General features: G+C 64.2%; 112 protein-coding genes. 57 read left to right on the top strand and 55 right to left on the bottom strand.

Annotated features, from left to right (window positions below; genetic code table 11):
- Positions 1-132 precede the first annotated feature (132 nt).
- The 14 genes from AC1DQQ_RS03485 to AC1DQQ_RS03420 all read left to right on the top strand — a co-directional run bounded on the left by AC1DQQ_RS03485 (position 133) and on the right by AC1DQQ_RS03420 (position 19,472).
- Complete coding sequence (locus AC1DQQ_RS03485; protein ID WP_478028434.1) at positions 133-1,107, top strand: sigma-54 interaction domain-containing protein; 975 nt, start codon at positions 133-135, stop codon at positions 1,105-1,107.
- A gap of 147 nt (positions 1,108-1,254) precedes the next feature.
- Positions 1,255-1,650 (top strand): DUF3467 domain-containing protein, encoded by a 396-nt coding sequence (locus tag AC1DQQ_RS03480; RefSeq protein WP_478028433.1) that lies wholly within the window; start codon positions 1,255-1,257, stop codon positions 1,648-1,650.
- A gap of 4 nt (positions 1,651-1,654) precedes the next feature.
- Positions 1,655-6,058, top strand: coding sequence for an N-acetylmuramoyl-L-alanine amidase (locus AC1DQQ_RS03475; protein WP_478044241.1), 4,404 nt, complete (start codon positions 1,655-1,657; stop codon positions 6,056-6,058).
- A gap of 23 nt (positions 6,059-6,081) precedes the next feature.
- Entirely contained in the window at positions 6,082-7,188 is a 1,107-nt protein-coding gene (locus tag AC1DQQ_RS03470) for a hypothetical protein (protein ID WP_478044240.1), read from the top strand.
- Entirely contained in the window at positions 7,185-7,442 is a 258-nt protein-coding gene (locus AC1DQQ_RS03465) for a hypothetical protein (protein ID WP_478040459.1), read from the top strand. The genes AC1DQQ_RS03470 and AC1DQQ_RS03465 overlap by 4 nt, the downstream gene beginning before the upstream one ends.
- Positions 7,439-8,281 carry a hypothetical protein gene (locus AC1DQQ_RS03460; RefSeq protein WP_478044239.1) on the top strand — a complete coding sequence of 281 codons (843 nt, stop codon included), beginning with the start codon at positions 7,439-7,441 and terminating at the stop codon, positions 8,279-8,281. The genes AC1DQQ_RS03465 and AC1DQQ_RS03460 overlap by 4 nt, the downstream gene beginning before the upstream one ends.
- On the top strand, positions 8,278-9,732 hold the full coding sequence (locus tag AC1DQQ_RS03455; protein WP_478044238.1) for a S8 family peptidase: 1,455 nt from the start codon (positions 8,278-8,280) through the stop codon (positions 9,730-9,732). Before AC1DQQ_RS03460 ends, AC1DQQ_RS03455 begins: the two co-directional genes overlap by 4 nt.
- A gap of 55 nt (positions 9,733-9,787) precedes the next feature.
- A complete protein-coding gene (locus AC1DQQ_RS03450; RefSeq protein WP_478040456.1) occupies positions 9,788-11,584 on the top strand; it encodes a hypothetical protein in 1,797 nt (598 codons plus the stop codon).
- A gap of 42 nt (positions 11,585-11,626) precedes the next feature.
- The gene (locus tag AC1DQQ_RS03445; protein WP_478044237.1) at positions 11,627-12,679 is read left to right on the top strand and encodes a hypothetical protein; all 1,053 of its coding nucleotides are present in this window, start codon (positions 11,627-11,629) and stop codon (positions 12,677-12,679) included.
- 31 nt (positions 12,680-12,710) lie between these two features.
- Positions 12,711-14,036, top strand: coding sequence for a hypothetical protein (locus AC1DQQ_RS03440; RefSeq protein WP_478044236.1), 1,326 nt, complete (start codon positions 12,711-12,713; stop codon positions 14,034-14,036).
- 10 nt (positions 14,037-14,046) lie between these two features.
- Complete coding sequence (locus AC1DQQ_RS03435) at positions 14,047-15,321, top strand: hypothetical protein (RefSeq protein WP_478044235.1); 1,275 nt, start codon at positions 14,047-14,049, stop codon at positions 15,319-15,321.
- A gap of 9 nt (positions 15,322-15,330) precedes the next feature.
- Entirely contained in the window at positions 15,331-16,308 is a 978-nt protein-coding gene (locus tag AC1DQQ_RS03430; protein WP_478044234.1) for a hypothetical protein, read from the top strand.
- A gap of 1 nt (position 16,309) precedes the next feature.
- Entirely contained in the window at positions 16,310-17,953 is a 1,644-nt protein-coding gene (locus tag AC1DQQ_RS03425; protein ID WP_478044233.1) for a hypothetical protein, read from the top strand.
- 463 nt (positions 17,954-18,416) lie between these two features.
- Complete coding sequence (locus AC1DQQ_RS03420; protein ID WP_478044232.1) at positions 18,417-19,472, top strand: ParB/RepB/Spo0J family partition protein; 1,056 nt, start codon at positions 18,417-18,419, stop codon at positions 19,470-19,472.
- Here the strand turns inward: AC1DQQ_RS03420 and AC1DQQ_RS03415 are convergent.
- Positions 19,469-20,596 carry a GNAT family N-acetyltransferase gene (locus tag AC1DQQ_RS03415; protein WP_478040449.1) on the bottom strand — a complete coding sequence of 376 codons (1,128 nt, stop codon included), beginning with the start codon at positions 20,594-20,596 and terminating at the stop codon, positions 19,469-19,471. The genes AC1DQQ_RS03420 and AC1DQQ_RS03415 overlap by 4 nt on opposite strands.
- 134 nt (positions 20,597-20,730) lie before the next feature.
- Here AC1DQQ_RS03415 and AC1DQQ_RS03410 point away from each other — a divergent pair, with 134 nt between their 5' ends.
- Entirely contained in the window at positions 20,731-21,189 is a 459-nt protein-coding gene (locus tag AC1DQQ_RS03410; RefSeq protein ID WP_478028408.1) for a DUF2721 domain-containing protein, read from the top strand.
- Here AC1DQQ_RS03410 and AC1DQQ_RS03405 read toward each other — a convergent pair.
- Positions 21,186-22,769, bottom strand: coding sequence for an amidase (locus AC1DQQ_RS03405; protein ID WP_478040448.1), 1,584 nt, complete (start codon positions 22,767-22,769; stop codon positions 21,186-21,188). The two genes, AC1DQQ_RS03410 and AC1DQQ_RS03405, sit on opposite strands and share 4 nt — an antisense overlap.
- An 80-nt stretch (positions 22,770-22,849) precedes the next feature.
- Between AC1DQQ_RS03405 and AC1DQQ_RS03400 the strand changes: the two genes are divergently transcribed.
- A complete protein-coding gene (locus AC1DQQ_RS03400) occupies positions 22,850-24,307 on the top strand; it encodes a flavin-containing monooxygenase (protein ID WP_478040447.1) in 1,458 nt (485 codons plus the stop codon).
- A 34-nt stretch (positions 24,308-24,341) separates the two neighbouring features.
- Here the strand turns inward: AC1DQQ_RS03400 and AC1DQQ_RS03395 are convergent, their stop codons facing one another.
- From AC1DQQ_RS03395 to AC1DQQ_RS03380, 4 genes are all read right to left on the bottom strand, one after another.
- A complete protein-coding gene (locus AC1DQQ_RS03395) occupies positions 24,342-24,677 on the bottom strand; it encodes a hypothetical protein (protein WP_478040446.1) in 336 nt (111 codons plus the stop codon).
- A gap of 376 nt (positions 24,678-25,053) precedes the next feature.
- The gene (locus tag AC1DQQ_RS03390; RefSeq protein ID WP_478040612.1) at positions 25,054-25,329 is read right to left on the bottom strand and encodes a DUF3175 domain-containing protein; all 276 of its coding nucleotides are present in this window, start codon (positions 25,327-25,329) and stop codon (positions 25,054-25,056) included.
- Between the two features lie 3 nt (positions 25,330-25,332).
- Entirely contained in the window at positions 25,333-25,482 is a 150-nt protein-coding gene (locus AC1DQQ_RS03385) for a hypothetical protein (RefSeq protein ID WP_157082174.1), read from the bottom strand.
- A 100-nt stretch (positions 25,483-25,582) separates the two neighbouring features.
- On the bottom strand, positions 25,583-26,119 hold the full coding sequence (locus tag AC1DQQ_RS03380; protein ID WP_478040445.1) for a hypothetical protein: 537 nt from the start codon (positions 26,117-26,119) through the stop codon (positions 25,583-25,585).
- A gap of 115 nt (positions 26,120-26,234) precedes the next feature.
- Here AC1DQQ_RS03380 and AC1DQQ_RS03375 point away from each other — a divergent pair, with 115 nt between their 5' ends.
- Complete coding sequence (locus AC1DQQ_RS03375) at positions 26,235-26,603, top strand: PRC-barrel domain-containing protein (RefSeq protein WP_478044231.1); 369 nt, start codon at positions 26,235-26,237, stop codon at positions 26,601-26,603.
- 1 nt (position 26,604) lies between these two features.
- On the opposite strand, the gene AC1DQQ_RS03370 is transcribed toward AC1DQQ_RS03375, so the two are convergent.
- Both AC1DQQ_RS03370 and uvrB read right to left on the bottom strand, forming a co-directional pair.
- Positions 26,605-27,330 (bottom strand): hypothetical protein, encoded by a 726-nt coding sequence (locus tag AC1DQQ_RS03370; RefSeq protein ID WP_478040443.1) that lies wholly within the window; start codon positions 27,328-27,330, stop codon positions 26,605-26,607.
- A gap of 341 nt (positions 27,331-27,671) precedes the next feature.
- Positions 27,672-29,867 carry an excinuclease ABC subunit UvrB gene (uvrB, locus tag AC1DQQ_RS03365; protein WP_478040442.1) on the bottom strand — a complete coding sequence of 732 codons (2,196 nt, stop codon included), beginning with the start codon at positions 29,865-29,867 and terminating at the stop codon, positions 27,672-27,674.
- Between the two features lie 83 nt (positions 29,868-29,950).
- Here uvrB and AC1DQQ_RS03360 point away from each other — a divergent pair, with 83 nt between their 5' ends.
- Complete coding sequence (locus AC1DQQ_RS03360) at positions 29,951-30,493, top strand: DUF3617 domain-containing protein (protein ID WP_478044230.1); 543 nt, start codon at positions 29,951-29,953, stop codon at positions 30,491-30,493.
- Positions 30,494-30,561: 68 nt separating this feature from the next.
- On the opposite strand, the gene AC1DQQ_RS03355 is transcribed toward AC1DQQ_RS03360, so the two are convergent.
- Together AC1DQQ_RS03355 and AC1DQQ_RS03350 are read right to left on the bottom strand one after the other, a co-directional pair.
- Positions 30,562-31,020, bottom strand: a complete 459-nt coding sequence (locus AC1DQQ_RS03355) for a hypothetical protein (RefSeq protein ID WP_478044229.1) — start codon at positions 31,018-31,020, stop codon at positions 30,562-30,564.
- Between the two features lie 77 nt (positions 31,021-31,097).
- The gene (locus AC1DQQ_RS03350; RefSeq protein ID WP_478028391.1) at positions 31,098-32,255 is read right to left on the bottom strand and encodes an MBL fold metallo-hydrolase; all 1,158 of its coding nucleotides are present in this window, start codon (positions 32,253-32,255) and stop codon (positions 31,098-31,100) included.
- 100 nt (positions 32,256-32,355) lie between these two features.
- On the opposite strand from AC1DQQ_RS03350, the gene AC1DQQ_RS03345 reads away from it, so the two are divergent.
- Positions 32,356-32,598, top strand: a complete 243-nt coding sequence (locus AC1DQQ_RS03345; protein WP_478028389.1) for a helix-turn-helix transcriptional regulator — start codon at positions 32,356-32,358, stop codon at positions 32,596-32,598.
- The gene (locus AC1DQQ_RS03340; protein ID WP_478028387.1) at positions 32,595-33,104 is read left to right on the top strand and encodes a hypothetical protein; all 510 of its coding nucleotides are present in this window, start codon (positions 32,595-32,597) and stop codon (positions 33,102-33,104) included. Before AC1DQQ_RS03345 ends, AC1DQQ_RS03340 begins: the two co-directional genes overlap by 4 nt.
- Before the next feature lie 7 nt (positions 33,105-33,111).
- Here AC1DQQ_RS03340 and AC1DQQ_RS03335 read toward each other — a convergent pair whose 3' ends face one another.
- The 9 genes from AC1DQQ_RS03335 to AC1DQQ_RS03295 form a co-directional block, all read right to left on the bottom strand.
- Positions 33,112-34,458 carry a methyl-accepting chemotaxis protein gene (locus tag AC1DQQ_RS03335; protein ID WP_478029011.1) on the bottom strand — a complete coding sequence of 449 codons (1,347 nt, stop codon included), beginning with the start codon at positions 34,456-34,458 and terminating at the stop codon, positions 33,112-33,114.
- Positions 34,459-34,554: 96 nt separating this feature from the next.
- The gene (locus AC1DQQ_RS03330) at positions 34,555-35,919 is read right to left on the bottom strand and encodes an MFS transporter (RefSeq protein ID WP_478044228.1); all 1,365 of its coding nucleotides are present in this window, start codon (positions 35,917-35,919) and stop codon (positions 34,555-34,557) included.
- Entirely contained in the window at positions 35,916-36,380 is a 465-nt protein-coding gene (locus tag AC1DQQ_RS03325) for an SAM-dependent methyltransferase (protein ID WP_478040437.1), read from the bottom strand. Before AC1DQQ_RS03325 ends, AC1DQQ_RS03330 begins: the two co-directional genes overlap by 4 nt.
- 10 nt (positions 36,381-36,390) lie before the next feature.
- Positions 36,391-37,308, bottom strand: coding sequence for an EamA family transporter (locus AC1DQQ_RS03320; RefSeq protein ID WP_478040436.1), 918 nt, complete (start codon positions 37,306-37,308; stop codon positions 36,391-36,393).
- On the bottom strand, positions 37,305-37,787 hold the full coding sequence (locus AC1DQQ_RS03315) for a hypothetical protein (RefSeq protein ID WP_478040435.1): 483 nt from the start codon (positions 37,785-37,787) through the stop codon (positions 37,305-37,307). Before AC1DQQ_RS03315 ends, AC1DQQ_RS03320 begins: the two co-directional genes overlap by 4 nt.
- A gap of 31 nt (positions 37,788-37,818) precedes the next feature.
- Entirely contained in the window at positions 37,819-38,184 is a 366-nt protein-coding gene (locus AC1DQQ_RS03310) for a GIY-YIG nuclease family protein (protein WP_478044227.1), read from the bottom strand.
- Positions 38,185-38,281: 97 nt separating this feature from the next.
- Positions 38,282-39,805 (bottom strand): fumarate hydratase, encoded by a 1,524-nt coding sequence (locus AC1DQQ_RS03305; protein ID WP_478028377.1) that lies wholly within the window; start codon positions 39,803-39,805, stop codon positions 38,282-38,284.
- A gap of 51 nt (positions 39,806-39,856) precedes the next feature.
- Entirely contained in the window at positions 39,857-40,267 is a 411-nt protein-coding gene (locus AC1DQQ_RS03300) for a hypothetical protein (protein WP_478040433.1), read from the bottom strand.
- 20 nt (positions 40,268-40,287) lie between these two features.
- The gene (locus AC1DQQ_RS03295) at positions 40,288-40,722 is read right to left on the bottom strand and encodes a hypothetical protein (RefSeq protein WP_478028374.1); all 435 of its coding nucleotides are present in this window, start codon (positions 40,720-40,722) and stop codon (positions 40,288-40,290) included.
- A 144-nt stretch (positions 40,723-40,866) separates the two neighbouring features.
- Between AC1DQQ_RS03295 and AC1DQQ_RS03290 the strand changes: the two genes are divergently transcribed.
- Entirely contained in the window at positions 40,867-41,583 is a 717-nt protein-coding gene (locus AC1DQQ_RS03290; RefSeq protein ID WP_478028373.1) for a haloacid dehalogenase type II, read from the top strand.
- Positions 41,584-41,595: 12 nt separating this feature from the next.
- Here the strand turns inward: AC1DQQ_RS03290 and AC1DQQ_RS03285 are convergent, their stop codons facing one another.
- The 4 genes from AC1DQQ_RS03285 to AC1DQQ_RS03270 are packed head-to-tail and all read right to left on the bottom strand — an operon-like array spanning position 41,596 to position 43,842.
- Positions 41,596-42,120: a DUF1993 domain-containing protein gene (locus AC1DQQ_RS03285; protein ID WP_478028371.1), complete on the bottom strand. Its 525-nt coding sequence runs from the start codon at positions 42,118-42,120 to the stop codon at positions 41,596-41,598.
- Between the two features lie 24 nt (positions 42,121-42,144).
- The gene (locus tag AC1DQQ_RS03280) at positions 42,145-42,804 is read right to left on the bottom strand and encodes a glutathione S-transferase family protein (protein ID WP_478028369.1); all 660 of its coding nucleotides are present in this window, start codon (positions 42,802-42,804) and stop codon (positions 42,145-42,147) included.
- Position 42,805: 1 nt separating this feature from the next.
- Positions 42,806-43,453: a dihydrofolate reductase family protein gene (locus tag AC1DQQ_RS03275; protein WP_478044226.1), complete on the bottom strand. Its 648-nt coding sequence runs from the start codon at positions 43,451-43,453 to the stop codon at positions 42,806-42,808.
- 14 nt (positions 43,454-43,467) lie between these two features.
- A complete protein-coding gene (locus AC1DQQ_RS03270) occupies positions 43,468-43,842 on the bottom strand; it encodes a YciI family protein (protein WP_478044225.1) in 375 nt (124 codons plus the stop codon).
- A gap of 98 nt (positions 43,843-43,940) precedes the next feature.
- On the opposite strand from AC1DQQ_RS03270, the gene AC1DQQ_RS03265 reads away from it, so the two are divergent.
- Complete coding sequence (locus AC1DQQ_RS03265; protein ID WP_478028363.1) at positions 43,941-44,435, top strand: winged helix-turn-helix transcriptional regulator; 495 nt, start codon at positions 43,941-43,943, stop codon at positions 44,433-44,435.
- Between the two features lie 39 nt (positions 44,436-44,474).
- Positions 44,475-45,641: a serine hydrolase domain-containing protein gene (locus AC1DQQ_RS03260; RefSeq protein ID WP_478044224.1), complete on the top strand. Its 1,167-nt coding sequence runs from the start codon at positions 44,475-44,477 to the stop codon at positions 45,639-45,641.
- Positions 45,642-45,647: 6 nt separating this feature from the next.
- On the opposite strand, the gene AC1DQQ_RS03255 is transcribed toward AC1DQQ_RS03260, so the two are convergent.
- Positions 45,648-46,646, bottom strand: coding sequence for an aldo/keto reductase (locus tag AC1DQQ_RS03255; protein WP_478028360.1), 999 nt, complete (start codon positions 46,644-46,646; stop codon positions 45,648-45,650).
- A 91-nt stretch (positions 46,647-46,737) separates the two neighbouring features.
- Here AC1DQQ_RS03255 and AC1DQQ_RS03250 point away from each other — a divergent pair, with 91 nt between their 5' ends.
- The gene (locus AC1DQQ_RS03250) at positions 46,738-47,637 is read left to right on the top strand and encodes a LysR substrate-binding domain-containing protein (protein ID WP_478044223.1); all 900 of its coding nucleotides are present in this window, start codon (positions 46,738-46,740) and stop codon (positions 47,635-47,637) included.
- Between the two features lie 108 nt (positions 47,638-47,745).
- Positions 47,746-50,361, top strand: coding sequence for a putative bifunctional diguanylate cyclase/phosphodiesterase (locus AC1DQQ_RS03245; RefSeq protein WP_478028356.1), 2,616 nt, complete (start codon positions 47,746-47,748; stop codon positions 50,359-50,361).
- A 26-nt stretch (positions 50,362-50,387) separates the two neighbouring features.
- Here the strand turns inward: AC1DQQ_RS03245 and AC1DQQ_RS03240 are convergent, their stop codons facing one another.
- Positions 50,388-51,380: a phytanoyl-CoA dioxygenase family protein gene (locus tag AC1DQQ_RS03240; protein ID WP_478044222.1), complete on the bottom strand. Its 993-nt coding sequence runs from the start codon at positions 51,378-51,380 to the stop codon at positions 50,388-50,390.
- A gap of 416 nt (positions 51,381-51,796) precedes the next feature.
- Between AC1DQQ_RS03240 and AC1DQQ_RS03235 the strand changes: the two genes are divergently transcribed.
- Positions 51,797-53,716: a ribonucleoside-diphosphate reductase subunit alpha gene (locus tag AC1DQQ_RS03235; RefSeq protein WP_478044221.1), complete on the top strand. Its 1,920-nt coding sequence runs from the start codon at positions 51,797-51,799 to the stop codon at positions 53,714-53,716.
- Between the two features lie 79 nt (positions 53,717-53,795).
- The gene (locus AC1DQQ_RS03230; protein ID WP_478044220.1) at positions 53,796-54,197 is read left to right on the top strand and encodes an endonuclease domain-containing protein; all 402 of its coding nucleotides are present in this window, start codon (positions 53,796-53,798) and stop codon (positions 54,195-54,197) included.
- 148 nt (positions 54,198-54,345) lie between these two features.
- Here AC1DQQ_RS03230 and AC1DQQ_RS03225 read toward each other — a convergent pair whose 3' ends face one another.
- Both AC1DQQ_RS03225 and AC1DQQ_RS03220 read right to left on the bottom strand, forming a co-directional pair.
- A complete protein-coding gene (locus AC1DQQ_RS03225) occupies positions 54,346-54,612 on the bottom strand; it encodes a DUF2171 domain-containing protein (RefSeq protein WP_478040419.1) in 267 nt (88 codons plus the stop codon).
- A gap of 81 nt (positions 54,613-54,693) precedes the next feature.
- Positions 54,694-54,936, bottom strand: a complete 243-nt coding sequence (locus AC1DQQ_RS03220; RefSeq protein ID WP_478040418.1) for a DUF2171 domain-containing protein — start codon at positions 54,934-54,936, stop codon at positions 54,694-54,696.
- Positions 54,937-55,055: 119 nt separating this feature from the next.
- Between AC1DQQ_RS03220 and AC1DQQ_RS03215 the strand changes: the two genes are divergently transcribed.
- The 6 genes from AC1DQQ_RS03215 (at position 55,056) to AC1DQQ_RS03190 (ending at position 59,207) form a co-directional block, all read left to right on the top strand.
- Complete coding sequence (locus tag AC1DQQ_RS03215) at positions 55,056-55,250, top strand: hypothetical protein (protein ID WP_478040417.1); 195 nt, start codon at positions 55,056-55,058, stop codon at positions 55,248-55,250.
- Positions 55,247-55,792: a hypothetical protein gene (locus tag AC1DQQ_RS03210; protein ID WP_478044219.1), complete on the top strand. Its 546-nt coding sequence runs from the start codon at positions 55,247-55,249 to the stop codon at positions 55,790-55,792. The genes AC1DQQ_RS03215 and AC1DQQ_RS03210 overlap by 4 nt, the downstream gene beginning before the upstream one ends.
- Positions 55,789-56,046: a hypothetical protein gene (locus AC1DQQ_RS03205; RefSeq protein ID WP_478044218.1), complete on the top strand. Its 258-nt coding sequence runs from the start codon at positions 55,789-55,791 to the stop codon at positions 56,044-56,046. Before AC1DQQ_RS03210 ends, AC1DQQ_RS03205 begins: the two co-directional genes overlap by 4 nt.
- 14 nt (positions 56,047-56,060) lie before the next feature.
- A complete protein-coding gene (locus tag AC1DQQ_RS03200) occupies positions 56,061-57,119 on the top strand; it encodes a ribonucleotide-diphosphate reductase subunit beta (RefSeq protein ID WP_478044217.1) in 1,059 nt (352 codons plus the stop codon).
- Between the two features lie 20 nt (positions 57,120-57,139).
- A complete protein-coding gene (locus tag AC1DQQ_RS03195; RefSeq protein WP_478044216.1) occupies positions 57,140-58,699 on the top strand; it encodes a hypothetical protein in 1,560 nt (519 codons plus the stop codon).
- Positions 58,700-58,772: 73 nt separating this feature from the next.
- Positions 58,773-59,207: a DUF1330 domain-containing protein gene (locus AC1DQQ_RS03190; RefSeq protein WP_478044215.1), complete on the top strand. Its 435-nt coding sequence runs from the start codon at positions 58,773-58,775 to the stop codon at positions 59,205-59,207.
- A 7-nt stretch (positions 59,208-59,214) separates the two neighbouring features.
- Here AC1DQQ_RS03190 and AC1DQQ_RS03185 read toward each other — a convergent pair whose 3' ends face one another.
- Complete coding sequence (locus AC1DQQ_RS03185; protein ID WP_478040412.1) at positions 59,215-59,634, bottom strand: hypothetical protein; 420 nt, start codon at positions 59,632-59,634, stop codon at positions 59,215-59,217.
- Positions 59,635-59,909: 275 nt separating this feature from the next.
- Between AC1DQQ_RS03185 and AC1DQQ_RS03180 the strand changes: the two genes are divergently transcribed.
- Both AC1DQQ_RS03180 and AC1DQQ_RS03175 read left to right on the top strand, forming a co-directional pair.
- Positions 59,910-60,167 carry a YjhX family toxin gene (locus tag AC1DQQ_RS03180; protein ID WP_478040411.1) on the top strand — a complete coding sequence of 86 codons (258 nt, stop codon included), beginning with the start codon at positions 59,910-59,912 and terminating at the stop codon, positions 60,165-60,167.
- Between the two features lie 380 nt (positions 60,168-60,547).
- A complete protein-coding gene (locus AC1DQQ_RS03175; RefSeq protein WP_478040410.1) occupies positions 60,548-61,063 on the top strand; it encodes a CHRD domain-containing protein in 516 nt (171 codons plus the stop codon).
- Between the two features lie 482 nt (positions 61,064-61,545).
- Here the strand turns inward: AC1DQQ_RS03175 and AC1DQQ_RS03170 are convergent, their stop codons facing one another.
- Entirely contained in the window at positions 61,546-62,010 is a 465-nt protein-coding gene (locus AC1DQQ_RS03170) for a c-type cytochrome (RefSeq protein ID WP_478040409.1), read from the bottom strand.
- 96 nt (positions 62,011-62,106) lie between these two features.
- Between AC1DQQ_RS03170 and AC1DQQ_RS03165 the strand changes: the two genes are divergently transcribed.
- The gene (locus AC1DQQ_RS03165) at positions 62,107-62,328 is read left to right on the top strand and encodes a hypothetical protein (protein WP_478040408.1); all 222 of its coding nucleotides are present in this window, start codon (positions 62,107-62,109) and stop codon (positions 62,326-62,328) included.
- A 175-nt stretch (positions 62,329-62,503) separates the two neighbouring features.
- Here AC1DQQ_RS03165 and AC1DQQ_RS03160 read toward each other — a convergent pair whose 3' ends face one another.
- From AC1DQQ_RS03160 to AC1DQQ_RS03135, 6 genes are all read right to left on the bottom strand, one after another.
- On the bottom strand, positions 62,504-62,839 hold the full coding sequence (locus tag AC1DQQ_RS03160) for a DMT family protein (protein ID WP_066816687.1): 336 nt from the start codon (positions 62,837-62,839) through the stop codon (positions 62,504-62,506).
- A gap of 18 nt (positions 62,840-62,857) precedes the next feature.
- The gene (locus tag AC1DQQ_RS03155) at positions 62,858-63,805 is read right to left on the bottom strand and encodes an MliC family protein (RefSeq protein ID WP_478040407.1); all 948 of its coding nucleotides are present in this window, start codon (positions 63,803-63,805) and stop codon (positions 62,858-62,860) included.
- Between the two features lie 66 nt (positions 63,806-63,871).
- On the bottom strand, positions 63,872-64,282 hold the full coding sequence (locus AC1DQQ_RS03150) for an ExbD/TolR family protein (protein WP_478040406.1): 411 nt from the start codon (positions 64,280-64,282) through the stop codon (positions 63,872-63,874).
- Between the two features lie 246 nt (positions 64,283-64,528).
- A complete protein-coding gene (locus AC1DQQ_RS03145; RefSeq protein WP_478040405.1) occupies positions 64,529-65,122 on the bottom strand; it encodes a YdeI/OmpD-associated family protein in 594 nt (197 codons plus the stop codon).
- 106 nt (positions 65,123-65,228) lie between these two features.
- Positions 65,229-65,558: a DNA primase gene (locus AC1DQQ_RS03140; RefSeq protein WP_478044214.1), complete on the bottom strand. Its 330-nt coding sequence runs from the start codon at positions 65,556-65,558 to the stop codon at positions 65,229-65,231.
- Positions 65,559-65,623: 65 nt separating this feature from the next.
- Positions 65,624-66,856: a multidrug effflux MFS transporter gene (locus AC1DQQ_RS03135; protein WP_478028328.1), complete on the bottom strand. Its 1,233-nt coding sequence runs from the start codon at positions 66,854-66,856 to the stop codon at positions 65,624-65,626.
- Positions 66,857-67,017: 161 nt separating this feature from the next.
- Here AC1DQQ_RS03135 and AC1DQQ_RS03130 point away from each other — a divergent pair, with 161 nt between their 5' ends.
- The 5 genes from AC1DQQ_RS03130 (at position 67,018) to AC1DQQ_RS03110 (ending at position 71,326) form a co-directional block, all read left to right on the top strand.
- Positions 67,018-67,374: a DUF3597 domain-containing protein gene (locus tag AC1DQQ_RS03130; protein ID WP_478040404.1), complete on the top strand. Its 357-nt coding sequence runs from the start codon at positions 67,018-67,020 to the stop codon at positions 67,372-67,374.
- Between the two features lie 66 nt (positions 67,375-67,440).
- A complete protein-coding gene (locus AC1DQQ_RS03125) occupies positions 67,441-67,953 on the top strand; it encodes a hypothetical protein (RefSeq protein ID WP_478040403.1) in 513 nt (170 codons plus the stop codon).
- A gap of 160 nt (positions 67,954-68,113) precedes the next feature.
- The gene (locus tag AC1DQQ_RS03120; RefSeq protein WP_478040402.1) at positions 68,114-69,067 is read left to right on the top strand and encodes an isopenicillin N synthase family dioxygenase; all 954 of its coding nucleotides are present in this window, start codon (positions 68,114-68,116) and stop codon (positions 69,065-69,067) included.
- 501 nt (positions 69,068-69,568) lie between these two features.
- On the top strand, positions 69,569-69,949 hold the full coding sequence (locus AC1DQQ_RS03115; RefSeq protein WP_478040401.1) for a hypothetical protein: 381 nt from the start codon (positions 69,569-69,571) through the stop codon (positions 69,947-69,949).
- Between the two features lie 81 nt (positions 69,950-70,030).
- Positions 70,031-71,326, top strand: coding sequence for a homoserine dehydrogenase (locus AC1DQQ_RS03110; protein WP_478040400.1), 1,296 nt, complete (start codon positions 70,031-70,033; stop codon positions 71,324-71,326).
- 20 nt (positions 71,327-71,346) lie between these two features.
- Here AC1DQQ_RS03110 and AC1DQQ_RS03105 read toward each other — a convergent pair whose 3' ends face one another.
- The 5 genes from AC1DQQ_RS03105 to AC1DQQ_RS03085 all read right to left on the bottom strand — a co-directional run bounded on the left by AC1DQQ_RS03105 (position 71,347) and on the right by AC1DQQ_RS03085 (position 74,080).
- Entirely contained in the window at positions 71,347-71,802 is a 456-nt protein-coding gene (locus tag AC1DQQ_RS03105) for a hypothetical protein (RefSeq protein WP_478040399.1), read from the bottom strand.
- 41 nt (positions 71,803-71,843) lie between these two features.
- Positions 71,844-72,143, bottom strand: a complete 300-nt coding sequence (locus tag AC1DQQ_RS03100) for a hypothetical protein (RefSeq protein ID WP_478040398.1) — start codon at positions 72,141-72,143, stop codon at positions 71,844-71,846.
- Positions 72,144-72,256: 113 nt separating this feature from the next.
- Positions 72,257-72,601, bottom strand: coding sequence for a hypothetical protein (locus AC1DQQ_RS03095; RefSeq protein ID WP_066813276.1), 345 nt, complete (start codon positions 72,599-72,601; stop codon positions 72,257-72,259).
- A gap of 61 nt (positions 72,602-72,662) precedes the next feature.
- Positions 72,663-73,094, bottom strand: coding sequence for a CoA-binding protein (locus tag AC1DQQ_RS03090; protein ID WP_478040397.1), 432 nt, complete (start codon positions 73,092-73,094; stop codon positions 72,663-72,665).
- Between the two features lie 23 nt (positions 73,095-73,117).
- Entirely contained in the window at positions 73,118-74,080 is a 963-nt protein-coding gene (locus AC1DQQ_RS03085) for an Mrp/NBP35 family ATP-binding protein (protein ID WP_478044515.1), read from the bottom strand.
- Positions 74,081-74,150: 70 nt separating this feature from the next.
- On the opposite strand from AC1DQQ_RS03085, the gene hflK reads away from it, so the two are divergent.
- The 8 genes from hflK (at position 74,151) to AC1DQQ_RS03045 (ending at position 82,940) form a co-directional block, all read left to right on the top strand.
- Positions 74,151-75,278 (top strand): protease modulator HflK, encoded by a 1,128-nt coding sequence (hflK, locus tag AC1DQQ_RS03080; RefSeq protein ID WP_478040395.1) that lies wholly within the window; start codon positions 74,151-74,153, stop codon positions 75,276-75,278.
- The gene (hflC, locus tag AC1DQQ_RS03075; RefSeq protein ID WP_478028308.1) at positions 75,278-76,153 is read left to right on the top strand and encodes a protease modulator HflC; all 876 of its coding nucleotides are present in this window, start codon (positions 75,278-75,280) and stop codon (positions 76,151-76,153) included. Before hflK ends, hflC begins: the two co-directional genes overlap by 1 nt.
- A gap of 137 nt (positions 76,154-76,290) precedes the next feature.
- Entirely contained in the window at positions 76,291-77,829 is a 1,539-nt protein-coding gene (locus AC1DQQ_RS03070; RefSeq protein ID WP_478040394.1) for a Do family serine endopeptidase, read from the top strand.
- 135 nt (positions 77,830-77,964) lie between these two features.
- Positions 77,965-78,606 (top strand): MOSC domain-containing protein, encoded by a 642-nt coding sequence (locus tag AC1DQQ_RS03065; RefSeq protein ID WP_478040393.1) that lies wholly within the window; start codon positions 77,965-77,967, stop codon positions 78,604-78,606.
- 54 nt (positions 78,607-78,660) lie between these two features.
- On the top strand, positions 78,661-79,866 hold the full coding sequence (locus tag AC1DQQ_RS03060; RefSeq protein ID WP_066808366.1) for a M20 metallopeptidase family protein: 1,206 nt from the start codon (positions 78,661-78,663) through the stop codon (positions 79,864-79,866).
- On the top strand, positions 79,863-80,195 hold the full coding sequence (locus AC1DQQ_RS03055) for a hypothetical protein (RefSeq protein ID WP_478044213.1): 333 nt from the start codon (positions 79,863-79,865) through the stop codon (positions 80,193-80,195). Before AC1DQQ_RS03060 ends, AC1DQQ_RS03055 begins: the two co-directional genes overlap by 4 nt.
- Positions 80,196-80,211: 16 nt before the next feature.
- Positions 80,212-80,871, top strand: coding sequence for a GNAT family N-acetyltransferase (locus AC1DQQ_RS03050; RefSeq protein WP_478028300.1), 660 nt, complete (start codon positions 80,212-80,214; stop codon positions 80,869-80,871).
- Between the two features lie 128 nt (positions 80,872-80,999).
- The gene (locus tag AC1DQQ_RS03045; protein WP_478044212.1) at positions 81,000-82,940 is read left to right on the top strand and encodes an OPT family oligopeptide transporter; all 1,941 of its coding nucleotides are present in this window, start codon (positions 81,000-81,002) and stop codon (positions 82,938-82,940) included.
- 117 nt (positions 82,941-83,057) lie between these two features.
- Here the strand turns inward: AC1DQQ_RS03045 and AC1DQQ_RS03040 are convergent, their stop codons facing one another.
- From AC1DQQ_RS03040 to queF, 3 genes are all read right to left on the bottom strand, one after another.
- Positions 83,058-84,344 carry a glycoside hydrolase family 130 protein gene (locus AC1DQQ_RS03040; RefSeq protein ID WP_478044211.1) on the bottom strand — a complete coding sequence of 429 codons (1,287 nt, stop codon included), beginning with the start codon at positions 84,342-84,344 and terminating at the stop codon, positions 83,058-83,060.
- Between the two features lie 48 nt (positions 84,345-84,392).
- On the bottom strand, positions 84,393-86,660 hold the full coding sequence (locus tag AC1DQQ_RS03035; RefSeq protein WP_478040390.1) for a glycosyltransferase family 4 protein: 2,268 nt from the start codon (positions 86,658-86,660) through the stop codon (positions 84,393-84,395).
- A gap of 136 nt (positions 86,661-86,796) precedes the next feature.
- A complete protein-coding gene (gene queF, locus AC1DQQ_RS03030; protein ID WP_478028292.1) occupies positions 86,797-87,243 on the bottom strand; it encodes a preQ(1) synthase in 447 nt (148 codons plus the stop codon).
- 190 nt (positions 87,244-87,433) lie between these two features.
- Here queF and sseA point away from each other — a divergent pair, with 190 nt between their 5' ends.
- From sseA to AC1DQQ_RS02995, 7 genes are all read left to right on the top strand, one after another.
- Positions 87,434-88,282: a 3-mercaptopyruvate sulfurtransferase gene (gene sseA, locus AC1DQQ_RS03025; RefSeq protein ID WP_478044514.1), complete on the top strand. Its 849-nt coding sequence runs from the start codon at positions 87,434-87,436 to the stop codon at positions 88,280-88,282.
- Between the two features lie 51 nt (positions 88,283-88,333).
- Complete coding sequence (gene metC / locus AC1DQQ_RS03020; RefSeq protein WP_478040389.1) at positions 88,334-89,521, top strand: cystathionine beta-lyase; 1,188 nt, start codon at positions 88,334-88,336, stop codon at positions 89,519-89,521.
- Positions 89,518-90,795: a mechanosensitive ion channel family protein gene (locus tag AC1DQQ_RS03015; RefSeq protein ID WP_478040388.1), complete on the top strand. Its 1,278-nt coding sequence runs from the start codon at positions 89,518-89,520 to the stop codon at positions 90,793-90,795. The genes metC and AC1DQQ_RS03015 overlap by 4 nt, the downstream gene beginning before the upstream one ends.
- Positions 90,796-90,994: 199 nt before the next feature.
- The gene (locus AC1DQQ_RS03010; RefSeq protein WP_478040387.1) at positions 90,995-91,912 is read left to right on the top strand and encodes a TorF family putative porin; all 918 of its coding nucleotides are present in this window, start codon (positions 90,995-90,997) and stop codon (positions 91,910-91,912) included.
- A 128-nt stretch (positions 91,913-92,040) separates the two neighbouring features.
- Complete coding sequence (locus tag AC1DQQ_RS03005; RefSeq protein ID WP_478028287.1) at positions 92,041-92,427, top strand: MerC domain-containing protein; 387 nt, start codon at positions 92,041-92,043, stop codon at positions 92,425-92,427.
- Positions 92,428-92,492: 65 nt separating this feature from the next.
- Complete coding sequence (locus AC1DQQ_RS03000) at positions 92,493-92,981, top strand: Fur family transcriptional regulator (RefSeq protein ID WP_478028286.1); 489 nt, start codon at positions 92,493-92,495, stop codon at positions 92,979-92,981.
- 10 nt (positions 92,982-92,991) lie between these two features.
- Positions 92,992-93,180, top strand: coding sequence for a hypothetical protein (locus AC1DQQ_RS02995; protein ID WP_478040386.1), 189 nt, complete (start codon positions 92,992-92,994; stop codon positions 93,178-93,180).
- Positions 93,181-93,203: 23 nt separating this feature from the next.
- Here the strand turns inward: AC1DQQ_RS02995 and AC1DQQ_RS02990 are convergent, their stop codons facing one another.
- The 10 genes from AC1DQQ_RS02990 to AC1DQQ_RS02945 form a co-directional block, all read right to left on the bottom strand.
- The gene (locus AC1DQQ_RS02990) at positions 93,204-93,749 is read right to left on the bottom strand and encodes a GNAT family N-acetyltransferase (protein WP_478028282.1); all 546 of its coding nucleotides are present in this window, start codon (positions 93,747-93,749) and stop codon (positions 93,204-93,206) included.
- Positions 93,746-95,002: a dipeptidase gene (locus tag AC1DQQ_RS02985; protein ID WP_478040385.1), complete on the bottom strand. Its 1,257-nt coding sequence runs from the start codon at positions 95,000-95,002 to the stop codon at positions 93,746-93,748. Before AC1DQQ_RS02985 ends, AC1DQQ_RS02990 begins: the two co-directional genes overlap by 4 nt.
- A gap of 366 nt (positions 95,003-95,368) precedes the next feature.
- Complete coding sequence (locus tag AC1DQQ_RS02980) at positions 95,369-96,142, bottom strand: metallophosphoesterase family protein (protein ID WP_478040384.1); 774 nt, start codon at positions 96,140-96,142, stop codon at positions 95,369-95,371.
- Complete coding sequence (locus AC1DQQ_RS02975) at positions 96,139-96,972, bottom strand: diacylglycerol/lipid kinase family protein (protein ID WP_478044210.1); 834 nt, start codon at positions 96,970-96,972, stop codon at positions 96,139-96,141. The genes AC1DQQ_RS02980 and AC1DQQ_RS02975 overlap by 4 nt, the downstream gene beginning before the upstream one ends.
- A gap of 33 nt (positions 96,973-97,005) precedes the next feature.
- A complete protein-coding gene (locus tag AC1DQQ_RS02970) occupies positions 97,006-98,028 on the bottom strand; it encodes a sensor histidine kinase (RefSeq protein WP_478040382.1) in 1,023 nt (340 codons plus the stop codon).
- A 53-nt stretch (positions 98,029-98,081) separates the two neighbouring features.
- Positions 98,082-98,891 (bottom strand): DUF815 domain-containing protein, encoded by an 810-nt coding sequence (locus tag AC1DQQ_RS02965; protein ID WP_478040381.1) that lies wholly within the window; start codon positions 98,889-98,891, stop codon positions 98,082-98,084.
- Between the two features lie 28 nt (positions 98,892-98,919).
- A complete protein-coding gene (locus AC1DQQ_RS02960) occupies positions 98,920-100,965 on the bottom strand; it encodes a tetratricopeptide repeat protein (protein WP_478040380.1) in 2,046 nt (681 codons plus the stop codon).
- Positions 100,966-100,975: 10 nt separating this feature from the next.
- Positions 100,976-102,325: a PEP-CTERM-box response regulator transcription factor gene (prsR, locus tag AC1DQQ_RS02955; protein WP_478040379.1), complete on the bottom strand. Its 1,350-nt coding sequence runs from the start codon at positions 102,323-102,325 to the stop codon at positions 100,976-100,978.
- Complete coding sequence (gene prsK / locus AC1DQQ_RS02950; protein ID WP_478028268.1) at positions 102,322-104,370, bottom strand: XrtA/PEP-CTERM system histidine kinase PrsK; 2,049 nt, start codon at positions 104,368-104,370, stop codon at positions 102,322-102,324. The genes prsR and prsK overlap by 4 nt, the downstream gene beginning before the upstream one ends.
- Before the next feature lie 121 nt (positions 104,371-104,491).
- Complete coding sequence (locus AC1DQQ_RS02945; RefSeq protein ID WP_478028225.1) at positions 104,492-105,880, bottom strand: TIGR03013 family XrtA/PEP-CTERM system glycosyltransferase; 1,389 nt, start codon at positions 105,878-105,880, stop codon at positions 104,492-104,494.
- 182 nt (positions 105,881-106,062) lie between these two features.
- Between AC1DQQ_RS02945 and AC1DQQ_RS02940 the strand changes: the two genes are divergently transcribed.
- Positions 106,063-107,112 carry a mannose-1-phosphate guanylyltransferase/mannose-6-phosphate isomerase gene (locus tag AC1DQQ_RS02940; RefSeq protein ID WP_478040378.1) on the top strand — a complete coding sequence of 350 codons (1,050 nt, stop codon included), beginning with the start codon at positions 106,063-106,065 and terminating at the stop codon, positions 107,110-107,112.
- Between the two features lie 161 nt (positions 107,113-107,273).
- Here AC1DQQ_RS02940 and AC1DQQ_RS02935 read toward each other — a convergent pair whose 3' ends face one another.
- Together AC1DQQ_RS02935 and AC1DQQ_RS02930 are read right to left on the bottom strand one after the other, a co-directional pair.
- Positions 107,274-107,960 (bottom strand): hypothetical protein, encoded by a 687-nt coding sequence (locus tag AC1DQQ_RS02935; RefSeq protein WP_478040377.1) that lies wholly within the window; start codon positions 107,958-107,960, stop codon positions 107,274-107,276.
- Positions 107,961-107,962: 2 nt separating this feature from the next.
- Positions 107,963-112,585 (bottom strand): RHS repeat-associated core domain-containing protein, encoded by a 4,623-nt coding sequence (locus tag AC1DQQ_RS02930; protein ID WP_478040376.1) that lies wholly within the window; start codon positions 112,583-112,585, stop codon positions 107,963-107,965.
- Positions 112,586-112,821 lie beyond the last annotated feature (236 nt).

The following is a 112,821-nucleotide window of genomic DNA, read 5'->3' as shown; positions in this document are numbered from 1 at the left end:
GACTGTCAGGGCGAAAACGCCGATCGTCACGAACATTGGAAGAACCCGACGCCGCAGGTTTACCTGACGGTAAGGGCAGCTTTCTCTGGAACGGCCGCGCTCAAGAGCGCGCAGCCGAACATGGGGCTGGTCTTGACTCAGGGGGGGGACATTGCGGCGCGGGACGGCCTGTTTGGCGCGAGCACGGCAATCTCCCAATTGCGCGGCTATCTCGCCAAGGTTGCGCTAAGCGACGCCACGGTGCTGGTGACTGGTGAGACGGGTACCGGCAAGGAGCGGGTGGCCAGTGCGGTGCATCGGTTGGGCCCGCGCGCGGCCCGGCCGTTCGTCGCGGTCAATTGCGCGGCGATTCCCGACAGCCTGTTCGAATCCGAGATGTTCGGCCACGAACGGGGCGCCTTTACCGGCGCGCAGTCCAGCTTCCCCGGTCGCTTCGTCGAGGCGGACGGAGGGACCCTGTTTCTCGATGAGATCGGTGAGATGACGCCGCCTGCGCAGGCAAAGCTGCTGCGCGTGCTGGAAGATCGCACCGTCACCCCGGTCGGATCGCTCCGCCGTCAAGCGGTGAACGTCCGGATTGTCGCGGCGAGCAACGAGCGGCTGGAGGAGCTCGTCGCCGAGCGCCGCTTTCGCGCCGACCTTTTCTATCGGCTCAACGTCGCGCGGATCGAGATGCCCCCGTTGCGTGCGCGGCCTGAAGACATCGGCCCGATCGTCGACCAGTTCATCGCCGAGCAGAACCGCCGCCGGTCGCTGCACGTCGGACGACCCGACACGGCATTGCTCGATCACATGCGGCGCTATGATTGGCCGGGGAACGTCCGCGAATTGCGCAATATGGTCGAGGCATTGTTCATCGATCCGCCCGACGGTCGCGCGGTCGGGGTCGGTGATTTGCCCCCCGCCTTCCGCCGCCTGTTCGAGCAGAATCGCTCGGCGGGTGAGCCCGAGCGCGAGCGGTTGGTCAATGCGCTACGCCAGACCAACTGGAACAAGGTCGAGGCGGCGCGGCAAATGAACTGGTCGCGCATGACGCTCTACCGCAAGCTTGCCAAATACGATCTCGATTCCGACCCGAACGGCGATTCCAATGATGTCACACTGTGACACTCGAGAGTGTAACATGCGACAGCCGGAATTATGGCTCAATCCGCCAGCTTTTCAAAAAAGCCCTGTAAAATAGATCGATAGCCTCGTTCGGGCAATTTGGCCCGAGCCTTGCTGAAGGATTCTCATCGCAACGCGAGAGGTTCCGTGACAGCAACCGACCTTGAGCCCGACCGTTACCCGGCAGGCGCCGCAGCGCGCCCCGACCGGCCGCCGCTCGCTTGCTATGCGAACTATTTCGAAGTCGGGCACAACGCGTTCGAGTTCCTGCTCGACGCCGGCCAGGTCGAGCCGCAATCGGGCGACATTCAGCTGATGAGCCGGATCGCCGTCAGCCCGGTTCACGCCAAGTTACTGGCTACCTTGCTCAACCAGTCGATCGCGCAGTTCGAACGCGCGCACCACGACATCCCCGACATTGCCGAGCTCGACGGCGACTTGTCGATCATCAACCCTCAGGAATTCGAACGGCGCGCGATCAACGCCCGCCGCAAGCGCACCGCCGCCGACGGCAGCGCGCATCCCCATCGTGACGAGAGGTAGAATCATGGCAGCGCAACTCCGCCCCAGAAGCCTGAAGGTGACCGACCGCTTCCCGATGCTCAGCTTCACCATCTGGACCGACAGCCCGCCGCGCGTCGCCGAAGTCGTGCTGGCGACCGACCCCGGGTTATTCGTCAGGAAGGAGGGGCGGACGCCATCCACTTTCTACACCAGCCGTGAGCACGGGATGCTTTCGGTGCCGCGTGGCGAAGCGGTCTATGTCGTGCCGCCCGAAGTGCTGGCGCGGTTCATTTCTGCCGACAAATTGTGGTTCGGACTCGCCACGGCGACGCCGCCAACCGCGACTGATTGGATGGTCGACGTGATGCCCACGGCATCGAGCCCGTACATCTCGCTCGGCGAGCTGAGTGACCGGGCGTTGCGCCGCGTCCGGATGTTCCCGACGCGCGTCAGCGGAGCCTATGTCGCCGGGCCCGCTTCGGTCGCGGAATGGGTTGGCGACCGCGCCCAGCCAGGCACGACGCCGGCCTCGCCCGCTCCCGCGGCGGGACAACCTGCGCCGGTCGGGAATAGTGGCACTTCATCGCCAACCACTGCTCCGCCGGCGCATGCGGATGTGCCTTATGACGATGGTTTTGGGCCGCTGCCCCCGCTCAAGGCCGTCGACCAGGGCCCGGTCGCGGCGCCGACAACCGCGACCCCACCCACGCCGGGTGCGATCGCGCCCGCTCCGGCGACGGCGACGGCGCCCGCGGCAACCGCGGCGGGCCTCGCCTTCGGCCGAGCGTTCGACGTCGATCCGGAGAATATGGGAATCGATGCCGCGCCCTACAGCGACGATTCCGCTTCACCACCGGTGGCGCAGGCGAGCGCGCTGGCGCTGACCACCGCCGATTACAGCCGTGTCTCGCGTATCGCGCCATCGCCGGCCTTCACCGCGGGGCGCAACGGCACGACGATCGACCGTATCGTTATCCACATTACCGATGCGCCGACCACATCGAGCACGGTCAACACCTTCACCGCGGCAGGCGCCCAGGCCAGCGCGCATTATCTGGTCGGGCAGGACGGCGAGATCGTCCAGTTCGTCAACGAGGCCGACACGGCCTGGCACGCGAAAGGCGCCAACCGCCGTAGCATCGGCATCGAGCATGTCGCGATCAAGCAAGGCGGCGCCTGCTACCCCAAGCCGGGCGGCGGCCAGCAATGCTATCCCTATACCCCGCCGACCGACACGCAATATTGCGAGTCCGCGGCACTCGTCACCTATCTGTGCGACAAATACGGGCTGACGCCCGACCGCACGACGATCATCGGCCATCGCGAAGCCGATCCCAACACCAGCCATGGCTCGTGCCCCGACGGCGCCTGGGACTGGGATCATTTCATGAATCTGGTCAGCAACCGCTTCTGCGCGCCGCAACCGCAGCCGACCGGCCAGTCGCTCGGCGTCGCGCATGCGCTCGACGGGGGCGGCAACACGATCGAGATCAAATATCGCGCCTTCATCCCGTCGCCGCTGATCAAGGGGCCGCTGTCGGACTACGACCTTGGCAGCCACCTGATCGGTGGCGAGGATTTCGGCGGCGACAATCGCAGCTTCAGCTACGACCAGGGTACCAGCCGCGCCGAGATCACCGCGACGCTGACCCTGGGAGCCGACAGCGGCATCAGCGACCTGCGCACGGTCGACCGGCACTGGGGCGAATCGACCGCCCACGATTCGGCTTACACCTATCATGTCGACGGCAAGCCCGATTGGTGGATGGACAAGGTCGCCGGTGGCCCCGGCCCGTCGCGCCGGGCACGGCTGGCGGTGAGCGATTCGAACCTTCGCATCTATCAGGGCGCATCGAGCACCAGCCGCAGCATCCTGGCGATGACCAGCCAGAGTTCGGTCGTGTCGATCGAAATGGCCGGCGCGCTGCCGCTGATCACCTCGCCCGACATCGATTCCGACGTCGCCATCTATCTCAAGCAAGGCGCCAACGGCCCCGAAGCGATGATCGTCGGCGACCATGACGGCTTCCCGGCGCATGAACTCTATATCAATCGCCAGTTGGTCTATTCCTATGACCCGGTGGCGAACGGCAAGGGGCCGGACTCGCTTATGGCGCCGACCGATCAGGATATCAGCACCAGCTGGATCCCGATCCAGGCGCTGCCATCGGCGGCGGCGCAGTCGCTCGGTGCGGCCGCGCGACGGGTGGCGGCGCGTGCGTCGCGGCGCCCCGCCCGGCTGTCGCACGCGATGGCGGGGTCGTCGCTGGTATTCGCCGACGTGCCCGGCCATTGGCACACGGTCGACTACAAGCATGTGAAGCTGACCTCGGTGGCGTGGGACAACGCGCCCGATCAACCAGTCGCGTTCGTCTTCTTCGGCCATCCCAATGTCGATTTCGACGGATCGCCGACCGCCTATCACCCCGACGACACCGGCGACGACAATCTCGCCAATGCGGTCAGCGACGATGGCCGCTGGGTCGGCGTGGTCGCGATGACGCCGTCCGATCCCCAGGTGGTGAACGGCAACGCGTTGCTCGACCAGCGCCCCGAGCGCGAGAAGAAGGGCCGCTATCCGGTCATTCAGCAAGCGAAGAACGGCGACCCGTCGCCGGGCTATTACGTCTCGCAAACGGCGCGCGCGGCCGATGCGTCGCAACCGGCCTACGCTCAGCGGCGCTATTTCGACGCCTCGCTCGTCCCTTATGGTGCGCTGTCGGGCAAGCTTCGCGACCAAGGCATGGCGCTCGGCGATTTCGGCCTCGCCATTCGCCACGACCAGGCGCTGCAGAGCCCGTTCTACTTCGTCGATTCGGGCGGGGCGCAGAGCTCGGCGCTGGGCGAAGGCTCGCAGAAAGTCGGCACCAATCTCGGCGGCAGCGGCCGCGGCAGTCGGTTCAACAACAATTTTCCGGTCAGTTTCATCGTCTTCCCGCACAGCGCCTCCGACCAGAGCGGGGCGCTCGACGACGCGGCCATCGGCTCGGGCGTCTCGGCCCAGCTTGCTCAGCTCGCCACCGCGAGCAATGCGCGCGACCTCGCGCTGCTGATGGCGGCGAACGAAGCGGCCCCGGGCGGCACGCCCGCCGGCAAGGCCGGCCTCGATGCTTATGCCGCCGACCCCAGCCGAGCACTGCCGGGCAATTTCGCGACGGTCTGCGCCGGCTTGCGTGCTTTTGGCTTCGCGCTGCCCGACCCGGCCGCCGCGCAAAGCTATGGCAGCGTCCGCGCGCTCGATGCCGACGATTGGTCGATCAATTGGGACGAGGTCTATCCGATCCCGCAACCGACCGACAACAGCTGCTGGGCGACCGCCGCGGCGATGGTGATCGGCTGGCGCGACCGCCAGAGCGTCTCGCCCGAGCTGATCGCGCAATGCCACAACCTCACCAGTTCGCTGACTAGCGGCCTCGCGCCCGGCGACAAGCGCGCCTTCGCCAACGCGATCGGCCTGACGGTCGAACCCAATGCCTGTTACACGCCCGAGGGATTCCGCGGCGTGCTCGAGGCGAACGGGCCGATCTGGGTCACCGCCGACGTCCCCGGCATCCACGCGATCGTCGTTACCGGCATGTATCGCAAGGACGGCGCCTATTACGCCCGCATCACCGATCCCTGGGATCGCGTTGTCGGCTCGCCCGGCGCGCCGGGCAATTATGCCGACACGCACCAGACCGGCAGTCAGTACATCATGACCTATGACGCCTTCACCACCGAGTTCGAGGCGGCGGGCAATATCGACCGGATCCAGTTGCTTCATTCCGGCGGAACGTTCGGCCACACGATCAACCGCGGCAGCGCGACGGGGGCGGGCTATGCCTTCTCGCTGGGCACCACTCCGCCGCGCCGCGTGGTGGCCCGGACACACGCCTTGGCCGATCCGGCGGCCGGCGATGACGGGTTCGGCGTCGGCACCGCGCTGACGCGCCAAGCCAGCAGCAAGAACGGGCGTAATTACGACCTCGCCCAACTTGCCGGCATGGTCCTGCCCGAGAACGCGCTGGCGGGTGGGGCAGACGCGCCGGCAATGCCGGGCGAACGCGTGGTGCTCGACGACTGGCCCTATATCGAGGGGCCGAGCGGGCGCACCCAGGCGGGCGTCGCGATCGACTGGAAGTTCCAGGGCGGCGCGGTGGGCGATATCGCCATCACCCCGACCGAGGGTCAGGTGCTCGACGGCTGGAGCGCCACCGTGCGCGCCGACATCTGTCGCAACGGCTCGACTCCCGAGCGGGTCGGGTTGACGGTGCGGGTGACCACGACCTTCAGCCGCGCAGGCGAGGAAGACCAGGTCGCGGTCACCGAGGTGACGCTGTCGGGCGATGGCCGCCAGCAGACGCGGCACGGCGCCGATCGCGCGCCGGCCGACCCGGTCGCGCCCTCCGCGCCCGCCCCAACGCCAGCTCCCGCGCCGGTCCCACAACAGCAATTGCAGCCGGCCTGAGCCCGGCGCGCGGATAACGGCTGATGGCTCGCCTCATCCCTCCTCCGCCGCCGGCGCGCGGCAGCTTCGCTCCGGCGATGGCGCTGGCGCGCGACGCCTTCGGGCGCGAGATCGCCGATCCGAGCGGCCCGGCGGGCGATGAATCGACCGACGGCGTGCTGCCGGCGTCGGACACGACGACGACCGGCGGATCGACCGCGCCCAAGGAAAAGGCGACCGATGCGCTCGGGCGGCGCGCCGGCGCCTTGTCCGACGAGATCGATTTCCCGGCCTTCGTCGCGTCGCTGGTGCACGGCACGTTCGATGCGATCGTCGACAGCTCGATCAAGCAGATGGAGGCCTTTGCCGACCTCGTCAGCGCTGTTTCCAAGCCGCTCGACCAATTCACCCAGGAAAACGTCACCCAGGGGCAGGCACGCGCCTGGCTGGTCGAGCAATATCCGCGCGACGTGACCCTGGTGCAGAATGGCGGCGACTATACGCTGGCGCCGCTCACCAAGCCCACCAGCAATGGCAGCAGCGACGACAGCGGCGACGACGCTGCCGAACCGAGCTGGCTCGCCGACTTCGGGGAGGACGGCAACGAATTCTCGGCCGACACACTCGAGAACAACATCCTGCCCAAGGCGCGCGAGCGCGTCGCGCAGCAGCGCCTGTCGACCTTGTCGACGATGGTGCTGCTCGGCATGCAGCGCGTCGTCATCAAGGACGGCTCGATCGGCGCGCGGCTACGCTTTCGCGCTGCGGCGACCGACAATGCCGCGGTCCAATATGCCACGTCGAACGACCCCGGCACCGGCGGTACCACCTGGGGAGCGCGTGGTAGCGAAGGCGCGATCACGAAGGTCTCGACGGTCGGCGTCAACGCGCAGTCCGACAGCGAGCTAAAGGCCGAATTGTTCGGCGATGTGAAGATCAACTTCGCGTCGGAAACGCTGCCGCTCGATCGCTTCGTCGATGAGGCGCAGCGGACCTTGCTCGAACGCCATAGCCGCCAGGCGGCGCCGAAGCCCGCGGCCGCAGTGGCCGCGCCCACCCCGGCACCTGCCTTGCCCGCTCCGCCGACGCCCGCGCCCGCCCCCGTTGTCGCGCCGGCCCCCGCGCCCGCGCCCGCCGGAGCGCAGGCATGAACGGCCGCCGCCCGCTCGGTGAATTGCTCGGCGATCTCGCCGATGCCGCGCACCTGATGGGCGGTGGCGGTGCCGTCCGCGCGCGATCGCTCGAAATGACGTTGCCGATCGACGTACGGTTAGTGACGTCGGCCACGGGTACCGAAGTGATCGGCGACGTGCCGTTGTTCGTGACGCGCACCGCCTTCGATCCCGAGCCCGCCCGGCTCGCGGTGACGTGGCACGTGGTACCGGCCGACGGAGGCGCGTCATGAACGGCACCGCGACACTCCGGCTCGAAGACTTCATCCAGGCGGTGCAGAGCCAGCTCGACAACGCCCAGTCGGCGATGGCGATCAAGGCGCGCAACCTCAACCTGCCGCTGACCTTCGCGATCAAGGACATCAACCTCGATCTGCGCGCGCATGTCGAGTTCACCGACAGCGAGATCCGCATTCGCCCCGCCGGCCCGGGTGAAACCGACACCAGCATGTTCCACCTGGTGTTCACCGCGATCACGCGCCCGGCGATCGAGGAGAACGCGGTCGCGATGTCGGACGATCCCGACGACCAGCCGCTCGACGAACTCGGCGACGAGCTGACCAGCGACGAACGCAAGCGGCTCGAATGGGCGGGCGTGCGGACGGTCAAGCAACTCCAGCGCGCCGAGGAAAAAGGATCGGTGCACACCATCGGCCGCGTCACCAACCTGTCGATCGACCGGCTGCGCAAGGCGCTTGACCGTTCGTCCGAACCTCTGGTCCAGCGCGTCGAGCCGGTGCGTCCGGCGCCGGGTGCCGATCCCGAAGCGCCGCCGATGATCCGGGTCACCGGGCGCAACCTCGTCCGCGGTAATCTGTTCCCGCACGTCCGGATCGGCGACAAGCCGGTGTCGATCCTGAAATCCGCGTCGAACGAGTTGCTCCTCGCGCCGAGCCACGACCAATGGGCTGGCGAACTCGCGATCGCGCCCGAACCGGCGCTGTCAACCGCGATGAGTTTCGACCTCAGCGCGTTCGCGCCGGTCCGCCGTTCGGCCGACACCGCGCCCGAGCCCGTCCTGGCGCCGATCGGTATCGCCGCCATCCCCGAACCGATGGTGACGCGGCAATGACGATCCGCGCACTCGGCACGCCCTGGGCCTCGCCAGGCGAACGGCAATACAGTCTGCCGACCAGCCTGATGCTCAAGCTCGCGCTCGGGGAAGCGCCCGCGCACGTCCCCACGGTGCGCGACATAGCGCGCGGGGCACTCGCCGCCGCGACCTCGATCGACGGCGGTGCGATCGACCGCATCATCCGCGAACGAACGGGCGGGTTCCGCGCCGCGCGGATCTTCTCCGCTGCGGGTGCGCATGGTGCCGGGCATGGACATCTCGGCTATGACGCGATCGAGCAGCAGACCGGGATGGCGCGGACGCTGATGCTGCGCATCCCCGCCGGCACGCCGGTCGGCCAACTCTGCCAAACGCTCGCGCAACTGCCGACGGTCGAAAGCGCCACGCCCAATTACGTCGCGGTGACCCCGTTCGACGCCGCCCACGCGCTCGCCGTGCCTGACAATGACGATGGCTGGGCGCCGCGCGAGATGGTGCGCCTGGCCGAGGCGCATGCGATCGAACCGGGCGACGACGGCATCGTGGTCGGACTGGTCGACAGCGGGGTCGAGAAGCATCCCGAATTCCCCCACACCTTCCGCGCCGGGTTCGACACGGTGCGGCTCGAAAGCGCGGACGTCGCGCCGGGCGTGCAACTGCTCGGCGATCATCGCCGCAGCGACGGCAATCCCGAGGATCGCTTCGTCGGCCACGGCATGGGCTGCGCCGGGATCATCGCGGGTGAGGGCCTGCGGATGCCGCGCGGTTTGGGCGGGGCGTGCCGGATCATCCCGATGCGCGCGCTGGCCGCGGCGCGGTTGCCGGGCAAGAACAATGCGGTCGGGCTGGGCGCGATCAGCGACCTCGACATGGCGATGAAGCTCGCGGTCGATCTCGGCGCCAAGGTCATCAACATGAGCTTCGGGACTGACGATTCCGCGCTGGCGCCGCACAGCCCGAAACCGCACGCCGACACCGTCGCTTATGCCATCGCGCGTGGCTGCATCCTGATCGCGGCGAGCGGCAATAACGGGCGCGAGACGATCTATTGGCCCGCCGCTTATCCCGACGTGATCGCGATCGGCGCGGTCGGGGCGGATCGCCGCCCAACCGCCTTTTCGACGCGCGGCGACCATGTCGCCTTGTGCGCGCCGGGCGAGCGCGTGCTGACCACCGCGATCGACGGCTATCAATATGCCACCGGCACCAGTTTCGCCGCACCGTTCGCGGCCGGTGCCGCGGCCCTGCTCGTCGCGCGCAGCCATCGCCGCGCCCGGCCGATCGATGCCGAGACGGTGCGCAACATCCTGATGCGTACCGCGCAGCCCTTCGCCGCGAGCGGTGTCAACGGCTGCGGCGCCGGCATTCTCGACGCCGCGGCAGCGCTTGCCGCACTCGACCAGGATCTCGACCGCGCGCTCGGCCAGCCGAGCGACGGGGATGACGATGGAGGCGCCGATGACGGCTGATCCGACATCCCCACGCTGACCAGCCAATCCCGAACGAATTCAAGGAGACACCAAGATGAACACGATCAATCCCGAAACCCGGTTCCGCGACCTTGCCGACCGCGAGCGGATCGCGCACGATCGCCACGTCAATACGGTCGCACGCCTCGTCGCGATCGAGAAGAAGGGCCGCGCGCTCAGCACCGCCGAACAGGCCGAGAAGGAGCTGTCGGAAAAGATCCTCGACGAGATCGCCAAGAGCCAGCGCAACAACAGCAAGATGGATGAGGTATGCGATCCGCTGTTCGTCGGCGCGCGCACCTTGCTCAACACGCAATCTCTGATCAGCCCCGAGCTGCGCACCGAAGTCGACGGCGGCAAGTTGCTGTTCGACGTGGAAGAGAATCAGCCTTACTCGATCGTCGCGCTGACGATGGGTATCCTCGCGCTCGACGGCGCGACCGCGCCGCCGGTCATGTTGGTCCCGCAGCATACCAACAAGACGGGAATGACCATCGTCGCCGGTGGAAAAGGCAACGGCCTGACGATCTATCCAAACGTCAATCATCCGCTGATGGACACCTTCACGCGGCAATTCTTCGCTGCGGTGGGCGAGGCGCGAAGTTATGGCGAGCTTGCCGACCGCGTTCTCGTGCTGCTGGCGCGCGAGGGTGATCCCGACGGACGCGGCGGCGATGCGCCGGGGATCAGCACGCAGGAATATGCCGCGGTGTTGCGAGGGCTTGCCCAGCGCAAGGTGACCGTCACCGAGCCGCAATTGCGGCGCCGCGTCAACGAAGTGCTCGATCAGGTCCAGAATATCGGCGGCGAGGACAGCATCGCCGATCTCGGCATCGACTTGCCCGATCTCGAGGATCTCGCCGACCAGACCATCGTCGCCGAGAATGTCCGCGTGATGGGTCCGATGATCGTCTCGGCGATGTTCGAGGAGTTGAAAGTGTTCCAGGTCGTCGACCGCATCGTCGAGCAATTCCAGCATGGCATGCTGCCGATCGGCCCGGGCAATGCCGGCAAGATGCTCTACCGATATTGGCGCGAGGCGCCCAACCGGATGTCCGAACAGGAGCGCAAGAACTTTGCTGCGATCACACTCGGTATCCCGGGCGGCGATCCCGGCGGGATGGTCAATCGCGAATTCAACGATCTGTGGATCCGCTTCGTCTCATCGGTCTCGTCGTTCATCCGCCAGAGCGAAGTCGATCAGTTGCTGCGTTCGGCGACGCCCAGCCCGATCAGCCACCAGCAGGTGCGCAAGGCTGCTCGCGATCTCGCCGGCAACCTGTCGCTCCACGGATACGGCATGGCCCATTATGCCGCGCGCGAGATCCAGTCGCAGGTCAAGTTCATGATCGGCCTGCTGCAGGATCCCGAGATCCTGGGCTCATACGGCGCCAAGGACATGTGGCAGGTGGTCGACCAGGTCGCGACCTACGAGCTTGGCGGGGCCAAGACCAGCTCGCGCTATCGGACGCTGGCGACGTGCGGGACGATCATCACGGCTTGGCTCGCCAACAACGTGGTGCGGGTCAACGCGGCGACTGGACCGATCATCGACATCGATCAGGTGCGCAACCCGGATGTCGCCGCGACACATCGCTCGACGATCGATCCGACCGACTACGACCTCGTCAACGCCTGCGAGCTGTGGCTCGCCGATACCGCGACGACCGACAGTCAGATCGAGGAATTGTCGCAGCCGCGCGAGGCGCCGCAAATGACCTCCAAGCCGATCCAGATCCCCGCCATGGCCCGCGACATGCTCGACGGGATCGGCGACCTCGGGGTCGGGCTGGGGCGCGGAACGCCGGCGCACCCCGCTTACGCCAACGGCCATGGCTACCGCCCGAATTGACCTCGGGCGGTCGTCCACCCTCGAACACTTGAGGAACAGACAATGCCATTTCCTTCACGAGACGCGCCGCTGGTGCAGCGGGTCGAACACCGGCTCAAGAGCGCGGCGCGCGCGCTCGGCACCGCCGATCCGTTCGCGCCGTCGCGCGACCTGTTCATGCGGACCTTCGCCTATCCCGCCGACGATCCGCGCTATCGCGACAATGCGCTGATGCCGATGGCGGCGCCATTCGAGCCGAGCTTTTCGGAAACCCAACCGGGCAAACTGCGCTTTACGATCGAACCATTGCCGCCCCAGGCATCGTCGATCGACCGGCGCGACGAATCGACCCGCGAGATGCGGCGACTGGTCGGCAGTTTCATGGGGCGAGACGCATTGCGCTGGTTCGACCAGGCGAGCGAGCCGTATCGCGGTTTTGCGCGACCCGGCGGCAACATGGATTACGGCGCATTCTTCGGGTCGAGCTTCGACCGCGACGGCCTCTATGCGTCGAAAATCTATTACGAGTTGCCCGGCGGGCGCGGGATGATCGACGACATGCCGGTCATGCTCGGCCGCATCGTCCAGGCCGCACTGCAATTGGTGCCTGGGCTGAAGCCGCTGTTCACGACGATGGCGGCGCAGCGCGACATGGGCGGGCAACGGCTGACCTTCGCCTGCACCGAACCGTTGCGGCTTGCCGACCTCCAGCCGGTGATGGACGTGCTCGGCATCGGGCATCGCCTGCCGGGCATCATGCAGATGCTCGGGCTGGTGCTGGGTGGGCGTTTCGAGTTGCCCGCGCACGGCGCGCTGCTGGCGTTCGGCGAAGGGCCAAACGGCCCCGATTTCGAGATTTACGTCCTGCTCTCGGCGATTCCAGACGTGCCGCCCAGCTTCCTCAGCCTGCTCACGATGGGATTGGCCGAGCGCCCGCGCGGGCTTGCGGCGCTCGAACGTTGGATGGGCGCGTTCACGCCCGAGGACGAGCATTGGCCGGGCCGCTTCTCGATCGTCAGCCTGCGCACCGATACGACCGCGCCACCGCGCGTCAGTCTCTACCTGCGTCCGGTCGAGTTCGAGTTGCCGCCAGAGGCGCTCCAAGCCGCCGCCTGACCCGAAAGACGCTTTCCCCGCGAGGTTCGCCATGTATGCCGCCGCCCAATCGATCGCTCCGCCTCCGCCCAGCCGACCCGCAGGGCCGACGCCCGATCCGCACGTGCGGCAGAGCGTCGCGCAGCTGCTTACCCAATCGGATGCGTTTCGTCGGATGTCGCCCGGCGACCAGCAGGACATCGCGCGCAACACCGCGTTGATCGCCGACTATCTGGCGCGGCCTGAAGGCATCCAGGGCAACCGCATCCCCGGCGGCATCGGCCAGCCGGCGGCGCAGGCGCTGGCCGAGGGCGACGACAAGTCGGCGGCGGAAGCGAGCTGGCAGGAACGCAACGCCGCGGTGGATGCGATCGGCAAGGACGAGTTCAAGGCGGACGCCGCAACCGCCGCCGCTAACACCGCCGGATTACTGCTCAACCAGGTCCAGTTTCCATCGTTCGTCTCTGCGTTGATCAGCGGCGTCTTCCAGTCGATCACCAAGAGCTCGATCGAGCAGATGCAGGCGTATCAGGAGATGATCGCCTCCGTCGCCAAGTCACTCCACCAGTTCATGGACGACAACGTCTCGGACAATCAGGGGCGCGACAATATGGTCGACCAGTTCCCCGATTTGTTCCAGATCGGTCAGAGCGATGACGATTGGGGCGACCAGCCTGCGGGTCCGAAGCTCGAGTTGCGCGAGGGTGTCGACGAAGGCGAAGCGCTCAAGCAGGTCAACAACAAGCTCCAGTTCGAGAATGGGGCGCTCAAGAGCCTCGACCTGTCCGATGCCAATGTCGAAAAGGCGCTGATCGAGAACAGCCGGATGCAGCTCGCGCGCCAGCGGCAGCAATTGATGGCCAGCATCGTGCTGATGGGGATCAATCGCATCGTCGTCACCGACGGCAAGATCTCGGCGAAGATCATCTACGACGTACGCGCCAACGACACGATGTCGAAACGCCGCACCGCAAGCGCCGTCGACATGGCGCGCGACCGATACGGGAACGTCCAGCAGACCTCGTCGGGTTCGGGCAAATATGACAGCGGCGGCAAGCGCGACTATAGCCGCAGCGACGGCAATACCGATTACAGCGCGGATTATTACGCCAAGGGCGAATATCAGTACGAGAACAAGCCGATCATCACCGCGCAGACCGCGGCGTCGGAAGCATCGACCGCCGCGCTCCAGACCAAGATCCAGCTGTCCGGCGCGGTCGACGTCAATTTCAAGAGCGACTATTTGCCACTCGACAAGATGGCGACGCCGCAGATGATCGCCGCGATCCAGGGCAACGCCACCCCGGCCGACCCCAATGTCGTGCCGAGCCCCAAAGCAGCCCCGGCGGCGGCGCCAGCCCCGGCACCGGCGGCTTGAGGGGGCCGCGATGTTCGTCGCCCCGCCACCGCGTTCGTCGCCTTCCCAGGGCGGCCTCCCGCCGACCAGCGCGGAAGCGTTCGACGCCACGCGCCCGGAAGTGCGGCGGCTGCTGACCGCCATCCCCTCCTTTCTCGATCTGCCCGACCATGAACGCAAGAAGATCGCCGCCGACACGGTACGCGTGCTGTCGTACATCGCCGATCCCAACGGCGTTCGTTCGGAAATCGCCGGGCGCGAGGCACGCGGCGAGATAGCGCCGGTCGCGGCGGCATCCGCCGCGCCGATCGCCGGCGCGCTGGCTGACCCGGTCGAGGACACCAAAAAGGCGCTGTCGCAAAGCCCGGGTTTCGCCGGCAAGGATTTCGTCGCAGGCGCGACGCAGCAGGGCGTCGAGCAATTCGGCCAGATGGTTCAGAAGGTCGACTTTCCCAAGTTCGTCGGCGGGCTGATCAAGAACGTCTTTCAGGCGATTGTCGAAAGCTCGATCGAACAGATGCGGGCTTATGGCGAACTGATCGCCAATGTCGCCAAGACCACCGACCAGTTCATGCGCGACAATATCGGCGAGGCATCGGGCCGCGACTATCTCGCCGACGCCTATCCCGATACCTTGTCGGTCGGCACCAGCAGCAATGCCGACAGTTTCGCCGACGGCGACACGGCCGCCCAGCCGCCGCCGCGGCTCGAGGCGACGGGCGAGAATGCGGAGGTTCGCCTGGCCGAGATCAGCCGCGACATGAACGTCAACCCGCCGGTCACCGACCTGAGCGACGCCAATGCCGAATTGCGGCTGGTCACCGCCGCGCGGCTGCAAATGGCGAAGCAGCGCCAGCAATTGCTGTCGTCGATGGTCATGTTAGGGATCAACCGTATCGTCATCACCGACGGGTCGATCAACGCCAAGGTCATTTTCGACATGCGCGCTAGCGACACCGCCAACCGCCATTACACCGCGTCGATGAACGACCGCTCGGCCCAGAAATACAAGGAAAGCATGAAGGCCGAATATGGCAGCTGGTACACGCCCTACAGCGCCAGCGCGGCGTTCGAGGCGACGCAGGAACATGTCGCGACGGTCGGCTCCGCACTCGATGAGACCAGCGAGTCCAAGGCCGAGGTCAAGGCCAAGCTGTCGGGCGAGGTGCGGGTCAATTTCAAGAGCGACTATCTGCCGCTCGACAAGATGGCGACGCCCGAGATGATGTCGGTGATCCAGGGTAATTCGACGCCTTACAATCCCAACGCGAAAGCCGCCACCACGTCCGCCGCGGGGACGTCCTGAGCCATGGGCATGTCCGCCATCGCTCCGATCGCCGACGCACAGCTCTGCGCGGCGTTGTCGACTGGCGAGCGGCTGGTGGCACGCGCGACCGCGCCGGGCCTCGCCTTCGCGCTCGATCAGCTTGGCGATATCGACATTCCCGACGCCGCGACCGATCGCGTCGACAAGGCGCAATTGCGCGCATTGGCCTCGCTCTACCTTGCCGCCGATCTCGAACCCGCCGGGATCATCCCCGCGGTGGAAACGCTCGCAGGCCTGTCTGCGACCGGCGCCACGACGCTGGACCTTGGTGGCGCGGAAAAATTGGTCGCGACGTGGTGGCGCCACCGCAACGAGCGCGTCAGCGCGGCCGAACGCGGTGCGTTCTTCTCGCGCCTGTTTGGTACCTCGGCCGGTCCTGTCGCGGCAGACGCCGACCGCAATTTCCAATTCGAGGACCGCATGCTGGAATTGTGCGAGTCCCTCTACAAGCTCGACGAATTGTCGGCGGGCGATCCCTATGGCGGCAGCGCGCAACAGGCGAGGGTGCGCGCCGCGGCGCGAGCGCTGGTCCAGAACCTCGCCCAGGCGAGCGGCGGGATCACCGCGTTCATGGCGGGCGAGATCGTCCAGATGCTCAAGGACGCCTTCGCCATCGTCGGCCATCCGGACCTGCGCCATGCCTTCGGCGCGCGCGACGTGTGGGACGTAGTGACGGGCATTGCCCGCGCCGCCCACCGGCAGCCGGTTCAGCCAAGCCCCTATGTCCATCGCGGCAAGGCCGGGATGACGGTGATCGCCTGGCTTGCCGACATTGCCGATCGGGTTTCGGGAGCCGGGCCGTTGGTGGCTATCGGCGATGCCGTGGCAGGCGCGGCGGCCGACTGGATCGAGGCGACGCTCAGCATCGGCGAAAGCGTCGCCTCGGACGCCGCGCCCGCCGCTACGACGATCGCGCCGCCACCGCCGCCGCCTGCAAGTTCGTCCTGGGCCGCGCTGGGCGGCTGACATGGCGTCGGCTGCCTTTTTGGCGCCGGTGCCCGTCCCGCGGCCGGGCCGACCTGGCGCACGCGATGATGTCCGCCATAATGTCCGCGCCCTCCTGTCGACACAGCAGGGGTTCAACGCGCTCGACCAGGCGACGCGGCGCGATCTCGCGCGCGGACTGGTCAAGATCGGATCGGCCGCGCTCGACCATGACGATCTGCAAGCCGCCCGGCGTCCGCGCCCAGTGCTCGCGCTGGCGCAGAACGCGGGCTCAGAATTTTCGGGCGTCGCTGTCGATCGCGTCGCCGGCACGACCCAGGCGGTGCTCAACGCGGTGTCGTTCCCGCGCTTCGTGACCGAGCTGATCAGCGGCGTGTTCAAGGCGATGAACGATTCGAACCAGCAGCAGCTCACCGCGTTTGTAGAGCTGATTCGCAATGTCGCGCAGACCACCGAGGGATTTGCCGACAGCAATGTCGGGGTGGGCGGCGCGCGGCAATGGCTCGCCGAGCATTTCCCCGCCTCGTACGAAGTGCAGGGAGGCGACGACAGCGACAGCCTGCCCGAGGATCTGAGTGGCCTCAGCCCCGACGAACGGCGCGAGCGCCAGGCGGAGATCGAGGCCGAGCGCGCCGCCTCCACCCGGCTTGCGCTCAAATCGGGAGCGCAGCCGCCATCCGAGGCGATCCTGCGGAGCACCCTGGGCATCGCGCCAGGCGATCCGGTGCCGCCCGGATCGAACCCCGAAACGCTCGTGCCGTTCGTCCAGCAGACACTGGCGCGCAACCGCCAGCAATTGCTCGCGACGATGATCCAGATGGGCCTTCAGCGCATCGTCATCGAAAGCGGGCGGCTCAATGCTGCGATGAACTTCCACATCGATGCGACCAGCGCGGCAACCAACGACCGCGGCTCGCAATTCGACCTGCACAATACGACCAACGCCAGCGTCAATGCCAAATTCGGGCCCTGGGGCGCGGAGGCCAAGGTCCAGAACACGATCGGTTACGTCACGACCGATCGCACCCAGACCACCGAGAACATGCATACGGACGTCAATCTGAGCAGCGGGGTCGAGCTGGTGTTCCGCACCGATTACGTTCCGCTCACTCGGCTGGCCGGCGTCCAGGATGTGGAGCGAATCCGCGTCAATACGATCAACCCCGATGCTGAGGCGGCGCGGATCGCCAGCGACCGCACGGCGCGGCAGACGGCGGAATCGGCCGACGAAGCGGCTCGCGCCGCGCGACTGGATGCCGGCCTACGCCCGCCGTCCGCACCGTCGACGCCCGTGCCTGTTTCTGCGCCAGCGCAGCCGGCTTCGGGCCGAACGACGCCGACCGGAGCCGCTGCTGCCGGAACTCCCGTGACACCTGGGCATTCGGCGCCGGTAGCGGGGGCGCAGCCGGTGACAGGGGCGCAGCCGGTAGCGGGGGCGCAGCCGGTAGCGGGGGCGCAGCCGGTCGCAGGGGCGCAGCCAGTCGCAGGGGCGCAGCCGGTCGCAGGGGCGCAGCCAGTCGCAGGGGCGCAGCCAGTCGCGGGGGCGCAGCAGCCATCGGCCGGAACCGGAGCGCGGCCCGCGACAACCGCCGGCTCGCCCCCGGCAACGACGCCGACGGCAGTCGCTCCGGCATCGGCCTCCGCGGTACCGGCGCACGCCGGTTGACGCAGCGGGCCTTAGGGACACAGTTGTCCGCTTTATTCGATTGACGGTCAGGACGGCGAGCCGGCCTACGGCCCGACTCCAGTCATCCGATAGTTCACGTTCGTGATGTCCGCTTTCGCGGAACACTGGGCCAAAAAGCTGCCAGTCCGCAGTCGGCCCAATATCTGCCGTTGCCACTTAGGCCCTTTTGGCGAAAGTGACATGGCTTGGGGAGCGGTATTCGTAGGGCGTGCGTGGCGGTACACGATTACCCCAGTTTACTCTCGAGCGTGATTGCTAAGCCACTTCCCAAGCCGCAGAGTCGTGGGATGACCTAATTTTTATCACACATATTCAAAAGATTATTCCAAGCCTCAGAGTGGTATATTCTAAAATCTGGTATTTCCGCTATTTACAGGTCTGACAATCGCCGGCCGACCGGAACGCTGGCGGCGGCGTCAAACCCGGACTATCGTAGCGCGCAATGACCGAGCGTCGCGACAAGCCCAGCTTTGCCAACCTGTTCAACCGCGCCCGCGCTGAGGCGGAGGGGACGGCGGCCGTTCCCCCGGCACCGCCCGCTGAACCGATGCCCTCCCAGTCGGCAGAAGCACCACCGCCAGTCGCACCCCGCCGCCGCGACGAATGGGCGTATGAAGCAATGCAATTCCTGGTCGACCCGGCACGCGTGCGTATCTGGCCGGGCAATGCGCGCATCTATGACGACCTCAATCCCGACAATTGCCGTGACCTGATCCAGTCGATCGCGACCGAAGGGATGCAGAAGGTCGCCGCAGTCGTGCGGCCTGTCTTCGACGACGCTCTCTACGAATATGAAGTGATCGCCGGCACGCGACGCCATTTCGCGGTGTCGTATCTGCGTGCGACCAGCATGCCGTCGCTGCGCTTCCTGATCCAGGTCGAAATCCTCGACGACGAGGCCGCCTTCCGCCTTGCCGATCTGGAGAACCGCGCGCGCAAGGACGTGTCCGACATCGAACGCGCGCGCAATTATGCGGCCGCGCTGCACGATCATTATGACGGCCATCTGACCCGGATGGCCGAGCGGCTGGCGCTGTCCAAATCCTGGCTATCCAAGATGATCCGGGTATCGGCGCTACCCGATCAGCTGCTCGCGGCGTTCGGGTCGCCGAGCGATCTCCATCTAAAGCCGGCCTATACGCTAGCGCAGAAGCTCGACGGGCCGGCCGGGCCGGTGATCATGGCGACCGCGATCCAGATCGCCCGCGCGCAAATGGCCCGCCGTACGGACGGTCTGGCGCCCTACCCCGCAGCGGAAGTGCTGCGGCAGCTGAACGACGCGTCGAGCCCCCCGCCCGAACAATCCGCCGAACTGCGCGGCCCCACCGGCCGGTTGGCGATGAGCGCGAATGCCAACAAGAACACCTTGACCCTGAAGCTGCACGCCGGCTCCGGCGTCACGCGCAAGGCGATCACCGAAGCGGTGCGCGCTGCGCTCGATGCCGCCGAGGCGAAGGGTTTCTCGCTCGGCCTGTCGTCACGGGACGAGAGCGATTAGTCGTTGATGCCAGTCGGCCTGGACGACTGATCCGGCGACTGTCCGCTCCGCCGCCACATCCCCTGAAGCACGCGGCCGAGCATTGATGGCCCACCGGGCCGGAGCAACAGCCAGTCGCGGATCACCGGCCCCGGTTCGGCGCCGATCGTGCTCTTGTAACCGCTGTCGCCCGCGCCCCAATCGACCTTGGTCATACCCTGCTGCAGCGCCCGGACGAGATTGCGATAATAGAGGAGCCTGCCCGGCGAATGTTTGGCAAAGGCAGGATCATAGCTGTTGGCGATGGCGTATTTGAGCGTGCCCAGATTGAGGTCGAACGAAAAGGCGGCCGGAACCCCATCGACCGTCAACAGCGCCGCCGACATCATCTCGGCGATCACCGGATCGGCGGCGGCCTGGCGCCAGAACGCGCCATGGCCACGCTTGGTGAATTTGGCGTCGCTGCCATCGGTACGCGCGGCGATCCAGCTCTTCTGTTCGACCGTGGCAAGCTGATCGAATCCGCCTCCTGCGAGATCTCCGCCGCTCAGGAAACGCCAGTCGAGCGCGCCATGATCCGCCAGATGCTTTTCATGGAAGCGGTTCTTCTTGAGCGTCGATGCGCGCGGCCACGCCCCCTGGCGTTGCGCAGCGGCCATGTCGAGCAGATAGGAATCGGCCACGAAGCGGTCGAGCACGACCCAGCGCCGTCGCCTCGCAGCCGCGATCAGCCCGCTAACCGCAGGGTCGCCATCATAGGAGGGCCCGATGCGCAGGCCGTTGACCTCTTGCCCCAGTCGATCGACCAGCACATCGAACGCGCCGTCCGATGCGTCGGCGCAAGCGGGGAAGCCGCGAAACGGCCAATAGCAGCCGGGGATCGCGGCTAGCCTCGCGGCCTCGGGTCCGAATCCGGCCAGCGGCAGCGCAATGACCGGATAGCCGTCGCGTTCGACGATCAAGGTCCGCGCGCGACCGCCATAAGCGGCAATCGCTGCGGCGAACCATTGGTAACGGAGGAATCGGTATCCCTCGTCCGCTTGCTCCGCGACCGCATCGATCAACGCCGACAGTCCGTCGAACGCAGTGGCGCGCATCGCGGGGGGCAGGCGGGTGAATTCGCTGAGCAACATCGGCTTGGTCATGGCGGCCGGCTATACCGGTCAGCCGTTACCAAGCCGTTTTTGGCGAAAAAGACATGGCTCGCGACCCTCGGTGCAAGCGATCGCACACTCCTATCGCTTCCCTAATCGCCGTCAGCCCGTCATGATGCCCCGCGATGCAGCCCAATACCGTCTCGACGATCGCCCAGACCATCCAGCTGTCGCTGTCGCCGGTGTTCATGCTGACCGGTATCGGCGCCTTGCTCAACGTGCTGGTCGGCCGGATGGCGCGCGTGGTCGACCGCGTGCGCGACCTGGAGAAGCTCCATCCGTTATCGAGCGGCCCGGATCGCGACCGCTACGTCTCGGAACTGCGCATCCTCGACCGGCGCATCAGGGTGATCAATTTCGGGCTGTTCCTGGCGGTGTCGAGTGCGGTGATGACGTGCCTGGTCGTCGCGCAATTGTTCGTCGCCGAACTGATCGGGCTGCGCATCGCGACGATCGTCGCCCTCACCTTCACGCTTGCGATGCTGCTATTGATCGCGGCGCTCGTCAGCTTCATCGTCGAGGTCCGCACCTCGCTGCTGGCGGTCAAGGTGCGTGAGGAGTTGCTCGAAGAGCGGCAGGGCTAGCGCTTACCCTCCACCCCGGCTCCCGCATCAGCCGTCGGCGCATAGGACGGCGCGACCCGCGCCTTCGACGCCTGCTCATAGACATAACCGGCTTCGAGCAGCTTGCCGTCGCTATAGGCCGGGCCGATGAACGACAATCCGGTCGGCAAGCCACGCACCAGCCCCATCGGTACGGTCAGATTGGGATAGCCCGAAATCGCCGGCAGTTCGGACGAGCTCGGCCCGTTATACTGGTCGCCATAAATCGGATCGCTCAACCAGGCCGGCCCATAAGTCGGCTGCACCAGGATCGTCGCATCCGCCTGTTTGAGCATGCCGTCGATCGCCGCTTTGGCGAGGCCGAACGATTTGTCGCGCTGCGCCTGATAGGTCGGCTCGCCCGTCCCCTTGGACTTCGCCGCCATCTCGAAAATCTCCTGCGCGAAATAGGGCATTTCGGCATCGGCATTAGCGGTGTCGAACGCGATCACGTCGTCGATCGTCCGCGTCTTCACGCTGGGCGGCGTCGAGGCGAGATATTTGTCGAGGTCGGTCTTCAGCTCGAACTTGAACACGTCGAACTCGGCGTCGGCCATGCCGTCGGTCTTGGGCCGCTGGACATCGACCAGCACCGCGCCCTGCGCCTTGAGCACCGCCAACGCCTGATCGAAGCGCGCAGCAACCAGCGGCGACATGTCGGGGCGGTAGACCGCGATCCGCGCTCCCTTGAGTGATGCGGCGGCCAGTCCGGCGGTGAAGTCCTTGCGGTATTTTCCCGCATCCTTGGTCGCCGGATCGGCCGGGTCGCTGCCGATCATCGCCGAGAACAAGATCGCGACGTCGCTGACACTGCGCGCCATCGGCCCCGGCGTGTCCTGGCTATGGCTAATCGGCACGACATAAGTGCGGCTGACCAGCCCGAGCGTCGGCTTCAGCCCGACCAGTCCGTTGATCGATGAGGGGCAGACCACTGATCCGTCGGTCTCCGTCCCCAGCCCCGCCGCGGCGAAACTCGCTGCCACGGCCGCACCCGTCCCACTCGACGAACCGCAGGCGGTGCGATCGAGACCATAGGGATTGCGCACCAGTCCGCCGATCCCGCTCCACCCGCTCATCGCCTTGGTCGAGCGGATATTGGCCCATTCGCTGAGATTGGTCTTGCCCAGGATAACCGCGCCCTGCGCCCGCAGCAGCGCGATGACCGGTGCGTCACGATGGGTCAGATTGTCCTTGAGCGCCAGGCTGCCAGCGGTGGTCGGAACGGGATCCTTGGTTTCGATATTGTCCTTGATCAGGATCGGGATGCCGTCGAGCGGGCCAAGCAGCTTCTTCGCCTTGCGCCGCGCGTCGCTCGCCTTGGCTTGTGCAAGCGCATCGGGATTGATCGCGATGATCGCGCGCAACGCCGGACCTTTGCGGTCCATCGCCCCGATACGATCGAGATAGGCGCGCGTGATGTCGGCGCTGGTGTCCTGTCCCTTATCCATGCGCGATCGCAATTGATCGATCGAGACCTCGGTAACGGCATGTTGCGCCGGCACATCCTGCGCGATCGCGGGCAACGGTGTGGCGAGCAGGATCAGAGCGGCGAAGCGACGCATGGCGGTCCCCTTTTATGGCGCGCCTTCATCGTCCAACTCCTCCCCTTCGACAAGCGGGATGCGCAGGTTATGCTATCGTCATGACTGCCCCGCTCGAAACCCAGGCGATCATCATCGGTGCCGGCATGTCGGGGCTGCTGGCGGCGATCCGGATGAAGCAGGCCGGGGTCGATTTCGCCGTCCTCGAAAAGAGCCTGGAGGTCGGCGGAACCTGGCTCGACAATTGCTATCCGGGCTCCGGCTGCGACGTGCCGAGCCACCTCTACAGCTACAGTTTTGCGGGCAATCCGCATTGGTCGCAGCTGTTCGCGCGCCAGCCGGAGATTCTCGACTATTTCCGTGACCAGGCGAATCGTTTCCAGCTGCGGCCGCATCTTTGCCTGGGCGTCGAGGTCGCGAGCGCCGATTGGGATGAGGCGAGCACGCGATGGACGGTAACGTCGATCGACGGCAATCGCTGGCGTGCCCCGGTGCTGATCGTCGCAACCGGCCAACTCAACCGCCCACGTACCCCCGATCTGCCGGGTCGCGAGAGCTTTGCCGGCGCGCAGATCCACACCGCACGCTGGCACGCCGATGCACCGATCGCCGGCAAGCGTGTCGGGGTGATCGGCACCGGCGCCAGCGCGATCCAGATCGTACCCGAAATCGCGGAGGAAGCCGCGCATCTCACCGTGTTCCAACGATCGCCGCATTGGGTCATTCCCCGCATGGACGCGCCGATCGCACCAATGGTGAAGCGGCTCTTCGCGAGCGTCCCGTTGCTGAGAAAGGCGTTTCGCGCGCTGATCTGGCGACGGCTGGAGGCGACTCACCCGGCGATCGCCGAGCCGGGCGGCGCCAAGGCGCGCGAGATGGAGAAGATGGCGCTAGACTATCTCGCCGCTACCATTGCCGACCGCGATTTGCGCCAGGCGCTGACTCCCGATTTCCCGATCGGCTGTAAGCGCACGCTCGTGTCCGACGATTATTATCCGGCGCTCGTGCGCGACAATGTCACGCTCGAAACGCGCGCGATCGACCGGATCGAACCGGCCGGCGTGCGGCTTACCGACGGCACACTGATCGAGCTCGATACGATCGTCTGGGCAACCGGGTTCGAAACGCACGGCTTCGTCGCGCCGATCGCGATCAACGGGCCGGACGGGAGTCTGGCACAGGCCTGGGCGAACGGCGCCAGCGCCTATCGCGGCACCACCGTCGCCGGCTTCCCCAACCTGTTCCTGCTCTATGGCCCCAACACCAATCTCGGGCACAATTCGATCATCTTCATGGTCGAACGCCAGATGGAATATGCGCTGCCGGCTATCCTCAAGCTGGCGCGCGGCGATGCACGCCGGATCGCGGTCACGCCCGATGCGCACCACGCCTATAACCTGACGTTGCAGGCGCGGCTGGCCACCACATCCTGGGCAGCCGGGTGCGGCAGCTGGTACAAGACCGATGACGGCGTGATGCCCAACAACTGGGCCGGCAACACCGCCGAATTCGCGCGGATGATGAAGCGTTTCGATACCGAAGCGTACGAGATCGCCTGACCGTCGGGCCGGCTCAAGCGGCCGGCGCAGGGCTTCAGCCTGACGTGTAGCCCAGCGCGTCGAAGGTGCGCTGCAGCCACCAGAAGCTCAGCCCGGAAATCACGACTACCGCAACCATCAGGCCCCAGCCGATCGTGGTCAGTTTTCGGTTCGCGGCGTCGCGATAGCTCCAGCGCGCGCCGCCGATCAGGAAGAACAAGCCGAATACCAGCAAGGCGGGGACGAGCACGAAGATCTTGAGCGAATAACGGACTTCGGCGGCATGCGCCTGCGCTGCCTGTAACGGCTGCCAGATACCCCACCAGCCGAAACCGACAAAGGCGATCAGGCAAAGCAGCCCGCCCAGGCGATATTTCACATCCGCGGTCATGACGTCCCCGTTTTTAGCGTTCGATAGGCTATAAATGAAAAGAGGCTGCCGGGGATTCCCATCCCCGGCAACCTCCTAACATGGTCAGCGGCCGGAAGCTCCAGCCCGGAGGACCATGCGGACCGCTATTCCTGTGACCCTAAGCGTTGATTGAGGGAGGATACCCCCCGCAAAGGATCGGCGGACTTAGCGGCGCGTCCCCCGAACGAACTGAACCGACCCCATTGCTGAACCATGAGACATCGGATCACCTCCTTTCGCTTGTTGAAACACCGTGACCAACACTGGCCACGACCTCAATGTGAATCGTACGGACTCGTAATTCAAGTCTTGTAATGTTCGAGAAAATCGACGATTCTCTCCCGCCTGTTGCTTGTCAGCGCCCGAACGCGGCGCGGAGCTCTTCTTTTGCCTTTTCCAGCACCTTTTTCTGCTTCGCCGGCAGGTCCTTGCCCGCGCGGTTGATATAGAAAGTCAACATCGACATCGCCGATTGGAACGGCGCCCCCTTGCGGCGACGACTGAGCTCGGCGGAGCGCTTGAGCGACAAGGCGATCGATTTCGGATCGTCGCGTGTGAAAACGTCCTTCTCGAGATCGAGCGCATCCGAATGCTCGGTGACGTCCTGCGACCATTTCTTTGCGGCCGTCATCACTCAATGCCGCTTGAAATATTGCACTTCGCGCTCGTGCTTCTCGGCGCCCTCACGCGTGTCGAATGTGCCGAGGTTGCGGCGCTTGTGCGTCTTGGGGTCGACCTTGCGCGAATAGAGCCGGTATTCGCCCGATTTGAGCTTGCGGATCATGTGTCATCTCCTCGCGATCGGAGCATCGCGCGGAAAAGTGGGAACCGGTTTTCCGCACCAGCGATGCGACAACAAGGGCACAACGTGCGAGGCGACGAACTTATCCCCGGCAATCCTCGATCACGCGGCCGAGTTCGGCATAAGGCGGCACGACCAAAGGCGCGGCGCCGGCGCGATCGACGACGAACCGCCCGCGGCTGAAGACCATCGCGTCGAGCATGGCATCGCTCGGTGCGAACTGGCTGGCGACATAACCAGCATCGCCGCCGGTCGCGCGCAGCGAGATCGAGCGCGTCAGCGTCGTCGTACGGATCGTCGCGGCATCGCCGGTCCCCTGGACCGACAGATACATCGCCCCGCGCGTACGATCACAGCGCAGGGTGAGAAGCGCATCGGCGCCGACCGGGCCGAACAAGGCGATCGAACCCACGCCATCCTTGCGATATGCCCAGTCGCCCGGCGTGAACGGCCATTGGTTCCAGTCGGACGCGAGCGGCGGCGTGACGACCGGGGGCGGGCTCGGCTGCGCCACGGGCGGCGGTGCGGGCCGCGCGACCGGCGGCGGCGCGGGTGGCGGGACGCAGCCGGCGAGCAAGAGAGCGGCAGACGTTGCGACGACGACGAACTTGTAGCGCATCGGCCGACCATGGCCGTGCGCGACGCCGGCCTCAACCCCAAAGCGCCATTCGGGCGTGGATCGGCGACGTACGTCGCGCTACGATCGTTTCGCATTCATCCGCGAAAGGGTAAAAGTGGCCGAAACGAGCATCCAACCGCTGGTGGCGGCGACCCTGGACACGACAATGAAGGTCCGGGGCCGGGACGGCGGCAAGACGATCGGTACGCTCCACGCGTTCATGGTGCACAAAAGATCGGGCCGCGCGATGTACGCGGTGCTGAGCCTGGGCGGTTTCCTGGGCGTCGGCAAACATTTCTACGCGGTGCCGATCCAGCTGCTCGCCTATGACCTCGCCGCCGATGCCTATGTCGCCAGCGTCGAACCTAAGACCCTGGAGGGCGGCCCCAATTGGTCGGGCGCAGCACCCGATTTCGACCAGGCTTATGCCGATCGACTGGCGAGCTATTACGGGGCCGAGAAGCAGGACCTGACGGTCGGGTAGCTCAACCGGTCAGGCTTTTCGCAAAGACCTGCCAGGCGGGTATCATGTTGAGCACGATGCGGATGACCTGGGTGAGCAGGAAGAATGCGCCGCCCCATTTGGTCGCCGCGTGCAGCTTGCCCGTCGTGCGCAGATCGTAGGCGACCAGCACCAACAATAGGAAGTCGGTCAGCACCATCCCGCCTAAGGGCGGGGTGAGCGGCAAATGCGACATCCGCGTGACCCGCGCCAACGGTGTCGTCAGCAGCGCGAGCGTGCCGAGCAGCATCAGCCGCTTGTGCCAGGCCGCGCGCTTGCGCATCGCCACGGCCCAGCCGGTCAGCACCGCGAAGGTCAGGACCGCGCCGAGCGGGAAGACCAAGGGTGGGCCCGATGGCGGCAAATGCGCGGCAGCGGTGACCTGTTTGGTGATGATCGCCGTCGCGATCCCCAGCGGCACCATCGCCACCGCGACCAGCACCGCCACCGGCCCGACGATACGATGCACGTCGGCGCGCCCGGCGGAGATCAGACCGGTCTGAACCAGATAGAGCAGCATCCAGAGGGTGAAGACCACGCCATGGACATGAACAAGCAGTGACAGCCGCGGACCGCCAAATACGCCGGAGAGATAATAAGATGGCGCAAAGCCCGCGAAGGTCAGGACGATCATCGCCCCCGCCATGCCGAGAAAGAAGCGGCGCTCCCTGCTCAACCGCTCGTTAACACGCCCCGCGACCGTCGCCATGCCGATCTCCCTTTATTGCCGGGAAAGTCAGCCGCTGGAGCGGGAGAACGATAGGATAGAAACGACGTCGGGCGCTGTTCAACGCGAATTTGGCGTCTGCAAGCGGAATTCAGCCGGGCCAGGTCAGCCGCATTGCCCGCGTGGTAGAGCCGAACGGAGTAATCACGCCGCTCCGACAATGCCGGCCTTGCGCCGGCATCCACCGGACCTCCGACCCAGAAGGCGAGCCTTCAGTAGGAATCGTGAGGATCGGAACGGCTGCACGGTAGACCCCGGCACAAGGCCGGGGTGACGGTTGGAAGAAGGGCATGACCCTATTACGCGGTCTTCGGCGCCCAGCTCTACCGCCGACTCCCGCTCCCGAATTTCTTCTGCACTTTCCCGTAGCGCGTCTTGCGCGTGCCCGGCTTGCCCTCGTTCGAGCGGCCCATCACCGGCGGCAATACGCGGTCGTCCACGGGCAGGCCGAGCTCCTCCGCCTCTAGCGCGCGGATTTCGTCGCGCAGGCGCCCGGCTTCCTCGAATTCGAGGTCCGACGCGGCTTTGCGCATCTTCTTCTCGAGCTCCTCGATATAGGCGCGCAGATTGTGCCCGACCATGTGCGGGCGGTCGTCGTCGATCGGGACGGTGACCTGATCCTTCGACGCGACGTGCGCGATGATGTCGCCGATATTGCGCTTGATCGTGGTCGGCGTGATGCCGTGTTCGAGATTATACGCTTCCTGCTTCTCGCGGCGGCGATTGGTCTCGTTGAGCGCGCGTTCCATGCTGCCGGTCATGCGATCGGCATAGAGGATCACCCGCCCCTCGACATTGCGCGCGGCGCGGCCGATCGTCTGGATCAGTGAGGTTTCCGAGCGCAGGAAACCTTCCTTGTCGGCGTCGAGGATCGCGACCAAGCCACACTCCGGAATATCGAGGCCTTCGCGAAGCAGGTTGATGCCTATCAGCACGTCGTAAACGCCGAGCCTAAGATCGCGGATCAGCTCGATTCTCTCCAGCGTCTCGACGTCCGAATGCATGTAGCGGACCTTGACCCCCGCCTCGTGCATATATTCGGTCAGGTCCTCGGCCATGCGCTTGGTCAGCGTGGTGATCAGCGTGCGATAGCCCATCGCCGTGGTCTTGTTGCACTCCTGGATGACGTCCTGGACCTGCTCCTCGACCGGGCGGATCTCGACCGGCGGGTCGATCAGGCCGGTCGGGCGGATGACCTGTTCGGCGAACACGCCGCCGGTCTGCTCCATCTCCCAGCCGCCGGGAGTCGCCGAGACATAAGTGGTCTGCGGGCGCATCGCGTCCCATTCGTTGAACCTGAGCGGCCGGTTGTCGATGCACGACGGCAGACGAAAGCCATATTCGGCAAGCGTGATCTTCCGCCGATGGTCGCCCCGCGCCATGCCGTTGATCTGGCCGATCGTCTGATGGCTCTCGTCCACGAAGAGCAGTGCGTTCTCGGGTAGATATTCGAACAGCGTGGGTGGCGGCTCGCCCGGCAGGCGCCCGGTCAGGAAGCGCGAATAATTCTCGATTCCGGCACAAGATCCCGTTGCCGCAATCATTTCCAGGTCGAAATTGGTACGCTGTTCGAGCCGCTGCGCCTCGAGCAACTTGCCTTCGATCTGCAATTCCTTGAGCCGCTCGGCCAGCTCGTGCTTGATCGCTTCCATCGCCTGCTTCAGCGTCGGCCCGGGCGTCACATAGTGCGAATTGGCGAACACGCGGACGTAATTCAGGCTCGCCACCTTCTTGCCTGTCAGCGGGTCGAACTCGGTAATGTCTTCAATATCGTCGCCGAAGAACGACACGCGCCAGGCGGTGTCCTCATAATGCGACGGGAAGATTTCCAGCGTGTCGCCCTTCACCCGGAAATTGCCGCGCTGGAACGCCGCGTCGTTGCGCTTGTACTGGAGCGCGACCAGCTTGCGCACGATCTCGCGCTGATCGACCGTCTGGCCTTTCTTGAGGTCGAAGATCATCGCCGAATAGGTTTCGACCGAGCCGATACCGTAGAGGCAGCTGACCGAGGCGACGATGATCACGTCGTCGCGCTCGAGCAACGACCGCGTCGCCGAGTGCCGCATGCGGTCGATCGATTCGTTCACCGAGCTTTCCTTCTCGATGTACGTGTCCGACCGGGGCACATAGGCCTCGGGCTGGTAATAATCGTAATAGCTGACGAAATATTCGACCGCGTTATCGGGGAAGAAGCTCTTGAACTCGCCATAGAGCTGCGCGGCGAGGATCTTGTTGGGCGCGAGGACCAGCGCCGGCCGCTGCAGCGTTTCGATCACCTTGGCCATGGTGAAAGTCTTGCCCGACCCCGTCACGCCCAGCAGCACTTGATCGCGCTCGCCGGCCAGCGCCGCTTCGGTCAATTCCTTGATCGCGCCCGGCTGGTCGCCTGACGGTTCGTAGTCGCTGACCAGCTTGAACGCCTTGCCGCCCTCGACCTTTTCCGGTCGCTCTGGACGGTGGGGGACAAAGGACTGACCGGTTTCGGGTTCAGCCAGGCTGGTGCGAATCTGGATTGCCATAGTTCGCGAATATGGTGACTTTAGCGCCCACCCGCAACAAAGCGGGAACGGTCGCACCGAAATCCACCATGGAGAGAGAAAAGATGCGCACCACCCCCCTGATCGCCGCCACCGCCGCGCTCGCGCTGGCCGCTTGCGGAGAGAAAACCAGCTCGACGACGATCACCACCAATTCGGAGACCGGCACCGTCACCACGACCGGCGACGCGCTGCCGACCGCCGCCTCGTTGAAGATGCAGCCGGGCAAGTGGGAGACCACGATCACGACGCTCGAAACCAAGACCAGTGGCCTGCCCGCAGGAATGCCGGCGGGCATGACACCCCCTAAACCTGCGCCACAGACGATCACCGCGTGCGTCACCCCCGACATGGCGACCAAGGGTCCGGGTGAGATGCTCAAGAACGCAAAGGTCGACTGCACGATCAAGAGCAGCACCTTCACCGGCGGCAAGATCGCGTCAGAGGCGTCGTGCAAGCTGCCCAACGGTACCATGACAGTGAACACGGCGGGATCGTACAGCCCGACTGAAGTCTCATACGATACCGAAAGCACGATCAGCGCCGGGCCAGTCAATGCGACGACCAAGACGCACACCGTCTCCCGTCGCGTCGGAGAATGCAGCTGATCTGATCGCACCACTCGTGACGGCGCGATTTTCTGCGTCGTCACGGGCCGCCATCCGGTGGAGAAACGCTAATCCGTCCGCCGATACGCCACGCGCCACATCACCACCGCGATACCGGCCGACATCATGCCCATGACCAGAGCGGTGGCGATGCCGCTCGCCCAGCGGAACAGCAAGGTACGCGCGTCCATCGCGGGCATTTCGACCAGGCCGTAAATCCAGGTCTGCCCGCCCAGGAACACGACGAAGCCGATCGCGGCGCCGAGCAGCGCTGCGCTGATCGGCCCGCGGCGACCCGCGGCGTGGAGCAGCATCCAGGGAAAGGCGGCAAGCGCAGTGACGGCGAGCGCGGTCAGCACCGATCCGATGACCAAAGCGATAGCCAGCGTGCCGATCGCGAAGGCGCCGCCGAACAGCATCAGCAGCACGGCGATCGCGCCGCCCATCAGCCCACCCGCGCCGATCGCCAGCCCAATGCGATCGAGCGACGTTTCGTAGCGGCGTCGTTGCGCCATTGTTCGGGACATTGCGACACCCCCTCCCCGGCGCTTCATAGCATCGGGCGCGACCGACCCCAAGCGGTCACGCGACCCATTGCGGTACATCAGCGCAGCGCCGCAACCGCCGGAGTGTCGAGACAGCGCAACAGGTTATCGCGGATGACCGGCGGACGCGCAGGCTGCGGCGCAAAGGCGGGCACGTCCATCGTCCGGCCGATCCGCACCGCGGAGAATCCGCGTTGTCCAGTACACGCCTCCGCCGCCGCCAGCAGCCGCGGCGGCGTGTCCCAGCCTTCATAGGACAGGCGGAACGTTCCCCAATGGATCGCGATCGCCTGTGCCGCGCCGAGCCGACGATAGACCTCAACCGCGTCGACCGGGCCGACATGGCTGCCTGCTGCCATCTGCCCGGCAGTGAAGCGGAACGCGCCGATCGGGATGAGCGCGAGCCGGATCGGACCGTAGGACGCCGCCTGGTCCGCCCATTTGAGATCGCCCGCGCCGGTATCGCCGGCGAAGAACAGATTGCCGCCTGGCAGTCGCACAACGAACCCCGACCAGAGCGCACGATTGCGATCGGCGAACCAGCGGCTGTCCCAATGATGGCCGCGATTGACGACCACGCTCACGCCCGGCCGGACCGCGATCTGGCCACCCCAATCGAGCGCGCGCGCGGGCACGCCGGCCTGGCCGATCACACTGTCATTGCCCAGGCTGGTGACGATCAGCGGATGGTCGCGGTTCCACAGCTTTTTGAGCGTCGCCAGGTCCATGTGATCATAATGATCGTGACTGACCAGCACGAGGTCGATCTTGGGCAGGTCCGCGAACCGGATGCCCGGCTCGGCGACGCGGGTCGGCCCGATCCCGAACGGCCCCGCGCTCTTGCTCCACACCGGATCGGTCAGGATGTTGAGCCCCTGTGTCTGCACCAGCACCGTCGCATGTCCGACCCAGGTCGCGAGCATCCGACCGCCATCGACACGTGCCGGGGGTTTGGCCGGCGTCACCGCGACGCGATCCGGCCAGATGGGGCGATTGTCGCGAGCGGTCACGTAGCGCAGCAGCGTGCCGGTGCCGCCCGGCGGCGACAGCGCATCATCTGCGCCGTCGGGATTGATGAAACGCTCGCCATCGAAATGATCGCTCGCCGGCCCGCGATAGTAACGCGCGTCGAGGAAGTCGGGGACGATCGTGATCGCCAGGCACAAGAGCACGACCAGCCAAAGCAGCCCGGCACCGACACGTTTCACCCACCGCATCCGCGCCCTCTATCCTATGCGGCGCGCCGAACAAGCCCTATTGACTCCTTCGACATTTCGTTGTGTAAACACAACATATAATCGCGAGAACACACTAATTATGCTCTATAACCGCATTGCCTTATTCCGGGCCGAACACGGTATCTCGCGCAAGGCGCTAGCCGAAGCCGTCGGCGTAAACCCGCAGACGATCGGCTATCTCGAGCGTGGCGACTACAAGCCCAGCCTCGAGCTCGCGATGAAGATCGCCGCCCAGTTCGACGTCTCGATCGAGCATCTGTTTTCCTTCACCCCCTTCGAGCCCGTGGCGGCAGTCCTGCGCCGGGCGGGAGATACCGCATGACGAGCAAACCCTTTACCCAGCGCCTCGACGACATCGCCAACCGCACGGGCATTCCGGCTCTGGCAAAGGGACCGCCGCGGCGGCGGCCGTTGCGAGGATTGGCGCTCATCTCACTCGCGCTCGGAACGGCGGGGATGGCGACCGCCCTGTTCGGCGGCCGCATCCTATTGATCGGCGATGGAATATTATTGGCGGGCTTCGTGCTGTCTGGCTGGCTGCCGCTCATGGGCCCGATCAAGCCGTGGATGTCGTTCACCGAGCGCGTCGACGAACTGGACGCGGAGATCCGTGCCAAGGCGTATTTGACCGCACTGCCGGTTATTCTGTTTTTCGCCGTGTGCGGGCTGGTCGGCCTGCCGATCCTGGCATGGGTTCAGCAGCGCCCGCCGGCCGAAATGGTCGCGTTGGGCGGATTCGCCGCGATGTATCTGTTGATCCTGTGGAATGCGATCCCGACGCTTCATGCAAGCTGGCGACGGCCGCCAGCCGAGGACCTGGAGGACTAGAGGCTAGTCAGCCCTGGTCCTCATAGGCGAATTGCAGGATGCCCCAATGGCGGCCTTCGACCGCGATCGAGGCGATCACCTGCTTGAGCAGCACGACGCTGCCATCGGCGACCTGACGTCGATAGGCTTTGAGGCAGAACGGGTCGGTGATCTTGCACTGCTGCTGCGTCTCGGTGAACTCGAACATCATCCCGCAGCGCGCATGTTCCAGGTTCCAGCCATCGTCGCCGGGGCGCTGCGCGTGTGAGCGCTCGGGCATCGCGACCGCACCGAAGCCGTTACGGTCGGTGAAGCTCATCCCGAAAAAGCCCTTATAGCTCCGCGCCTGTTCCTGATGCGGCCGCGCCGCGGGGATGATGAACGGCTGGACCGGGTGGGTGTAGAGCGGCGGATTGGTGCCCGGGATTTGCTCATAAGTGTCGCGGAACAGATCGGCGATCGAGATCCTGCCATCGGCGACCGCACGGGTCAGCGCGTCCGACACCTGTTTCGCGGCATCCAGGCCGAACGCGATGTACGGCGAATCGATCATCTCCACACCGCTCTCGGCGAAATGCTGGAGCAGGGTGTTGGTGTCGTCGCTGACCGTCGTCACGCGCTCCGACAGACGCTGCAGTCCATCGGCATTGGCGCCCGACGTGGTCGACAGCGCGCCCAGCCCAGTGCGGATATTGCCGACCGAGTCGACCATCGATCCGATGCGGTCGCTGACGCGCTCGCTCGATCCCGACAGATCGCGCATCAGCGCGCCGAGACGATCGACCAGCTCCTCGATGTCCTTGCTGCCCTGATGCGCGGTCTTGGCGGTCTCGACGCCATGCGCGACGCGGTCGAGCATTCCTGCGGCCTCGCCCGCCAGCGCGCCGATCGAGCGTTCAATCGTCTGCGTCGCCGCGGCGGTTTCCTGCGCCAGTTTCTTGACCTCGCCGGCGACCACGGCGAAGCCGCGCCCGGCGTCGCCGGCGCGCGCCGCTTCGATCGTCGCGTTGAGCGCGAGCAGATTGGTCTGGCTGGCGATCCCGCTGATCACTTGCGTCACGTGGCTGACCGAGGCGAGCGCCTCGTTGAATGCGCCCAGGCTAGCATGGATGCGGCTGACCTGGTCGATCAGGTCGACGACGTTGATCGAGGCGTCGGACAGCTGGCGCGTCGAATCCTCGATCACCAGCCGTGCCGCCGCGGTGCTGCGTCGCGCCTCCTCCGCCGCGCGCGCGACGTCGGTGCCGTCATCGGCCAGCCGTACCGCTTCGCCGCCGATCGTGTCGATCGTCGTCGCCTGCGCGGTCACGCGCTCGGCCAGTTCGGTAATGTCTGCTTGCAGGTCGAGCGTCCGGATGCCGAGCTCGCCCGACATCTTGGCCGCCTTCCGTACCGTTGCTGCGATGTCCAACCGCGTTGCCCCCTGAATCCCGCTGCTTTCAGCAACTAAACGGCCAGGGTTAACGAAGCTTTAGGCCCGTTTCGCTGCGATAGAAAACCAGCCGGCCACGCCGGCGATCACCGCCACCGCCGCGGCCAACCACAATGCGGCATGAAAAGCGTCGATCGACACGCCGCGGCCGCCGCCCGTCAGCACCAGCCCGATCAGCGCGACCGCGACCATGCCGCCGATCCTGGCGGTGGCGTTGTTCACTCCCGACGCCGCACCGGCATGGTGGCGATCGACCGATGCCATCACGGCGTTGGTCAGCGGGGCGACCGCCGCGGTCATGCCAATGCCGATCAGCAGCATCGATGGCAGGATATGCGGGAGGAACTCGATCGCCGCGCCCGGGATCATTCGCATCGCGGCGAAGCCGGCCGCGACCAGCAACGGCCCCGCCGCCAGCATCCAGCGCGCGCCGATTCGCTCGGACAACGCGCCGGCCGCGCGCGAGCCCGCGCCCATGATCAGCGGCAGCGGCAGGATCGCCGCACCCGCCGCGGTGGCCCGCCATCCGGTCGAGATCAACAGATAGGGCAGGAGCAACAGCACACCGCTCAGCGCCGCATAGAGCAGGAAGGTCAGCACGGTGATCGCACTGAAGCTTCGCGTTCCGAACAGGCCGAGCGGCACCATCGCCCGCTCGCCGCACCGGCTTTCCCACCACAGGAATGCCGCCGACGCGGCCACCCCGCCCGCAATATAATATGCCGCACCCTGGCCACCCGATGTAGCAATCGTCAGCCCCCAGACCAGCAGGCCGAGCCCGATCGTCGCGAACGCGCCGCCCGGCCAGTCGGGTTTCGCCGCTTCGGGGTCATGCCCGCCCTCGACCGCGACCACCGCCAAAATGGCGGCGGCAACGGCGATCGGCACGATCAGGCCGAACACCCAACGCCAGCCGGCGGCGTCGACCAGCCAGCCGCCGACGATCGGCCCGATCGCCGCGCCGATCGCGCCCGCCGCCGCCCAGGTCCCAATCGCCTTGGCGCGCGCCTCGCCATCGAAATCGGCGCCCAGGATCGCCAGGCTCGCCGGCGTCAGCAGCGCTGCACCGACGCCCTGCGCGATGCGCGCGGCGATCAGCCAGCCGAGCGTCGGCGCCGCCATGCAGCCGATCGAGGCCAGCGCGAACAGCAACAGTCCGGCCAGGAACACTGCCTTGCGCCCGAGCGAGTCGGCCAGCGCGCCGCCGATCAGAACGAGCGCCGACAGCGGCAGCATATAGCCATTGACGATCCACTGGATTCCCGCGGCATCCGCATCGAGCGCCTTCGCCATGGCCGGCAAGGCAACATTGACCACCGATCCGTCGATCATCGCGACGCTCGATCCCAGTACCGTCGCCCACAAGGCACCGGCGCCGGCGCGGTTGGACGCTGCGCCGGTCATGCGCGCCAATATCCCGCCATCAGCTCGCTCGCCCAATCGGGTTGGCGCACCTCGCCGCGCGGCAGGAACTCGCGCAACACCGGCTTGATGTCGATCACTGGCGTGCCGTCGATCGCGTCGAGCCCACGGACGTGCAGGCGCCTGCCCTCGATCTTCTCTATTCGACAGACGGTGATGCCGATCCGGTTGGGCCGGTTCTTGCCGCGCTGCGCGAAGATGCCGACCAGCGGCCAATCGGCGCGATTCCGCGGGTGACGCGCCCCGGTCTCGATCTTGTCTGGCAACACGCGATCGAACACGAAGGCGATCTCGGCATGGCTGAAGTCGCCAAGTCCAGCCAGCGCTTCCGACCCGAAGCGCGGATCGAGTTCGATCACCGCGGTCTCGCGGTCCCAATCGTCATCGACCGCTTCGGCGCGGCCGCCGCGCACATAAGCGATCGCTTCGATGTCGAACGCCATGCCTGTCTCCTCACCACGCTCCGGCAAGCGCCAGCACTACGCCGATCGCCACTAGCAGCAATCCCGCGACTTCGCTCTTGGCGGTCTTCTCGCCCAGATAGAAATGCGCGAACGCCATAGTGAAGGCGACCTCGACTTGCCCGACGATCCGCACCAATGCGACCGGCGCCGAGGCGAAGCCGGTGAACCAGCAGGCCGAGGCGACCGACGACATCAGCCCCACTTGCCCGGCGGTGCGCCATTCGGCGAACACCTTGGCCACCTGATCGCGTTCGCGCCAGACCAGATAGCCTCCCTGCATGATCGTCTGCAGCAAGACCGTCGCCGCCAGCACAATCAACGCGGCGCGGATGTGATCGGGCGTCGCGACTTCCATCGTCGCGCGGCGGATCGCGATCGTCGTCAGCGCGAAGACGAAGCCGGAAGTGATGCCGTAACGCGCCGCGGGCTGGCCGAGCGAGCGCAACAGCTCGCCCGGCCCCATCCTTTTGCCGCCGGTCGACAGCACCATCACGCCGACCACACCGAACCCGATCCCCAGCCAGGTGAGAACGCTCAGATGATCACCGAGCAGCACCACCGACAGGATCGCGCTCTGGACCGCCTCGGTCTTCGAATAAGCGGTGCCGACAACGAAATTGCGCTCGCCGAATGCCATCAGCAGCAGATTGGTGGCTACGATCTGCGCCAGGCCGCCAGCCGCGCAGAACAGGACGAACCAGTGCCCCAAGGTCGGGAACGCCGCAGGCGCGATCACAAACTGATAGGCCAGCATCATCGCCACCGCGACCGGCAGACCATAGAGATAGCGGACCAGCCCCGCCGCATTGACCGACAGGGTCCGCGACATGCGCCGCTGCACCGCCGTGCGCCATGCCTGGAGTGCGCCCGCGAGCAAGGTCGCGGGCAGCCAGATCGGGAAGCTCACGCCTCGCGCGCCTGGACGGTGCGCGCAAGGAAATCGAGGATCGCCTTCTCGTCCTTGCCCTTGGGGCCCCGACCGACCCGAAACAGCAATGCGCCGAACACCATCATCGCCAGCGGCATGCCGCCGAACATCCCCCAGAATTCGAACGGCGCGCCGCTATAAGCCGCGAAACCGGCGGCGATCAGGAAGATCGACAAGAATCCGAACCAGAAGATCATGAAACCCGTGACGTTGCTCGCCGGTCCGATCTTTCCCTCGATCCGCGTCCCGCTGCCGTCGGGTCGCATCGTCGCGGTCAGCCGGACATTCATGTTGGTCTGGATATTGGGCCGATAGACGAACAGCATCATGTCCTGCTCGCTGCCATGTCCGGTGACGCCCTTTTTGGGCTTGGCCTTCTCGCCACCCAGCACGTCGCGCAGCTTTGTCGCTAGCGTGACTGGGTTGAGCGGCGAATGGAGGATGATCTTCCTACTCATTGAGGCGCACGATCCGATCTGATCGGGAAGCTCATTCGGGTTGCGCCTGCGCCGCAATCGTCGCCCCGGCGGAGGCCGGGGCCGCCACGTTGTCCGGCACGTGCTCCGCCCCACCATTCAGATGGTCCCAAAGATCATCCCAATTAGGATTCTGCTCCGAAATCAGGCGGCATTTCCATACGCGGTTCCAGTTCTTCAAGCGCTTCTCGCGAAGGATCGCATCGTCGATCGAGTCATGTACCTCGATCAGCACCAACCGCGTGCAGTCCCATTTCGCCGCGAAGGCTGACCCGCGCTTCTGACGATGGGCCTCGATTCGGGCTAGGCTCGACTTCACACCGATATACAACACGCCGAACGGCCTGTTCGTCATGATATAGGTGTAGCCGCCTCGCATAGTCCCTCGTCGCCCCGGCGAAGGCCGGGGCCGTTACGTTATCTGGCTAGCGCCTCGCGTAAAACCCGGCGGCCCCGGCCTCCGCCGGGGCGACGAATTACACCCGCTCCAACAACTTCTCTTTCGCGATCTTCTCGCGCCACACCAACGGCGCAAGCTGGTGGACGTTATTCCCCTCGCTGTCGACCGCGACCGTCACCGGGAAATCCGCAACCTCGAATTCGTAGATCGCTTCCATCCCAAGATCCTCGAACCCGACGACCTTCGATCCCTTGATCGCGCGCGCCACCAGATACGCGGCCCCACCGACCGCCATCAGATAGGCCGATTTCGCGTCCTTGATCGCCTCGGTCGCGGCCGGACCGCGCTCGGCCTTGCCGACGCAGGCGAGCAGGCCCTGGTCGAGCATCATGCGCATGAACTTGTCCATCCGCGTCGCGGTGGTGGGGCCCGCCGGACCGACGATTTCCTCGCCGACCGGATCGACCGGCCCGACATAATAGATCACCCGGCCCTTGAAGCTGACCGGCAATTCCTCGCCCTTGGCCAGCATATCGGCGATCCGCTTGTGTGCCGCGTCGCGGCCGGTCAGCATCTTGCCGTTGAGCAGCAGCCGGTCGCCCTGCTTCCAGCTCTGCACCACTTCGGGGGTCAGCGTATCGAGATCGACGCGGATCGCCGCCTTGTCGGGCGTCCAATTGACGTCGGGCCATTCGTCGAGCTTGGGCGCTTCGAGAAAGACCGGCCCCGACCCATCCAGCGTGAAATGCGCGTGGCGCGTCGCGGCGCAATTGGGGATCATCGCCACCGGTTTGCCCGCGGCATGGCACGGCGCGTCCATGATCTTGACGTCGAGGATGGTCGACAGCCCGCCCAGCCCCTGAGCGCCGATGCCGAGCGCATTGACCTTATCGAAAATCTCGATGCGCAGCGCCTCGATATCGGTCTTCGGCCCGCGCTCCTTGAGTGTCGCCATGTCGATCTGTTCCATCAGCGCCTTCTTGGCGAGCAGCACGCAATGCTCCGCCGTCCCGCCGATGCCGATCCCGAGCATACCGGGCGGGCACCAGCCCGCACCCATCTGAGGCAGCATCTCAAGCACCCAGTCGACGATCGAGTCCGATGGATTCATCATCTTGAACTTGGACTTGTTCTCCGACCCGCCGCCCTTGGCCGCGACGTCGATATGGACCTTGTCGCCCGGAACCAGCTCGACATGGAGCACGCAGGGCGTGTTGTCCTTGGTGTTGCGCCGCGTGAAAGCTGGGTCGGCGAGCACCGACGCGCGCAGCTTGTTTTCCGGGTTCAGATAAGCGCGGCGTACGCCCTCATCGACGACCTCCTGCATCGAGCGCGAGGTGTCATCGAGGCGGCAATCCATGCCCCATTTGACGAACACGTTGACGATGCCGGTATCCTGGCAGATCGGCCGGTGCCCCTCGGCGCACATCCGGCTGTTGGTCAGGATCTGCGCGATCGCGTCCTTGGCCGCGGGCGACTGCTCCGCCTCATAGGCGGTCCCGAGCGCGCGGATATAATCCATCGGGTGATAGTAAGAGATGAACTGGAGCGCGTCGGCGACGCTCTCGATCAGATCGGCTGCGCGAATGGTCGTGGTCATGAAGCTGCGCACTAGGCACCCACGGCCGGTAGCGCAACGGGCGCAACACCTTCAGCCGAAGCGCCGCGCCAGTTCATCGATTGCGTCGATATGCTCCTGCCGGCGCTGCCCCGCGATCAACGCATAAGTCACACCGGTAACAGCGCCGAGCATGGCAATCATCACCACCGTAAAAATCACGGCGCCGATCGCGGCACCTCGCGCGCTCGGGATCAGGAGCACCATCGCAATCCCTGGCAGCCCGAGCATGATCGCGCCGCCCAAGGCATACCAACGCAATTTGTCCTTACCCTGTCGCCGTAGTTCGATGCGGATGAAAACACCGAACACAAGCTGGATCAGCAATATGAGGCCCCACAGCGCAATAGCTTGCGCGACGAGCGACCGGTGCGGGCCAACAAGGATCACGAACAAGACCGCCGGAAATGGCGCAGCAAAGAACGCAATTATCTGTCGCATCATCCGCTCCCCCAGACGTGCACTTATCCGAAATCGGCGTCTAGCGCAGCGATCCGCTTGCGCTGCCGCTGTGCCGGCGTCCCGATCCCGGCTAGCAACCAATAGAGCCCGCCGGTCACCCCGCCCGCGATCACGTAACTAACGGGAGCGATGATAACCTGCGCGGTAAGGTCGTAATAGCGGCCCAACCGTATCGCCATCCAGATGGCTATGCCGATCGACGGCACACCGTACATAGCCGAGCCGATTAGCGCATGCGCCATTAGTGTCGCCCGTTCGCCGCGCGCCAGCGTCAAGCGCAACGGGATGCCCAATATGACCTGCAATCCGAGCAGAATTACGTAGGTGGCGGCGAATGCCGCCGCTTGCGACCCGAACAGCGGCCGAACATGCAGGATCAGGGGCAGCAGTATAGCGGCTGGAATGGGCGCTATCAGAAAGGCGAAGAACGCTCGCATGAAGCGAGAGTGCCTCGCAAGACGGGGCTTTGTCATCCGGCAATTCGTTCGAATTGACGTAATCGCTCTTGGCGCCTTTCACCCACCGCTAATCGCAAACGATAACTCTGGCGCCGGACGGGATGATGGCAGAAGAAGGATTCAATGTTTCTGCCCAAAGCCCTCGCCTTCGACGTGTTCGGCACGGTGGTGGATTGGCGCAGCGGAATCGCTCGCGAGGCCGCTCCGTTGCTCGACGGCTTGGGCCGTACCGACATCACCCCCGAGGCGTTCGCCGACGGCTGGCGCGCGCGGTACCAGCCGGCGATGGCGCGCGTGCGATCAGGCGATCGGCCCTTCGTCATTCTCGACACGCTTCACCGTGAAACGCTCGAGGACTTGCTGGTCAGCCTGGAGATCGACCCCGGCGCGATCAGCGACGAGCGGCTGCATGATTTGACGCTTGCCTGGCACCGGCTCGATCCCTGGCCAGAGGCGGTCGCCGGGCTGACGCGGCTGAAGCGACGATTTCCGGTCGTCACGCTGTCGAACGGCAATATCGCGCTGATGCTCGATATGGCGCGGCGTGCCGCCCTGCCCTGGGACGCGATCCTGGGCGCCGAGGTCAGCGGTCACTACAAGCCCGATCCCGAAGCGTATCTCGCCACCGCCCGGGCGCTGGCGATTCAGCCGGACGAACTCTGCCTCGTTGCTGCGCATCACAGCGATCTCAGTGCGGCGCGCGGTTGCGGGCTGCTCACCGCTTATGTCGATCGTCCAATGGAATATGGCGGCCGCCCCGCGCCCGACCGCGGCTTCGCGCAGGATTGGGAATGGAATGTCAGCAGTTTGACGGAACTGGCCGACGCGTTTGGAGCCTGATCCCGCTTATCGTCATCCCGACCTCGTCCGTAACCGTCCCTCATAATCGCGCTTACCGATCGGAACGCCCCGCGTCCGCAATATGTCGTAGGCCGTGACCGCGTGAAAATGGAAGTTCGGCAGCGAAAAGGAGAGGATGAAGGTCTCCGCCATGAAGGCGAGCCGGCGCGGGCCGATCTGTAAATCCAGTTCCTTGCCCGCGCAGTCATTGACCTCTTCCGGCGTGAACGCCGCCAGCGCGGTCTCCGCTCGCCTGACCATCGCTTGCAGGTCGGCGAACGGCATCGTCCCGACGAGCGGCGGCGGATCGAACACGCTCCTGATCAGCGCTTCCACACCCCAGACAGCATGATGCGTCAGCGCCTCGATCTGGAAATGGAACGGCGCCATGTCGGGAAAGAGGCGAGCGTTCACGAACTCGTCGGGGTTGGCACCATTCTCCTGGCAATGCTTGTCCGCGCGGTCGAGAAAGCCAGCGACGGCGCTCACCGTCTGTTGGAAAGTCGGCACGCTGAGATCGTAGAGTGACGTTGCCATCGCTGTTTCTCCCCGACTGCCGAGCTAGTCCCGCCCCTCGGGCGCGCCGAGCGGGAAATAATGACGGTATGGCCGAGCCTCATCGAGCGCTCGGGCATAGCTCGGGCGTGCGAGCAAACGGTCGCGATAGGCCCAGACGTTGGCGAACGACTTGGGGATGGCATGGCTCCAATCGGCGTAGAGCAATGCCGGCGCCGCCGCACAATCGGCCAGGCTGAACGCATCGCCCGCGGCCCATTCGCGCCCCGCCATATGCTTGTCGAGCAGGGCATAGGCCGTGTCGAGCGCGCCCTGCCACCTGGCATCGTCCTTCGCCTCGCGGCCAAGCGCGCCATAGACAAGACGTTGCTGCGGATAGCTGACATAATTGTCGAAGAAGCGATCCCACATCCGCACGTCGACGGCCACGATGGGGTCGTTAGGAATCAGCGGCTTATCGGGATATTTGGCGTCGAGATATTCGATGATCGTCGTTGTCTCGAAGACCAGGCGCCTGTCATTGTCGCTGGCCCCATCGGTCAGCACCGGGAACCGCCCGATCGGCCACAGCGCAGCGAACTCGCTCGCCACCGGCTCGCTGCCGTCGAGCATCACTTCCTCGAACGCCACGCCCTTTTCGTAAAACGCCGTCTTGGCTTTCTGGCAATAGGACGAGAAGGGATGCGCATAGAGCTTCAGCGTCACGTCACTTCTCCTTCGACAGCACGATGTGCAGCGCGCGCTCGCCCATCACCTGCTGGGTCGGTACATAGCCGAGCGCGCGCAGGTCGATTCCCTGGAACATCGCCTCGCCCTGCCCCAACACGATCGGCGACACAGCGTAATGGAGTTCGTCGATCAATCCGGCCTGCAGATATTGCCGCACGGTCGAAACGCCGCCGCCGATCTTGACGTCGAGATCGCCCGCCGCCGCGCGCGCCTGCTCGAGCGCACTCTCGATGCCGTCGGTGACGAAGATGAAGGTCGTCCCGCCTTCCATCTCGATCGGCGGATGCGGATGATGCGTCAGGATGTAGGTCGGCGCATGATATGGCGGATTGTCGCCCCACCAGCCTTTCCAGTCCGTCCCGTTCCACTCGCCGCGGATCGGCCCATACATGTTACGGCCCAGGATGAAGGCGCCGAATCCGGTCATCGCGCGCGTACCGAAATCGTTGTCGATCCCAGTCTCGCCGTCCTCTTTCCCGATCATGGTCCGGAAGAAGCGCGTCGGGAAGAACCAACCGTGCATCTCTTCGCCGTTCTTGCCGAGCGGATCATCCAGGCTCTGCTCGGGCCCGGCACCGAACCCATCGACCGATACCGAAAACGCACCAACACGTACCTTGCCCATCATCTCTCTCCCACTCACGGCCGCTCGATGAAATCGATTGGACGCACTTCGATTCCGCCGCGCCCGAATTTGTCGCCGAGATGCGTTCCCGGATGCAGCTTCGCGATCTCGACTGCCCCGTCGATATCATCGGCCTCGACGATGAAGAAGGCACCGAACGGCTCGGGCGTCGCGGCATAGGGACCGTCCTTCGCGACCACCGCGCCATCCTCGACGAACAGGGTCCGCGACTGTTCGGGCATGCCGAGCGCACCGATCAATTCGACCTTGCCACTCGCCTTCAGCGCGGCGTCGTGCGGCGCGCAGATCGCGCCGATCTCCTGGAAATCCGCGGGCTTCAACTCGGCGAAGCGCGCCGATTCGTAATGGCACAGGCACAGAAACTTCATCGCATCCCCCTCGCAAAACTGCTTGCAATTCGCAAGCGGTATATGCATCGGCTAAATTAAGCAGTTGCATTTTGCAAGCAGTTTTTTACAATGCATGCATGGCTGAGACGATGCGATCGGGATGCCCGATCAATCTATCGATGGAGACTTTGGGCGATCGCTGGAGCCTGGTCATCATCCGCGACATCATGTTCGGCAATCGCCGCCATTATCGCGAGCTGCTCTCGCAATCGGAGGAGGGAATCGCTTCCAACATCCTGGCCGACCGTTTGAAAAAGCTGATGGAGCGCGGGCTGCTGACGCGTGCCGACGATCCCAGTCACAAGCAGAAGGCGATCTATAGCCTGACCGAACCGGCGATCCAGCTGCTGCCGGTGCTCGCCCAAATCGGCGCCTGGGGCCGCCGCCATCTGCCGACCACCCCCGAACTCGCGATTCGCGCACAATTGCTCGAGGAAGGCGGACCGCCTTTATGGGAAGCGTTCATGGCCGAGCTGCGCCATGAACATCTCGGCACGCCATTGCCGCCGAACCACGAACCGGTATTGCCGCGATTGACCGCCGCGTACGAAGCGTTGGCTAATTGCGCCTGACCGGCGATACAGCGCGCCGGATTTCTTGGAGAGACTCGCATGCCGACCGGCCGATCATTGCGGATGATGAGCGCGGCCCTGGCGCTGCTCGCGATCGGCGCCACCGACCGGCCGCAACGCGTGTACAATACGCTCGACAATCGCAACCTGTCGGAATCGACTGTCGACCGCATCGTCCAGCGGATGATAACGGCGAACCAGGTTACCGGGCTTGGCGTCGCGGTGATCCGCAAGGGCAAGATCGTCTTCATCAAGAGCTATGGTTATGCCTCGCTGGAGAACAAGGCGCCGCTGACGCCGGCGACGATCATGCCCGGCGCCTCGCTGACCAAGGCGACCTTCGCCTGGATGCTGATGCAATTGGTCGCTGAAGGGAAAGTCGATCTCGACAAGCCGATCGATCAATATCTGGCCAAGTCGCTGCCCGACTATGCGGCTTATGCCGATCTCAAGGGCGACGAACGCTGGCGCAAGCTGACCTTGCGGATATTGATGAACCACAGCAGCGGCTTCGCCAATTTCCGCTTCTTCGAGGACGACAAGAAGCTGCGGTTCCACCGCGAGCCGGGTACGCGCTACGGCTATTCGGGCGAAGGCATGCATTTGGCTCAGTTCGTGCTCGAACAGGGTCTTGGCCTTGACGTGGGTCAGGAGATCCAACGGCGTGTCTTCGACCGCTTCCGGATGGGCGACACGTCGATGACCTGGCGCGACAGCTATGACGGCCGCTTTGCCTATGGCTACACCGCGGACGGTCAGCGCCAGCCCTTCGCGCATCGACGCAAAGTCGACGTGGCCGGATCGATGGCTACGACCTTGGCCGACTGGGCGCGTTTTCTTGCCGCGGTTTCCCGCAGCGACGGCTTGGGACTCGCCACGCATAGGGCCATGGTCCGCCCCACGATCTGGATCGACAGCCCTACCCAGTTTCCGACGCTGCGCGACGATCGCACCAATCGCTGGAAAGCCATGAAGCTGGGCTATGGCGTCGGCTGGGGCACGTTCGAAAGCCGGTTCGGCCACGCCTATTTCAAGGAAGGGCATGACGACGGCACCGAGAATTACGCGATGTGCGTCGACACGCGCCAGAGCTGTATCCTGCTGATGGCCAATGACAATCGCGCGGCGGCGATCTTCGTGTCCTTGACCAATCAATTGCTCGGGCCGGTCGGCCTTCCCGCCGAATGGGAAGGCTACCGGCCCTAGGGCTTTTCATCCCCGCTCGCTGTCGAGCGAGGCCATGCCCTGCGCGGGATAGCGATCGCCTCGCACCGCGTCGCTCGGCACCGCCGCCTCGATCGCGGCAAGATCCTCAGCGCTGAGCGTCACGTCGAGCGCGCCCAGCGCTTCCTGCAGCCGCGTGCGGGTCTTGGCCCCGACCAACGGCACGATGTCTTGCCCCTGCGCCGCGACCCAGGCGATGGCGAGCTGCGCGGTGGTGATGCCCTTGGCATCGGCAATCGCCTTGAGCCGGTCCGCAATCTGCAGATTGGCCTCGACATTGCCCGCCTGGAACCGCGGCGAATGCGCGCGGAAATCGCCCGGCTGCGCGCCGCCCGACGCCTGCCAATGCCCGCTGATCAACCCGCGCGACAGCACGCCATAAGCGGTGACGCCGATGCCTAGTTCGCGCAGCGTCGGGAAGATGCTGTCCTCGGGCCCACGGCTGATCAGCGCATATTCGATCTGCAAGTCGACGATCGGGTGCACGGCGGCGGCGCGACGGATCGTCTCCGATCCCATTTCGGATAGGCCGATATGGCGGACATAGCCTGCCTGCACCATCTCAGCGATCGCGCCGATCGTCTCTTCGATCGGCACATCGGGGTCGAGCCGCGCGGGGCGGTAGATGTCGATATGATCCACCCGCAGCCGCTGCAGCGTGTAGTGGAGGAAGTTCTTGGTCGAGCGCGGGCTCGCGTCGAAGCCGATGAACGCCCCGGCCGGGTCGCGCAACCCGCCATATTTGACGCTGAGCTGATAAGCGTCGCGCGGCATACCGGCGATCGCGTCGCCGATCAGCATCTCGTTATGGCCCTGGCCATAAAAGTCGCCGGTATCGAGCAGCGTCATCCCGGCGTCGAGCGCGGCGTGAATGGTCGCGATGGCCTCGTCGCGGTCCGCCGGGCCGTACGCGCCCGACATGCCCATACACCCAAGTCCGATTGCCGAGGTCGTCGGTCCACTCTTGCCTAGCCTGCGCTGTTCCATCGTCTGTCTCCTTTGAAGATCGGCATATGGCGAAATGGCGATCGTACGATAAGCCATGACAAGCGAGACGCCCCGTGCGAAAATCCGTACAATGGCGACGCCCAATCTCGATGACTTCGCCCAATTCGCGGCCGTGGCTGCAGCCGGTGGTTTTCGTGCCGCGGCGCAGAGCAAAAACCTGTCGGCGTCATCACTGTCGGAAGCGGTGCGCCGACTCGAAAGTGATCTCGGCCTCCGTCTGCTCAATCGGACCACGCGCAGCGTCACGCCGACCGAGGCGGGACAACGGCTGCTCGATCGATTGACTCCGGCATTGGAGGAACTTGCCCACGCGGCCGACGATCTGGTCACCGAAAGCGGCCAGGTCAGCGGCACCTTGCGCCTCAATGTTCCCGGCATCGTCGCCTGGCACATCCTGCCGCCGATCGCCGCGCGGTTCCTTGTCGCGCATCCCGGCATCCGGATGGAAGTGACCGCTCAGGACGAGTTGGTCGACATTCTCGCGGCCGGGTTCGACGCCGGAATCCGATACGAGGAGCGCATCGACCGCGATATGATCGCGGTGCCGATCGGCCCGCGACGACAGCGCTTCGCCTGCGTTGCCGCTCCTGCCTATCTCGATCGCCACGGCACGCCCCGACACCCGCAGGACCTTGCCGGACATCAAAGGCTCGGCCACCGCTTCGCGAGCGGCAGGCTTGCCGCGTGGGATTTCGAACGCGGGGGTCGCCGCTATCGCATCGCCCCCGATGGGCCGCTCATCGCGACGTCGATGCAGATGGAGATCGCGGCGGCGGTCGCTGGCCTGGGAATAGTGGCGGGGTTCGAAGAATTCTTTACCGCCGAACTGGCACGCGGTACGCTGGTCGAAGTCCTGAGCGACTGGATGGAGCCGTTTCCCGGTCCCTCACTTTATTATCATAGCCGCCGCTTGATGCCGGCGCCGTTGCGCGCCTTCATCGATTTCATTCGAACCGAAGGCGCGAGCTGACTGCACCGTTTCGCCTCGACTCGGCCGTCTAATTTAGTTCGGGCTGAAAGCACTTCCTAACGTCTTCGCGCTACGGGCATGGTCATGTCCGTTCGTCCGAGCCGATCTGTGGCCGATGCAACGCGTTCCACCTGGGGCGCGCTGGCGCTCGACATCGACGCCACGCCGGAGACGATCGAGGCGCGATTGCAGCGCATTGGCGAGTTGAGCGCGGTCTGGCCGTTCGTGCTGTTCGCCCAGTTGCTCGCGCCGCTCGTCGTTGGCGTGATCGCGCATTATACCGGGCACGACGATCTTATCCGCCTGGCGGCGCTGCGCGGCGGCGTGATTGCCGCGGCATCTATCGCCGCTCTCGCCCAGCTCAAGCTCAATTTCGCGCGTTTCTGGCCGACCCATGTCCAGATCCGCACCCTGACGCTCTGTTCGGGCGCGCTTGGCGTCGGGCTCCTGTCACTACTGCCGCTGGTCGCGGCGTTTCCAGTGGGCGAATATCATCTCGCCGGGTTCATTGCGGTCTTCGCCGGCGTGACGATCACCGCGATCGCGATCCATCCGCTGCGCGCCGCGACGTTGGTCTTTGCCGCCGCGCTCGCCGGCATGGTGCTAATCCATACCGGGCTCGGCCTGCCCACGGCGATCGCTTTCCTGGCGCTCGCCAGCCTGACGATCTCGACCGTGCGACTGGCCCGCAACGACGTCGAGCGCAACCGGCTCGACGAGGCCGAGAGCAGTTCGGGCCGCCTCGCTGCGCAATTGGTGCGCGAGGTCGAAGATCATGGCGACGGCTGGTTCTGGCAGACCGACCGCCACGGCCTGATCACCTATCTGTCGGCCAAGGTCGGGCGCGAATTCGCCCGGCTCGGCGTCGAGCCGATCGCCGGCAGGCTCACCGACATCTTTCGCATGGATACCGAAGCCGGCGACACCGAGCGCACGTTGAGCTTTCACTTGTCCTCCCGCACCAGCTTTTCCGACTATTCGGTGTGCCCCGCCGTCGACGAGGATAGCGAGCGCTGGTGGTCGATTTCCGGCCGGCCGATGATCGACGAGCTCGGCCGGTTCCAGGGCTTTGTCGGATCTGGCCGCGACCTCACCGAAAAACGCCGGTCCGAAGCCGAGATTACGCGCCTCGCGCTGTTCGACGGCCTGACTGGGCTCGCCAATCGCCAGCGCATGCGTGCCTCGCTCGACAAGACGCTGGCGCCGCAATCGGGCCATGCCATCACCTCGCTGTTGCTGCTCGACCTCGATCGCTTCAAGGCAGTCAACGACACGCTTGGCCACCAGATGGGCGACTCCTTGCTGAAACAGGTGGCGCAACGGCTGCAACGGTCGGTCGGCGACGCCGGATTGGTCGGTCGGCTAGGCGGCGACGAATTCCAGGTCGTGGTGCCCGGCGAAGGCAATCGCGACCGCCTGGGGGATTTGGCGAAGGGCGTGATCGCGGCGCTCTCGCAGCCATATTTCATCGATGGATCGTCGATCACGATCGGCTGCTCGGTCGGTATCGCAATCTCACCCGAGGATGGCAGCGACTCCGAGACATTGATCCGCAATGCCGACCTCGCATTGTACGAGGCGAAGGGCGACGGCCGCGGCGTCCACCGCTTCTTCCGCAGCGAGTTGCTCGCGGGCGCCCAATCCAAGAAACAGCTCGAAGACGATCTGCGCCACGCCTTGGTCGGCAACCAATTCTACGTCGCCTATCAGCCGGTCGTATCGACCGAGGGCGAGCAGATCGTCGGCTATGAAGCGCTGATCCGTTGGGACCACCCGACGCGCGGCGCGATCAGCCCAGCCGAATTCATCCCGATCGCCGAGGAATGCGGGATGATCGAGACGATCGGCGAATGGGTGCTCAGGACCGCGTGCCGCGAGGCGGCGGGCTGGCCGAGCCATGTCCGCGTCGCGGTCAACGTCTCCCCGATCCAGTTCGCCAATCCGGCGCTGCCCGCTATCGTCACCTCCGCGCTGGCCAATTCCGGCCTGGCACCGCATCGGCTCGAGCTCGAGATCACCGAGGGCGTGTTCGTCAACGAAAACGCCAGTTCGGAAAAGATGTTCAAGTCGCTGAAAGGGATCGGCGTGCGTCTGGCGCTCGACGATTTCGGTACCGGCTATTCGTCGCTCGGCTATCTCAAGAAAGCGCCGTTCGACAAGATCAAGATCGACCAGAGCTTCGTGCGCGGCGCCGCCGTGCCGGGCAACCGCAACGCCGCGATCATCAAGGCGATCGTGACGCTGGCCAACACGCTCTACATGGAAACCACCGCCGAAGGGGTAGAACACCAGGACGAAGTCGAGCTGATCCGCGAACTCGGCTGCAGCCACATCCAGGGCTATGTCTATGGCAAGCCCGCGCGCAGCGAGGAAGTCATCCGCCAGCTCCAGGCCGCCGGTGGCCACGCCACCCCGCTCGGCTACAAGGTCAGCCGTAGCCCGCGATCGACGATGCTGCGCTCGGCCATTCTCGACCTCGGCGTCACCAAGGGCGAGGTCCGCATCCGCAACATCTCGTCGACCGGCGCGCTGATCGACGGCATCGAGTTTCCCATCGATCCGTCGGGCGTCGACGTCCAAATCGAATTGCTCGAAGGCCAGATGTTCCCGGCGACCGTCCGCTGGGCCAAGGACGGCCGTGCGGGCCTGGAATTCGCGCAGAATTTCAACCTCGAGCGGCTCAACGCGCCGGTCCCGACGCGCAAGGTCCGCAAGGCGAGCTGAGGGACGCACGCCATCGGACCCAGGCGCTACAGCCAGGGCCGCTCGTCGGGCCAGTGCATCGGATAATGGTTCACATAGTGCGCCAGGCGCGGCCGGTCGCTGCGATTGGCGCTGGCACCGTGAGGGATTTCGTGGCGCCAGATGACGAGATCGCCCGCCCCGGCCGGCACCGTCACTGCTTCGGACGACAGGTCGATGGTCCGCGGATCCGCCCCGTTCAGGCTCGCGATCCAGCCATCGGCCAGGCGATGGTGGAAGCCCGGCACGACCTGCAATGCGCCCTGATCGGCGGCGGTGTCGGTCAGATAGAGGATCGCCTGGGTCTCGAGCGCGATCGGCGCGGTCAGATTGCCATCCCAGTGCAGATGCGGCCCGGGAAAGGTGTAGCCGGGCCGGATCGGCGGGTTAAAACTCAAGCGGTCGGTCGACACGATGAGGTCGGCATGGCCGTAAAGCTCGGCGAACCCCTTCGCCATGCGCATCGAGCGGCGCGGCACGTCCATCGTCGGATGCTGGAAATGCTGGATCATGATGCCGTTGGTGCGCGGTCCGTACCAGGTCGCGGGATCGGCCGGATCGGCATCGAGGATCGACCAGAGATGATCGGCGATCGCAGCCGCCTGATCGCGGGTAATCGCCTGGCGCAGCACGACGACGCCGTCGCGATCCCATCGCGCCAGATCACCGGCGTCGAACACCGGCGCCATCGCCATCACCGCCGCCTGGCGGGCGCGTTCGTCGGCGGGCGGCTCGTCGCCGTCATACCAGGCGGTGAAGCGCGCCAGCCGCGCCGCGTCGGGCGCTCCCGCGGTCGCCTCTATCCAAGCGACGAATGCCGGCCAGTCGGGCTGGGACTGTCCCAACATCGACATCGTCTGTTCGAGCCCGAGACCGAGTATGTCGAGCAGCGTCCGGATCGGGACGGGACGTGGCTCGGCCGGCGAATCGTGGCGCGTCATCCGCGCCCATAAAGCCAGGAGTCCGCGAATCTGATCAAATGAAGCGATCGGATCAGTCATGACTCGACCCGACCACAACCGGTTGATACGGTCCAGCTATCGACCACAATATTTTTGTGTGTTCCGTGTTCGTTCCCTTGCCTTCGCGGAAGCCCGCGGAAACCCGCGCGTCGCGGCGAATGGACCGGATCGGACCTTCCGTGAGTCGAGTCAAAATAGCGACGAATGGAGTCACTAATTCGTCATTTACGGTATTGCGTCCGACGCCGGATAGGCACAATCTGTTGTAGTTCGGTTCGGGGGCGACCCAAGCACTGGTGGAAATCCAGTCGCGATCTTATATCGCGGCAGGGCCCTGCTCGTGCTTTTTAAACAGGCTGTGGACTATTTTTGTTCTCGCCTGTGGAGCCCAAATGGTAAGGTGGGGGTTCGTTCCCCCGAGTCGATTTGTGCGAGCGGAAAAGCAGGGGCGAGAGATGGATTTCAGAGACACCGAAGGAACGGGCGAAAATATGGCGACCGATGCGATCGAGGCAGCAGCGGCTACGGTGCAGGCGAATGCGGCACCCCGGACGAAGAAGCGCGATTCGAAGTCTATCGCCAAGCCATATCCAGTCGAGGTCGATCATTCGCGCGACGATCTCCTGACCGATTTCGGCAAGGACACGCTCAACGACCGCTATCTGCTGCCGGGCGAATCGTACCAGGACCTGTTCGTCCGCGTGGCGTCGGCTTATGCCGATGACGGCGCGCACGCGCAGCGCCTGTACGACTATATCTCGCGTCTGTGGTTCATGCCGGCGACACCCGTGCTGTCGAACGGCGGCACCGGACGCGGCCTGCCGATCTCGTGTTTCCTCAATTCGGTGCCCGACAGCCTCAACGGCATCGTCGATACCTGGAACGAGAATGTCTGGCTCGCCTCGCGCGGCGGCGGCATCGGCACTTATTGGGGCAATGTCCGCGGCATCGGCGAGCCGGTCGGCCTCAACGGCAAGACCAGCGGCATCATCCCGTTCGTTCGCGTGATGGACTCGCTCACGCTCGCGATCAGCCAGGGCTCGCTGCGCCGCGGTTCGGCCGCCTGCTATCTCGACATCTCGCACCCGGAGATCGAGGAGTTCCTCGAGATCCGCAAACCCTCGGGCGACTTCAACCGCAAGGCGCTCAACCTGCACCATGGCGTGCTGATCCCCGACGCTTTCATGGAAGCGGTGCGCGACGGCTCCGAATGGTCGCTCAAGTCGCCCAAGGACGGCTCGGAACGCGGCAAGGTCGATGCCCGCGCTTTGTTCCAGAAGCTGGTCGAGACCCGTCTGGCGACCGGCGAGCCGTACATCATCTTCGCCGATCACGTGAACTCGACGATGCCCAAGCATCATCGCGATCTCGGCCTCAAGGTCTCGACCTCGAACCTGTGCTCGGAAATCACCCTGCCGACCGGCAAGGATCACCTCGGCAAGGATCGCACCGCGGTTTGCTGCCTCAGCTCGCTCAACCTCGAGACCTGGGACCAGTGGAACAAGGACGTGCATTTCATCGAGGACATCATGCGGTTCCTCGACAATGTGCTGCAGGATTTCATCGACCGCGCCGAGCCCGGCATGGAGCGCGCCGCCTATTCGGCGATGCGTGAACGGTCGGTCGGCTTGGGCGTGATGGGGTTCCACTCGTTCCTCCAGGCGCGCGGCCTGCCGTTCGAAGGCGCGATGGCCAAGTCGTGGAACATGAAGATGTTCAAGCAGATCCGCGCGCAGGTCGACGCCGCGTCGATGGCGCTGGCGGTCGAGCGCGGCCCCTGCCCCGACGCCGCCGACATGGGCGTGATGGAGCGGTTCAGCTGCAAGATGGCGATCGCGCCGACCGCTTCCATCTCGATCATCTGCGGCGGCACCAGTGCGTGCATCGAGCCGATCCCGGCCAATATCTACACCCACAAGACGCTGTCGGGATCGTTCTCGGTCAAGAACCCGTATCTCGAGAAGATCTTCATCGAGAAATCGAAGAACAGCGACGCGGTGTGGAACACGATCCTCGAGCGCGGCGGCTCGGTCCAGCATCTCGACTTCCTCAGCCAGGAGGAAAAGGACTGCTACAAGACCAGCTTCGAGATCGACCAGCGCTGGCTGATTGAGCTCCAGGCCGATCGCACGCCCTATATCGACCAGTCGACCAGCCTCAATCTGTTCATCCCGGCCGATGTCGAGAAGTGGGACTTGTTGATGCTCCACTTCCGCGCGTGGGAACTGGGCGTGAAGTCGCTTTACTATCTCCGCTCGAAATCGGTGCAGCGCGCCGGGTTCGCCGGCGGGGTCGAAGCCGACAACACGATCGAGGCGCCCAAGTTCGAGCTGGGCGAAACGACGGACTATGACGAATGCCTGGCGTGCCAGTGAGGTGGCAGAGCTAGGCGGCCACCAATCTCCCTCTCCCCTCGTGGGAGAGGGAGGGAGCGGCGCGCAGCGTCGCGGAAGGGTGAGGGGGAATGCGGACGGCCTGACCAAGCGCCAACTGCTGCCCGCCTCGACCACCGCCAGATCGCGTGACCTCCGCAAGAACGCCGGCGATCCCGAGCTCGTCATGCGGCGGGCATTGCGCGAGGCTTTTCCTGAGGCGAAATTCCGCCATCAGGTGCCGATGGGTCGTTATCATGCGGATTTCTGCTCGCATGGTGCCAGGCTGATCGTCGAGATCGACGATGCGACACATGCGTTGCGCAGGGATAGCGATGAGGTTCGTACGCGTTTCCTCAACGACGAAGGATATCGCGTGATCCGCTTCTGGAACAACAATGATGTGATGGGTAATGTCGAAGGCGTGATCTCGGCGATCGCGGATCACTTGCTCGATGTAATGAAGGGGGCAGTTCGTGGTTGAGCGTCCCCCTCACCCTTCCGCGGCGCTACGCGCCGCTCCCTCCCTCTCCCACAAGGGGAGAGGGAGCCGGGGCGCTACAATCTCCCTCTCCCCTTGTGGGAGAGGGAGGGAGGCGCGTCGCGCCGGAAGGGTGAGGGGGAGTCTCCCCTCAAGCCTGCTCTTCCTCCTCGAACTGAACCGCCACATCAGCATTGGCGCTCAGCCGCACCGTGTCGCCCTCGATGTCGGCGATCAGGCCCTTGGAGATGTAATGGTGGTGCCCGGCATGGCTGCCCTGCCCTTCCTCGACATCCGCGCCCGAATCCTTCTTGGTCAGCTTGATGCGGTCGCCATCGACATGATCGACGGTGCCGACATGGACGCCGTCGGCGCCGATGACTTCCATATGCTCCTTGATCTGGCTGAGATCGACCATGGTCATGCTCCTTGTAGTGATGAGGGTTACGCGGGCAGAACGCGCGACAGCGAAGTTGGTCGCATGCCCCTGGTCGGCGCCTTAGAGGCGCTCGTCCTCGAACGTGACCGCGACATCGGCATTGGCGCTCAACCGCACGGTATCGCCCTCGATCTCGGCGATCAGGCCGGCGGGGATGAAGTGGGCGCGCTCGCCTTCCTCACCACGCGTGCCGGTCGGACGCAGCATGATGCTGTGGTGCGTGACCGCATCGACGACGCCGACTGTGACGCCATCGGCACCGATCACGGCCATACCCTCGCGGACGTTGCTCAACTGGCTCATCGTTCTTTCTCCTCTTGTCGAATGGCGACACACCATTGGCCTAGGCGAGGCCGTGGGCGCGCGGCATCCGGGATTTCCCGCATGCCCAATGCCGGTCGCTACGGCGCAAGGAAGGCGGCATGAACCGCGCGCCCCTCGTCATGTATGCGGTCGCCGGCGTCGCCGGCGCGGGCGGGATCATCGTCCTCACGCGTCGCGCGGCGAGCGAAGGCGCGATCTATGCCCAGCGCATCGGCGCGACGATGCTGCTCGCGCTGGCCGCGATCCTGACGGTGTTCGCCACCGCGATGGCGAGCTGGGGAGCGGGCGCATGAGCGGCGCACGCGACTATATCGCCTGGTCGTTGCTGACGGCGGGTCTGGTCACGGCCGTCGGCTGGGCCATTGGCATCGCGACGCGGAAGTTTGGCGCCGTCGATAGCTGGCACGCGTCGAGGGGGCGCCGTCTGCAACGCCGGCTCGATCGCCGTCTCACGCGAGGCGAGGACAATTATTTCGAGGAATTGCGCTCGATCGAAACTGCCATAGCGCAACATCAGGCGAACACGGTTCCCGGGGCGCCACAGAGGTTCAAAACCGCCAATGACGTGCTGACCGTACTATACGTCTTTTGGCTCGGCTTCGTACTGGTCCAGTGGCTAGGCAAATCGCTGATCGGAATCGAAGCGCCGGCTTGGGCGGAGGATCTTGGACTAGGGTGGATGCCGGTTTTCGGCGTCCAACAGATCCTCGCCTCTTTTGATTCAAACGCCTACAATGCTCTCGGATCACGTATTCTCGGCTTTTGCATATTAGCCATGGGTGTCTTTGTCGTCGGCACAAGCGTGATGCACAGGCTCGGAGGGCACGCATCATGAGCGGCGCCCTGCTCCTCGGCCTGATCTCGTTGGTCTGCGTCACCGACCTGGTGATTGCCTTCTATTTTCTCCGCATGGCCAACCAGGCGGATTCGATGGTCGGCGCCGCGCCCCAGGCCGGCGCGGTCAATCCCGAAGCCGCGCGCCGCTTCGCGCGCGCCCTGTTCATGGCCACGCCCGGTATGTGGCTCGTCGTCGCTCTTCTGTCGTTCGGGATCGTCCCGATCGGCGGCATCATTCCCATCACATTCTAGTCCGGAGTTCGCCCATGTCCCTTCTCAGTGCCCGCAAGACCTACAAGCCCTTCGAATATCCCTGGGCCTATGAATATTGGAAGCGCCAGCAGCAGCTCCACTGGCTGCCCGAAGAGGTGCCGCTGGGCGAGGATTGCCGCGACTGGGCGCAGAAGCTGTCGGACCATGAGCGCAACCTGCTGACCCAGATCTTCCGCTTCTTCACCCAGGCGGATGTCGAGGTGCAGGATTGCTATCACGAGAAATACGGCCGTGTGTTCAAGCCGACCGAGGTCAAGATGATGCTGACCGCGTTCAGCAACATGGAGACGGTGCACATCGCGGCGTACAGCCATCTGCTCGACACGATCGGCATGCCCGAGAGCGAGTACGGCATGTTCCTCGAATATGCCGAGATGAAGGACAAGCACGACTATCTGCAGCAGTTCGGCGTCGACAATGACGAGGATATCGCCCGCACGCTGGCGATGTTCGGCGGCTTTACCGAGGGCGTGCAGCTGTTCGCCAGCTTCGCGATGCTGATGAACTTCCCGCGCTTCAACAAGATGAAGGGCATGGGCCAGATCGTGTCCTGGTCGGTCCGCGACGAGAGCCTGCATTGCGAAGGCATCATCCGCCTGTTCCACGCCTTCGTGCAGGAACGCGACTGCCTGACCAAGGCGGTGCGCGACGATATCGGCGACGTGTGCCAGACGACCATCCGCTTGGAAGACGCGTTCATCGATCTCGCGTTCGAACAGGGTCCGGTCAACGGCATGTCCCCCAAGGAGATCAAGAAGTACATCCGCTACATCGCCGACTGGCGCCTGAGCCAGCTCGGCATGAAGCCGATCTACATGATCGACGAGCATCCCCTGCCCTGGCTGACCCCGATGCTCAACGGCGTCGAGCACGCCAACTTCTTCGAAACCCGCGCGACGGAATATTCGAAGGCGGCGACGCGTGGGCAATGGAACGACGTGTGGGACAGCTTCGACAAGCGGCAGAAGGCGAAGGCCGGGCCTGCGGCGAACGAGGATGTCGGGAGCGGCGAAGGGGATATGTTCGATAAGGCGGGGATTGCGGCGGAGTAAACGATCTAGGAGGGGGAGCGTTGCTTATCGAACTGGGCTTGGTGACCACCGCTTTAAGTGCTGGTGGCGCCTTGGATAAACTTGCGACCCCCTCATTCAAAGAACGGGCCGTAGAATTAATAAAACGATCTAACCAACTAGATTGGCATTCCTACATTGCTGCGTGGGCGTGGAAATTATACACACAATTGTATGGCGTAAAATCTACATCTGGCAGATTCTTACTTAGATCATCTATTGCCTATGTATTACTCATCGGTGGATCAATATTATTTCTGCCACTATATAGTTCATCGAGATATGATACCATAGTATCGGTATGGACATATGGAAGCTCTGCAGAAAAGCTGAGCTGGATGATTTGCCTATTAATAGGCCTGCCGTTATACATATTAGCAAATGCACAAACTTTATATTTTTTAGAAATACTAAGAACTACTCCAAATTTCTTCAAGTTTTTACTAGTTGCATATGCAGACTTTCTTATCACTTCTTCTATCGCCCTTTTTGGCGTACCCGCCGCTCTGCTCGCTTGCTCATACATCGACATCACATCCACGCAGCGAAATATACCAATCGAAATTAAGTTCGATCGGCTCCTGGATAGCCCGCTCGCCGAAACGGCCAGAGCGCTAGATAACAAAATAACCGATCCAGAACTGTATGATGTCATCACACATCAAGATAAAATATTCACGATTGACGTCAGTTATTCCTATAAAGGAAATAGATCTAACAATGGAAACGACCTGGACTTCTACTTAACTCGAAAAGAAGTTCGAGCAGGCCACATATCGCAGGCATCCATGTCTGCCGACGGAAAGTCGATTCGACAGACCGATGCGAGCGGAAATCCAACGGGCTACCGCAGCTTGGAATTAGGCTTTTCTTCAAGCACCTCCTCGGTAGAGTTTCGTGACAAAAGATCTTTTGCACAAGTTCTAGATAATTTTTGCAAAAAATTCTCTATAAGTATGTTTTTAGCGAATGATCGTAGCATCCTAGTTGAAAGAGACTCTGTAAATCTGAATAATATATATTCCGCCTGCCTTCACGAACGATCTGTGCTCATAACTCCACTTGTCACTTACAATAACAAAAATGTGAGTTACTCACAAATTTACAACTATTATCTCCAGTTAAATTTGCAAGATACAATGAGTAATGTAACCTCCGGGGTTGGATCGTATTTAACTTTCTCACCCTATCTTGCTCTATCTCCAGAAAATGGACAGGGATGGTTTCATAAACACAATATCGCCGAGAGAGATAATAGAGAGGCAGTTGCACTGGACAATCTTCTCGCCGAAACCCTATTTTATGACCTTGGCGGTTACAATTGGATCATAAATAAGGGATCTCCTGCAGGATCAATGAATTTTGCCATATATAGCACGGCCTTGTTCAATGTAATAGTTATGTCGATATTTTTCATTGCGTTTCCAATTGTTAAGATTGCATCCAATTTCGATTTTATATCAAAATATATAACTATCGAAAATCTTCCATTCACCATTTCTTCCGCCGTATTGTCGATATGGTTATTAGTTCTGATATTTATCGCCACTTTGCTTTTTTAAGCATGTTCGTTTGGATGGCGGTGACGGTTTACTGACTTCCGAAATAGCTTCACATCGGCCCCGGGAGAGCCCAATGCCCGAAGCCCACATCGACCCCACCCGCGAGCAGTTCGACGCCTTCAAGGCGCTCCCTCGCGACGCGCCGATCGCGATGCTCAACCTGGTCCGTTATCGCGAGGGCGCCGCCTATCCCGACGACCATGACTGCGCCGCGCTCGGACTGACCGGGGCCGAAGCCTATGCCCGCTACGGCGCGGAAAGCGGCCTGATCTTTCGCCGCGTCGGTGGCAATGTCATTTGGTCGGGTGCGCCGCGCCTCGTGCTGACCGGGCCGGCGGACGAGGCGTGGGATACCGCGTTCGTCGCGCTCTACCCGTCGGCGCATGCCTTTCTCGAGATGGTGACCGACCCCGCCTATCGCGTCGCGGTCGTCCATCGCCAGGCGGCGGTCGCGACCAGCCGGCTGATCCGCTGCGATCCTCGCGAGGCGGGTGCGGGCTTCGCCTGACGGCGGCTCACGCCAGACCAGGTTCCTCGTCGAGCGCCGCGCCCTTGGTATCTGGCGCCCTCGCCGACAGAAGCTGAGTTGCGTTCACCAGGACGATGAACGGCCAGACGAAGACCCAAAAATCACTGGCTTGCTGGGGACGCGGGACAGGCCACCACGGCTGCCCCCAAATGAACATCATGGCCATCGCGACCCTGCCGAGATGGCCAAATCCCGATGGCCCTGGCCTTGCTGCGGCTGTATTCCCGCCAGTGGCGAGCAAAACAAACACGCCCAAAATCATGAGCAGGGCCACGAAATCTTCCATCCGATTCCACGGCATGCCGAGGAACGGCATTGCGATGACGGCATAGGCGCAGAGCAACGCGACGAGCGCCAGCCATTGTACTCCACGGAGGTTGCGGAGCCAATCGATCCATCCGGTCATGACAAGCTCCCCTTTCAACCTAATCCTACCACGTCGGCTAAGCACCTAAAGCCCTTGTCGAATATCGTCTTGGTACACCCCCAAATCTTGACGAACCCGCCGCCGAACGGCACATCAGCGGCGTTCACCACCCCTGAGGGAAGTATGAAGGAAATTGTCGCCCGCTGACCTGACGGCCCCGGTTTTGCCGGAGGCGCCGTCGTCATGCGCTCGACCCGCCGGGACGTCCCGGTCGGGCGGCGCGGTCGTTTTCTCGACTGACGGGCACATTCCACGTGAACATTTCCAAGTACGAACAGCGCGTGCTGCACGCGCTCGCGCAGGGCGGCGCGATCCATCACCGCCGTGACAGCAACGGGCGGATCGTCGAGGCGATCTGCTTCACCCGCGAAGGCCATGTGCTGACGGACGGCTCGCTGCCGGTGTTCCGCAAGCTCAAGCGGCGCGGGCTGATCTTCAGCCAGAGCGGGCAGCCATATCGGATCAGCCGGTTGGGGCTGGCGGCGGTGCGGAGTCAGCTGGATAATCGCTGAGCGCCCGGAAATAGCCCCGCTATTTCCGGTACCGGCGGTCAGCGCGGCCGGCCTCGCGTCAGCGAGGTCCGACGGCGCGGCTTTGCCGCGCCGCTACGCACGGGAGTGAGGACGTGTCCCCATTTCCGCCCGAGGCACGTCGGAGGCGGGACAACAACCGCCCTGCCCTCACCCTTCCGCCGCTCTGCGAGCGGCTCCCTCCCTCTCCCGCATGCGGGAGAGGGAATTTTGCGTGCCGCGTCTGTCCTATCGCCGGTGTCGCAACGGCCCTATGTCCCGGCCAAATCGGGGAGGAGAGCCCGCTTCATCCTGGGGCAAGCTTGCCTGAGCTAACCAGCCGCGAGCGCGTGCCCCGTGCTCGCCTGCCAATTGAGGATTCGATGCGCTTCACTCCCCTGATTGCCCTGACCGCCGTCACCGCCATCGCGATCGCTACCCCGGCCGCCGCCAGGACCGAGAGCTTTCATGCGGCGCTGGACGGCACCGCGATCCCGACGACGACCGGATCGCCCGCGCATGGCCGCGTGACGGTCAAGGTCGACACCAAGTCGCAACGCGTCTCGGTCGAGCTCGACGTCCAGGGGATCACGCTCGATCAGCTCAACGACGCCTTGGTCGCCAAGCCGATCGGCCCGGTCCATTTCCACCAATATCGCACCGCCGACGATGTCGAAGCGGTGCTGCCCGTGCCCTATGGCGCCAATTATCGCGCGACCAAGACCGGGTTCCACGTATCGATGCGCAACTACGCCTATGCCGAGGGCGCGAAGCTGCTCAACGATCAGGATACGTTCGAGGAATTCGTCGACGCGCTGAACGCCGGCAAGATCGTGATCAACATCCACACCGACAAATTCCCGGATGGCGAGATCAGCGGCAAGGTGATGCCGAATTAGGTGGTGAGGTCATAAACAGGACCGTGGGGGAATGGCGGAAAGCGGACATCCGCTGGCAACGATTCTTGGATTAGGAAGCCGGTAAATTATTCATCCCGTACATGGGAACTTCTGAGTTTAAACCTCATATACCGCGCTTCAAAATCGCGAAGTGCGGACGCGACGCGTTGTCGCTCGTTGCCCGCGCGAGCCTCCTTGATTGCCTTCAATTTGGCGGGGCGACAGTCAGACATTGCTCGTCTTACGCTTCGGGGAGGCAGGCTATTGTCGCGATCCGTCACGCATTTGACATACGGCCACACAATCCGCCCTACCGGATTGCCGTAGTTAAGGCGTAATGTATCCCAGTCCGGCACGGCCAAGCTACTGATCGCCAGAAGTATCAACATTCCCCGATGATAACATTTTGAAGAACGACCGCTACTGGGTCGCTTCCTGCCAAGCGGCTTTTTGAGCCTACCGCCTGCCGCCGCTCCGCACCCCTATCCCTTGGGCTTGTCGGCCACCCGGTACTTGTCATGGCAGGCCGAGCAGGCGTTGCGCACCACGCCCCATTGCGTCGCGAAGCCGGGCTGATCGCCTGCCTTGGCGAGGTCGGCGAGCTTGGCCGCCTCGGTCGCCAGTGTCGCCGCCGCCTTTTCGAACCCGGCGCGGTCGCTCCACACGGTCGGCAGCGCCTTGGTCGTGCCGCCGTCGCTGCCCGCAGGAAACAGCCCGGGCAAGGCGCGCGCCCAGGCGGCGATCGCGCCGGCGGCGAAGGCCTGGGTCTTCACGTCGCCCTTGGCGTCGATCACGCCTTTCATCCCGCCAAAGGCCGCACCTTGAAGCTTGAACCCCGCCTGCCGCGCCGCGATCAGCTGGTCCGCATCGGCGCGCCGCGTCGCCGCCGCCGCGGTCAGCACGCTCGCCGCCATCACCAGTATCAATGCCGACATCGTTCTGGTCATCGCGCCTCTCCCTTGGTTGAAGTCGCGCGATGCTATGACCGTGCGAGCGATCGGGCAATCCCGCCGTTAACCGGCTTTGCGGAGCGCGCGTTAACTGTGCCGGGCTATCGTCCGGTGATGATCTCGACCAAAATCTTTCGCAGCCGATGGTCGGCGCTGTTCTGGGCGGCCGGGATCATCTGGACGGCGTACGACGTGGCGAGCGCCAATACGCCGGATCCGGTGACCAACAACAGCGTCGCAGCCGACACCGACGCGACCGGCGTCGCGGTCGACAATGGCGACCTGGCGGTGCTCGCCAACGCGATGGGGAATTAGGGGCTGAGGTCGTAGCATTTAGCCCTAACCGCGAAGGTCCTGGTTCACGGCACCTTCTTTCGAGTCGTCATGCCGGGCTCGTCCCGGCATCCACTCCTCCACAATCGAGCTGAGGCATTGTTGCGCAGTGGATGCCGGGACGAGCCCGGCATGACGGCGGTGTTGTGGGTACCGCCTACTTCCCCGCGAACAGGAACGCGACCGCGCCGACCAGGCAGAGAAACGCCCCCAGATGCCGCCAACCGAGCGGTTCACCCAGCACGGTCACCATGAACACGCCGAACGCCGCGAGCGCGATCGCTTCCTGCGTCACCTTGAGCTGTCCGCCCGACCAGCCGGCGGCATAGCCGATGCGGTTGGCGGGCACCGCCAGGCAATATTCGAAAAAGGCGATGCCCCAACTGATCGCGATGACGATCCACAGCGGCTTGGCCATGCCGCCCTTCAAATGCCAGTACCACGCGATCGTCATGAAACAATTGGACAGCGCGAGCAGGGCCACCGTCCACATGCCGGTCGATCTCTTTCGTTAGCGAATGACGGTGCACGCGATGGGCGGCTGACCCGGCGTCGTCAAGGTCGCGGCATCGCCTTTGCCGCGCAGCTCGTATGGCCCCTTCTTGTACCAGATGCCCGATGCCGGCTTCTGCCCGTCGAGCGTCGCCAGCGGCCGGGCGTTGCGGGTGAGTTCGGCGGTGTCGCGCTGATTATCGAACCGCACCGCGAATTTGCTCCCGTCCATGCAGCGGTAGCGCGCGCTGACCACCGGCGGCGTGCCGCTCGTATCGCCAGGACCGGTTCCGTCATCCGCGCCCGGTTTCGCACCACCCTTGCCGGGGGCCGGCTTCAGGTCGATCGAATAGATGTGCCATTTGCGCTGCTCGGACGTCGCGCCATCGACGACGGTGCGGCGCAGGACGATCGTACCGGTCTGGTAATCGGGCCGGCCGTCCTTGAGCCGGGCATAGACTTGCACGGGCACCGAGACATAGCGGCTTCCCGCCGCGCCCTCGATCTCGCCCGGGCCGCCGATATTGGCGTGGTATTCCTTGTATTTGGCAAAGCTTACGGCGAACGCCGCTGGGCTCAATTTGCTGTCGGCACCGTCATCGCCCCACAAGGCGCGGGCGGCGGCGTATTTACCGCCCTCGATGCTGGCGAAATAGATCTGGACGACGTTCGCCGCCCCCTGCGCGCTGTCGGGGGTGAACTTCCCCTCGGAAACCGGCGTCCGGTCATCGGGCAGCCCGCCCGGCTGGCCGGGCGCGGCGGGTGCCAGCGGCGGTTCATCGTCGGTAGCCGGCGCCGTCGCACCGTTGGTCGCGACCTCCGACACATTGTCCGTCGCATTATAGCTGTTGATGTCGCCGCGTGCGCGTTCGGCGGCATCGTTGATATCGACTTCGCTATTGCCGGTCGTGGTCGGCTGCGAACAAGCGGCAAGGCACAGGAACGGAACAAGCAAGACGGCGCGCAAGATGAAACCCCCGGACAATACGGTGATAGGGGGTGTGAACGTTCCGACGCCCGCGTCGTTCCCGCGTCAGAAGACGCCCTTGAACTGATCGTTGCCGACAAACCCCAGCCGCGTGACGCCCGCGCGCTTCACCGTCGCCAGCACGCGGTCGAACGTCTCGTAGCGCGCGGCGGCATCGGCGCGGATAGTCAGCGTGGCATCCTTGTCCGCCATCGTCGCGACCAGTTGATCGGGCAACGCGCTCTCCGTGGTGGCGGCGCCGTCGAGGCTGAGCGCGCCCGACGCGGCGATTTCGAGCCGGTGCATCTTGTCGGGCGACACCGGATGGCCGGGACCGCTCGGCAAGTCGACCGCGACCTTGTGCGTGGCGACCGGCAAGGTGAGGATCATCATGATCAGCAGAACGAGCAAGACGTCGATCAGCGGCGTGATGTTCATCTCGGCGATCGGTTGGGAATGGGCGGTATGGCTGGCCATGAGCGTTCTCCCTTTAAGTTACGTGATAACGTATCATATCAGAGAAAGATGGCAAGTGACTCCCCTCCCTGCTTGCAGGGAGGGGTCGGGGGTGGGTGCGCGCGTCTGCGCGCCTACAAAGACTCAATAGTTGATCGCCAAAACAGCGACGAGCGAGGCATCGAACCTCGCCCGCCGCTATACCCACCCCTTGATCCCCTCCCTTGTCAGGGAGGGGAGATTAGGAGGTCGACAACTCGCTTCCCCTCAGCAATCCTCGTATTTCCAGTTGAGCTTCTTGCCCTCGCGCGCCTGCTCGACCGTCTGCGCGACCCGCTTGGCCCGCGTTTCGTCGCGCTTGGCGTCGGCTACCCATTCGCAATATTCGCGGCGGCAACTCGGCGCAAAGGCGTTCCAGTTCGCCGTCGCCTGCGCGTCCGCCGCCAGCGCGGTGGCGAGCGTTGGCGGGACCTCGGCCTCGGGCTTGCCGGCACGGGCCGGCCGCTTGGGTTTTTCACCGGCATCGATCTTGGCCAGCGCCTGGTCGAGCCGCTCGAGCAGCAGCGTGTCGGGCGGCAGCGTCGCGACGTCGGTCAGGCGGCCATATTGCCCCATTGCGTCGCCTTCCTTGCCGGTGGCGAGCCCCAGCCGGTCCCAGAAACCGAACGCGGCATGCTCCTTGAACGCCGCCATATTGGCGAGCAATTCGCCCTTATAGGTGAAGAACGGCATGCTCCATTTGATCGTTTCCTCGACCGCGGGCGCATGGCCATGGATCAGGTCGCGCAGATGCGTGAGGATCGGTTTCGCGAAATCGTTCTTGCTCGCGATATAGGCGTCGACGCGCGGGTCCCTGGACATCGGCTCTCCTTTCGGCTTCCGGTCGGGCCGAAAACCTAGGGCCGTCGCTAGCCGGCGGTCAACGCCGATGACATGGCGCCAGGAATTGGGCGTCAGGAATTGGGCGTCAGGAATTGAGCGCCTCGTCGTCGGCGTCGGACAAGTCGTCGTCGTCGGAATCGCCGTCGTCGAATCCGTCCTGGACCTCGTCCTCGTCGATATCGTCCTCGTCTATGTCGGCGTCATCATCTTCTTCACCGACATCGGCGTCGGACATCTCGACATCGTCCTTGTCTGGCTCATCGCCCAGATCGGGGTCGAGGTCAGTCAGGATCGTCCCGTCGGTCGGCCCGTCGCGCGTCGCTTCCAATATTTCGGCGCGCTGGCTTTCGTCATAGCCTTCTTCGTCGAACCCGTCGTCGCCGGGGGTCTGCCCCGATACTTGATAACCGCCCATCTCCATCTCCATGCCTGGCATGATGCGAACGGCGGCGCGGGCTTCGGGTTCCGTCAGGCGCTATACTAAGCGGGGCGAAACAGGCGACCGCGCTCGACGATTGCCGCCAGCACCAATGCTACCACTCCCGCCGCCAGGAAGCCAAGGTGCAGCGGCGTGGTAGTGCCGTCGAACGCCATGCCGATCAGCCCACCGATCGCGGCGCCACCGGTGGTGACGACGAATCCCTGCAGGCTCGACGCGGTGCCCGCGATCTCGCCCATGTTCATCATCGCCATCGCGGAGCAGTTCGACGCGGCGAGGCCGAAACACGCCATCGTCACCGCCTGGAGCGCGACGAAGGTCCACAGATTCTCCAGGCCGAGATGGCTGATCACCAGGCTGGTCGACGCCGTCACGATCAGCACGACCATCGCGCCGTGCGAGATGCGCCGCATGCCGAGCCACATGACGATCCGCGAATTGAGCAGATTGCCGCAGGCCATCGTCACCGCGCAGGCGGCGAAGATCAGCCCCAGCCGATTGCCCTGGTGGAACACCTTATCGACGATCGGCTGGATCGACGTGATGTAACCGAACAGCGCACCCTGCAGCCCGATCACCGCGGCGGCGTAGCCCACCGACAGCCGGTCCTGCAGCGTGCGTTTCCAATTGCCTAAAAGCAGCTTCGCCTCAAGCGGCACGCGGCGCTCGACCGGAAGCGTTTCGGGCATGCGGAAAATGAACCATGCCGCCACCACCGCGCTGGCAATCGCGATCATGTTGAAGATCAGCCGCCACGATCCTCCCAGATTCACTATCGACTGGCCGATGCTCGGGGCGATGATCGGGAAGATCATGAAGGTCATCACTGCCAGGCTACTGACCCGCGCCATCGCACGGCCGGAATAGCAATCGCGGATCAGTGCGATCGTCACCACGCGCGTCGACGCAATCGCTACCCCGGCGCACACGCGCGAAATCAGCAGCAGGTCGAAGCTCTTCGCCATCGCGCAGACCAGATTCATCAGGATGTAGAGCACCATCGAGCCGACCAGCACCGGCCGCCGGCCATAGCGATCGGCGAGCGGACCGTGGACCAACTGCGCTGCGCCGAACCCGCCCGAGAACATCACGATCACCAGCGGCAAATCGTGGGCCGAGACATTCAGGTTTTGACCGATCTCCGGCAGCGCAGGCAACATGGTGTCGATGCCGAGCGCGCCCAGCGCCATCAGCGCCGCGATCAGCGCGACGAACTCCACGAAGTGGATCGGCGACGAGGATTCGGCGCGAGAAGGATCTCCAGGCTGCGGCATCCCGCCCCCATGCCCCAGCCGGGCGAACAAATCAGCCCCGAAAAAATTTTGTCACGCAAGCGGAATAGGGTGCCGCCACCGGACCGATCACGGCCATTGCCGGTCGCGGGTACAGGTCCTAAGCCACTGTCCTTCGGGGGTGGAAACGTGAGGAGAATCGCATGAGCATCTTCGGTACGATCAAGGACGCCATTTTCGGCTCGGCCGCACCGGCGCCCGCGCCGGCCCCAGCTCCTGCCGAGGCAGCGGCGCCTCCTCCACCCCCGCCTCCCCCGCCGGCAACCCTGAGCGAGGATCAGATCTATGCGGTGCTCGAAAAGCACGCCGAGGCGCGTGGCGAACCGCTCAACTACAAGGAATCGATCGTCGACCTGATGAAGGCGATCGGCCAGGATTCGAGCCTCGACGCGCGCAAGCAGCTCGCGACCGAGCTCGGCTATACCGGTGATCAGAGCGACACCGCGACGATGAACATCTGGCTCCATCAGAAGACAATGGACAAATTGATGAACGGCTGACGCGTTGGACTTGTTGTGGCGGGCGCCCGAGTGTATTATAGATATAATGCACTATGGGAGCCCGCCATGCTTCGTTTGACACCTCTCGCCGCCGCCGCGTTGGCGCTCGCCGCCTGTGGCGACCATGACGGCAACAGCACCTCGATCAGCTTCAGCGGCAACAGTTCGGACGGCGCCGTGTCCGGCGGCATCGACAGTTCGGGCAACCTCAAGATCGACACCAACGGCTTTAAGGCCGATCTGAAGCTGCCCAAATTCTCGGTCGACGCGAGCAATTTCGAGATGAACGGGGTGCATCTCTATCCCGGCTCGACGATCAGCTCGATCAACGTCAATGGCGGCGACGACGGCAAGGACAATGGCAAGGATTCCGGCAAGGTCCGCGTCGCCTTCACTAGCCCGGCCAGTGCCGCGACGGTGCGCGACTGGCTCAAGGAACGGCTGGGCAAAGCGGGTTTCACCCTGTCCGCCGATGGCGCCGGCCTGACCGGCAAGACCGACGACGGCAAGCCGTTCGCGCTCAAGCTGAGCGACCAGGGCGCGACCAAGTCGAGCGGCACGATCGATATGGGTGGATAATACCCCGTCACCGCAGCGAAAGCTGGGGTCTCATGCCGCAAGCGTACCTAAAGCCTCTTAAGACCCCAGCTTTCGCTGGGGTGACGGGCGGGCGGCAGGGGTGACGGATGAATGGCGAGGGTCTATCATCCCCGCTTTCGAGAATTCCGGACAATAGAAAATGCTAGACACCCCCTCTGCCCAGGTCCCCGCCCTCAGCCTCGCCGACGAAGCGCGCGATCCCGCCGCCTTTGCCGCCGCGTTTGGCGGGTCGTTCGAACGGTTCGGTTTCGCGATCGTCGCCGACCACGGCATCCCGCTGCCGCTGATCCAGCGCGCCTGGAGCCTGACCGAGCAATTCTTCGCGCTGCCCGAGGACGAAAAGCACGGCTATTACGACAAGGCCTGGGGCGGACAGCGCGGCTATACGCCGTTCAAGACCGAGATCGCCAAGGACGCCAAGCACGTCGATCTCAAGGAATTCTGGCATGTCGGGCGCAACTTGCCAGAGGGCCATCCCGCCGCCGCGACGATGATGCCTAATGTCTGGCCGTCGCGCCCGGGCGATTTCCAGGAAGCGCTGACCGACCTGTGGAATGCCTTCGACCGCGCCGGTCTCCGTCTGCTCTCGGCGATTGCGCGGCATTTGAAACTATCGCCCGATTATTTCGAGACCGTCGTCGATCACGGCAATTCGATCCTGCGGCTGCTCCATTACCCGCCGATCCCGGCCGATGCCGAGGGCGTGCGCGCCGGCGCACACGAGGACATCAACCTGATCACCTTGTTGCTCGGCGCCGAGGAAGCCGGGCTCGAACTGCTCGACCGCGACGGCAAGTGGCTGGCGATCCGCCCACCCGAAGGCGCGATGGTGGTCAATGTCGGCGACATGCTGCAGCGGCTGACCAACAACGTGCTGCCGTCGACCACACACCGGGTCGTCAACCCGCCGCCCGAACGCCGCGGTTTCTCGCGCTATTCGATGCCGTTCTTCCTCCATCCCAATCCGGAATTCCTGATCGAGACGCTGCCGAGCTGCATCAGCGCGGACAATCCGAACCGCTATCCGACGCCGATCACCGCGCACGATTATCTGCACGAACGGCTGGTCGAAATTGGCCTCGTGAAAGCCTGATCGTTTCGTGCTAAGACTATTTCTGCAGCAAGAGGAAGTTCAGCAAGGGAAAGTATCGTGTATCGCGAAACCTTGATTGTCGGCGCGCTTGTCGCCGCACTGACCGCCATTCCAGTGGCCCATGCTCAACGAACACCACGCAACCAATCCGGCTTCCAGGCACCCTATACCAGTTATACCGGGCAAGGAGCGTTTCGGAGCGGCGCGGAAACGAGCCTTCGCTACATGCCCCCGCCAAATCAGAAGCAAATCGCACAGATGGTACGATGGAATGCGGTGGGCCAGTGCGTCAGCGCAGAGGACCGCGAAGCGAGTTTGACGTGGGTCGGCGGGGGCCGCGGGGCCAGTCTCGCCCGGGCTCGGCTCGAGCCGGCCTTCGCTCGCTGCCTGGCGGATAGCGGAATCACCGATCCGAACGATAAGGCGCTTCGTCGCGCAGCACTTGCCGACGCGCTAGGCGTCAAACTAGGGCGATAGTTTGAAATGAGGGGCATGGGGGCGATGCAGCGTTTTATCGTGGCGGCGGGTCTGCTGGCTGGCGCAACCTGGTTGTTACCAGGAGCGATGGCACGACCGGCGGTCGATCTGTTCGCCGGCGAACGCGACGACGTCGCGCGCGTGGAGCGGACGGTGCCGAACCCGACCGGCCTGCTGCGCTTGTGGTCGACGGTGGGGCGTTGCGTGGTCCAGCGCGACCGTAACACCGCGCTGACCTTTGTCCGCGCGCCGCTCGGCTCCGATCTGTCGCTCGCCGCCGCGCGCCGGCTCGATCCGGTCTTCGCCGGGTGCCTGGCCGGATCGCGCGTACCCGGTCCGTCCAGCGTGGTGCTGCGCCGCGCCGCTTTGGCCAACGCGCTGGGCATCGCCGGAACGCGCATCTAGGGCGCTCACCACTTTTTCGACCGATCCGCTTCGCTGCGAACGCTTGCGGCGAGCGGCAAAGTTCCTCTACGCGGGACAGCGATGACTTCGATCTCCCCGCTCCGCGTTGCGCTCGCAGGCCTTGGCACCGTCGGTGCCGGCGTGATCAAACTCCTCGACGTCAATGGCGAGCTCATCGCGCGGCGCGCGGGCCGGCCGATCGAGATCGTCGCGGTGTCCGCCAGGGATCGGGCCAAAGACCGCGGGGTCGATATCGAACGGTTCGACTGGGTCGACGACACCGCGGCGCTGGCGCATCGCGACGACGCCGATGTGGTGGTCGAGCTAATTGGCGGATCGGATGGCCCGGCACTGACGCTGGCGCGCGCCACGCTGGCCGGCGGCAAGGGACTCGTCACCGCCAACAAGGCGATGATGGCGCATCACGGGCTCGAACTCGCCGAAGCGGCCGAAGCAGCCAATGCCCCGCTCAAGTTCGAGGCAGCGGTGGCCGGCGGCGTTCCGGTCATCAAGGGCCTGCGCGAAGGCGCCGCGGCCAATGAGATCAGCCGGGTCTACGGCATCCTCAACGGCACCTGCAATTTCATCCTGACCAAGATGGAAGCCGAAGGACGCGACTTCGCCGACGTGCTGGCCGAGGCGCAGGCTTTGGGGTTTGCAGAAGCCGATCCCAGCTTCGACATCGACGGCGTCGATGCGTCGCACAAGCTGTCGATCCTCGCCAGCCTGGCGTTCGGCACGCGCCCCGCTTTCGCCGATGTCGCGACCGGCGGGATTCGCCACGTCCTCGCCGCCGATATCGCCGAAGCCGCGACCCTCGGCTATCGCATCCGCCTGGTCGGCATCGCGGAAGCCGGGTCGAAGGGGTTGTTCCAGCGCGTCCACGCGCATCTCGTCCCGCTCAGCCACCCGCTTGCACATGTTTCCGGCGCGCTCAACGCGGTCGTCGCGGAAGGCAATTTTGTTGGCCGATTGCTGTTCCAGGGTGCCGGCGCGGGCGACGGCCCGACCGCATCGGCGGTGGTCGCCGACCTGATCGACATCGCCCGCGACGAATTCGGGCCGCCTTACGCGATGCCCGCCGCCCAGCTCACCGCATTGCCTGCCGCCGATAGCGGCGAGCGCCGCGGCCGCGCCTATCTCCGCTTCATGGTCGCCGATCGGGTCGGCGTGCTGGCGGAGATCGCCGCGGCGATGCGCGACGCCGGTGTCTCGATCGAGAGCCTGATGCAGCGCGGTGTCAGCGCCGACGGCAGCGTGCTCGTCGCGATCGTCACGCATGAGGGACCCGAACGCGCGGTGGCCCAGGCGCTCGAAAAGCTGCGCGGGTCGCAAAGCCTGGCCGGCGAGCCGCTCTGGATGCACATCCTCGGCTGATCCTTCGGGAGCCTTCTCCCTCAGGGCAGCAGTTTCCCCTCGGTCGACGGCGGCGTGTCGTCGAACGGAATCGCGACGCGGCCGGTTTTGTCGGGCTTCTTCGCGAACGCCTTTTTGGCAAGGTCCGCCGCCCCCTTGATCATCGGCACGAGCGGCGGACCGAATCCGACGACGCAGCTTCGGCTGATCGGACAGGGCGTGCCTTGGGCGGCCAACGCGCCGGTGCCGCTCTTATACGGATTGGACGGCACCGGCCCGTCGGGCGTTATCTCTTCGGGATAGGGCAATGTTTGCGAGGGCAGCGGATTGCCGCACACGACGATGTCCTTGCCATCGACATGGCGGACGCATGGCTCGTTGGCGACAGGGACCAGGATCGAGAATCGCTCCGGCGTGTCGGTGGCAGGTGTTTGGGGTGGCACGGTGGCGGGCGCCACCGCAGCCTGCAGCGCCAGAGACAATAGCAATCCGGGCATAAAGATCCCTCCCGCGAGCAATGTACCGCTCGAACCCGGCGTTAACGCGGCAGGAAACTTGCCCGCAAGGTATCGATCGGATCCTGGCTCGATCGCAACAAGGTGCGGCGCTTGCTGAGGCAGCGCATCGCACCGATCACGTCGCATTTCCTGCCGTCATCGGCAAGCGCACGATCCTTGAGCGACTGCGTATCCTCGCTCGACGCCGGCAGTCGATATCGATCGGCGCATACGCCCACACATCGCGACGGCGGCGCCGGTGGCTTGAGCGTGAAATTCAGCTTCAACGGCGGGTTGTGCGCCGCGGCGCCCAACATGACGAACAATAACGGCGTGAGCATCGGACGACCCCTGTCTCGACCACCCCAAATGCCAACACATGAGGCCACAAGACGTTCCGCTGCGCCAGAGGGTGCGCCCGGCTCGGCCCTATTTCTTCTGCAATCCAACGTGTTTACGGGGCGATCGGTCGCTCACCCATCAACGACACGCCGGATCGCGTGCTGACCGATACCCCGGCCGCGCCGCAACCAACGAGAAAGGTCGACTTTTCCTGGCAATTATTGGTCCTGGCGAGCATCCGCTCGCGCTCGGCCGGGACGCCTTCATGCCTGGGGTCATTGGGGTCGATCACCGTCAACGGCGCGCGATAGCGATCAGCCTCGCGCCGCCCGCAGATAACGATGTCGTCGGGCTGGTTGTCATGGCAGTCGATCGTGGCCCGGGTTGCGGCGCGGTAGCGCTCCATCGCCGTATCGAGCTGCGGGGCCGCCTGCATCATCACCAGCCACCACAGCATGATCCGACTCCGCCGATGTTACGACGGATCCGTAATGACCTACGATTGCGGCGGTTTCGCGTCAGGCGACGATGCGCGGCACGCCCAGCCGGGGAATTTCGATCGCCGGACAGCGATCCATCACCACCTTCAGCCCAGCCGCTTCGGCACGCGCCGCGGCGTCCTCGTTGATGACGCCCAATTGCATCCACACCGCCTTCGCGCCCGAGGCGATCGCCGCATCGACCGCTTCACCCGCCGCTTGTGGCCGACGGAAGATGTCGACGATGTCGATCGGCACGCCGATCTGGGCGAGGTCGTGGAAAACGTACTCGCCATGAACATGCTCGCCGGTGATCTGCGGATTGACCGGGATCACACGATAGCCGTGCCGCTGCAGCATCGCCATCACGCCATAGCTCGGGCGATCGGGCCGGTCCGACGCGCCAACCATCGCGATCGTGCGGGCGTTGGTCAGCAACTCGCGGATATCCTGGTCAGCGCTGAGCGGCATGTCCGTCTCCCAAATTCATTCGGCTAACGACCGGCGGAAAGCCAGTCGTTCACTTTCCCGGCTATCTCTCCGAACGCTGCGCCTTCTGGCCCGTTCCCGGCAGCCGGCGGTGTGCCCGCGTCTGAGGCGATCCGGATCGCCATCTCGAGCGGCACGCGCCCGAGGAACGGAACACCCATCTCCGTCGCCGCGGCCTCCGCGCCGCCCTGTCCGAACGGATCGGAATATTCGCCGCAATGCGGACAGCGATAGCCCGCCATATTCTCGATCACGCCGATCACCGGCACGCCGGCCTTGCCGAACAGATCGGCGGCGCGGCGCGCATCGATCAGCGCCAGATCCTGCGGCGTCGAGACGATCACCACGCCCGCCGGCTTGTATTTCTGGATCATCGTCAGCTGCACGTCGCCGGTACCTGGCGGCATATCAACCACAAGGGTGTCGGCGGCGCCCCAATCGCCCTCGATCAATTGCCCCAGCGCACTGGCTGCCATCGGACCGCGCCAGGCAATGGCCTGACCGGGCGCGACCAACTGGCCCATCGACAGGATCGGCACGCCGAATGCGGTCGGCACCGGGATCATGGTCTTCTCACGCGCCCGGGGCTTGATCCCCTCGACCCCCATCAGGGTCGGTTGCGAGGGTCCATAGATATCGGCATCGACCAGCCCGACCTTGCGTCCGGCCCTGGCCAGCGCGATCGCCAGATTGGCGGCGACAGTCGATTTGCCGACTCCGCCCTTGCCGCTGGCCACCGCGATCAGCTTGCGGCCGACACGCTCGCTGGTCATCGCGATGCGCACCTCGCGCGCCTCGGGACCGGCCACGGCAGCGGCATGCACCGCCGCCTCTAGCGCCTCGCGCGCCTCCGATTCCAACCCGGTAACGTCGAGAATCACGCTCGCGCGATCGCCATCCAGCCTCACTGTCGCGCGGTTGCCCGCCACTTCTGCGACGCGTGCCGCCAACCCCATCTTTTCGTCCATGCGCGCCAGATAGGGCCGCAACCGCCGCTTGCCACTGTTTTTCCGCGCAGCGGCACCTATAAAGACGGATATGACGATTGCCTTGCCGTGGCGGCGCCGCCTTTCCGAAACCATGTCCGACAAGCCGAAAAGCCCCTGGGGAGGTGGTGGCGGCGGCGATTCCGATGGCGGGAGCGGCGACGGCAATGGCGGCGGCGACGCCGGCCCGCGCAATCCCTGGGCGCAGGCGCCGGGATCGCGCGCTCGCGGCCCACGCGCGGCCAGCGGCATCGAAGATTTGCTGAAGCGCGCCCGTGGCGGCGGCGGCGGTGGCGGCGGTAATTTCCGCCTCCCCGGTGGCGGCAATGGGCGATCCTTGTGGCTGGCGGGCGTCGGCTTACTGGTCGTGTTGTGGATCGCGTTCACCAGCTTGCACGTGATCGGGCCGCAGGAGCGCGGCGTGGTGACCTATTTCGGCCGCTATTCGGGCACGATCGGCCCGGGCTATAACTGGACGCTGCCCGCGCCGATCGCCTCGGTTCGGACGATCAACGTCATGGGCATCCAGACCTTTCAATTCCCCGACAGCGACAATGGCGGCGGCGGCCCCAATCTGGTGCTGACCCGCGACGGCAATCTGGTCGATCTCAGCTATTCGGTGCAGTGGAACATCATCGACCCGCAGAAATATGTGTTCGAGCTCGACAAGCCCGATGACGCCGTGAAGGCCACCGCGGAAACCGCGGTGCGCGCGGCGATCGCCAATTCGACGCTCGACGACGTGCTCGGGGCGGGCAAATTGTCGATCCAGACCCAGGTCGCGCTCACCATGCAGCAAATCCTCGACGATTATCAGTCGGGCATCCGTATCGTGAACGTCGCGCTCAACAATGCCGCCGCGCCGGCGCAAGTGAACGACGCCTTCAAGAACGTCACCGCCGCGCAGAATGAGCGGCAGTCGAACGTCACCCAGGCGCGCGGCTATGCGCTACAGGTGGTGGCGATCGCCCAAGGCCAGGCGGCCGCGTTCAACAGCGTTTATGAGCAATACAAGGTCGCGCCCGAAGTGACGCGCCGCCGCATGTATTACGAGACGATGGAAGCCATTCTGTCCAAGAACGACAAGACGATCATCGAGCCGCGCAACATCGCGCCGTTCCTGCCAGTGCCCGGGAATATCAGGAAATTGCCCGACGCCCCGCAAGCGGAGGCACGCTGATGACTTGGTTGCGTAACCCGATCACACTCGGCGTCGTCGCCTTGCTCGCGGTGATCCTGCTCGCCAGCACGGTCGCGATCGTTCCCGAAACCAAGCAGGTCGTCGTCGTCCAGTTCGAAAATCCGATCGGCACGGTCAATCGCTGGAAGCCCGGCGAAGCGCTCGGCCAAACCGGCGCGGGGCTGATGGCGCGCATTCCGCTGGTCGATCGCCTGATCTGGATCGACAAGCGCGTGCTCGATCTCGATCTCGACAACCAGCCGGTGCTGTCAACCGACCAGCAACGGCTCGAGGTAGACGCTTTCGCGCGCTTCCGGATCGTCGATCCGCTGCGTTTGGTGCAGTCGATGGGCCTGACCTCGGGCACCGAGGATCGTGTCCGCGCCCAGCTGACGCCGTTGTTCGCCTCTGCCTTGCGCTCCGAACTCGGCAAGGTCGATTTCAACGCGCTGCTGAGTCCCGAACGCGGCCAGTTGATGGACAATATCCAGATCGCACTGCAGCGTTACGCGCGCAATTATGGCGTCCAGATCATCGACGTCCGCATCAAGCACGCCGATTATCCGGAAGGATCGCCGCTGCAATCGGCGCTCGACCGGATGAAGAATACGCGCGAACAACAGGCGCAGACGATCCGCTCGGAAGGTCAGCGCGATGCGGCGATCATCCGCGCCCAGGCCGATGCGCAGGCAGCGAAGATCTACGCCGAAGCGTTCAACAAGGATCCTGCTTTCTACGACTTCTATCGTGCGATGCAGTCCTATCGAGTCACGTTCGGGCCCGATTCCAACGGCAAGCTGCCGCCGGGATCGACCAACCTGATCCTGACGCCCGACAATTCGTACCTGAAGGAATTCGAAGGCAACGGAAAGTGATGTTCTGAACCGATCGGAACGTGGCGGGTTTGACCAATCACGTTCCTTGCAGTTCGTTCATATTCAATCGCCGTTCAGGCTCCGGTGGGCAAGAACAGTCCAACTGGGGCATATCGAGACGAAGAGGATTCACCCAAGTGCGCTACGCCTACGCCATTACTACCGCCCTGCTGCTCGGGGGCGCCGCTACGACCGTGTTGTCGCCTTCCTATGCGCAGAACGCGCAGAACGAGCCGGGCACCATCTCCGCCGCAGCGCCCAAGGCCGGCGCGCCGATGAGCTTCGCCGACATGGTCGCCAAGCTGCAGCCAGCCGTGGTCAATATCTCCACCAAGCAGAAGGTGCAGGTCTCGTCGGGCGGCAATCCGTTCGGCGACTTGTTCGGGGGGTTGCTCGGCCAGCAGGGCCAGGATGACGGCCAGCCGATCACGCGCGAGGGGCAGAGCCTGGGGTCGGGCTTCATCGTTTCGCCCGACGGCTATATCGTCACCAACGCGCACGTCATCACCGCCGCGGCCAAGGGCAAGATCGAATCGATCACCGTCACCTTGTTCAACCGCAAGGAATATGTGGCGAAAGTGATCGGCAGCGACACCGCCTCCGACCTCGCGGTGCTGAAGGTCGACGCGACCAATCTTCCGTACGTGAAATTCGGCGATTCGACCAAGGCGCGGGTCGGCGACTGGGTGATCGCGATCGGCGAGCCGTTCGGCTTGGGCGGCACCGTCACCGCCGGCATCGTCTCGGCGCTCAACCGCGTCACCGGCCAGGGCGGCGCCTATGACCGCTTCATCCAAACCGATGCGGCGATCAACAAGGGCAATTCGGGCGGCCCGATGTTCGACCTGAACGGCAACGTGATCGGCATCAACTCGCAAATCTATTCGCCGTCGGAAGGATCGGTCGGCATCGGCTTCGCCATCCCCGCCGCCTCGGCCAAGCCGATCATCGACACGATGATCAAGGGCGGCAAGGTGCAGCGCGGTTATCTCGGCATCGGCCGCCAGCCGATCGACGAGGATATCGCCGGCACGCTCGGCCTGCCCAAGGATCGTGGCGAACTGGTCAACCGCGTCGAGCCGGGCGGGCCTGGAGAGAAAGCGGGGCTGAAACAGGGCGACGTGATCGTCGCGGTCAATGGCCAGGAAGTGAATCCCGAACAGACGCTTCCTTATCTGGTCGCGAACGTCGCGCCGGGTGGCGCCGCCAAGCTGAGCGTCATCCGCGACGGTAAACCAATGACGGTCACCGCGATCGTCGGCAACCGCCCGAGCGAAGAAGAGCTCGCCAATTCGATCACCGGCGGCAATGACGGCGACGATGATGGCGACGGCACGCCCGGCAACGGTGCGCCCGAACTCCATGCCGGCGTCAATCTGCTCGGCGTGCAGGTGACCGCGCTCACCCCGCAGATCGCCAATACGCTCGGCGTCAATCCGGGCCAGGTCAGCGGCGTGGTCGTCACCGGGGTCGACATGTCGAGCGACGCGGCGGCCAAGGGCCTGCAGCGCGGCGACATTATCTCGTCGATCAATCGGGTGCCGGTGCGCACACCAACCGAATTTGACGCGCAGATCCGCGCGGCGAAGACGGCGGGCAAGACGACATTGCTCCTCTACATGACCCGCGCGCGCCAGGGCAGCCAATATATCGCGATCAAGCTCAAGGGGAACTGATCGATCGCCTCGAAGCTTGGCAGCCCCGGGGCTTGCCAGTTAAACCTCCCTCGTCCCTCAGCCGGGACGAGGGAGTTTTTGCATGGGTGACATGAGCACGATTTTCATCGGTGCGGGCGACAAGGGCCGGTGACGGTGCGCATTGCCTCGATTCAGGTTGGACAGATCGCGCCGCTCGGTCCCGACCGCGTGGCGAGCGGGTTCATCAAGAGCGCGGTATCGGGCCCGATCACGGCCGCCGCGCTCGGGCTGGATGGCGATCATCAGGCCGATCTGTCGGTCCATGGCGGCCCCGAGAAGGCGGTCTACGCTTATGCGTCCACGCGCTACCCCGATTGGGCGGTCGCCTTTCCCGATCTCGCGCCGCGCTTCGTCGCCGGCGCGATGGGAGAGAATCTGACCGTCGACGGCATGATCGAGGACGACCTCTGCGTCGGCGACGTTCATGCGATCGGCGGCGCACTGCTCCAGGTCTGCCAGCCGCGCCAACCCTGTTTCAAACTCGCGCTGGCGCTCGGCGAGCCAAGGCTAGGCAGGCATATGGTGAGGACCGGACATTCGGGCTGGTATTATCGCGTCCTGCGCGAAGGATCGATCGCGCCGGGCGACGAGATCGTGCTCGCCGAGCGACCCAATCCCGGCTTCGGGTTTCCGCGGCTGGTGACGATCGTCAATCGCGGCGGCGCGACCGTGCCCGAATTGCAAGACCTAGCGGCGATGCCCGGGCTCGCCAGCAATATCGGCCGCCGCGTACGCGAGGCGCTGGCTGCTGCATGATGCCTCTGCTGATGAATTGGTCTAGCGTGCGATCGAGACTCGAGGACGATAGCGATGAATGACTTCTCCACCGACTGGATTGCCGCCGGCGAGGCAGAACTCGCCGACGTGGTGGCACTGCGACGCGCAATCCATGCCGATCCCGAAATCGGCAACCAATGTCCGCGCACCACTGCGAAGCTGCGCGCCGCGCTCGACGGATTGCCGCTCGAAATCCACGAATCGACCTCGACCACCGGCTTCATCGCGATCCTGCGCGGCGGCGGCGACAATGGCCGCACCGTGTTGTTGCGCGGCGATATGGACGCGCTGCCGATGCCCGAGGAGACCGGGCTCGATTTCGCCAGCCAGGTGCCCAATGCGATGCATGCCTGCGGCCATGACAGCCACTGCTCGATGCTGGTCGGCGCCGCACGTGCCCTTTCCGCGCGCAAGGACAGCCTGCCCGGCACCGTCGTCTTCATGTTCCAGCCGGGCGAGGAAGGCCATCACGGCGCGCGCTTCATGATCGAGGACGGGCTGCTCGATATCGAGCGCCCCGACAGCGCCTTCGCACTCCACATCTATCCCAACGCGCGCGCCGGTGCGATCCAGACGCGCCCGGGTGCCCTGCTCGCCTCGACCGACGCGCTCAATTTCACCATCCGCGGCGCTGGTGGCCATGCCGCCATGCCGCATGATGCGATGGACCCGATTCCAGTCGCGGCCGAGATCGTCACCGCTTTGTCGGTGTTCATCGCGCGCCAGATTCCGGCGACCGACCCCGCCGTACTGTCGATCACCAAGATCGAGGCGGGCAGTGCCTACAACATCATCCCCGACGAAGTGCAGATGATCGGCACGCTGCGTACGCTCAGCCAGAAGACGCGCGAAAAGGCGCGCGAAGGGTTGAAACGCATCGCCGAGAATATCGCCATCGCGCATGGCTGCACCGCCGATGTGCGGATCGACGACGGCTATCCGGTGACGATGTGCGATCCGCGCGCGGTGTCGCTGCTCAAGCAGATTTCCGAGGACCTCGAGCCCGGCCAGTGGCAGCCGATGCCGGCGCCGATCATGGGCGGCGAGGATTTCAGTTATGTCCTGCGCGAAGTGCCCGGCGCGATGGCGTTCATCGGTGTCGCGCCCGAGGGTTCCGAGCCCGCCAAGAACCCGCCGCTCCACAATACCAAGATGACGATCGAGGAATCGGTCATGGCCAAGGGCATCGCGATGCATTGCGCCTATGCCGAACGCTTCCTTGAGAACGGGTTCGATTGACCACGCCGCGCGAATTGAGCGCGGCCGAATTCGCCGCGTGCTTCGACGAGCCGATGCCCGACGTCACCGACGACGAGGATTCCGATCTCGACATCGACATCTGGGCTTATGTCGATGCGCTCGACCCCAAGTCGCTCGGCGTGGAGAGTTTCGACGATGTCGATCGCGTCTATCAGGACGCGCGCGGCCGCTATGACCAGATCATCATCGAGACCGACCGGCCCGACATCTTCCTGGTCGTGGTGGTCGATATCGAGGCGAGATCGATCCATGGCCATCGCCTGCTCGACCTCAACGTCGAATATGGCCTGATCCCCAAGACCGACTGAAGGTCCGTACTGAGCGATGCTCGTTGCCGATCCCGACCTGATCGCCCGCTGGGCGGATGCCTGGGCGATTTCGCGCGGCGCGGCGATGCCGGTGGCGCGCCACGGCGGTCTCTATATCCATGTCGATCAGCCCGACCAGATCGGCCGCTACATCTTCGCGCAGCTCGACGCCGATGCAATCCGTCCGCTTGCCGCGAGCATCGGCCGTTCGTTGCTTTACCTCAAGATCTGCGCGCCGGCCGACGCTGTCCGCCCGCTATTGCCCCATGACTGGGAGATCGCCACGCCCGGCTATATGATGACCGCACCTTTGTCGGTCATGCTCGACCGGCCGCCAGCCTTTCCCGCGGAATTCAAATTACGCATCACATGCAGCGACTCCATTACGTTTGCGCATATCTTAGGCGCTGCCGGTGAAGAAGCCGCGCGCGGCCGAATCGTAGCGGTCGATGACCTGATCGTATTCGACCGCATCCGCACCGCCGATCACTATCAGCGCCGCGGCCTGGGCAGCGCGATCATGCGCGCGCTGGCGGCCGAGGCACGGCAATCGGGCATTAAAGACGCGATGCTCTGCGCGACGCCGGCCGGCCGCGAGCTCTACACATCGCTCGGCTGGTCGTTGCACAGCGACTACACCACGGCCTCGCTACCGGCGCAGAATCTTCTGTCCTAAAGCCGCAATAATGTGCCACGTTCCGGACAGACAACCGGGGCGATTTTCCGTTCAGCGCGGCGACACACAGTCCAACGCACAACGGTCATGCCGCCCCGGCACCTTGAACACTAAACCGGGTTTTGCGCATGACCACCGCCACCACCCGCCCGATCGCCGAGCTTACCATTCGCGGCGTGATCCTGGGCGGCATCATCACCATCCTGTTCACAGCGGCCAACGTCTATCTCGGGCTGAAGGTCGGGCTGACCTTCGCCACGTCGATCCCCGCGGCGGTGATCTCGATGGCGATCCTGCGGATGCTGCCGGGCAGCAATATCGTCGAGAACAACATCGTCCAGACGATCGCGTCGGCGGCAGGGACTTTATCGGCGATCATCTTCGTGCTGCCCGGGCTGATCCTGGTCGGCTGGTGGCAAGGCTTTCCCTATTGGACGACGGTCGCGGTGTGTGCGACCGGCGGCATCATGGGGGTGATGTTCTCGGTCCCCTTGCGGCGCGCGCTGGTGACCGGGTCCGACCTGCCCTATCCCGAAGGGGTCGCGGCGGCCGAGGTGCTCAAGGTCGGCACCAGCACCGATGGCGGTGAGGAGAACGCCAAGGGGCTGCGGATCATCGTGATCGCTTCGCTGATTTCGGCGGGGTTCCAGTTGCTCGCGACGCTCAAGGTAGTTGCCGCGGACGCCGCCAAGAATTTTCGCATCGGGCCAAGCGTCAGCGGCGTTTCGACCAGTTTCTCGATGGCGTTGATCGGCGTCGGCCATCTGGTCGGGTTGTCTGTCGGCGCGGCGATGTTCTTCGGCATGCTGATCGCCTGGGTCGGGCTGGTGCCATGGCTCAGCGCGCATGTTCCCGGCGCGACCGACGCGATCGTCACCGACATCTTCCGCAACAAGGTCCGCTTCGTCGGCGCCGGCACGATCGGCGTCGCGGCGATCTGGACCTTGTTCAAGATCCTGGGCCCGATCATCGGCGGCATCCGGTCGGCGATGGCGGCAGCCAAAGCGCGCGGCCAGGGCGAAGTGCTCGAATTGACCGAGCGCGACCTGCCAATCTCGATCGTCGGCGGCACGATCCTGCTGATGCTGCCGTTGATCGCCGTCTTGCTGTGGGAGTTCTCCGCCGGCGGCCCGATCCGCGAACATGCCGTTGCCGTGATCGGCGGCACCGTGATCTACATCGCGCTGGTCGCGGTCGTGATCGCATCGGTCTGCGGCTATATGGCCGGCCTGATCGGCGCGTCGAACAGCCCCGTGTCGGGCGTCGGCATCCTCGCCGCGGTCGGGGCGTCGCTGCTCCTGCTCGCCTTTTTCGGACACCAGACCGATCCGCACCGCGCCAGCGCGTTGATCGCTTATGCTTTGTTCACCACTGGCATCGTGTTTTCGGTGGCGACGATCTCCAACGACAATCTCCAGGACCTCAAGACCGGGCAGCTGGTCGGCGCGACCCCATGGAAGCAACAGGTCGCTCTGGTGTTCGGAGTGATCTTCGGCTCATTGGTCATCCCGATTGTGCTCGATCTGCTCAAGAACACGTTCGGCTTCGTCGGCATGCCCGGCGCTGGTCCCAACGCGCTGCAGGCCCCCCAGGCATCGCTGATCGCGGCGCTGGCGCAAGGCATTCTCGGCTCGGGCATCGACTGGTGGCTGATCGGGACGGGCGCATTGATCGGTGTGATCGTGATCGCGATCGACGAGACGCTCGGCAAGATGGGCAAGATGCGCTTGCCGCCGCTCGGCGTCGGCATGGGCATCTACCTGCCGATGGCGCTGACCCTGCTGATCCCGGTCGGCGCGCTGATCGGGCATTTCTACGATCGCTGGGCGCAGCGCACCGCCAATCCCGATTTCGCCGAGCGGATGGGCACGCTGGCGGCGACCGGCCTGATCGTCGGCGAAAGCCTGTGGGGCGTCGGCTTCGCGTTCTTCGTCGCGGCGCGCGGCGGCGAGATCCCGGCCGGGATCATGGGCGTGAGCTATGCCCAATGGGCCGAGCTCGCCGCCTTGCTGGTCTTCTTCGGATCGATCGCCTGGCTCTACAGCCGCACGAAAAACATGGTGCGCTGATCGGGCTATTCCCCTCCCGCTTGCGGGAGGGGTTAGGGGAGGGCTTGTTGCATCGGCGAGATGCTTCTCCGACCCAGGGCCCTCCCCCAGCCCCTCCCGCAAGCGGGAGGGGAGTAGTCACACCAGCGTCGCGACCAGCGCCTTGATCGGCACGAAGGCGAACGCGACCGAGCTGTCAGCCACGCCGTACGGCAGGAACAAGCTGTCGCCATGGCGGATCGCGCCGCACGAATAGACGACGTTGGGCACGTACCCCTCGCGGTCCTGATCCTTGGCGGCCAGGATCGGTTCGACGGTGCGCCCGATCACCTTCGACGGATCGTCCTTGTCGAGCAGCACTGCGCCGACCGAATATTTACGCATCGCGCCGACGCCATGGGTCAGCAACAGCCAGCCCTCGTCGAGCTCGATCGGCGGGCCGCAATTGCCGATCTGGACCAGTTCCCACGGATAACGCGGCTCGAGCAGGCGCGCGCCTTCCTCCCAATGCGTCAGCCGATCCGAATCGAGCAGGAAGAGATTCTCGCCATCCTGTCGTCCGATCGCCAAATACCGACCGCCGACTTTGCGCGGGAACAGAGCTATGCCCTTGTTGCGCGCCGCGGGTCCGGTCATCGGCACCAGGTCGAAGGCGCGGAAGTCGCGGGTGCGCAACAGCTCCGACTGGATCTGCGATCCGTTATAGGCCGTATAGGTGCCGAGCCATTCGACTTCGCCATCGTCGTGGCGGAACTGGACCAGGCGGAGGTCCTCCAGCCCCTTCGATTGCGCGTCGGTGATCGGGAAAATCACCGTGCCCGACAAAGTCGAATCGCGATGACGGTGGACCGTCACCGGTCCGGACGGCACATGCTCCTCGTCGCTGCCATGGACGTCCGCCGCCGTCGCGAAGGGCGGTTCGGGGGCGAGCTTGAGCTGGTTGTCGGAGGTGATGATGCCTTCGCGGAAGGCAACCGACGAAATGTGCCCCTCACCCACCGAGCGCAGCGACATCAGGATGCGCATCGATCCCTTGGGCATGCCGGTCTGGTCGAAATGCGGCACCGCGCTGGGGTTCATCAGCGCCGCCGCGGCGTAGGAATATTCGTGGCAGAAATACGCGCCGATCAGCTGGCGTTTCTCGTCGCCTATGTCGCGCCCGTCGAGCCCGAGCAAATCCTCGATCTCGTCATAGCGCGTCATGAACACGCGGCGCGTCTGCCAGTGACGCGCCTCGAAATCCTTGAGCACGACCTCAAGCTCGTCGCGCGTTTCCTGCGCCGACATCGCCAGAACCGCCCGGACCAGCCGATCGGTCCGGCTGGTCCCGCCACCAACGGGGGACCAGCCGATGTGGAATGGACGAACGACGACTCGCGACGGGTCGGCGTGCAGCCTGAGGCTGTGATGAAATATGTCGAGCAACGGCCATCCCGCTTGCAACCTTGATCCAAGCGGCGCCGCGTGTCGTTGCTACGCGACGGCGCGACCCGTCCCTGCCACGGTTCCGGCTGCCTTTCCAAGTGCGGAAATCGCGCAAGAGGCCAATTGCAGTGCTAAAATCGACTCGGCGCCCTGATTCCGGTTCAAACCGCCCGGCATCAGGCCGTCGAAACAGCCGCCATCCTGCACCGTCGCCAGCGGCAGGTCGAGGTCGTTCTGCCCCAGATACCAGCGATACGCCCGGTTCGCCTCTTCGACCCAGCGCACGTCGCCGGTCGCCTTGAACGCCGCTGCGCACGCATCGATCGTCGCTTGCGCTTCGAGCGGTTGCTGATCGAACGGCAACGGCCCTTCATAAGGCCGCCCGAAACTCTCGGTGCCGACGGCGCGGAACCGGCCTTCGGGGCTGGTCTGCTGGGCCACGATCCAGTCGAGTGCACGCAAGCCAGTTTCGATCAGGTCCTGGCGCTCGAGTGCCATGCCGGCGCGGATCATCGCTTCGGGCAAGCGAGCGTTGTCGTAGGCAAGAACGATCTCGAACCATTCCCATTCGGGCCGGCGCGTTTCCTGGAGCAGATCGGCCAGATCGGCGGAGAAGCGTTCCAGGATCGTGCGCGACCGCGCATGACCGGGATGAGCGCTCAGCATCGCCGCAGCGCCCAGCATGGCGAATGCCTGCGATCGCGGGCTGCTCAGATCGAACGCGATCCCCGCCGTCTCGTCGAACAGACGCGCCGCCCAATCGCGGTGCTTGGCGAGCGTCGCCCGCTTGGCAGTGACACCCAGCGCCCAGATCGTACGGCCGTTCGAATCTTCCGACCCCGCGTCCTCGCACCAGGTGCGATCGAAGTTCATGAAATTGCGGAAACGCCTTTTGTCGGGGTTCCACGCATATTGAATGAACGCTGCGTAGGTCGTCATCCATTTGTCGCGGCTGTCCTCGTCGAGATCGTCGATCGCGGTCATCAGCATCAGCGCTCGGACGTTGTCGTCGATACAATAGCCGTGGCGAAAGTCCGGCACCGAAAGGACGGCGTGCTGGAACATGCCGGTCGCGTCGCTCATCCGTTCGACGGCGGCGATGCTCGGCTTGAGCGGGGTCAGCGGCTTGGCGCTCCTGATCCGTCGCGGTGCCGCTGCGACGATCGCGTCGATCCCGGCCATGCCGGCCTCGACAAGGCGCGGCCAGATCATCGTACGACCGCGAGCATAAGCGCGCCGCATCAGTTCGGCGCGCTCCGCATCGTCGGCCAGCAGCCGCGAAATCTCGCGTGCAAAGCCCTCGACATCGCCGAAATCGACGATCACGCCGTGGCCGTCGGCCAGGATTTCGGTCGCGTGGATATAGGGCGTCGACACCACTGCCTTGCCCACGCCGACCGCGTAGGACAGGGTTCCCGATGTGATCTGCGCGGGGTTGGTATAGGGCGTAACGTAGAGGTCGGTCGCCTGGAGATAGTCGAGCAATTCGTCATGCTCGAGAAAGCCGTCGATGAACCGGACATGGTCGGCGACGCCCTTTTCGGCGGCAAGCGCCTTCAGCCGGTCACGATAGGCCTCGCCTTGCTGCGCGACCAAATTGGGATGCGTGGCGCCCAATACGACGTACAGCGCATCGGGCTTGGCTGCTACCACCTCGGGCATGGCGGAGATCACGCTTTCGATCCCCTTGTTCGGCGCCAGCAGACCGAAGGTCAGCAACACCTTGCGCCCTTCCCAGCCGAAACGCGATTTCATGGTGTCGGGATCGACCAGCGGACGATCAGGCACGCCGTGCGGGATCATCATGATCGTCCGCGGATCGGCGCCATAGACGCGCATCAAAATGTCGCGGCCGATATCGGCCATGACGACGACCCGTGCGGCGCGCTTGAGCAAGCCGTCCATCACCCGACGCTGATCGTCATTAGGGGTTTCCAGGATCGTGTGCAGCGTCACGATCACGGGAATGGTCAGCCGGTCGAGCAACGCGAGCAGATGCTCGCCCGCCGGCCCGCCAAAGATGCCATATTCGTGTTGGATCCAAACCGCCTGAGCACCGCTCGCTTCGATCGCGCGCGCGGCGCTCAGATAGGCCAGGCGATCTTCCTGCGCGATCGAGCCGGTGACTTCCGGCGGATAATCGTACCCTTCTGGGCGGTCGTCCATCGCATAGACGTCGACCTTGATGTCGGGGAAGCGGTCCTGGAGCGCCAGATACGTATCGGTAGTATATGTCGCAATGCCGCATTGCCTCGGCAGGAAATTGCCAATCAGCGCGACGTGTTTGGTACGGGGCAGAAGAGGCGAAGTCGCCATTGTGACCCTTTCACAAGTAATTTCCGGGCATTGTTGCCCGACTCACACCTCCCTGAACGGATTGAAAGGAATATGGTTGCGTTCATGTTGCATTGCAACAAAGGATTCGCGTTGACCTGTGTTAAACCCGGGTAGGTCAGCCCCGTCCACGATACGTCGGCACACCTTGATCGGGCAGCCACAGACCATCCGGTACCGGTCCCGATTGCCAGAACACGTCGATCGGGATCCCGCCGCGCGGATACCAATAGCCGCCGATCCGCAGCCATTGCGGCTTCATCTCGGCGGTCAGCCGTTCGCCGATTCCGACCGTGCAATCCTCATGGAACGCGGCATGGTTGCGGAACGAGCTCAGGAACAGTTTGAGCGACTTCGATTCGACGATGGTTTCCGCCGGCACGTAATCGATCACCAGATGCGCGAAATCGGGCTGGCCGGTCACCGGGCAGAGCGAGGTGAATTCGGGCGCGGTGAAGCGGACCAGATAGGGTCGGCCCTGGCGCGGATTGGGGACGTAATCGAGCACCGCCTCTTCGGGCGATGCGGGCAGGCTGCTCGCCTGGCCAAGATGCTTTGGGTTCATGGCGGAGGATATAGGAGGCTGTGCCCGGCGCGTCACCCCGCGCGCCGCGGACGCCGGCGCGAGGTCCGCGCGATAATGAATTCATCCTTTCCTCCACCTCGACGGCGTCACCGGTCCGCGCTAACATTATCACGCCGTCCCTTTCCTCCCCGGGCGAGTTGGTGTTGATCGACAGTAAGAGGAGACGATGATGGACGCGCTGGTGACCACCGAATGGCTGGCCAACGAATTGGGAGCGAACGACCTTCGCGTGGTCGACGCAACCTATTTCGGTTCGGTGCCGGGCAGCCCGGACGGCGATCCCGCGGCCGCGTTCGAAAAGGCGCATATTCCGGGCGCGGCGTTCTTCGATATCGCGGAGATCGCCGATCTCAACAGCCCGCTGCCGACGATGCTGCCCCCGCCCGAGAAATTCGCCAGCCGCATGCAATCGCTCGGGCTCGGCGACGGCAGCCGCATCGTGCTGTACGACAATTCGCATTACCACACCTCGGCACGCGCCTGGTGGATGTTGCGCGTGTTCGGCGCGCACGACGTCGCGATCCTCGATGGCGGCTTCGCCAAATGGCAGGCGGAGGGGCGCCCGGTCGAAAGCGGCAAACCGCAGCATCGCCACCGCCACTTCACCGTCTGGGCCGATGACAGCCAGGTCCGAACGCTCGATCAGATGAAGGCCAATGTCGACAGCGGCGCGGAGCAGGTGCTCGACGCGCGCTCAGGTCCGCGTTTCACCGGCGAGGAACCCGATCCGCGCCCGGCGACCCATGCCGGCCACATCCCGGGCTCGAAGAACCTGCCATACAAACAACTGCTCAACGATGACGGCACGTGGAAGACCGGCGACGCGCTCAAGGCGGAGTTCGAGCGCGCCGGGGTCGACCTGTCGAAGCCGCTGGTCACGACCTGCGGTTCGGGCATCACCGCTGCGGTGTTGCTGTTCGGCGCCCACCTGCTCGGCAATGACGGTGCGCTGTACGACGGCAGTTGGTCCGAATGGGGAGCAGATATGTCGACCCCCAAGGCGATGGGTGCCGCCTAGGATCGGCACTCGATTCTTGTCCGCGCGTGCTTCCCGGCCTAGCACGGGCGGATGGCCGGTAATGAGAACGACAAGCCCCCTACCCGCGTGGTGACCGCAGGGCGGCGCAGGGAATGGACGCAGGGGATCGTCAATCCGCCAGTGTGGCGCGCATCGACGATCCTCTACGATTCGGTCGAGCATCTGCGCGAAACCGGGCGCGGCGACACCCGCCATCGGCTCTATTACGGCAGGCGCGGGACGCCGACGCAATGGGCGCTGGCCGATGCGCTGACCGAACTCGAGCCCGGCGCCGAGGATACCTTCCTCTATTGCTCGGGCGTTGCCGCCGTCACGGCCGCGTTGCTGTCGGTGCTCGATCCGGGCGACGAATTGCTGCTGGTCGATTCGGCTTATGACCCGACGACCAATTTCGCCGCCGGCTTCCTCAAGCGGATGGGCATCACGACGCGGCATTACGATCCGCTGATCGGTGCCGGCATCGCCGAACTGTTCACCGACAAGACCAAGGCGATCCTGCTCGAAAGCCCGGGCAGCCTGACCTTCGAGGTGCAGGATATCCCGGCGATCGTCGTCGCGGCCAAGGCACGGGGCATCGTCACGATCCTCGACAATACCTGGGCGACTCCCTTGCTCTTTCCGGCGATCGAAAAGGGGATCGACCTGACGGTGCTCGCTTGCACCAAATATGTCGTCGGCCATTCCGACGTGATGCTGGGATCGGTGACCGCGGCGCCCGGCTATTTCGCCAAGCTGCGCAATCTGAGCTATCAATTGGGCCAGGTCGCCAGCCCCGACGATTGCTGGCTGGGATCGCGCGGGCTGCGCACCATGGCCGTGCGGTTGAAGCAGCACGAGGCGGGCGCGCTCGAGATCGCACGCTGGCTGGCGCAGCGGCCGGAGGTTGCCACCGTACTCCACCCCGCCTTGCCGAGCTGCCCAGGACACGAATTCTTCATCCGCGACTTCAAGGGATCGTCCGGGTTGTTCGCCTTCGCGCTCAAAGGAGGCACCGAAGCCAGCCGCGCCGCGTTCATCGACGCGCTGCGATTGTTCGGCATCGGCTTCAGCTGGGGTGGCTTCGAAAGCCTGGCGGTCACCGCCGATCCCCGCCGTGCCCTTGGCGTGCCCGATCATGGCGGGGCGCTGGTCCGCCTCCATATCGGGATCGAGGACCCAGCCGACCTGATCGCCGACCTCGATCAGGCGTTCGCGGCGTTCCGCGCGGCGCAGGAATGAACGACGCGATCGCCTGGTTGAGCGCGCAGGGACTGGCGGTCCCGCGCGGCAGCGAGGCGACCGAATTGGCGATCGTCTTCGGTTTGATCGTCGCGGCGCTTGCGCTCGGCGTATTGGCCGGCCGCTGGCTCGGCCCGCCGATCGAGGCGCTGTGGCGACGCCAACTCGGCCATCATGCCGAGGGGATCGGCCCGCGCGTGCCCTCGGTGGTCCGGCATGGCGCCGCGGCACTGCTGCTGTCGATCCTGCAAGCGGCTGGACAATGGCCGCCGCTCGCGGCCGGGCTGATCGGCTTTTTCCTGGGCGCCGCGGTGGCGCGGATGGCGGCGCAAATCCTGCGCGGCCTCAACCTCGCGCGCTGGATGGCGTGGAGCGTCGCGCTCGTCCTGTTCGTCGCGATCTTCAGCCATTCGATCGGCGGGCTTGCACCGGTCAACAATACACTCGATTCGATCGGCTTCGATCTCGGCTCGTGGCGCTTTTCGTTGCTGCGAGTGATCATCGTACTGGTGACCGTGATCTGCCTGCTCGCGGCGATCCGCCTGGTCAACCGGCTGGTCGGTCACGCCATCGTCAGCACCAGCAGCTTTGACCCGACGCAGAAATTGCTCGCGCAAAAGCTGGCCGGGATCGCGACGATCACGCTCGCTTTCTTCATCGGCATCGACTTGCTCGACATCAGCCTGACCAGCCTGACGGTATTCTCCGGCGCGCTCGGCCTGGCTGTGGGGTTCGGCCTCCAGAAAACGGTCGGTAACCTGATCGCCGGGATCATCCTGTTGCTCGATCGCTCGATCAAGCCGGGCGACGTCATCGTCGTCGCCGACAAGGATGTCGGCTGGGTCAACAAGATCGGCGTGCGCGCGGTCAGCATCATCACGCGCGACGGCAAGGAGCATTTGATCCCGAACGAGGATCTGATGACCAAGCCAGTCGAGAACTGGTCCTATACAGACCGTAACGTGCGCGTCCGCATCCCGGTGACGGTCGCCTATGATTGCGATCTGCCGCTCGCGCAGGAACTGATGCTGCGCGCGACGGCGGAAAGTCCGCGCGTGCTCGATATGCCCAAGTCCAACGTCTGGCTGACCAAATTCGGCGAAATCGGCATCGAGCATGATATACTGGTCTGGATCAACGATCCCGAAAGCGGCGTTGGCAGTATCCGCTCCGACGTGCTGAACCGGCTCTGGCTGCTGTTCCGCGACCATGGCATCATCATCCCCTATCCACGCCGCGACGTTCATCTTGTCGGCACAGCTGGGCCCGACTGATCTCCTGAAGTGTTGCATCGGCGCAACATCGTTACGCTCATAGGCGCTATTGAGGTCGAATAGTGTTGTGCACCGCAGCGAAAATCGGCACTCTGCCTGCGTGTACCCGGCTCAACGGCCCGATCGGCATTCGCCGATACAGAGGCTGGACCGGTACCGCAGGCGGGACGAACGCACTTTTCGCTTCGAAAGGAAGATAATGCGCTTGTCTCACATCAGCCTTGGCGCGCTGGCGCTCGCCATTGCGACTCCCGCCTTGGCGGACCCCTTGCCCGCTACGACGCCGGCGCCCGATGCAGCGGCTGCGCCCGCGGCATCCACGTCGGCGGATAACGGCACCCCTGCCGCGGTTGCGACCGTCGACGATCCGGCACCGGCGCCCGCCGCTCCTGCCGCGGGCGATGGCCCGACCGCGCCGCCGCCGGCCTTCACCATCAACGGCTCGGTGACCTTGATCTCGGATTACCGCTTCCGCGGCATTTCGCAGACGAACCTGCAGCCCGCGATCCAGGGATCGCTCACGGTCACCCATTCGTCGGGCTTCTACGCCTCGGTCTGGAGCTCGTCGACATCGGGCTATGTCACCTTCTCGGGCACCGGCAGCCAGGAAATCGACGCGATCGCCGGGTTCAAGAAAACCTATAGCGGCGTCACGTTCGACGCCGGCGTACTCTATTACATCTATCCGCGCTCGCGCCCCGCCGGCGACAACAGCAAGGGCGATTTCTTCGAGCCTTATGCCGATATCGCCTATACCTATGGGCCGGTGACCGGCAAGGTCACGGTCAATTACGCACCCAAGCAAAAAGCGCTGGCACTCGACCAGGGCCAGACCGGCTTGTTCAAGAACAACGACAACGTCTATCTCGCCGGCGACCTGTCGGCGTCGATCCCGAAGACTCCGCTCGGGCTGACGGCGCATCTCGGCCACACCTGGGGTCCGAGTTGGCTGTCGCTGGGCAAGGAATATACCGATTGGGGGTTGGGCGCGACGCTGACCTACAAGCAATTGGTGTTCGGCGTCAGCTATGTCGACACCGATGGCACCTTCACCCTGGCCAATGGCAAGAACGCCGCGCGTAGCGGCGTGGTCGTATCGCTCGGGGCTTCGTTCTGACAGTCGCGACCGGGGGAGCCCTGCTCCCCCGGTTTCGCTGGCGCTGGGTCGGCGGACGATGCCGGCACAGCCGATTTTTGTTGATGTAATATTGTAACGTCGCGCGGTTAGGCCTAGATGGGCGCTCGATGCATTCCGCGATTCGCCTTTCCTGGTTGGCCCGTTTCCCCCAGCTCGATCGCTATGCGATGGGTCTGTCGGGGCTGTGCGCGGTGCATTGCTTCGCCAGCGCGGTGCTCGTGGCGCTCGCCTCGACCGCTGGCGGCATGCTGCTCAACCCCGCTTTCCACGAAATCGGACTGACCGTCGCGATCATCCTGGGCGCGTTGGCGCTGGGGCGTGGCATCTTCGAACATGGCTATATGGCGCCCGCGGTCACCGGATCGCTGGGGCTCGGCATGATGGCCGGCGCGATGCAGCTTCCCCATGGCAATGGCGGCGAGACTTTGTGGACCCTGATCGGGGTCGCGATCCTGGCGCTCGGCCACGATCTCAACCGGCGCGCAGCGCACTAGGCCCTGGGCGACCCGGCCCGCTTGGGCCATTGCTCTATCCCATCACAATCCCTAAATTCCCGGGCATGGGCGCACATCATCATCACGACCATCATGAGGCGTCCGGCGTCGAATTGACCAAGGTCGCGCAGGCGACGCTGGAGAAATCCGGCGAGCAATGGACGACGATGCGCGCGAGCATCTTCGATGCGCTCGCCAAGTTCGACAAGCCGGCCAGCGCCTATGACATCGCCGACGCGGTGTCGAAAACGGAGGGGCGCCGCGTCGCGGCCAACAGCGTCTATCGCATCCTCGATTTGTTCGTCGGTGCCAATCTGGCGCGCCGGGTCGAAAGCTCGAACGCCTATATAGCCAACGCGCATCCCGACTGCCTGCACGATTGCATCTTCCTGGTCTGCGACAGCTGCGGACAGACCACGCATATCGACGACGACAAGATCGCCAACAATGTCCGCCACGCGGCCGAAGCAGCGGGTTTCTCGCCGGTGCGCCCGGTGATCGAGGTGCGGGGTAAGTGTTCGGACTGCGAGGACGCGGGACCCGCAATTTCCTGAAGGAAGATCGATGATCGATGGTCACGGGGACGTTGGCGGTAATTGTGGGATCAATGGCCACATCACGTGCCCAGAACCTGTTGCGACGGCCGGTTCCGCATATGTAGCGACCGCTTCGGCACCGGTTTTGGGTCAGGTGGGCAATGTTGAAATTACGATGCCCGTCAGCAAAAAACTGGCCGAACGATTGAAGAAGTAACGGCCTGACATCTGCTGCCGTCCTCAGGCCAGCACCTTCCCCATCCGCACCCCCGGCACCGGCACGTCGCGATCCGCCATGCTGTCGACGCGCTCGATCGTCTCATAGCCGCATGCGCGATAGAGCGGTTCTCCCGCCAACGTGCCCATCAGTTCGGCCCGCGTGAACCCGGCCGTCCGCGCGGCTGCCTCGTTCGCCGCGAGCACCATCCGGCCGATGCCGCGCCGGGTGAACCCGGGGTCGGTGTACATTGCCCGGATGCGCGCCGCGTCCTTGGCGGGATCTAGCACCGCCGCATCGCGCGCCACCGCCCCGGCATCGCCACCGTATAAAGTCGCGCGATAGCTCCAGCCGCCGCAGCCGACGATGCGGCCGTCGCCATCCTCGACCACGACATAGGTGCCGTCGGCGATCAACTGGGTATCGAGCCCCATACTCAACCGGCTCGCCGCGACCTGCTCGGGCGTCAGGTAGTCGCTTTGCAATTCGCCGATCGCGCGATCCATCAGCGCCGAGATTGCGGGAATGTCGGCCTCTGTCGCGATCCTCGTCTTGAGCGCGTCCGTCATTTACCGTCGAGCATCGATACAGTGGCGGTAGCGGGCGGCTCCTTGGCCATCGACGCGGCCACACGCTCGGCGCCTTCCATCACGCGCAGCACATTGCCTCCGGCCAGCTTGGCGATCATCTCGTCGCTCCAGCCGCGGCGCATCAATTCGGCAAGCAACGCCGGATAGGTGGCGACGCTGTCGAGTCCGTCGGGCAAGCTTTCCACGCCGTCGAAATCCGATCCGATCCCGACATGGTCGATGCCCGCGACCTTGACGACATGATCGATATGATCGGCGACCATCGCCAGCGTCACCGCGGGGCGCGGATGTGCCTTGTCCCATTCCGCCAGCGCCGCCTTCGCGCGATCGGGCTGGCCGATATAGAGCCCGCCATAAGGCGGCGCATTGTAGCTCGCCTTTTCACCGTTGCGCGCCGCTTCCCATTGCCGCCGGGCCTCGGAGACATAGCTCGGGGCATAATTGACCATGATCACGCCGCCATTCTGGGCGAGCAGTTTCAGCACCTTGTCGGACACATCGCGCGGATGGTCGTCGAGCGCGCGCGCCGAGGAATGCGAGAAGATCACCGGGGCCTTGGACACGCGCAGCGCGTCGATCATCGTGTCCTCGCTCACGTGGCTGAGATCGACCAGCATGCCGAGCCGGTTGAGCTCGTGGACCACCGCCTCGCCGAACTTGGTCAGCCCGTCATGCTGGGGATTGTCGGTCGCCGAATCCGCCCATTCGATCGTCTTGACGTGAGTCAGGGTCAGATAGGAAGCGCCGAGCGCGCGATAGGCGCGCAACACCGAGAAGCTGCCGTCGATCTGGCCGCCACCTTCGACCCCCAGCATCGACGCGATCCGGCCCGAGGCGTGGATGCGCCGCACGTCCGCCGCCGTCACCGCGGGGGCGAAGACATTGGGATAGCGCTGGAAAATGCTCTTCATCAGCCCGATCTGATCGAGCGTCTCCTTGACCTGCTCGGGCCCGGACAGATTGGCCGAAACGTAAACCGACCAGAATTGCCCGCCGACATGCCCTGCGCGCAGCCGGGTGATATCGGTATTGTACTTGGCCGGATCGAGCCGCGTCAGATCCATCGTCCAGCGCGCATCGCCCGCTTTGTCGGTCAGCGTCTCCGCCCAGTCGTTATGCCCGTCGATCAACGGCGTCTTGGCCAGGACATTGGCGACGCGGGTTTCGTACGAAGCGGGACCGGCGCTGATCATCAGCGGGGCGGCGAGCAGCAGAGCTAAAGCATGGCGCATGGACCGCGAGCCTAGCCGGGATTGCGGGTAGCTCAAGTCCTACCGGGAGTTATGGGATAGGTCAGGGAGGGAATATCTTTGCGCTCAGCCCTCTCGCTCGTTGAGGGGCCGTCAGACATTTGCCCCTCTCCCGCCTGTGGGAGAGGGAGGGCCCCACCGCCGAAGGCGGTGGGAAGGTGAGGGTCTTCTTTCTTCTTCTTGAACTCCTCCGCTTGGAAGAAGAAAGAAGACCCTCACCCAACCTGCACCGGGTGAACAGCGCCCCGCGCTGTTCAGGTCATGCCGGGGGCATGACCGACCCGGTGCACCCGCGAGCGGGAGAGGGCTACATCGGTTTGTGGTCGGTATCGCCCAACCAATGGGGTTTTACGCCGCCACTGGCTCCTCCACCGGCAAAACCTCATCGGGCTGCGGCGTCATCGTGCGGCACACCACCTCGAACGCCCCGTCCTCGATCCTGATCTCGTTGAACGACGGCGGAGTCGAGCGCGTGCGTTCGGACAGGGTGCCGGCGCCGATCATCCGCACCACAGCGTCGCCGTCGCGATGTTCGACGTCGAACGCGTCGTGGACATGCCCCGTCAGCACCGCGTGCGCCCCCGCCCTGACCAGTGCCTCCAAAGCCTCGGCGCCACGATGCGTCTGCTTCGACAGGCGCTTGTGCGGCTCGATCAGCGGATGATGGCACGCGATGAAGACCAGTTTGTCCTTGGGTACAGCGTCCACCAACGCCAGCGCCTGCTCGAGCGCATGCCGGCTGACACGACCCGACGCCCAGTTGAGCCGGAATTGCGCGCGTGCGGTGGTCTTGAGCGGCACGATCGCGATGCCCGGCAGTTCGACCGGCTTTTCGATCATGCGCTCGATCTCGCGAATCCGGCGATAAGGCGTGAATATCCGGGCCAGCAGGTTGAAATAGGGCAGGTCGTGGTTGCCGACCTCGACAGTGACGGGCCGGTCGAGCGATCGCAGCCACGCCAGGCCCGCATCGAATTCGCGACGCCGTGCGCGCATCGTCAAGTCGCCGGTCATCACTACCGCGTCGGGCTTTTCGGCCGCGACCAGCGCGTCGAACCAGGCGATCGCTGCTTTGTCCTCGCGTCCGAAATGGACGTCGCTGACATGGAACAGTCGGATCATGCGTGCTCTTTCACGGTGGTGATGAACTGTTGCCTGCTACGCCCGACCGTGATGGTCGTTCCCGGATCGAGCATCTGCGGCTCGCCGTCGAACAAGGCTAGTACCGGGCGGCGCTCGGCGATGCGCACTTGCTGGGCGCGAATTTCGGTCACCGACTGGGCCGCGAGCCAATCTCCGGTCACCCAATTCCAGCCGAGATCGGCGATCGCGCCGGCATCGCACGCATTGACCGCGGCGATTTGCAGATGATCATCTTGCGCCCGGATATAGGCGCCCTGGACGCGGGGCGGGAAGCCAGGTGCGCCGGTCAAATGCACGCCATGCCCGAACGTCCGCCGCCAGGCCTTGCGGATCGCCGGCCAAATCTGGCCCAGGCTGCCCTCGCGCACATGTTCGCGGGCGCGATACCAGCTTGCCGCCGGCCCGACGATCATCCCGACCAGCGCGCGATGCTTTCCCGCCTCGACATAAGCGAGCGCGACGCGCTGTTCCTGCTCGTGCGCCGCTTCCAGGATCGCCGCCGGATCGGCGTTGCCGTGCAATACCTTGGCGAGCATGTTCATCGTGCCGCCGGGCAGGATCAGGATGCCGCCATCCCAAGCCGCCAGCGCGCACGACGCCGCGTTGATCGTCCCGTCTCCGGCGAACAGGACCACGGTGTCCGCCCCGACATGATCGAGATCTGCGGCCGTCGGCATCGCCTGATCGGGGAAATCGGTGCGCCCGACGAAGCTCAGCCCGCGTTCGGTGCAGGCCGCTTCGATCGCCTCGGCCTTTTTTGCGTCTGATGAGCCAGAATGCGGATTGGTGATAAACCAGAGTTGTTCCATGCCCGACGCACAACGCCCCGGCGGCGCGAAGTTTCAGTCGGGTAAATCCATCGTTACCCGCAAGCCGTTGGCATCGCTCGCCGTGGTCAATGTGCCGCCCGCCTGCTTGGCAAACGCTTCGATCAATTTCTGGCCGAGCCCGCCATCCTTGCTCTTGGCGCGCGACCCGGACGGAAGCCCGACGCCGTCATCGGCCACGGTCAGCCGCCATCCGCCCGCGGGCAGATGTTTCCAAGCTACGCTGATCGTTCCTGTCTCCCGGTCCTGAAAAGCATGTTTGGCGGCGTTGGTGACGAGCTCGTTGACGACCAGGCCAATCGATACCGCATGGTCGCGCGGGATATGGGCGGCGTCGGCATCGCAGGTCAGCGTGATGCCGCCGCGCAACAGCAAGGCGTCCGACAGCGCGTCGCACAAGTCCTTCAGATATTCGCTGACATTCACCTCGCTCGCCTGACCGTCGCGATAAAGATGGCGATGCGCGCGCGCGATGCTGTCGACGCGCATCAACGCCGATGCCAGGGCTTCACTGGCGGCCGGATCCCTGACGCGACGGCGCTGGATGTCGAGGATGCTGGCGACGATCTGGAAATTGTTCTTCACGCGATGCTCGAATTCGCTGAGCATCAGGTCGCGGTCGGCGATTTCGCGATCGCGCTCGGCCGTCGCGCGATGCACCGCCCGGCGAAAGGTCTCGGCCAGCGATACGGTCAGTCCGGCGGAAATGACGATAGCGAACAAAGTCCAATAAGGGCCGCTTTGGGAGGTCGCCGGCGCCGGCAGATAGATAAAGAAAAACGCATAGCTGACGGAAATGACGGCGGTCAGCAGCCCCGACTGCCACCGAGCGAACAGCGTGGCGAGCATGATCGCGGGGAAGACCAGCGCGAACACTGCCGCACCGGGTGCCAGGACATTGATCCCGAGGCGAATCAGACCCGCCGCGCCGACGCACAACAACGCTACGCCGCACTGGGTCGCCCAGCGCGGTACCGCCGGGTACAACCGGTCGGGCAGATCGAGTTCGCCAATCCTGGCCATATATGGACTGGGCATCGTTACGCCCCTCGAAGTCAAGCCGATGCGGCCAGATAATGATCCTTATCGGTTTAGAAAGGCAGCTTCTTGCCCGATCGTCCAGCCAAATCAGTGATGTAGTGCCAAGCCACGCGCCCCGACCGACCGCCGCGACGGGTCGACCAACCGACCGCTTCGTCGGGATCGAACGACAAGCCGAACCGGTCGGCATAGGCACGGACGATCGCCAAATAACCCGCCTGGTCGACGACATGGAATCCAAGGCTAAGCCCGAATCGGTCGGCAAGCGCGAGATGATCGTCGACGCTGTCGCGCGGATTGATCGCGCTTTCCTGTTCGGCGATGTCGCGCGGTACCAGATGGCGGCGATTGGCGGTTACTACCAACCGCGCATTGGCTGGCCGCGCCTCCGCTCCGCCCTGGAGCAGCGAACGCAGCGCACGGGCATCCCCGCCGGCGTCGAAGCCGAGATCGTCGAGGAACAGCACGAACGCGCGCGGCAGGCCGTCGATCCGGTCGAACAGCGCCCGTAGGCCGTCCATCGCCCCGACCTCGATCAAGGCGAGCTTGCGACCCTCGGCCTGGACCGCCGACACCGCGCTTTTGACCAACGCCGACTTGCCGGTTCCGCGTGCCCCCCACAACAATACGTCCTGCGCGGCGAAGCCGTCCGCCAGCCGGCCGAAATCCTCGACCAGAGCGGCTTTTTGTGCATCGATCCCCAAGAGGAGGTCGAGCGGCAGCGGATCGAACTTGCGCGCGGCGGCCAGGCGCCCGTCGCGCCAGATATAGGCCGGATGCGCGAGCGGATCGGCATCGGCCGGGACGGCCGGCGCAATGCGTTCGAGCGCGGCGGCGATACGGTCGAGCGGGTCGGTCATGACGGCCGCGTTACACGGCTTGGCGCGTTCAGCCCAGCGTCTTGAGCAATGCCTGGGCCGGCGCGCGATCGGTGAAGCCGGGATCGGCGAGCAACGCCGCGATGGCAGCCTTCGCTTGGGCATTGCGGCCGCTATCGGCATAGACTTGGGCCAAATGCCAGCGAATGCCGCTCTGCTTGGGGGCGAGCGACGCAGCTTTCTCGAACAGGTCGATCGCCTTGGCATTCTCGCCTGCCGCATATAGCGCCCAGCCATAAGCATCGGTCGCCGCCGGGCTCATCGGCGCGATGTCGTAAGCCGCCGCGCCATAGGAGACGGCATCGTCAACATTGTCCGCCCCGACATTGGCGTAGGCGAGTTCGGACAGCAGGCCTGAATCGCGCGAGCCGACGCGGGCGCGCAAATCCTCCAGCGTCTCGACTGCCCCGTCCCAGTCGCCCGATGCGATTTGCCAATGCGCGGCAAGGCGCAAAGCAGGCACGCTTTCGGGATGTTGGGTCAGGAACAGCGCCAGCACGCCGGTCGCCTCGGGCCGACGCCCCGCCTGATCGAGCGCATCGACCGTTCGCAACATGGTCGGCTCGTCGAACTTGATATCGGCGGCCTTGCGATAGGCATCGGCCGCCTCGCCATATCGGCCCATCGTCATCAACGTGTCGCCGACCAGCAGATGCGCCGCCGGCGCGCCCGGCGTCGCTGCCTGTAGCGCGCGCGCCCGCGCCAAGGCGGTATCGCCCTGCCCGGCATCGATCAGCCCGCGGACCACGGTGACCGCGAGCACCGGGTTGGTCGGATCCTTGTCGGCCGCGCCGGTCAGCACCGCGAGGCTGTCGTCGGTGCCGAACGGCGTCGCCCCGGCGCGCACCGGCCAGGCCGAGCGGTCGAGGAATTTGGCGGCCCAGTCGCGCTCACCGGTCGCCTCGAACGCGCGCCCGACCAGGCCCAATGTATAGCTGTCGGCATCGCCGCGCATCGCCACCGGGCGCAGCACGTCGAGTGCGCCCTTGGCATCCCCCGACCGCAGCAGCGCCGCGCCGAGCAGACGGCGCGCGGTGATATTCATCGGCTGTCGCCCAACCAGCTCGCGCCACGCCCCGATTGCCTGTTCATAGGCGCCGGCCTGGTAAGCGAGCGTGCCGTTAAGCAGCAACGCGCCAGGCAGATCGTCGATTCGTCCGCCGGTCCGCTCCATCATGCTGCGCGCGAGATCGTAATTCTCCGCGCGCGCTGCGAGCACCGCCTGGAGATAGAAGGCCTGCGGGCTCGCCGGCCGCGCGGCCAGCGCGCGCCGCGTGGCGCCGAGCATATCGGTGTAACGGCCGAGATCGCCCAAGGTCGCGGCATATTCGATCAGCGCCGGATGGTAATAAGCATCGCGCTGCAGCGCCGCCTCGAACCACGGCAAGGCGGCGTTCAGGCCATATTGCTCGCGCACTAATTCGCCGCGCAAGGTCAACGCCTCGAGATTGTTGGGGTCGAGCTCGACCGCTTTTTGCGCGTTACCCGACGCGCCGGCGATGTCACCCGCGCTATAGCGGATGCGCGCGAGATCGGACCAGGCGTAGGAATTGCCGGGATTGCCGTCGAGCAATTCGCCGAGCAGCGCCTGCGCCTCGGCCGCTTTGCCCTGCGCCGCCAGCGCGCGCGCGGTGACGCGCGTGGCATAGGCGCCGAACCTGGGATCCGCCTTGGCCGCCTCGGCCAACGCGCGCTTGGCGTCGCCCTGCAACAGCCAAGCTTCGGCCAGCAATTGATGCCCGCGGCTCATGTCGAACCCTGCTGCTGCGGCGCGACCGAGTTCGGATTCGGCGCCTACGCCATCGCCCAGCGCAAGGAAGGTCTTCGCCAACACCGCATGCGCGGCGCCCCATTGCGGATCTTGCTTGACCGCCGCCTGGGCATGCGCCCGCGCGGCGTTGAAATTGCCGTCCTGGAGCAGCGCCAGACTATACCCCAATTCGGTGCGCGCGCCGGTCGCGTCGGCCTGCGCCGGTGCGGTCAACGTCGCCGTGACACCGATGATAGCGGCGATCGCGGTCGCGCCGATCAGCGCGCTTTTGACGATGGTCTTCATGGTCCCGGTCCTAGGCATGGAGGTCGTAATTCTTGAGCAAATCGTAGAGCGTCGGACGGCTGATCCCGAGCAGCTTGGCGGTGTTCGAGATATTGCCCTCGGCGCGTGCCAGCGCGTGGCGGATCGCCTTGCGGTCGGCGCTCTCGCGCACCGCCTTCAGGTTGATCGGATCGGGTGTGTCGCGCTCTGCAAGATCAAGATCGATCGCGGTCACGCTTTTGCCGTCGGCCATGATCACCGCGCGCTTCATGCGGTTTTCGAGTTCGCGCACATTGCCCGGCCAGCCCCAGGCATCGATCGCACTCAGCGCATCGGGCGACAGGCCGGTGACCGGCCGGTTCATGGTCTTGGCGTAATGGTGCAGGAAATGCTTGGCGAGCAGCACGGGATCGCCGGTGCGCTCGGCCAGACTGGGGATGCGCACGACGATCTCGGCCAGGCGATAATAGAGATCTTCGCGGAACGTCCCGCCGGCAACCATCGCATCGACGTCCTGGTGCGTCGCGCAGACGATCCTGGTGTCGACCGCAATCGGTTTGCGTCCGCCGACCCGCTCGATCACCCGTTCCTGCAGGAAGCGCAGCAACTTGACCTGGAGCGGCAGCGGCACGTCGCCGATTTCGTCGAGGAACAAGGTCCCACCATCGGCGAGTTCGATCTTGCCTTCGGTCGTCTTGACCGCGCCGGTGAACGCGCCCTTTTCGTGGCCGAACAATTCGCTCTCGAGCAACGTCTCGGGGATCGCCGCACAATTGATCGCGACGAACTGGCCCCTGCGCCCCGATTTCTCGTGCAGGCCGCGCGCCAGCACTTCCTTGCCGGTACCGCTCGCCCCGAGCAGCATCACTGACACGTCGGCATTGGCGACGCGCTCGATCATGCTGGTGACCTTGAGCATTTCGGGCGCGGCGGTGATCAGCCCGCCCAACGCCTCGCGTGACGTGGTGGCGAGACGCCGATTCTCTTCCTCGAGCGCGTGGACATGGAAGGCGCGCGCGACGATCAGGCCCAATGCGTCGATGTCGATCGGTTTCTGATAGAAATCCCACGCGCCCTCGGCGATCGCACGCAACGCGCTTTCGCGCGCGCCGTGACCGGAAGCGACGATGACCTTTGTATCGGGCTTCAACCGCAGGATCTCGGCAAGCGTCGCGAACCCTTCGCTAACCCCGTCAGGATCGGGCGGCAGGCCCAGATCGAGCGTCACCACCGCCGGTTCTTCGGCACGCACCGCGTCGATCGCCTCGCGGCGGTCGCCCGCCACGATCACTTCGTAATCGTCATAGGCCCAACGCAACTGGCGCTGCAGCCCGGCATCATCCTCGACGATCAGCAATTTCGGTCGTGGGCCTGTGTTCATGCCGCCCGCTCCATCTTGACTGGCGCGAGCGCCTCTCGAAGCGCGATGGTGAAGCGCGTGCCCTCGCCTTCGCGGCTGACCACGTCGAGCTTGCCGCCCATCGCCTGAATAACCTGGCGCGCCTCGAACGCGCCGATCCCGAACCCGCCACTCTTGGTCGAGGTGAACGGCCGGAACAGCCGGTCGCGGATGAAGCTCGCGCTCATCCCCGGACCGGAATCGATCACCTCGATCGTCGCACGCCCGACCACCACGCCAACCGGTTCACCCGGCGCGCTTGCCTCGATCGCGTTCTGGATCAGATGCCCCAGCGCCTGTTCGAGCCGCGCAGGATCGGCGACCGCGACGGCATCGCGCTTGCCCGTGACCGCGATCGGATGGCTGCCGCCGCGCCGCCGCATGACGCGCTCGACGATCGGCATCAGCTCGACCGCCACCGGGTCCTCGACCCGCGCCGAATTGTGCTGCGACAGACGTGCCAACAGGTCGTTCATCCGCCCGACCGAATCCTTCAACGTGGCGATCATGTCGGCGCGGAAATCGGGATTGTCGGCATGGCGTTCGGCGTTGCGCGCGACCAGGGTCAACTGGCTCACCAGATTCTTCACGTCGTGCATGATGAAGGCGAAACGGCGATTGAACTCGTCGAAGCGGCGAGCGTCGGCCAGCGCTTCGTGCGCGCGCGCCTCGGCCAGATAGCTTGCGACTTGGCGCCCGGCGATGCGCAACAGGTCGAAATCCTCCCAGTCGAGCGAGCGGTCGATCGGCGGCCGCGCCAGCAGGATCGCGCCGATCAGCTGGTTGAGGTGGACCAGCGGCACGATCGCCCAGGCGCTCGGCTCGTCGAGCATCCATTGCGGCACCGCAGCGAGCTCGTCTGGCGGCGCCTCACCCGCGCGCACCGCGTCGAGTTCGATGATCCGGCTGTTCCCGGCCATCGCCTGCGCGAGCGTCTCGCCGGCGATGGCGACGGGCACGGCACCGAGCCAGTTCCATGTCGCGCCCAGACCGAACATCCCGTCGTCCGCCACCAGCAGCAGTCCCGCGGCGGAATCGGTGACGTCGGCGACCGCCTTGACGATCCGTTCCTCGAGCGGCGCCGCACCCTCACCGGGGGCGCCCAGCGTATCGGTGAAACGCGACCATTCGGCGCGATAATCATAGCGATGGTTGAACAGATGCTTGGCGACCATCACCCGCAGCCAGGCCTTGATCGTCGGCGACGACAGCAAGGTCAGCAAGGCGGCGGCCGAGCCGAACACGAAGGCGGTCTGCGCCAGCCGCGCATAGCTGCCGCCGAAATTGTCGATCGCGCTGATCGCCAGCACCGTGACGACGGCATAGGCCATCAGCGCGACCAGCGAGAGCGACTGCCACGTCACCGTTCGCGACAATTTGAGCGTCCAGTCGCCGTTACGATGGACCGCGATCGCCAGCAGAGGCACGATTGCGATCATGACCAGACCGCGTGCGGCGATCAATTCCTGCGAACCGTCGCCGCTGAGATAGGCCGTCGTGTACATTACGAGATCGGTCGTCCACATAATCGCGAGCGCCGCCACCGCGAGCCGGATACCACCACGGGCTCCGGGTGCTGCGACCGAATAGAGATGGTGCACCAGCACCAGCGCGCCGAGCGCGACCATCATCCGCAACAGGATGCGCACCGCCGCGAAACCCTTGACCAGGTCGGCGGGCACCGACGCCTGGATCACACTCAGCACGATTCCGGCAAGCGCGACCAGCACGACCACGCCATAGATCATCGTCACCGCGCGATCGCGGCCTGCAGAATCGTCGCGCCGCAGCAAGGCCATCATGAAGGCGAGCCAGGCGATGTTGCGCAGGCTTTCCGCCACGCGCGCCGTCAGATCGGGGTTGCCGATTCCCGCGACCGCCAGCGCCCACAATGCGGTGATACCCAATGCCGCAACGAACGCGGTGCGCGGCACGCTGACCGCGCCGTCGCGCAATTGCGACAGCGCCAGCACCGCGAACAGCAAGGCGGCAAGCGCGTGGCCCCAAAGGATGACTGTCCCCGCCATTATTTGGGACCCAGCTTCGCTGTGTCCGCGCCGCACCGGCCCGCTCCCCCACCCGGCCTCCCATAGAGTACCGTAGATGGGAGGCCGGGTGGGGGAGCGGGCCGGTGCCGTACCAACAACATCAGCGCGCACCCTCGGGCCACAGCACGACGCGGATCGTCTGGAGCAGGATCAACAGATCGAGGAACGGCGAATAATTCTTGGCGTAATATAGATCGTATTCGAGCTTCTGCCGGCTGTCCTCGATCGACGCGCCATAGGGATAATTGATCTGCGCCCAGCCGGTAATGCCCGGCTTCACCATGTGGCGCTCGGCATAATAAGGTAGCTGCTGTTCGAGATCCTCGACGAATTGCGGGCGTTCGGGGCGCGGGCCGACAAAGCTCATCTCCCCCTTCAGTACCGACCAGCATTGCGGCAGTTCGTCGATCCGCACCTTGCGGATGAAGCGGCCGATCCGGGTGATGCGCGGATCGTCCTTCTCGGCCCACACCGCCTGGCCGTTGACCTCGGCATCCTGGCGCATCGAGCGCAGCTTGAGGCAATCGAACCCGACGCCGTAGAGGCCGACGCGGCGCTGGCGATAGAAAGCCGGGCCTTTGCTCTCGAGCTTCACCGCCAGCGCAGTGAGCAGGATGACCGGCCCCGCAACCAGGAGCAGGAGCAGGCTGGCGGTGATATCGAACAGCCGCTTGAACACACCCGACAGCATCCGCCCCGACGAGAAACCGTCGGAGAAGATCAGCCAGCTCGGATTGACGCTCTGCAGGTCGACGCGGCCGGTCTCGCGCTCGAGGAAGGTCGAGATATCGTTGACATGGACGCCGGTGGTTTTGATCCGCAACAGGTCCTTGAGCGGCAGTGCGTTGCGCCGCTCCTCGAGCGCCAGCACCACTTCGCTCGCGTTGAGCAGCACGACATGGTCGGCGAGATTGTAGATCGCATCGCGCGCAATCGCTTCGGGGATCACTCGGTTGGCTTCGCTCATCGAGACATAGCCGACCACGACGAAGGCCGATCCGGGCTGTTGCTGCAAGGCTTTCAGCCGCGCGGCGCGCGGGCCGGCGCCAAGCACGACGACGCGGCGCTTGAACACATGGCTGCCCAGCATCTTGCCGAGCAGGATTCGGATGGCGATCAGCGCTACCGGCGCGATTCCCATCGCGTAGAACAGGTTCGATCGCCAGAAGGTTATCGCCGGCGACAGGAAGTACAGCACCGACAGGAAAATCACGCCGAGCGAGATCGCGACCAGGATGCGCGCGATCGCCCGACGCAGCGATTGCAGCGCGTCAGCGCCATAGACCCCGACCGCGATCATCGCGGTTTCCAGCGACACGGCGAATGTGAAGAGTTGCGGCAAGCGATTGACGATCGGCTCGACGATGCTGCCGAGCTGGTGGAGGCGAATCGAATAGGCGATCTCCGCCGCCGCGATCAGCAACGCGACGTCGAGCAGTCCCAGGAACAAAACGGCGTGCGGCACATAGTGCTTGAACAGCCTGATCATCGTCTTCGCCTGCCTTTTCGGCCTCAGTGCAATCGTCGGGTGTAAGGTTTTCCGACAGGTTTCAGGCGGTGTCGCAGAAATTGACAAAGAAAGGCTGAACGCCGCGGAAACCGGCGACTTTCTGCGAGTTTGGCAAATCGTCGGAAGACCCTAGATTAGCATCAACCGCAAAGGACCCGTGAATGCCCGAGACGACGTCGATCATCCCTGTCATCCTCTCGGGCGGATCGGGCACGCGGTTGTGGCCGATGTCGACGCCGGAAACGCCCAAGCAATTGCTCGCGCTGACCGCCGACGAAACCATGCTCCAGCTGACCGCGCAGCGCGCCTCGGGCGACCATTTCGCGCCGCCGATCGTGGTCGCCAACCAGCGCCATGCCGAAGAGATCGAGGCACAGCTCATGGCGATCGGCACGCCAGCCCAGGCGCTGATCCTCGAACCGGTAGCGCGCAACACCGCGCCGGCGATCGCGCTCGCCGCGCTCGCGGCGGGCGACGGAGAGGCCGTCTTGCTGATCATGCCGTCGGATCATGTCATCACCGATACCGATGCCTTCCACGCCGCGATCCATGCGGCGCGGCCGATGGTCGACCAGGGCTGGTTGGTCACGTTCGGGATTGATCCGCACTCGCCGGAAACCGGCTATGGCTGGATCCATGTCGGCGAAGCAGTTGCGCCGCGCGTGCACAAGGTGACGCGGTTCGTCGAAAAGCCCCCGCGCGACCGCGCCGAGGCGATGCTGGCGGCGGGCGATCATGTCTGGAACGGCGGCATCTTTCTGTTCCGGGCCGACGCATTCCTGGGCGCGCTCGCGGTCCATGCCCCCGAAGTTCTGCATGCGGCTCAGCAGGCCATGCTCAAGGCCAGGCACGAAGGAGCGCGTGTCCACCCCGACCCGCAAGCCTTCGCCGCTTCGCCCTCGGACTCGATCGACTATGCCGTGATGGAGAAAACGCCGCGCGTCGCGGTCGTGCCGGTCAGCATGGGCTGGAGCGACCTCGGCAGCTGGGATGCGCTCCACGAACTGAGTACGTGCGATGGCAACGGCAACGTCTGCAAGGGCGATGTCGTCGCGATCGAGACCGAGAATTGCCTAGTCCAGGCCGATGGCGTGCGCATCGCTTTGGTCGGTGTGACCGACCTGATCGTGGTCGCCAACGGCAAGGATGTCCTGATCCTGCCGCGCGGCCGCAGCCAGGAAGTCAAGAAGCTGATCGAGGCGATGGAATAGCCGCCAAATTTACGGTAACAGCGCAAAAGTCATAAGCCAAATTGGGGTTATCGCACCTACCGATCCAGCGTGCGGACACCCTGCTTGGCGCGATTGCGCATCACACGATCGTGCGGTCCGACTCCTGCGATGCTTGGTAATACCATGTTGCGCTACCTCATTCACAGCGGAGCTGTCATTGCCGATCCGGTCAATTCTCGCGCGAAATTCTCATACCAATCCGTCAAAAGATGCATAGATTGCCCGGTTAGCTTGCTATTGATAAGCCCACAAAACCTAGCGATGCGATTATGTGAATCGATATCTATCGAGACAAAATCGGCAGTCATACAAGGCAAATCCGGTGTAAGATTAGATATAATCTGATCCCATTCCCCACGACCTGACCGACATAACGCTGAATAATCTATGTCTTCCTCTTCACTTTTTTTCCAACAATACGTCACGATGCTGCATACATCTTCCGGTAGATCAAACTCTATAGAGTTACGATCTGAAACCAACAACTCTGTCATAATTCCTATGAGATCTAAAGGAATTTTCTGAGAGTTTGGCTCTATTTTCGTACCACCATTATTAACGAGATCAAATAGCATAAACCCCGGATAAACATACTCCTTTATTGTATCAATTATATGTCGAGAAGTATGCTCAATACGAACGTCATCGAATGAAATAATCCAATAGTTATCGAAATTCCTGGTAAATACCTTCACTTCGTCGCGGCATTTATTCTGAGCAACTTTCTTATCATCGTACGAAATTAGCAGACCGATACTTGGCCACCATGGGAAAAACCAGTCAGTACTCAATAGCATTGCCAATTTGTCGAAAAACGTCTTGTTCATAATCAGCGCCCTGGACGAAGAGGAATCGGGGCATACGCAAGCTTCCACGCTTCGGGAGGAACTTTACATCCCTGTTGGACCGCCTTTCGTATAAGGTTTCTAAGTCCGGTCTGCCACCCGGTCACTTGCTCGATATGCCCCCCCCAGTAGCCAGTTCCCTTTGGCAACGACGGACTGGGCGCGTAGCGCGCGAGATTATACAGATCAAACTTATCGACGCGCAAATCGGCAATTCGACTTCTAACTTGCTCCATATACCTGTATATTTCTTCGATTATTAGGCGGCATTCCTCTTCCTGCCGAGCTTTGCAATGTTGGTCGTATAGGAACACGCTCACTGCAGCGACCGCACCGATGGCCTCTCCCACGCCGATAGCGCGTCCCCATGGGGTGGCACGCCCGGGTCGGAGTTGTCGTTCCAACCACCAATCGACGGCAAATTCCGCGACATCAGCCGCCGCCGCGCCTCCAGGACTTAGGCCGGCGGGGTCAGTCTGTCCGATCGGGTTGCCGTTTGCATAAAGATAGGGATTAGCACCGCCCGAAAGGCCTATCGGGTCGGCCTGGATATACCGCCCGGTCGTGGGGTCGTAGTCGCGGTAACGGTTGTAGTAGAGGTCCACGAGCGTCCGGGTCTGTCCGGGAAACCCAACCAGTGTGTATCCCGGCGTCACCACATTGCGCAGATTGTCGGTGATCAGGATCGGTACGCCGAGATGATTGCCGTAGACCCAATTGAGCCCGGCGGGGGTCGCGACGGCGAGCGGGGCGTAGCCGCCCATGCCGTCATCTCCGCCAAAAGGCTCGGCAGGACTGCTCACGGTTGGGCTCAGCCAGATCGTCTCGGCCCGCACATCGGTATAGGACGAACCATATTCGCCCATCATCCGACCATCGAGATCGTACACATAATGGCGCGGATCGGTCGTCGTTCCACCCGTGATGCGCTCGTCGAAGCCGTTATATTCATTGACCAGCGTATCGCCGCCCGACACCTGGTAGCTCGTCAGCCGGCCGAAGCCGTCATAGGCCACGGTAATCCCGCTCCCCGGCCGCGTTTCGGCAATCGTATTGCCACGCCCGTCATAGGTGATCGACCGCGTGCCGGCGGCATCGACCACAGAAGCGAGCTGGTTCGTGCCCGTGTTAAGCGCGAAGGTCGTCGTCGATGCCGGCACGATGTCCGCGGGATTGGCGCGCAGCTCGGTGCGCTGCAGGTTGCCATTGGTATCGTAAATCAAATCCTGGCGCCGCGCGCTCCCGGATGCCAGCACGCTCTGCGTCAATCGCCCGACGGAATCATAGCCATAAGTGACGCTACGGGTGGAATCGACGTTGTCGGCGATCGACGTGATGTTGTCGTCATTGTCGTAACCATAAGTCAGCAACGAGACGTCGGTTCCTGCCGGGAGGTAAAGCCGCCTGCTCGCGAGCCGGCCGTCATTGCCCCAACTTTGCTGGAACAGGAGGCCGTTTCCGTATGTCGCCGACAGCATCGACCCGAAGGGTTCATAAGTGATGCCGGATATCAGGTATTGGAGCGGGGCGGAGGCATTCGCTCGCGTGGAAACCAGGGTTACGCGCCCGTACAAATTACGCGTGTAGTTCACGATCCGACCCGACGGATAGGTGATGCGCACCACGCGGTCAGCGTTGTCGTAAGTATAGGAAAGATCGGCAAGGACGGTCGTCCCGCTCTTCCGCCGCCTGGTAGTAATATTGCCCCGATGATCATAACCGAACTGGGTTTCACCGGTGCTGTCCACGGTAGAGACCAACCGTCCAATGCCGTACGAGCCGGTGATCAAATTAGCGTCATAGCTATAGTTGACGATTTCAGATGCTGGACGGCTCACCGGCGTCTTGCTCAAGATACGCCCCAGCGCGTCGCGCACGATATCGACGCGCTGCCCTCGCCCATCGATCGCCGCGATCACGTCGCCCGCCGCATCGTAATAATAGGTGCTGGTGCCGCGATCGGGGCTGACCTCCTGGATCAAGTCGCCAAAGCCATCGCGGACGAACGTCGTCTGAATGGATTTGGGATCCTTGAAACTGGTCGCTCGATCGAACGCGTCATAACTGCTCGTGCTGCTACCCGTGTCGGGCGCAACCGACGAGACCAGTTGATTGAGTCCGTTAAAAGCTTGGGCGGTCGCGAAGGATCGCGCCGAGGTGGTCGAGACGATGTTGCCGAGCTTGTCATAAGCCCAGGTTGTGGTGCGGCCGGCACCCAATGTCTCGGTCAACAAGCGGCCGAGACCATCGAAGGTACGGCTGCTCTCACGCGCCGTCGTGCCGTCCCATCGTTTCACGGATTGGAGCGTGACGTTGCCCATCGGATCGCGGGCGAAGGCGATCTTTTCGCCGTTCACCGTCGAGCGGATCGCGGTAACCTGCCCGGCAAGGTCGCGGTCGATCGCCATTTTAAATGTGCCTGGCAGCGTGACCCCGACGACGCGGCCTTCGACGTCATAATCGAAGGTCGTCACCGCGTCGCCCCCGGATGAAACCGGGCTCTTGACGGTCACGGTCGCTACCCGGCCGAGTTGATCATAAGTATACAGCGTATCGATGCCATTGGGGTCGGTCATCTTTCCCGGTCGACCATTCGCATCGTAATTGGCGAAATGCGTCACGTAACCAAGCGCATTGGTCGAGGTCAGCAGATTGCCGTTGGTGTCGTAGGTGAAGGTGGTGACGTCGTCCTTACCGTTCACATCGAGCCCCTTGGGCCCGTTGACCGACAACAGCCGGCCGTTGTCGTTCCAGGTGTAGGTCCAGGTCCTCGCTTGACCCGCGGTCGAGTAGGGAATGGTTTGCGTCGTTGTGTCGGTCGCAGTCTTCGTCAGCAACAATCCCGCCGGACTGTAAGTGTAATCGATGCTCAGCCCAGGTCGATCTTCGTGCTTGGGAAGATCGAACACTGGATCCCAGGTGAAGTTGGTCGTCCGCGCATCCGATGTCCCTGACGCTTCGCGCAACAGCGTGGGACGGAGCTGTCCGTCGATATCGACGTGCTGCTGCAGCCCCTTCTCATCGGTAAAGTCGGCGATCGCCATGTCGCCGACATAGCCGTAGTAATTATAGTTAGTCGTCGACCCTTCGACTCCCATCGAGGCGTAGTTGGTAACGCTTTGAAGCACACGCTGAGCGTCAGCCCAGTTATGCGCTTTATAGAATCTATAATCCTGTCGATATCCGAGCGGATTTGTCACCTGCCTTATGAACGAGGCCCCCCAAGACATGTCCTCCAGGTTGACGATTTGGTACTTGTTGAACCCGCCAGCGAGTTCGGTCGACGTGACCAACCCGGCCGCATCATAGGTATAAGTAGAAAGCCGGTTGCCGTTCTGGTCGACTTTGCCGGTCAGCGCATAAGGGATCGCCAAGTTTTCATAGAGATAGGTCCGCCCCCAAAGCAACGTGCCGGTGGATGAGAGGCGCTGGACTCCTTCCAGGCGGTCCTGGAGCTTGGAACCGCGGACGTCGTAGTCCTTGCCATAGGTATAGTTCAGGCTCGTTCCATCCGGCAGGTCGATCTTGGAAATCACGTGCACCGCGTGATTCAGCGACAGGGTAGCTGCGGTTTCCCGCGGCGCGTCGGCCCAGGTCAGGGTCATTTGATGACCGAGGCTATCGGTCACCAGGTTGGGAAACTCGCCTGTGTCGGGATATGAATAGGAAATCTTGTACCCATCCGCCCAACCATGCTCAATTGGGACAAGATACCTGACGCCATCCGTTGGATTGCTGGGACCGGCCCGACGGAACAGGATATACTCACCCTGCTGCATATCCATCCGGACCTCGCCACCGCCATTAGAGACAGCCGATCCAGCATAGAAATAATCGTTACGACCGGACGACGGAATGGCGACCATCGATAGTCTGCGCCTAGTCGCCGCATAAGTGTGCCAGGTCCAGACGGAGTCCCCACCATCGGGAAGGAAGATGGCGAAGGAACCATCGACGTCTAGATATTCGAGCCTGCCGTTACCAAAAGCGAGTCTTCCAGGTACGACGCCGTGCCAGCGCGCACCAAAACCCGGAATAGCTGTTGGCGAGACAACGTTCGTATAGTCCTCTCCGAGACTGTAATATGTTCGATCGACCGAGAACCGTCGTTCGGCAGCGGAATAGTCAACCTCTTCATCGACCTTTGCGCCTTGGTTGAGCGCTACTGGATTGCCTACCGTCGGATTTGGAGAGCCATCAGGACCGCCGTCTTTACAACCGCATTGCGCACGCGAGCCCGTATTGGCATCGCCGCGCAGGCAGATGCCGGGATCCGCCAATTGATAGCCGGAGGGGCAATATGCTGTTGCGAGGGCGGAGAGGATGGTGTTGGAATTGGCGTTCAGCGTCCAGTTGCAAGCCGCAGTACGCCCACCATTGTAGGTCGGCGGTTGAAGCGTCGCGCCCGGGTTGTAATAATCGTGCTGAGCCTTGCAGGCCGCATCCGGGCTTGGCCAGTTTCCAGGATCACTCGGAAAATTGCCGCTCCAGAGTGGCGTTGGCGCATAAGCCGGCGGGGCCACTCCTTGTGCATTCGCCGTGACGGGGAACAATAGCAGCGTAAAGAGAAGAGCCAAATATGCAGCAAATCTGTGCATCGTCGTCATCGCCCCCGATCGAGACTCAATGCGGCGAAGGTGTACTGCGATCTCCAGCTTCACAAGGGGTTAGGTCCAAATAGAACGTAAATTTACCTTTCACTACAATATCATGACACGCACGCGACCCTGCCTGCAAAACCGCGCAGTTGAAAGCTTCGGCGCCCGGCGAATTTTCGCCGATCAACGACCACCGGCAGCGTCGCCAGCTTTGAAGGCGGCGGAAAAGGCAGCTCCCAACGGGG

This window comes from Sphingomonas sp. P4_G3 (assembly GCF_056401105.1).
Note: the sequence above shows the minus strand (reverse complement) of the source record. Positions and strands in the feature narration are given on the sequence as shown.

Coding starts and splice junctions, on each gene's coding strand:
- AC1DQQ_RS02970 (WP_478040382.1), bottom strand. CDS start 98,028: ATGCCCAGTCCATATATGGCCAGGATTGGCGAACTCGATCTGCCCGAC.
- AC1DQQ_RS03260 (WP_478044224.1), top strand. CDS start 44,475: ATGCCGACCGGCCGATCATTGCGGATGATGAGCGCGGCCCTGGCGCTG.
- AC1DQQ_RS03310 (WP_478044227.1), bottom strand. CDS start 38,184: ATGCGAGGCGGCTACACCTATATCATGACGAACAGGCCGTTCGGCGTG.
- AC1DQQ_RS03240 (WP_478044222.1), bottom strand. CDS start 51,380: ATGACTGATCCGATCGCTTCATTTGATCAGATTCGCGGACTCCTGGCT.
- AC1DQQ_RS03450 (WP_478040456.1), top strand. CDS start 9,788: ATGAACACGATCAATCCCGAAACCCGGTTCCGCGACCTTGCCGACCGC.
- AC1DQQ_RS03325 (WP_478040437.1), bottom strand. CDS start 36,380: ATGGCGTTCGACATCGAAGCGATCGCTTATGTGCGCGGCGGCCGCGCC.
- AC1DQQ_RS03305 (WP_478028377.1), bottom strand. CDS start 39,805: ATGACCACGACCATTCGCGCAGCCGATCTGATCGAGAGCGTCGCCGAC.
- AC1DQQ_RS03115 (WP_478040401.1), top strand. CDS start 69,569: ATGCAGCGTTTTATCGTGGCGGCGGGTCTGCTGGCTGGCGCAACCTGG.
- AC1DQQ_RS03435 (WP_478044235.1), top strand. CDS start 14,047: ATGTTCGTCGCCCCGCCACCGCGTTCGTCGCCTTCCCAGGGCGGCCTC.
- AC1DQQ_RS02945 (WP_478028225.1), bottom strand. CDS start 105,880: ATGATCAGGCTGTTCAAGCACTATGTGCCGCACGCCGTTTTGTTCCTG.
- AC1DQQ_RS03185 (WP_478040412.1), bottom strand. CDS start 59,634: ATGACCGGATGGATCGATTGGCTCCGCAACCTCCGTGGAGTACAATGG.
- AC1DQQ_RS03410 (WP_478028408.1), top strand. CDS start 20,731: ATGCAGCCCAATACCGTCTCGACGATCGCCCAGACCATCCAGCTGTCG.
- AC1DQQ_RS03130 (WP_478040404.1), top strand. CDS start 67,018: ATGAGCATCTTCGGTACGATCAAGGACGCCATTTTCGGCTCGGCCGCA.
- AC1DQQ_RS02965 (WP_478040381.1), bottom strand. CDS start 98,891: ATGACCGACCCGCTCGACCGTATCGCCGCCGCGCTCGAACGCATTGCG.
- AC1DQQ_RS02975 (WP_478044210.1), bottom strand. CDS start 96,972: ATGGAACAACTCTGGTTTATCACCAATCCGCATTCTGGCTCATCAGAC.
- AC1DQQ_RS03250 (WP_478044223.1), top strand. CDS start 46,738: ATGGCGACGCCCAATCTCGATGACTTCGCCCAATTCGCGGCCGTGGCT.
- AC1DQQ_RS03160 (WP_066816687.1), bottom strand. CDS start 62,839: ATGTGGACGGTGGCCCTGCTCGCGCTGTCCAATTGTTTCATGACGATC.
- AC1DQQ_RS03150 (WP_478040406.1), bottom strand. CDS start 64,282: ATGGCCAGCCATACCGCCCATTCCCAACCGATCGCCGAGATGAACATC.
- hflC (WP_478028308.1), top strand. CDS start 75,278: ATGACTTGGTTGCGTAACCCGATCACACTCGGCGTCGTCGCCTTGCTC.
- AC1DQQ_RS03200 (WP_478044217.1), top strand. CDS start 56,061: ATGTCCCTTCTCAGTGCCCGCAAGACCTACAAGCCCTTCGAATATCCC.
- AC1DQQ_RS02995 (WP_478040386.1), top strand. CDS start 92,992: ATGATCGATGGTCACGGGGACGTTGGCGGTAATTGTGGGATCAATGGC.
- AC1DQQ_RS03470 (WP_478044240.1), top strand. CDS start 6,082: ATGGCTCGCCTCATCCCTCCTCCGCCGCCGGCGCGCGGCAGCTTCGCT.
- AC1DQQ_RS03105 (WP_478040399.1), bottom strand. CDS start 71,802: ATGCCCGGATTGCTATTGTCTCTGGCGCTGCAGGCTGCGGTGGCGCCC.
- AC1DQQ_RS03255 (WP_478028360.1), bottom strand. CDS start 46,646: ATGGAACAGCGCAGGCTAGGCAAGAGTGGACCGACGACCTCGGCAATC.
- AC1DQQ_RS02930 (WP_478040376.1), bottom strand. CDS start 112,585: ATGACGACGATGCACAGATTTGCTGCATATTTGGCTCTTCTCTTTACG.
- AC1DQQ_RS03175 (WP_478040410.1), top strand. CDS start 60,548: ATGCGCTTCACTCCCCTGATTGCCCTGACCGCCGTCACCGCCATCGCG.
- AC1DQQ_RS03415 (WP_478040449.1), bottom strand. CDS start 20,596: ATGACCAAGCCGATGTTGCTCAGCGAATTCACCCGCCTGCCCCCCGCG.
- uvrB (WP_478040442.1), bottom strand. CDS start 29,867: ATGGCAATCCAGATTCGCACCAGCCTGGCTGAACCCGAAACCGGTCAG.
- AC1DQQ_RS03000 (WP_478028286.1), top strand. CDS start 92,493: ATGGGCGCACATCATCATCACGACCATCATGAGGCGTCCGGCGTCGAA.
- AC1DQQ_RS03300 (WP_478040433.1), bottom strand. CDS start 40,267: ATGATGCGACAGATAATTGCGTTCTTTGCTGCGCCATTTCCGGCGGTC.
- AC1DQQ_RS02935 (WP_478040377.1), bottom strand. CDS start 107,960: ATGAACAAGACGTTTTTCGACAAATTGGCAATGCTATTGAGTACTGAC.
- AC1DQQ_RS03420 (WP_478044232.1), top strand. CDS start 18,417: ATGACCGAGCGTCGCGACAAGCCCAGCTTTGCCAACCTGTTCAACCGC.
- AC1DQQ_RS03110 (WP_478040400.1), top strand. CDS start 70,031: ATGACTTCGATCTCCCCGCTCCGCGTTGCGCTCGCAGGCCTTGGCACC.
- prsR (WP_478040379.1), bottom strand. CDS start 102,325: ATGAACACAGGCCCACGACCGAAATTGCTGATCGTCGAGGATGATGCC.
- AC1DQQ_RS03270 (WP_478044225.1), bottom strand. CDS start 43,842: ATGAAGTTTCTGTGCCTGTGCCATTACGAATCGGCGCGCTTCGCCGAG.
- AC1DQQ_RS03390 (WP_478040612.1), bottom strand. CDS start 25,329: ATGACGGCCGCAAAGAAATGGTCGCAGGACGTCACCGAGCATTCGGAT.
- AC1DQQ_RS03370 (WP_478040443.1), bottom strand. CDS start 27,330: ATGGCGACGGTCGCGGGGCGTGTTAACGAGCGGTTGAGCAGGGAGCGC.
- AC1DQQ_RS03290 (WP_478028373.1), top strand. CDS start 40,867: ATGTTTCTGCCCAAAGCCCTCGCCTTCGACGTGTTCGGCACGGTGGTG.
- AC1DQQ_RS03385 (WP_157082174.1), bottom strand. CDS start 25,482: ATGATCCGCAAGCTCAAATCGGGCGAATACCGGCTCTATTCGCGCAAG.
- AC1DQQ_RS02960 (WP_478040380.1), bottom strand. CDS start 100,965: ATGAAGACCATCGTCAAAAGCGCGCTGATCGGCGCGACCGCGATCGCC.
- AC1DQQ_RS03045 (WP_478044212.1), top strand. CDS start 81,000: ATGACCACCGCCACCACCCGCCCGATCGCCGAGCTTACCATTCGCGGC.
- AC1DQQ_RS03035 (WP_478040390.1), bottom strand. CDS start 86,660: ATGGCGACTTCGCCTCTTCTGCCCCGTACCAAACACGTCGCGCTGATT.
- AC1DQQ_RS03350 (WP_478028391.1), bottom strand. CDS start 32,255: ATGCGGTGGGTGAAACGTGTCGGTGCCGGGCTGCTTTGGCTGGTCGTG.
- AC1DQQ_RS03460 (WP_478044239.1), top strand. CDS start 7,439: ATGAACGGCACCGCGACACTCCGGCTCGAAGACTTCATCCAGGCGGTG.
- AC1DQQ_RS03400 (WP_478040447.1), top strand. CDS start 22,850: ATGACTGCCCCGCTCGAAACCCAGGCGATCATCATCGGTGCCGGCATG.
- AC1DQQ_RS03100 (WP_478040398.1), bottom strand. CDS start 72,143: ATGCTCACGCCGTTATTGTTCGTCATGTTGGGCGCCGCGGCGCACAAC.
- AC1DQQ_RS03445 (WP_478044237.1), top strand. CDS start 11,627: ATGCCATTTCCTTCACGAGACGCGCCGCTGGTGCAGCGGGTCGAACAC.
- AC1DQQ_RS03215 (WP_478040417.1), top strand. CDS start 55,056: ATGAACCGCGCGCCCCTCGTCATGTATGCGGTCGCCGGCGTCGCCGGC.
- AC1DQQ_RS03005 (WP_478028287.1), top strand. CDS start 92,041: ATGCATTCCGCGATTCGCCTTTCCTGGTTGGCCCGTTTCCCCCAGCTC.
- AC1DQQ_RS03140 (WP_478044214.1), bottom strand. CDS start 65,558: ATGGGCGGTTATCAAGTATCGGGGCAGACCCCCGGCGACGACGGGTTC.
- AC1DQQ_RS03335 (WP_478029011.1), bottom strand. CDS start 34,458: ATGTCGGGCGAGCTCGGCATCCGGACGCTCGACCTGCAAGCAGACATT.
- AC1DQQ_RS03465 (WP_478040459.1), top strand. CDS start 7,185: ATGAACGGCCGCCGCCCGCTCGGTGAATTGCTCGGCGATCTCGCCGAT.
- prsK (WP_478028268.1), bottom strand. CDS start 104,370: ATGGCGGGGACAGTCATCCTTTGGGGCCACGCGCTTGCCGCCTTGCTG.
- AC1DQQ_RS03190 (WP_478044215.1), top strand. CDS start 58,773: ATGCCCGAAGCCCACATCGACCCCACCCGCGAGCAGTTCGACGCCTTC.
- AC1DQQ_RS03295 (WP_478028374.1), bottom strand. CDS start 40,722: ATGCGAGCGTTCTTCGCCTTTCTGATAGCGCCCATTCCAGCCGCTATA.
- AC1DQQ_RS03345 (WP_478028389.1), top strand. CDS start 32,356: ATGCTCTATAACCGCATTGCCTTATTCCGGGCCGAACACGGTATCTCG.
- AC1DQQ_RS03205 (WP_478044218.1), top strand. CDS start 55,789: ATGAGCGGCGCCCTGCTCCTCGGCCTGATCTCGTTGGTCTGCGTCACC.
- AC1DQQ_RS03015 (WP_478040388.1), top strand. CDS start 89,518: ATGAACGACGCGATCGCCTGGTTGAGCGCGCAGGGACTGGCGGTCCCG.
- AC1DQQ_RS03225 (WP_478040419.1), bottom strand. CDS start 54,612: ATGGTCGATCTCAGCCAGATCAAGGAGCATATGGAAGTCATCGGCGCC.
- AC1DQQ_RS03060 (WP_066808366.1), top strand. CDS start 78,661: ATGAATGACTTCTCCACCGACTGGATTGCCGCCGGCGAGGCAGAACTC.
- AC1DQQ_RS03010 (WP_478040387.1), top strand. CDS start 90,995: ATGCGCTTGTCTCACATCAGCCTTGGCGCGCTGGCGCTCGCCATTGCG.
- AC1DQQ_RS03210 (WP_478044219.1), top strand. CDS start 55,247: ATGAGCGGCGCACGCGACTATATCGCCTGGTCGTTGCTGACGGCGGGT.
- AC1DQQ_RS03425 (WP_478044233.1), top strand. CDS start 16,310: ATGGCGTCGGCTGCCTTTTTGGCGCCGGTGCCCGTCCCGCGGCCGGGC.
- AC1DQQ_RS03475 (WP_478044241.1), top strand. CDS start 1,655: ATGGCAGCGCAACTCCGCCCCAGAAGCCTGAAGGTGACCGACCGCTTC.
- AC1DQQ_RS02940 (WP_478040378.1), top strand. CDS start 106,063: ATGCCCGAGACGACGTCGATCATCCCTGTCATCCTCTCGGGCGGATCG.
- AC1DQQ_RS03430 (WP_478044234.1), top strand. CDS start 15,331: ATGTCCGCCATCGCTCCGATCGCCGACGCACAGCTCTGCGCGGCGTTG.
- AC1DQQ_RS03315 (WP_478040435.1), bottom strand. CDS start 37,787: ATGAGTAGGAAGATCATCCTCCATTCGCCGCTCAACCCAGTCACGCTA.
- AC1DQQ_RS03380 (WP_478040445.1), bottom strand. CDS start 26,119: ATGCGCTACAAGTTCGTCGTCGTCGCAACGTCTGCCGCTCTCTTGCTC.
- AC1DQQ_RS03340 (WP_478028387.1), top strand. CDS start 32,595: ATGACGAGCAAACCCTTTACCCAGCGCCTCGACGACATCGCCAACCGC.
- AC1DQQ_RS03265 (WP_478028363.1), top strand. CDS start 43,941: ATGGCTGAGACGATGCGATCGGGATGCCCGATCAATCTATCGATGGAG.
- AC1DQQ_RS02990 (WP_478028282.1), bottom strand. CDS start 93,749: ATGACGGACGCGCTCAAGACGAGGATCGCGACAGAGGCCGACATTCCC.
- AC1DQQ_RS03050 (WP_478028300.1), top strand. CDS start 80,212: ATGCTCGTTGCCGATCCCGACCTGATCGCCCGCTGGGCGGATGCCTGG.
- AC1DQQ_RS03455 (WP_478044238.1), top strand. CDS start 8,278: ATGACGATCCGCGCACTCGGCACGCCCTGGGCCTCGCCAGGCGAACGG.
- AC1DQQ_RS03235 (WP_478044221.1), top strand. CDS start 51,797: ATGGATTTCAGAGACACCGAAGGAACGGGCGAAAATATGGCGACCGAT.
- AC1DQQ_RS03330 (WP_478044228.1), bottom strand. CDS start 35,919: ATGACCGGCGCAGCGTCCAACCGCGCCGGCGCCGGTGCCTTGTGGGCG.
- AC1DQQ_RS03395 (WP_478040446.1), bottom strand. CDS start 24,677: ATGACCGCGGATGTGAAATATCGCCTGGGCGGGCTGCTTTGCCTGATC.
- AC1DQQ_RS03275 (WP_478044226.1), bottom strand. CDS start 43,453: ATGGGCAAGGTACGTGTTGGTGCGTTTTCGGTATCGGTCGATGGGTTC.
- metC (WP_478040389.1), top strand. CDS start 88,334: ATGGCCGGTAATGAGAACGACAAGCCCCCTACCCGCGTGGTGACCGCA.
- hflK (WP_478040395.1), top strand. CDS start 74,151: ATGACGATTGCCTTGCCGTGGCGGCGCCGCCTTTCCGAAACCATGTCC.
- AC1DQQ_RS03145 (WP_478040405.1), bottom strand. CDS start 65,122: ATGTCCAGGGACCCGCGCGTCGACGCCTATATCGCGAGCAAGAACGAT.
- queF (WP_478028292.1), bottom strand. CDS start 87,243: ATGAACCCAAAGCATCTTGGCCAGGCGAGCAGCCTGCCCGCATCGCCC.
- AC1DQQ_RS03090 (WP_478040397.1), bottom strand. CDS start 73,094: ATGCCGCTCAGCGCTGACCAGGATATCCGCGAGTTGCTGACCAACGCC.
- AC1DQQ_RS03170 (WP_478040409.1), bottom strand. CDS start 62,010: ATGACCAGAACGATGTCGGCATTGATACTGGTGATGGCGGCGAGCGTG.
- AC1DQQ_RS02980 (WP_478040384.1), bottom strand. CDS start 96,142: ATGATCCGACTGTTCCATGTCAGCGACGTCCATTTCGGACGCGAGGAC.
- AC1DQQ_RS03285 (WP_478028371.1), bottom strand. CDS start 42,120: ATGGCAACGTCACTCTACGATCTCAGCGTGCCGACTTTCCAACAGACG.
- AC1DQQ_RS02985 (WP_478040385.1), bottom strand. CDS start 95,002: ATGCGCCATGCTTTAGCTCTGCTGCTCGCCGCCCCGCTGATGATCAGC.
- AC1DQQ_RS03120 (WP_478040402.1), top strand. CDS start 68,114: ATGCTAGACACCCCCTCTGCCCAGGTCCCCGCCCTCAGCCTCGCCGAC.
- AC1DQQ_RS03095 (WP_066813276.1), bottom strand. CDS start 72,601: ATGCTGTGGTGGCTGGTGATGATGCAGGCGGCCCCGCAGCTCGATACG.
- AC1DQQ_RS03220 (WP_478040418.1), bottom strand. CDS start 54,936: ATGAGCCAGTTGAGCAACGTCCGCGAGGGTATGGCCGTGATCGGTGCC.
- AC1DQQ_RS03135 (WP_478028328.1), bottom strand. CDS start 66,856: ATGCCGCAGCCTGGAGATCCTTCTCGCGCCGAATCCTCGTCGCCGATC.
- AC1DQQ_RS03440 (WP_478044236.1), top strand. CDS start 12,711: ATGTATGCCGCCGCCCAATCGATCGCTCCGCCTCCGCCCAGCCGACCC.
- AC1DQQ_RS03125 (WP_478040403.1), top strand. CDS start 67,441: ATGCTTCGTTTGACACCTCTCGCCGCCGCCGCGTTGGCGCTCGCCGCC.
- AC1DQQ_RS03085 (WP_478044515.1), bottom strand. CDS start 74,080: ATGGACGAAAAGATGGGGTTGGCGGCACGCGTCGCAGAAGTGGCGGGC.
- AC1DQQ_RS03360 (WP_478044230.1), top strand. CDS start 29,951: ATGCGCACCACCCCCCTGATCGCCGCCACCGCCGCGCTCGCGCTGGCC.
- sseA (WP_478044514.1), top strand. CDS start 87,434: ATGGACGCGCTGGTGACCACCGAATGGCTGGCCAACGAATTGGGAGCG.
- AC1DQQ_RS03355 (WP_478044229.1), bottom strand. CDS start 31,020: ATGTCCCGAACAATGGCGCAACGACGCCGCTACGAAACGTCGCTCGAT.
- AC1DQQ_RS03405 (WP_478040448.1), bottom strand. CDS start 22,769: ATGCGTCGCTTCGCCGCTCTGATCCTGCTCGCCACACCGTTGCCCGCG.